The following is a 115,343-nucleotide window of genomic DNA, read 5'->3' on the forward strand; positions in this document are numbered from 1 at the left end:
GATGACCAGGACCGGAACGGGGATCACCTTTGCCAATGGGATCACCTGGCGGCCGATGCTGCAGTCATCACCGACAGTCCGGCTGCTGCCGATGACCACCAGCGCGGGCGCTTCCGACTCCGCCTGATCGAGCACCGAACGCAGCAGGGGTTGGGTACCTACGGCGATCCGGACCGGGATCGTGGCGGGAAGTTGTTTTTCGATCTCGGTCTTCATTTCGACCAATTGCTGCATGAGATGTTCCATCCGGGTGCGGATATCTTCAGCACCCACCTGGATGAGGTCGGGGCTGGGAACGATCTGTTCGAACAGCGGTACAAAGCAATTCGACATCAGGATGATCTCCTCAAAGCCTTTATCACCTGCCAGTGAGGCGGCATAGGCCACGGCGTTTACCGAGGAGGCTGAAAAATCGACAAGAACCAATATTTTTTTCATAACTCATTCCTCCCCTGAATTTCTACTGGTCAACAAAAGCCGGTCGAGCGAAAAGGGCCCGGAGCCGATGATCAGGAAAAGAAACAACAAAGCCAGCACGAGGATGGAAAGCCAGAGCTCGGAGTTGATATAGGGCGCCGTAATATTTACAAAAAAAACCGCTGCAAATACAATCGGCAGCTGGAGCAAGGCCCAGAGCCGGGTATAAAGCCCGAGAAAGATCAGGCCGCCGCCGAGGACATGCATATAGGTGACATAATAAAGGATGGCGCTGATCGTCCCCGGAGAGCCGTTGATGGCGTGGCTATCGATGATCAGATAGCGGAGATAGCCGGCATTGTTGAAAAAAATGATCCCCTTGAAAAGCAGGAACAGGCCGAGGATCATGCGGATGATGTCGAGGATCTTGGGGTGATGCCGGTCGCCCCAGGCGCCGACTTTTTTTGCGATGTTCATAAAATCATATTTTCTTTTATAGAAAGCAGAAGGCTGGTCGCCTCTTTGAGGTGATCGTCAGGGATATTCCCCCTAACAACGCGATAGATATCATTGATCATTGGAGTGAACTTTTTTTTATATTCTTTTCCTTTTTTTGTCAGGGTGATGATCTTATTACGGCGGTCGCCGGGGTCTTCGCTGCGGGTCACAAGCCCCATTTCCACCAGACTGTCCAGCAACGGGGTAAGGCTGGCCTTGTGCTTTTGGATGGCATTGGCCACCTCCTGCTGATTGATCTGGTGTTTTTTCCACAGAACGATCAGCACCTGGAGCGCCTCATAGGTGATCTCCCGGTCATAAAGCTCCCGAAGTTTCTGCTGGGCGAGTTGCTTGATCGCCTGCCGGACACTGATTATCGCATCCACAAGATCGACAACGGCCGGTTCTTCACCGCTTTTTCTGGTCATGTCATAAAGTTAAGCATTTAATCGTTAAATATTTAACTATTCAGGGAAATTTCGGTAAAAAGAACTATCTTAAAGGACAAACTACTGCACATGAGACAACTTCCCATCGGATTGTTCTTCATTCTCCTGTTCTTCTCCACGGCCTATGGCCAGAGCTTTCGCGTGACGATCGCCCCGGGCCTGCACGGCGAGGTGCTGGAGGGGCGGCTTTTGTTGCTGATCGCCAACAACGATAAGGAGGAACCCCGCTTCCAGGTGAGTGACGGAGCGGGAACGCAGCTCGTCTTTGGGGTGGATGTGGACGGGTGGAAACCGGGTGAGGCCCAATGGATGGGTGTCAACGCCTTTGGCTATCCGCTGGAGCGGCTGGCGGACCTGCCCGCCGGCGACTATTATGTGCAGGCATTGCTGCACAAGTACGAGACTTTTCATCTGAAAGGCGGGCATACTGTCAAGCTGCCGATGGACCGGGGCGAGGGTCAGCATTGGAACCTGGCGCCGGGGAATATCTACTCAAAGCCTGTCCGGCTGCACTGGGACCCGGCGCACAGCCAGGAGATCAGCCTGACGATCGACCAGGTGATCCCCGCGATAAAAGAGCCGGAGGACAATAAATATGTAAAACACATAAAGATACAAAGCAAGTTGCTGACTGAGTTCTGGGGGCGGCCGATGTATATCGGGGCGCATATCCTTTTACCGGAGGGTTTTGACGAGCATCCGAATGTACATTATCCGCTGGCCATTTTTCACGGCCATTTCCCCGCCGATCTCAGCGGCTGGCGGACGACCCCGCCGGATGAGAACCTGCCCTATGATACGAGCACGCGGTTTCGGATCGCCAACTACCACAGGATGGAACAGGGGCTTGCCTATCAGTTCTATAAAGACTGGACGGGTCCGGGGTTCCCGCGGGTGCTGGCGATAGAGATCGAGCATGCCAATCCCTACTATGACGACAGCTATGCGGTGAATTCCGAGAACCTCGGGCCTTATGGGGATGCCATCACGTATGAGTTGATCCCGGAGATCGAAAAGCGGTTCAGGGGTATCGGCAAGGGCTGGGCGCGGTTTACCTATGGCGGAAGCACCGGAGGTTGGGAAGCGCTGGCGGTGCAGGTGTTTTATCCCGATGAATACAATGGGTGTTATGCGGCCTGTCCCGACCCGATCGACTTCAACCATTATACGACGATCAATATCTACAAGGATAAAAATGCCTACTACATCGATGATTCATACAAGCGGACGCCGCGGCCGGCCTACCGGGATTCACTGGGGCATATAAGCGCGATGGTCCACGAGATGAACCAGCGGGAGCTGGCGCTTGGCACGCGGACCCGCAGCGGGGATCAGTTCGATATCTGGGAGGCGGTCTTCTCGCCGATGGGCCCCGACGGCTACCCCCAGCGCATCTTCGACAAGTATACGGGGGTGATCGACCCACGTGTGGCGGAGTATTGGCGGGAGCATTTCGATCTCACCCATATCATCCGGCGGGACTGGCCGAAGATCGGCGAGAAGCTGAAAGGCAAGATGCATATTTACGTGGGTGAAATGGACAGCTACTATCTCAATGATGCCGTTTATTCCGCCGAGGATGTGCTGAAGAAACTGGGAAACCCGGTTTGCGATTGCCAGATCGACTACGGCCATCGGGCGGAGCACTGCTGGAATGGAGATCATACTCAGCCCAATTATATCAGCCGCCTGCGCTATCACCAGATGTATATCCGTAAATGGGCGGAGGAGGTGAAGACACGGGCGCCGAAGGGGGCAGATCTCAAGTCCTGGAGATATTGAGGCGAATCATCGGCCGGCGGACCTATTGCTGGTCCATGGTCATGATGTCCCGGTCGAAGAGATACAGACCGCTTTTATCGTCGCCGATGAGTTCGAGTTTGTCGTTGCATTCCCGGGCCAGCCGTTCTTCTTCCATTTGTTCTATTACATACCATTGAAGGAAGTTGTGTGTGGCATAATCCTTTTCGGCGAGGGCGATCTCCACCAGGTTGTTGATGCTCTCGCTGACCTTGACCTCGTGTTTGAAGAGTTGGTCGAAGGCCGCCTTCAGGGATACAAAGGTGAGCACCGGTTGTTCCAGCGAAGGGATGACGGCGAAGCCGCCTCTTTCGTTGATATAATGGATCAGCTTCAGCATATGCATACGTTCTTCGTCGCTGTGTTTGAAGAAGAACTTCGTGCAGCCTTTCAGACCGGGCTGGATCTCCGCCCACGAACCCATGGCAAGATAGGCCTGTGAGGATTGAGCCTCCATCCAAACCTGGCGGTTGAGAGCTTCTTTCATTTTTTGTGACAACATAGAAGCAATTTTATTTATCCAAGATAGGCAAAATGCGTTAACTTAACACATTCAAGCTTGTTATATGAAGTACAGAACCCTCAGCCTGATCGGGGTTGCCCTTTTGATGGGCGCTGCGCCGCGTTTTGCTGCATTCCGGTGGGACGCCCAACATTCCAAACAGCTGTTTAACGGGAAGGATCTGACGGGATGGAAGCATGTCGGCCCGGGGAATATGATCGTCGAGGAAGGAATGCTCCACGGCACCGGGGGGATGGATAGCTTTCATATCGTTTACCGGATGAAAGACGAGAATGTTAATTCGGGGCCGGGGAAGCCGGGGCCGAAGTGGAATACGATGGATATTAAACTTGACGGACCCAGGACGATGGTGTTTGTCAATGGGATCAAGGTTACCGATTATCATAGCAAGAACGATATCGTTTATTTCAAAGAAATTTCAGTCAGCAATGGGAAATGAGCAGGACACGACGGGTCTCGGGGAGCGGAAGCATATCGGTGGGAAGGGAGTGGATGAACACAGTTACGACGCCATCGTAATCGGAAGCGGGATCAGCGGCGGTTGGGCAGCTAAGGAACTGTGTGAACAGGGGTTGAAGACACTGGTGCTCGAGCGGGGCCGGAATGTAGTGCATAACAAAGATTATCCAACGGCCACGATGGCGCCCTGGGAGTTCCCGCATCGTAAGGAGATGCCGCGGAAATTTGTCGACGAGAATCCGCTGATCACGACCGCCGCGGGTTTTGGGGAGGATACGGCGCATTTCTTTATCCGGGATAAGGATCATCCCTATGTACAGGAGAAGCCCTTCGACTGGATCAGAGGGTACCAGGTAGGTGGCAAGTCACTGATCTGGGGCCGGGCCTGTCCGCGGTGGAGTCCTTATGAGTTTATCAATCCGGCGCGTTTTGGCTATGGCATCGAGTGGCCCATCAGCTATGAAGAGATCGCGCCCTGGTATTCGCATGTGGAACGCTTCGCGGGTATCTGTGGTAACCGCGATGGGCTGGAGTCGATGCCGGACGGAGATTATCTCCCGGCATTTGAGATGAACTGCGTGGAGAAACATCTGCAGGCGCAGATCAAAAAATCCTATTCCGACCGAACTATGATCGCGGGGCGCTGGGCGCAGCTGACCAAGGCCGAGCCGGTGCATCTGCAGCAGGGCCGGGGACAGTGTCAGGCGCGGGATATGTGTATGCGGGGCTGTCCTTTCGGCGGCTATTTCAGTTCGGTCTCCTCTACCCTACCCTGGGCAGCGAGGACGGGCAATCTTACCGTGCGGCCTTTTTCGGTAGTTCATTCCATCATTTACGACGAGAAAAAAGGGCGGGCGACGGGAGTGCGCATCATCGATACCAATACCCATCAGGTAACAGAATATTTTGCCCGGGTGATCTTTGTCAACGCCTCCGCGTTAAACAGCAACCTGGTGCTTTTGCATTCGCAGTCGAACCGGTTTCCCAACGGGCTTGGTAACGACAACGGGTTGCTGGGCAAGTATGTGGCCTTTCAGAACTACCGGGGTTCGATGGGTGGAACGGTGGACGGATTCCTCGATTCGTATTACTACGGGCGGCGGCCTTCGGAATGTATGATGCCCAATTTCCGCAACATTAAAAAACAGGATACCGATTTTGTCGGCGGCTATATGGCCTTTATGGGCGCCAGCCGGGGCTCGGCAGACGGGCACGAACTTCCCGAACAAATCGGCGCTGAGTTCAAGAAGGCGATGAGCGAGCCGGGAGGCTGGACCATGTATATGTACATGCAGGGGGAAACGATCCCCAAGGAGACGAATACGGTGAGTCTGCATCCGACGGAGAAGGACCAGTGGGGTATCCCCCTGCTGGTAACGAAAGTGGACTATGATGACAACGACGAGAAGCTGCTGAAAGATTTTCTGACGCAGGGTTCCGAAATGCTGGAGAAGATCGGCGTGAAGAATATCACTACCCATGATAACCATTGGGCGCCGGGCCGGGATATCCATGAGATGGGCGGGTGCCGGATGGGGAAAGACCCGAAGACTTCGTTGCTGAACAAGCACCACCAGCTGCATCATTGTCCGAATGTGTATGTCACGGACGGCGCTTGTATGACGAGTACCGGCAACCAGAGTCCGTCCATCCTGTATATGGCGTTTACCGCCCGCGCGGCAACGCATGCGGTGGAGGAATTGAAGAAGGGAAATCTGTAACCTTATTCGTGTTTCTTTGTGATGACGATATTTCGTCTTTTGACCAAAAACTCGTCGAGGTTTCGTCAGGATCGATTTTGAATACACTGGCAACGATGTGATATACAGCCCCTTAATTTCAGGCACATAATTCGGTTGGTGTTGTGGAAACTTGATAGTATGAAAGCACCTGACAGCCTGCCGATCGTTTATGCCACACAAAATGCGGTTCAGTCCTTTGCGGTCCGAACCCTGGAGTCACTGGCGCATTACCCTGAGCCGGGGCAGACGATGGCGTACAGCAATAGTTATTTCGAGATATTCTGGATCACCAGGGGCGCCGGACTGCTGCGGCTCGATCTCCGCTTATATGCCATCGGGGACAATCATCTTTTCTGTGCGCGGCCCGGGGAGATGCACGAGCTGTCGTCGGAAGAGGGTTTGGAAGGCTACGTGATCAGCTTTACCAAGTCGTTCCCGGGGATAAGCGATGCGGATTTCGATCTTGCCTATCCGGGCGGCATCTATTCCCTTTTCGAACGTTGCCGGGCGTTGCGGGTGCGGAGCGAATATGCGGGAGATATGGCGATCATTCTCGAGAAGCTGTTGAAGGAGTATGACAATGCGGATCTTTTCCGGCAGGAACTGCTGAAGCGTTATTTCAAGATCTTCCTGATCTACCTCGGGCGGCAGTTTGATACAACCGACGGGTCCGATGTACAGGCGAGAAGCATGGGACTGGTGCAGAAGTTCATGGAGACCCTGAATACCAATTTCAAGACGAAGCGGATGGTTGCCGAATATGCACGGGAGTTGGCGGTGACGCCCAATTATCTGAACGAGACGGTGAAGAAGGCGACGGGATATCCGGCGAGCCATCATATCCGGCAGCGGATCGCGCTGGAGGCCAAGCGGCGGGCGGCTTATTCGGATGTCTGCATGAAGGAGATCGCCTATTATCTGGGTTTCTCGGATTCGGCGCATTTCAGCAAGTTCTTCAAGAATACCACGGGAATGAATTTTTCAGATTTTAAGAAAGAGAAGTTTTCGGTTGCGATGGCGAGTTAGTAATTTTGTGGAATGAGTGAAATTACGATCCGCACACAGTTGTTGCCCGGCGATCTGGGATATGCAGCCTATTTGCATGGGCAGATCTACACGACGGAAAATCAATATGGGCTGGGATTCGAAGGTTATGTGCTGAAAGGGTTGGGGGAATTTGCGCTGGGATATGATGCGGCGAAGGACCGGGTTTGGGTGTGTGAGGCGGAAGGAAGGATGGTGGGTTTCCTGTTGGGGGTCCAACGGGAGGATGCCGTTGTACAGCTGCGGTATTTTATCCTGCTGCCGGAATACCGGGGCCGGGGATTGGGGAAGCGGCTGATGAACCTCTTTATGGATTGGATGCGGGAGTGTGGATACAAGCGAGCCTATCTTTGGACGACGCACGAACTGGAGACGGCTGCCGCGCTTTATTTGCGGCATGGGTTCCGGCTGATGGAGGAGAAGGAATCGGCGGGTTTTGGGAAGCCATTACGGGAACGCCGGTATGAATGGACAGCAGCCGATTGACCGGCTTTGGAAAGGATCAGAGGATGCTGCTCACTTTCAGGGAACATTGCGCCATTTCACCGCTGCTTCGGCGGACGACGATCCTGATCTTCGGGCCAATCGTCCGCAGGAGGTTCTGACAGGCCTGGACGTTGTCCTGGCGGTTGCCATTTATCTCCAGGATGGTATCTCCTTCCTTGAGCCCGGCCTTTTCGCCCGGGGAGTTTTCCGCGACATCGGTGACTATTACTTTTCCGTCGATAAGTGCGATGGAGGCTCCGCTATAACTATAATCGAAAGGCTGGTTATAGGCGCTGTTGGGAAGGATATAGATCTCCGACTGGGGATAGTTGATGATCAGGTTGAACCGCCGCAGCAGATCGTTGCCGATCAGTCCCCCCAGTTGCGGATAGCTGGTCACGTCATAGGTATCATCGAAGATATAGACCGGGATCTGCCGGAAGCGGAAGGGGCCGAGGGAAAAATTTCGGAGGGTGGTCAACGTCATATCCGCTTTACCGCCGAGTCCTGCCCCCTGGGTGCGCACAGGCTTTTTTCTTTTTGGGCTGAAGACGGCGCTGTCGGCGGTAAAGTTGGAAGAGAAGAGCAGGCAGAGTCCTGCCCCGGTGTCGAAATAAAAACGGCTTTTGATGGCGCGGGCATCCGTCATATGCCCTTCGAGCATCGGCAGGCCAAAGACTCGCGGGCGGAGCAGAAAACCGCCTTCGGGGTATTTCACCGGGCCTTTTGTATACACTTCCATCCGGGAGCTGTCGTAGTCCACGCGGACGAGATATCGCGAGAAGAAGCTGTAGCCGATGATCCCATCGATCTTTTCTCCATATACACTGCTTAGGATGTCATAATCATTTACCTGTAGGGTCAGGCTGTCGAGGGTGAGCCCGCCGATGGTGAGGCAGGAGTTATCCAGCAGCCGTTGGGGACATTTGCCGGCGATCCCCTTTACAAAAAACGGAGATTCCCGGGGATAGAGTTTGAACCGTTGGGCCGTTGCGGAGTCGAGTGAGGCGCCGCCGCAGCCGGTATCGAAGATAAAATTGAGCGGGTCGGGGAAGGAATTGAGCCGGACCTTTCCGAGGATGATGCCGCCGTTGAGGATGGAGAAGTCGAGGCTGGTGACATACCGGTCGGGGGGCAGCAGCGGGGTTTCCTGGGCAGTAACCGGCCGCAGGCTGGATACGCCGAGAAGACAGATCAGGAGGAGGGGGCGTAACATAAATTTGGTATATTGCTAATATAAAGTTGAGCAGGCCTGCGGTGAAAAGCGAATCATGCCCGATACATGTTGGTACAAGTTGGTACACATCCGGGCCGGCGGCCTGCAACAGGTAATTTTACAGCTGGTTTAACCCGCTAATCTTACAACAGTATGCCAACCGATGAAAGCCTGATCCGGCAGGTAAAAAAGCTATACGAAGAAAAAACCGGCTGGGGTGACAGTGAGAAGTGGAGTAACCAGGATTTTCTCCAGCTGAGTGACCTTATCCGGGAGCAAACCGGAGTGACGATCAGTCACGTCACGCTGAAGCGCATCTGGGGAAAGGTGAAGTATGAGAGTCTGCCCAATACGCATACGTTGAATACGCTGGTGCAGTATTTGGGGTATGATAACTGGCGGGAGTTTAGTGTGAAGCTGGGAGAGGCGCCGATCGCGCCCGTCGCGGCGGTTGGGCCGGCTGGGTCGGTTCGGCCGGCATCACTTGAGCCGGCTGCGGCGGCGAAGTTGGATCCGGAACCCGAAGAACGGCCGCGACGTTGGCGGAAGGCGGTCTGGATGGTGGCTCCGCTCGTGGTGATCATGCTGGTCCTGCTTTTTCTGAAGGGGGAGCAGCCACCTCCTCAGGCCAGGGATTATTCGTTCAGCAGCAAGAAAACGGTGACCTCGGGGCTACCCAATTCGGTGATCTTCGACTATGACGCGTCAAGAAGTCCAGACGATTCGGTGGTGATCCAGCAGAGTTGGGACACGACCCGGCGGGTAAAGGTTCCCCGCAACGAACATCAGTATACCTCGGTCTATTATTACCCGGACTATTATCATGCGACGCTGCAGGTGCATGGACAGGTGGTGAAAATGCATAGTCTGCTGATCAAGACCGACGGCTGGCTTCCACTGGTGGAGCAGGCTCCCGTGCCGGTGTACTTCAAGCCGACGGAATCCATCGCCGGAGGGAAAATGAGCCTGTCGGTCGACCAGATAAAGGCCAAGAACATCCCGATGCAACCCTCCCCGCCTACGGTCATGTTTGCCAACGTGCGGGACTTCGGGGAGATCTATTCCGATCATTTTGTCTTCGAGACCCGGTTGAAGAATGACTATGCCGAGGGGTCGGCGATTTGCCAGCTGACGCGGGTATATCTTCTCTGCGAGGGAACGGCTATCTGGGTGCCGTTGGTGGCCCCGGGCTGCGTTTCCACCGTCGATCTCTATTTCACCTACTACTATACCAGCGGCAAGCGGGAAGACCTGTCCTCGCTGGGGGTCAACTTCAACGACTTTGTCAAGCTGCGGATCGAATCCGACAGCGGGAGGGCGAAGATCCTTGTCAATGATAAGCTGGCTTATACCGTTCCGCGCCATATTCTCCATAGCAAGATCATCGGTATCCTCTACCGGTTCCAGGGCACGGGCACGGTGGATTATATGTCCCTGGGAAACGGCAAAGAAGAGTACCGGGACAATTTTTAATCATTTGATTAAAATACTTGTTTAAATCAAAAATGTATTTAATTTTGCGTCATGGCAAAGGGAAAGACAAAGGATGGGTCGACGGAGGAGAAAATAAAGGAAGCCGCTCGTAAGTTGTTCACGAAGAAGGGGTTTGCAGCCACCCGGACAAGAGATATCGCAGAGGAAGCGGGGCTGAACCTGGCATTGCTGAACTACTATTTCCGGAGCAAGCAGAAGTTATTCGATATCATCATGATGGAGAATTTCCGGCAGTTTCTCGGCGGCATGTCGGCCTATTTCGCCGATGAGAGCCTGACGATGGAAGAGCGGATCAGCAGGGTCGTGAACGCCTATATCGATTTTTTGACCGAGTTCCCCGATCTGCCTTTGTTTATCCTCAACGAGTTGAGAGGAAATCCTTCGAAGATCGCGATGAAGGTCAATGAAGAGGTGGGGCCGGCAAGGAGTCAGTTATTCAAAGAACTGCTGAATGCAAAAAAGGAAGGAAAGACCGCGCTTGATCCTTTTCATTTCGTAGCCAACCTGGTCGGGCTGACGGTGTTCCCGTTTGTGGGCAAGCCGCTGTTGCAGCGGGTGACGAATGCCAGTGATGAACAGTTTCGTGCCTACATGGAAGAACGGCGGAAGCTGGTTCCGATGTGGATCGGGATGATGATGAAGGGAAGCGGGGGAAGCTGATATTTTTTTGCGATCGAATTAATCAAATGATTAAATCAAATTGATAAACATGAAAAAGGGTTTGCTATTACTGGTTTTGCTTGTGCCCGTCCTCTGGGGTCTGGGGCAGGAGCGACTCACGCTGGAGGAGTGTTACCGGCTTGGCGAGGCCAATTACCCACTGACGCGGCAGCGTGCGCTGATCGAGCGGACAAGAGAATATACGCTTGCGAACCTTGCGAAGGGAGTGTATCCTCAGCTGGCGGTGAGCGGATTGGCGACCTATCAGTCGGATGTGACGAAGATCGATATCCCGCCGGTTGCGGGGATGAACATCAACATTCCCACGGTGCCGAAGGATCAGTACAAGTTGTATGGCGAAGTCTCGCAGACACTGACCGACTTTGGGATCAACAAACAGCGGCGGGTGATCAGCCGCAACGATGCCGAGCTGCAGGAGGCTAATCTTTCCGCGGATCTGTACGCGTTGAAAGACCGGATCAATCAATTGTTCTTTGGGGCCTTGCTGGTGGATGGACAGATCGAGCAGAACGAGCTTGCCGCGAAGGACATCGGGACGGGGATCAAAAATGTGGAGGCGGCGGTGAAGAACGGGACGGATTTCAACAGCAGCCTGAACAAACTGCGGGCGGAACTTTTGACTACGGAGCAGCACAGTGTGGAGCTGCGGGCTACGCGGTCGGCATATACGGACATGCTGGGGTTATTTATCGATCGGAGTATCGACACGAGTATCGTTTTAGTGAAACCGGAAGAACCGGCGTCCGCCGGTGGGGCGAGTGCCGTGGGTCAGCCGCTTACCGATTCGATCCGGCGGCCGGAGCTGACTGCCTATGACCTGCAGTTGCAGGGATATGCCGAACAGCTGAAGCTGACAAAGCGGAATCTCTATCCTTCCGTAAGCGCGTTTTTTCAGGGCGGGGTCGGGCAACCCAACCCGGTGAACTTTCTTTCTACCTCGATCAGCGGTTATTATCTGACGGGGTTGCGGCTGACCTGGACGATCGGCAACAGTTATACCTATAAGAAGGACAAGCTGATCAGCCAGAATAACCAGGAGATGGTTCGTAACCAGCGCAACACCTTTCTTTTCAACACCCGCCAGACGATGCATCAGGAAAATGCGGATATCCGTAAATACCGCGAACTGATCCGGACCGACGATGCCATCGTCGAGCTGCGGGAGTCGGTGGACAAGTCATCGGCCGCGCAATTGGAAAACGGGGTCCTCAGCGCCAACGACTATCTGCTGGATGTCAACGCGGCGTCACAGGCCCGGCAGCAGCGGGTGGTACATGCCATACAGCTGTTGCAGGCGCAGTATAACTATCGAACTACATCAGGAAATTGACAAAATCAAGAATATGAGAAAGATGATCCTTTTTGGCGCGGTTGCGCTATCGTTTGCGGCCTGCAACCGGCACAAGCTGGTGACGGATGCTTCGGGGGTTTTTGAATCGGACGAGGTGATCGTATCGGCCGAGCAGAACGGGAAGATCCTCTCCTTTCCTGTACAGGAGGGAGACACCCTGGCCGCCGGCAGCGTGATCGGGCAGATCGACATGTCCAATACGATCCTGCAGCGGCAGCAGGTGCAGGCCTCGATCGCGGCGCTGCGGATGAAAACGACGAACCCGCATCCGCAGATCGAGCTCGTCAAGCGTCAGCTGGCGGTGGAGGAATCCCAGCTTGCACAGCAGCTGCGGGAGCGGACGAGGACGGAGAACCTGTTAAAGGCTGATGCGGCCACGCAGAAGCAGCTGGATGATATCAATGCGATGATCGATCAGATGCAGAAGCAGATAGACGTATACCGGCAGCAGATCGCGCTGGATAATTCGAATATCGCCACGCAGAACCGGACCGTCTTCAGCGAGCAGGCGCCGCTGGAAAAAACGGCCGCGCAGATCCAGGACAATATCGACAAGGGGCGGATCGTCAACCCGATCCATGGCACGGTCCTCATCAAGTATGCCTTGTCCGGGGAGATGACGACCATGGGAAAGGCGTTGTACAAGATCGCCAATCTCGATACGCTGACCCTCCGGGCTTATGTAACGGGGTCGCAGCTGACGCAAGTGAAGCTGGGCCAGGCGGTAAAAGTGTATTCGGATGAAGGGAAAGACCAGTACCGGGAGTATCCGGGTCAGGTGTATTTCGTCTCCGACAAATCGGAGTTCACGCCCAAGACCATCCAGACACGGGACGAACGGGCTAACCTGGTATATGCCGTGAAGATCCGGGTGAAGAACGACGGCTACCTGAAACTGGGGATGTATGGCGAAGTCAAATTCCAACAATGATCCAGCTCGAAAATATCACCAAGACCTATAATAAGGGTCAGGTACTTGCGGTAAAGGATATTTCCTTTACCGTGAAGCCCGGCGAACTGTTCGGGCTGATCGGGCCCGACGGTGCAGGGAAAACGACCCTGTTCCGCGTCCTTACCACCCTGCTGCTGGCGGATAAGGGAAAAGCGACGGTGAACGGCTTCGACGTGGTAAAAGACTTCCGGCAGATACGTAACGGCGTGGGATATATGCCGGGCCGGTTCAGCCTCTACCAGGATCTGACCATCGAGGAGAACCTGCAGTTTTTTGCAACGGTGTTCGGGACCACGATCCGCGAGAACTACCATCTTATCAAAGACATTTATCAGCAGATAGAACCTTTTAAGGAACGCCGGGCAGGGAAACTATCGGGTGGCATGAAACAAAAACTGGCTCTTTGCTGTGCGTTGATCCATAAGCCGGCGGTCCTTTTTCTCGACGAACCCACCACCGGCGTGGATGTCGTCTCGCGTAAGGAGTTCTGGGAAATGCTGGCGCGGCTGAAAGCCGAGGGTATTACTATCCTCGTGTCGACACCGTACATGGACGAGGCCCGGCTTTGCGACCGGATCGCGCTGATCCAGAAGGGCAGCATACTATCGATCGATACCCCCGAGGGGATCGTCCGGTCCTTTCCAAAGGAGTTGTATGGAGTGCAGGCTGGGAACACGCATTTGCTTTTGAGAGAAGTTCAGGCTTTTCCCGGAACGGAAACCTGTTTTGCGTTTGGCGATGCTTTGCATGTGACGTTCGCACCCGGCAAGGAAGGGGATGTCCTGCCCTGGTTGAAGGAAAAGGGGCTCGGGGATGCGCGGATGCAGCGGATCACGCCGGGGATCGAGGATTGTTTTATTCATCTTTTAAAGAATTGATCATGGAAACGGTGATCCGGACGGAAAAGCTGACCAAACGATTTGGAGCCTTTGTCGCCTGTAATGAATTAAGCTTTTCGGTGGACAAGGGGGAGATCTTTGGATTCCTGGGGGCCAACGGAGCGGGGAAGACGACGGCGATGCGCATGCTTTGCGGGTTGCTGACCCCATCGGCGGGGAAGGCAACCATTGCGGGCTTTGATGTTTATACGCAGACCGAAAAGATCAAGCAGCGGATCGGCTATATGAGCCAGAAGTTCTCCCTGTATGACGACCTATCGGTGGCGGAGAATATCCGCTTTTATGGGGGGATCTATGGGATGAGCCGGCCGGCGATCCGGGAGAAGACGGAGCGGTTGCTGGAAGAGCTGCAGTTGCAAAAGGAAGCGAAGACGCTGGTGCGGGAACTGCCGCTGGGCTGGAAGCAAAAACTGGCGTTCTCGGTGTCGATCGTGCATGATCCGGGGATCGTTTTTCTCGACGAGCCGACGGGCGGCGTCGATCCGGTGACGCGGAGGCAGTTCTGGGACCTGATCTATGCGGCGGCCGACAAGGGCGTCACCATCTTTGTCACGACCCATTATATGGATGAGGCGGAGTATTGCAACCGCGTCTCGATCATGGTGGATGGAGTGATCGCGGCGCTGGACAGTCCGACGGCCCTGAAGCAGCAGTTTGGGGGCGCTTCGATGGAAGAAGTTTTTTATGAACTCGCCCGCAAGGCCAAAAGAAAGGGGGATTAAATGCGCCAGTTACTCATCTTTATCCGTAAGGAATTTCTGCATGTCTTTCGCGACCGGAAGACGTTGCTGATGTTGTTCGGGCTGCCGATCGCGCAGATCGTGCTCTTTGGCTTCGCGCTGTCTAATGAGATCAAGAACTCGCATATCGCCATCGTGGATTATTCGAAGGATGCGGTGACGCAACGGCTGATCACCAGGATCGGCGGAAGCCCTTATTTCAATATCCAGCGAACGCTGGCCAGCGGGGACCAGCTGAATGCCGCTTTTAAAAAAGGCGATATCAAACTGGCCGTGATCTTTCCCGTGGGATTTGGCGATGACCTCGTGCATACGGGGAAGGCGACGATGCAGGTGATCGCCGATGCGTCGGACCCAAACCAGGCGACGACGATCACCAACTATCTGAACCAGATCGTCCTCGACTTCAATTCCGAGCTTTCGCAGGGCGCGGGGCAGCGGATGCAGATCCTGCCCTCGACTCAAATGATGTATAATCCCGAGTTGAGGGGAGCGCCGAACTTCGTACCCGGGGTAATGGCGCTGGTGCTGATGCTTGTGTGCACGATGATGACCTCGGTGGCCATCGTCCGGGAGAAAGAACTGGGGACGATGGAGATCCTGCTGGTATCCCCGTTCAAACCCTTCTATATCATTCTCTCCAAACTGGCGCCCAACCTGCTGATCTCGGTGGTCAATCTCTTCATCATCCTGGCGCTAAGCGATATCTTTCTCGATCTGCCGGTGAAGGGCAGTCTGTTGTTGCTGGTAACGGGGAGCGTGCTATTCATCCTGACCTGTCTTTCGATCGGGCTGTTGCTATCGATCAATGCCCAGACGCAGCAGGCGGCGATGATGGGTTCGATGATGGGGATGATGTTGCCGACGATGCTGTTGACGGGGTTTCTTTTCCCGATAGAGAATATGCCGGTGGCGTTGCAGGTCCTGTCGAACCTCGTTCCCTCCCGGTGGTATTTCATCATCATCAAGCAGGTGATGCTAAAGGGGCTGGGTTTCTCCGCGGTGTGGAAGGAGATGCTGATCCTGACGGGGATGTGCGCCCTGCTTTTTACGATCAGCCTTAAAAAATTCAAAATCAGATTGCAATGAAGACACTGGTATTCCTGCTGGAAAAGGAGTTCAGACAGTTGCTTCGCAGTAAGCAATTGTTGGGGATGTTGTTGCTCGCGCCGCTGATCCAGTTGATCCTGCTGCCGCTGGCAGCGGATTATTCGGTGAAGAATATCTCCATTGCGATGGTGGATAACGATCATTCGACCACGTCGCGGCGACTGATCGAAAAGATCGTTTCTTCCGGCTATTTCAAGCTGCGGGAGTATTCCGCGTCATTTACGCAGGGGCTGAAGGCGGTGGAAGAGGACAGGGCCGACCTCGCGTTGCAGATCCCGGTGCATTTCGAGCGGGACCTGGTTCGGGAAGACCGGAAGCAGGTGTTTGTCGCCATCAATGCGATCGAGGGGACGAAGGCTAACCTCGGGGGTGCGTACCTGAGCAGTATCATCAGCGATTTCAATGAGGATATCCGGGCGCAATGGCAGGTGGTCACGCCGACTACGCAGGTAACCGTGGCTACTTCCAACTGGTATAACCCGCTGCTGAACTTCCATCTCTATATGGTGCCGGCCATCCTGGTGACGCTGGTGACGGCGATGGTGGCGATGCAGTCCGCTTTCAATATCGTGCAGGAAAAGGAGAGCGGAACGATCGAACAGATCAACGTAACACCGATAAAGAAGCACATCTTTATCATCGGCAAGATGGTGCCGTTCATGGTGCTGGGGATCGTGCTGTTCACGATGGGGCTGCTCGTGGGCTGGATCTTATACGGCATCGTGCCGCTGGGCAGTCTTTGGGTCTTGTATGGTTCGCTGATCGTTTATCTTTTTTCGATGCTGGGCCTGGGATTGCTGGTGGCCACCTATTCGGGTACCCAGCAGCAGGCGATGTCGCTTTGCTTTTTCTTCATCAATATTTTCAACATGATGAGCGGGGTGTTCACGTCGGTGGACAGCATGCCTGACTGGGCACGGGCGATCGTGGCCACTTTTCCGCCGAGTCATTTCATCAAGATCATGCGGCCGGTGGTACTGAAGGGCAGTGGATTCAGCGATATCCTGCCCGAGATACTCTGGATGCTGGCGCTTGGCGTCGCATTGAATGCCTGGGCGGTGCTGAACTACCGGAAAACGACCTAGAGACTTACCCCGCGTTTCCAGGGGATGAAGTCGTCCTGCACATGACGGATGGAAGCCACCTGGGTTTCCCCGTTTGCAACGGCGATGACGTAGTCGAGGATGCGTTCGCCCGCCTGTTTTATCGTTTCGGTCCCTTCGATGATCGTTCCCGTATTGATGTCGATGATATCGCGCATCCGCTCGAAGAGGGCGGTGTTGCTGGCGATCTTGACGACCGGAGCCACGGGGTTGCCGGTGGGCGTACCCAGGCCGGTGGTGAAGAGGACGATATTGGCGCCGGAGGCTACTTCGGCGGTGGTCGATTCGACGTCGTTACCGGGTGTACAAAGAAGGTTGAGACCGGGCTTTGTCACTTTTTCGGGATAGTCGAGAACCGCGGCGACGGGGGAGGTACCGCCTTTTTTTGCGGCGCCGGCCGACTTGATGGCGTCGGTGATGAGTCCGTCGCGGATATTACCCGGCGAGGGATTCATGTCGAAGCCGGAACCGACGGCTTTTGCGCGATCGTTATAGGTGCGCATGAGATGTGAGAAGCGTTCGGCGGTGGGTACATCCACACAGCGGTCGCTCAGGTTCTGTTCGACGCCGCAGAGCTCGGGAAATTCCGAGAGGATCACGGAACCGCCGAGGGCAACCAGCAGATCGGAGGTGTAGCCGATGGCCGGGTTGGCCGAGATGCCGGAGAAGCCGTCGGAGCCGCCGCATTCCAGCCCGATGCAGAGTTTGCTCAGAGGAGCGGGTTTGCGTTCCTGCTTATTGGCGAGGATGAGTCCGGCGAAGGTTTGTTTTATCGCTTCGGAGAGAAAGGCGGATTCGGTGCCGATCTTCTGCTGTTCGAGAATATACATCGGCTTTGCAAATTCCGGACTGCGCTTTTTTATTTCCTCTTCCAGCATACTGACCTGGGCATTCTGACAGCCGAGGCTGAGCACCGTGGCGCCGGCGACGTTGGGATGGGTGATATAGCCGGCGAGCAGTCCGCAAAGAGCCTGGGCGTCCTGGCGGGTGCCGCCGCAGCCACCGTCATGATTCAGGAATTTGATCCCGTCGACGTTGGGGAATAGCCGTTGGTTGTTGTTATGCTGGTAGTCGGCTTGGAGATCGGTGGAGAGGATTTGTTCGACATCCTGTCCGGCCTTGTACAGCTCGACCAGTTTTTGCGATTGCAGCTGGTAGGTGCGGTTGCGTCCATAGCCGAGATCGGTGACCAGGGCCTGCTGGAGGACGTCGAGGTTGCGATTTTCGCAGAAGACCATCGGGATGACGATCCAGTAGTTGGCGGTGCCTACGCTGCCGTCGGCGCGGTGGTAGCCGTTAAAGGTGCGGTCTTTGAACTTTGTGATATCCGGCCGGACCCACTCGGTGTGCCGGTTGCCGATGGCAAAATCGTTGGCGGCATGTTTTACATTGGTCGTGCTGATGAGCCCGCCTTTTTTGATGGGTTGCTGGGCTTTGCCGACCAACACGCCATACATCGTGATGGAGTCGCCGGGCTGGAGGTCGACGGTGGCGAATTTATGTTTTGCTTTGACGTTTTCCTGGATCGTATAATCCTGGCCTTCGTAAGAGACTTTTGTGTCTTTGGGGAGATTGGCCAGGGCTACCAGCACGTTATCGGCCGGGTGGACTTTCAGTATAGTTGCTTGCGTGCTCATAATACACTTTTTCTTGTTGTTAATTGGGCCAGGGTTGCGGTCGGGCCTTTTGCGATGAGATCGTCGAGATAGAGGCGGACGGCGCCTTCGAAACCGGTGAGTTGCGTCAGATCGGCGCCCCAGAGCGTCTTGTCGCGCAGGGCGAGGGTGGCGACTTCGGGTGCGGGATACTTCTGCCAGAGCTCGGCAAAATGGCCGGCTTTATCATCGTTTACCGGGTGCGGAGGCTGCGCGCGCATGAACAGCAGGTAGGCAGCGAAGCCCAACGCCAGATGCGAGGGCGGGAAGCTATGCCGTTCGTAGTGCCGGAGCAGCACCGGGATCACGCGGCTCTTCAGCTTCGAGGTATACTGCATGGTGATGCTCAGCCACTGATGTTGCAGGTGCGGATTGCGAAAGCGGTCGAGGACGCGAAGGCCGAAATCACGGGCTTCCTGCAAAGGAAGTTCATAAGGGATGGCCGGGGCGATCTCTTTCAGCATGAGGTCGGTGACAAAGGCGGAAAAGGCCGGGTTGTCCATTGCGTTTTTGACGGTATCGAAACCCGCGAGAAAGGCCAGCCCGCAGCTCAGCGTGTGGGTGCCGTTTAGCAGGCGGAGTTTTAGTTCCCGGTAGACCTCGATATCCGGTTCGATAACGACACCGGTGTCGGCCGCGGCAAAGGACAGCGTCTGGCGCACTTTTTCGTCGCCCTCGATGGCCCAAAGCCGGTATACTTCGGAGATGGCGAGAAGTCCATCTGTATAACCCAGATCATGCTGTAATTGTTGCAAATTCCCTGCGTCGGGTTTTCCCGGAACGATACGATCCACCAGGGAACTGCAGAAGCGGCAGTGCTGTTCCATCCAGACGAGGAAGGAGGCTTCCAGTTGCCCCATCTGGGCCAGTTCTTTTACAATGGAAGCCAGCTTTTTGCCATTGTCGACGATCAGTTCCGTGGGGACGATGACCATGCCGCTTTCGGGGGTTCCCCCGAATGCTTTCCAGCGTTCGTAGAGGAAGGCCAGGAGTTTCCCGGGGAAGGATGCCGGGGGATTTCGCCGGATGTCATCTTCGACCAGCTGGATACCCACTTCGGTGGTGTTGGAGATGATGATCTGCATTTCGGGATTATGTGCGAGTCGCAGGATCTCCTGCCATTGATCGCGGGCGGAGAGGACGCGGCTGATCGCCGAGCAGATTATATTCTCTTCGATCTTTTTGCCCTCTTCGATGCCCCGGACGCAAAGGGTGTAAAGGCTGTCCTGTCGGTCGAAGGCGCCGGCGTCGCCCCCGTCGGTGGATTTGACGACGACGACCCGGCCGTTGAACAGGCCCTGGCGGTTGGCTTTATCGATGAAATAGTCGGGCAGCCCGCGCAGCAGGACACCGGTGCCGAACTGGAGTACTTTTTCCGGGAGGGAGAAGACCGCCTCGGCGGGTTTGATGACGCCTTTTGCGGCGATGTTCTTCAGATTTTCTCTTGAAAGGTTCATTTTTTCTCGTTTAGTATACCTCTCGCGATGGTGAGGGCTTTTGTCGTTCGCTGATAGATGGTATCGTAATCTTCCTTTACCAGGAGGTCCTTGCTGATCAGTTTACTGCCCAGGCCCACGGCGCAGACGCCGGCCCTGACCCAGGCGCGGATATTGCCTTCTTCGATCTCGACGCCGCCGGTGGGGATGAACAACTGTCCCTGGAAGAGTTCTTTTATGGAACTGACGAATTCCGGTCCGAGGATGTTGGCGGGAAAGATCTTGATGACGAGGGCCTGATGTTCCTGAGCCTTGTAGATCTCGGAAGGGGTCATGCAGCCGGGTATCCACAGGAGGCCGGCTTTAGCGGCGACCTCACCTACTTCCGGGTTGACGATCGGGGCGACGATGAAGTCGGCGCCGGCTTTTACAAAAGCTTCCGCCTCGGCTTTCGACTTTATAGTACCGATACCCAGGTAAAGATCGGGCGCTTCGGCCGCGAGGGTCTTCTTGAGCATGGTAAAATTGTCGAGGGCGGCGGTTCCGCGGTTGGTGTATTCCACGGCGCGGACGCCGGCGCGGTAAAGGGTGCGGATGACTTCGAGGCATACCGAGGGACTTTCCCAATAGAAGAGGGGGAGGATGCCCTGGGTAAGGATGCTTTGGAGGATGACTTTTTTATCGTTCATAAGTTGTAATAAATTTTTTGATCTCTTCCGGGCGCTGGTCGGTCGCGTCGCTGGGAATAAATAGTTTTTGATAAGCCGCGGCCGTGGCATATTCGAGGGTATCCTGATTTCCGTGATTTTGGCTCAGGCCATAGATGAGTCCGGCCATGAAGCAGTCGCCGCTGCCTACCTTGTCGAGGATCTTTTCGGAAAGATATTCTGTCGAGGTGTAGAGCGATTTACCGGCATACAGGGTGGTATAATAGCGGATGCCTTTTTCGCCGTTGTCGAAGCGAAAGGTGTTGGCTACATACTTCACTTTGGGAAAGTTCTCCATGATCTGTTCGCTGGTGAGCCAGGCATGCTGGAGGTAGTCCTTTTTGGTGTCGGTTTCCACGAGACTGTGGTCGACGGGGATACCGAGCATTTTTTCGGCGGCCCAGAGATTGCCCATGATGAGATCGCAATGATCGGCGAGGGCGGGCATGATCTCCGTGGGAGTCGCGCCATATTGCCAGAGTTTGGCGCGGTAGTTCAGGTCGAGGGAGATGGTGATGTTCTTTGCCGACGCGGCCTTTAGCATTTCCATGCAGACGGTTGCGGCGTCGCGGTTGAGCGCCGGGGAGATGGCGCTGAAATGCAGCCAGCCGATATCGTGCAGGACATGATCCCAGTCGATGGACCCGGGTTTCAACGTCGAGAAAGAGGAATGGGCACGGTCGTAGATGACGCCGGCGTTCTTGAGGTCCTTGCCCTTTGGCAGGTAATAGATACCGATGCGGTCACCCTGGTAGAGGATGCGGCTGGTATCGATACCCTTGTCGCCGAGATAGAGCGCCAGTTCGTGGGTCATCGCGTTGTCGGGCAGGGCGGTGAAATACGCGGAAGGACGTCCCCACAGCGCGAGGGCCGTGGCTACATTTGCTTCCGCCCCCCCGACAAAGAACGGCAGGGTGTTATCCTGCAGCCAGTCGCCGCCGGGACAGATGCGCAATAAGAGTTCGCCAACCGATAATATTTTTTTGTTCGTCATAGTTCAACCATTGCTTTTATAACGCCGTTCGCGGGGTCGAGAAAGCCGGGGAATCGGGTTTTCAGTGCGTCAAATGTCACCCGATGGGTGATATAGGTTGTCGGATCGATGAGACCTTTTTCCATTGCCTGCATGACCGTCCCGAAATCTTCCCGCGTGGCATTGCGGCTGCTCATCAGCGTGCCTTCGCGTTTGTGAAATTCGGGATGGCTGAATTCGATGGTCCCTTTTTGCAGACCGACGAGGACATAGCGGGCGCCATGGGCCATGTATTGGAAAGCGTCGTTTATCGCCTTGCGGCTGCCGGTGGCGTCGATGACGACGGTGGGCATATCGCCGCGGGTGATGTGATGTATTTGTTGAAGAGCGTTATCTGCCGCATTGACCGTATGCAGGAGGTGCAGTTTTTCGCGGCAGAATTTCAACCGGGTTTCATTGATGTCCATGGCGATGACTTCGCCCCCGGCGATGCGGGCCGACTCCATCGTTCCCAGGCCGATGGGGCCTGCGCCGATGACGAGCACGAACTCCCCGGGTTGGATCGCGGCCCGGCGGACGGCATGGGCGCCGATGGCGAGGGGTTCGATCAGCGCCAGCTGGTCGTAGCTAAGGTTATTCCCATGGACGAGCGAGGAGGACGGGACGGCGAGGTATTCCACCATTCCGCCGTCGACGTGGACCCCGCAGACCTTGATCGTGGTGCAGCAGTTGGGTTTGCCGCTGCGGCAGGCGATGCATTTGCCGCAGTTGAAATAGGGAATGATGGTCACGGCTTCGCCGGGCTGGAAGCCGGGTGCCTGGTCGAAGTCGACGAGATCGCCGGCCAGTTCATGGCCGAGGATCCGCGGGTACTCGAAAAACGGTTGCGTGCCTTCGAAGGCGTGGAGGTCGGTGCCGCAGATGCCGATGCGGCGGATCTTAATGATCGCCTGGCCGGGGTGCGCCAGGGGTGCGTCGGCTTCGCGATATTCGAAAATTCCAGGTTCTACGCAAACAAGAGTTTTCATTTCTTTGATTTTGCCGCCTTCGGCGGATCATGATGCGGCGCTTATTTCTGTCCTTCGGACGAGCCGACTGTGTCGGCTCCTGCGAGTGCGCGGTCGAGGTGCACATAACCACCATCGACGTGAATAAGTTGACCGGTTGTGTGGCTGGATCTGTGGGACAGGAGAAACGCCGTCATGTTGGCGATCTCTTCCGCGGTGGTCATCCTGTTTTCCAGCGGGATATTCTTTACGATGGACTCCAGCTTTGCTTTTGGGTCGGGCAGGGTCTGGATCCAGCGTTCGTAGAGGGGTGTCCAGCATTCGGCCACGATGATGGCGTTTACGCGGATGCCGTATTTGAGCAATTCGACGGCCCATTCACGCGTGAGGGCGCTGCGACCACCATTGGCGGCGGCATAGGCACTTGTTCCGCCCTGACCGGTTTCCGCCGTCTTGGAGCCGATGTTGACGATGGCGCCTTTGGATGCCTTCAGCGCGGGAAGGGCATGGTGAGCCAGCAGGTAATAATGAACGAGATTCTTGTGGAGCGACGCCATGAAAGCATCATAGCCGCCGTTCTCGAGCCCTACCCCATCGTTGACCCCGGCATTGTTGACGAGACCATCGATACGGCCAAACTGATCGAGAACTGTCTTTACAGCTTGTGCAGAAGCTTTTGGATCGATGAGTTCGGCGACGGTTTGCCAGGCTTTGCCGCCCGCGGCTTCGACGGCGGCGATGGTGGCCTTGTTATCGGTTTCATTGCGCCCCACGATGAATGGGAGTGCGCCTTCCGCGGCCAGCACTTTCACGATGCCTTCGCCGATGCCTTTTGCACCACCGGAGACGATGATCACCTTATCCTTTAATTCGAGGTTCATAGCTTATAAAATTTTATCGCATTACCGCCAAAGAAGGCGGTCTGCTCATCGGTTGAGAAATTGGAGAAATAGTCCTTTACTATCTGCAGCATCTGTTCATAGCTTGCCGCCACGAGACAAACGGGCCAATCGGAGCCGTAAAGGATGCGGTCGGTGCCAAAGGCTTCCACGACGGTATCGAGATAAACCCGGAAATGTTCGGGTTTCCAGTCATACCAGTCGGCTTCGGTCACCATTCCGGAGATCTTGCAATAGAGATTGGGAAAGGCTCCCGCGGAACGGATCGCATCCTTCCATTCATCGGTGATATACCGGTGTTTGATGTGCGGTTTTGCGATGTGATCGAGCACGAAGGGCTGGTCGGGAAAAGCCCCTACGAATTCCTTTGTGTAGCCCAGCTGATCGGGATAGATGAGGATATCGTAGGTGTAGCCGTATCTGTTCAGTTCGGAGATTCCGCGTTTGAAAGAAGGTCTTAGCATCAGGGCGCGGTCGGTCTCGCCTTGCAGGACATGGCGAAAGCCCTTTAGCTTTGGAAATTTTTTATAGTGTTGCAGGCGTTGTTCGAGATCCGCATGACGCAGGTCGACCCAGCCGACCACGCCCCTGATGAAATCGTTCTTTGCGGCGTGATCGAGCAGGTATTCGGTCTCGTCCTCGGACTGATCGGCCTGGACGGCGACGCAGCCGTCGATGTCGTTGGCCCGGAGGATGGGGTGGAGGTCGGCGGGCAGGAAGTCGCGCTGGATGACCTTCATCTCGTCGGTGATCCAGGCATCCCGGATTGGATCGAACTTCCAGAAATGCTGATGGGCATCAATGGTTATTGGCTTAGCTGACGACATAAGCTTTTACGTTTTGCCGGGCCTCCCCCAGATAGTCGATCCCCAGTTGGACGACATCACCCGGTTGGAGATAGACGTTGGGTTTCATCCCCAGTCCCACCCCGGCCGGTGTCCCGGTGGAGATGACGTCGCCTGGCAGCAGGGTCATGAACTGGCTGGTATAGGCGACCAGGAAGGGAATATTGAATATGAGATTGGACGTATTACCGTCCTGCATCTTTTTATCGTTGACGTTGAGCCAGAGGCGAAGTTTGTGCGGGTCGGGGATCTCGTCCGCCGTGGCGAGCCAGGGGCCCATGGGTGCAAAGGTGTCGCAGCCCTTGCCTTTGTCCCAGGTTCCGCTGCGTTCGATCTGGAATTCGCGTTCGGAGACGTCGTTGTGGAGACAGTAGCCTGCGACGTATTGCAGGGCTTCGCTTTCTTCCACATAGGAGGCTTTTTTGCCGATGACCAGCGCGAGTTCGACCTCCCAGTCGGTTTTCTTGCTGTTCCGGGGGATCATGATGTCGTCATTGGGGCCGACGAGGGCCGTGGTGGACTTCATGAAGATGACGGGTTCGGGCGGCGGGGTCGCGTTTGTCTCTTTGGCGTGATCGGAATAGTTGAGGCCGATGCAAACGATCTTGGAGGGCCGGGCGATGGGTGCGCCCAGACGGGTGCCGGATTTTACTTCCGGGAGGTTGTTTTTGTTTTCTTCCACGAACCGGGAGAGCCGGCGAAGGCCGTCGGTCCCGAAGAACTGTTCGTTATAGTCTTCGTTTATTGCGCTTACGTCGTATTGTTTTCCGCCGAGGATGATGCCGGGCTTTTCCTTATTGAGCTGACCGTGTCTGATGAGTAACATTGTTCTAGTTGTTTAGTTTTATGAATCCGCCGTCGATGGGATAGTCGGTGCCGGTGATGAAGGAAGCCTCGTCGCTGCAAAGATAGAGGATCAGCGCGGCGATCTCTTCGGGTTTTGCCATCCGGCCGATCGGCTGGGTCTTTGATAATTTCTCGAACATCTCCTGTTCTTTGCCCGGGTAGTTCTTTTTCAGAAAGCCATCCACGAAGGGGGTATGGACGCGGGCCGGCGAGATGCAGTTGCAGCGGATCTTGTCCTTGAGATAGTCTTTTGCCACCGAAAGGGTCATGGAGTAGACCGCACCTTTGGTCATCGAGTAGGCGAACCGGTCGGGGATGCCTACCGTCGCGGCGATGGAGCACATATTGATAATGGTGCCGCCACCGTTCTTCCTCAGCAGGGGAATCGCAGCATGGAGACAGTTGTAGACTCCTTTTATATTAACACGGTAGAGGCGGTCCATATCTGCTTCTTCCGTGGACTCTGCCGTACCGATATGCGAGACTCCGGCGCTGTTGATCAGGATATCGAGTTTTTCGAGGCCGGCGAAAAGCGTATTTGTTTGCTGCTGATCGGCTACATCGGCGATGGCGGCTTTTGCGTTGGCGCCTATTTCTTTCGCCGTGGCGTTTGCCTGTTCTTCGTTGATATCCGCGACATATACCGTCGCGCCCTGTTTTGCCAGCAGGACGGCTACGGCTTTGCCGATGCCGCTGCCCGCGCCTGTCACTACTGCCTTTTTTCCTTCGAGACTAAACATTTTTTATTTGTTCAATGAGAAAATCTTATCCATAAGCCGCCATTTTTCACCGGGGCGGCCACCGGGGATTGCAACCTGAAACTTCCACATCAATTCTTCCCAGCGCCGAACGGCGGGGTTGGCGGCGTCCATGGCTGCTTTTTTTTCAAAGCTGAAGCCTTCGCCCGTCTCCATGATCATGAAGAGGCGATCTTCCAGCCGGTATATTTCCATCTGCACGATCCCGCCGTCCAGGATGCTTGCCTTTATTTCGGGCCAGACATCCCGATGCCATTGTTCGTATTCCGCAATGAGGGCCGGGTCGGATCGAAGGTCAAGGGCAAGACAGTATCTCATGCGAGTGCGGCTTGGGGTTTTGTTATTCCTTTGACCTTATGTCCTTTCAGGCCGAAATACAGGATGAAGGCAAAGCAGATCATGGGCATGATATAGGCGATTTGGATGTTGCCGCCGGTGTTGTCCGAGATAAGGCCCATCATCAGCGGAGTAAAGGCGCCGCCGATGATCGACATCACGAGGAAAGAGGAAGCCAGTTTGGTCTCCTCGCCGAGATCTTTTATGCCAAGCGCGAATATCGTCGGGAACATAATGGACATGAAGAAGGGGGTCGCGGTGATGGCATAGACGGAGGTGCGGCCATGGGTGGTGATGGCAATGATAACGAGTACAATATTGATCGTCGCGTAAAGACTCAGCAGCCTCGCCGGCTTGATATACCGCATAAAGAAGGTTCCGAGGAACCGGCCGGCCATAAAACCCAGCATCGCTCCATAGGCAAGGATATCGCCCGCCTCTTTTTCCGGGATATTAGCCGTATACCGGGAGAACCGGATAAAAAAGCTGAGTACGCCTACCTGTGACCCGACATAGAAGAATTCGGCGATGACGGCCCAGCGGACATGCGAGATGCGGAATATCCCGAGTGAAAATTTCGTGGTATGCTCGTCTTTTGGTTCGGGCAGTTTTGTGAAGATAAAGATGATGGCGATGAGGGTCAGGACGGCGGCGATGACCACGTACGGCATCTTCAGGGAGTTGGCTTCCGTTTGCAGATAGGCCGTCAGTTCGCCACGGGCGGCCATCGCGTCCAGTTCCGCCTTGCTGTGTTCGATACCCGAAAGAATAAAATGGGTGCCGATCAGGGGTGCGACGAAGGCGCCGAGTCCGTTGAACGATTGTGCGAAATTGAGCCGCTGTTCGGAGGTATCCGGTTTGCCGAGGATCGTGGCGTAAGGATTGGCGACGGTTTCGAGAAAAGTGGCGCCGCTGGCCGCGATGAAGAGGGCCAGCAGGAAGAGCCCGAAGCTGCGGTTATCGGCGGCGGGTAAAAAGATCAGCGCTCCGACGGCGTAGAGGAAGAGGCCGCAAAGGATGGCCTTCTTATAGCCAAAGCGGTGGCAGAACAGGCCGGCCGGGATGGCGATAACGAAATAGCCGAGGTATACGGCAAAATCGATGAGGGACGATTGCGTATCGCTCAGCTGACATACCTTCTTCAGATGCGGGATCAGAATGCTGTTGATGTTGTGCAAGAATGCCCACATGAAGAAGAGGGAGCAGATGAGAATAAACGGGAATAAGTATTTATTTTTTGACATGCGCTCGTATGGTTATGCCTTCGTTTAACCTTCAAAGAAAACACATTTCGCCGGAGAATCAGCCTCTTATGTTATCCGAGTATTAAGTTATTTTAACATCATTTGGCGAATTTAGGCTAGTTTCAGGAATATCTCATTTTCGGCCGAATTGTTTGTCGGCAAAATTCATATACTCCTGCCAGTCATAAAGCGTGAGGTCATGTTTGCCGTTGCGGATATGATAGCGGATGGTCTCGCCGGCCGGGTGCTCCAGCGAGGGCATACTGTCGGTTTCGAGGCCTTTCTTTTTATAGAGATGCCAGACGGGACCGGCGAGCCGGGCGCTGAGGAATTCGCCTTTGGGATCGGACCATTGGTCGCCGACGGCGCTCGCGACATAAAGGGGCCGCGGAGCGATCAGGGCGAGCAGTTCGAACTGATCGGTCGGCATGGCGGCGGGGTCGTTGCCGAATTGTTTGTAGTTGGCGCCGAACCACCAGGGGAATTTATCATTAATGATGGCGATGGTCTCTCCGTAGTCGCGCTTGCCGAGGGCGGCGCCGCCTTCGCCGGATTCGTTGGACACGACGAGCGCGAAACGTTGGTCGTTGGCGCCGGCCCAGACGGCGGCTTTGCCGAGCCGGGAGTGGCCGATGACGATGAGTTGGTTCCGGTCGACGGCAGGGTTTGTGACCAGGTAGTCCGCTATGCGGCTAAGTCCCCAGGCCCATGCGCCCATGGCGCTCCATTCCCAGGGTTGGATGGCGAGTTTATCGGCCAGGCGGGTACGGATACCCGTTTGCCAGCCGTCGGGGCGATCGGGTTCGATGTCCCAATACCAGGCATATGCTACGCCATAACCGTGATCGAGAATCGTCTTTAGCGGCCACTGAGCGGAGGTTTCGGTTTGTGCATTGGGAGTGAAGCTATAGCCGACGAAGACAGGAACTTTTCCTTTTTTGTTTTTTGGGAGCCAAAGGACCAGATGGAGCCTGGCGGCGGTGTCGGTGGCTGAAAAATACAGGGTGAGCTCTTTTTTTATCCCAATGTCGGTGGATTGGGTTGCCGTGGCCTGGACCCTGAGGGGGATTGAGTTAGCCGGCAGGCGACCGTAGACATTTTTGGCGAATGAATGCAGCATTGCCGGGCGTTGGACGGCTTCCCAGTTTTTTATCGTGGTGAGATCGAGCTTCGGCTCTTCATAGGGCGGCACCTTCGACTCGTCGAGGTTGGCCGCGGGCGGCGTGCAGATCTGATACACCTCGCTGCCGGCGAGGAGGAAACAACCGAGACCATAGTCTTCGAAGTCGGGGATCTTATCGTAGGTGACGGGCTGGCCGTCCTTTGGTTCTTTGCCCGTACCCTGTACCCAGCCCAGCATGCCGTTGGGATGTAGGGACTCGGCAGCCAGAGCCGTCCATGCTTTGGCGACGATGGGATAGTATTGTTTCTTGTCGAGGAAACCGTTGCGGATGCCCCAGGAGATGCCGTAGGTGAAAAGGGCGGTGCCGCTGAGTTCCTTGCCGCCGAAATGTGTGGAGTCGTGGAGGCTGCAATTCCAATAACCGTCGGTGCGCTGCAGGGGAACGATGGCGCTGACCATGTCTTTGTAATCCTGCAGATATTCGGCGCGATGCGGATTATCGAGCGGCAGCATCGAAAGCACACGGACGAGGGCAGCGAGCACCCAGCCGTTGCCGCGGCTCCAGTAGCAGTTCTGCCCGTTGGGTTCCTTATAGGGCGGTACGAAATCTTTGTCCCGCCACCAGAGATGTTCTTCGGGGTTATAAAGCCCATGTGTGCCGTGGACGGTCTTTGTATAGTGATAGAGATCGTACATCTTTCGGAAATAGGACGTGTCGTGGTACTCGACACCCAGCCGGGTGAAGACGGGCATGGCCATCTGGATAGCGTCGACCCAATGCCAGTCGTCGGCTTTGTCGCTGTGGACCATATTATCGATCGAAGCCTTGATGGCCGTGATGCGGTTTGGCTGCGGATCGAGTTTATAAAGATCGATCCAGGTCTGACCGGCGCACTGATCGTCGGCATTGCGGTTGGTGACACCGTTGCGGGGGGTCCAGTTGTGTTTGTTGCCCCAGTCGATGGCATAGTCGAGATAGGCTTTTTTGGGGTCGATGGAGTATAATGCCATCAGTCCTTCGTAGTAGACGGCGCGGGTCCAGATATTGCTTGGCCGGGCGATGTTGGTGACGATCTGCGTACCAGGGTCGGGCCATTTGGTCATGAAATAGGTGTTGGCCAGTCGCATGGCACGCAGGACATCCTGTTGCTGTGGTTGCGCGAAGGCGGTCGCTGTCGTTGCGATTACGAGAATGAAGAGGAGTGATTTTTTTCGCATGAGCTATTATTTAAGGCAGGGGTTTTAGTCCCGCCCATTTTACTTTCCATTTTCCGTTCCGGGGGATGCCGGGGTTTGGGGTCGTACAGCCGTCATAGCCTGCACACATCAGCGCGATGGCGGCGAGCAGGCCGCCGTTGCCCGGCAGATAAAGCCGGAGGCGGTCGTCCTGCCAGTTATGCCCATCGGGAAGGTACGTGTTCTTTTTCACCGGCATCAGCAGGGCATCGATTGCCTTTTCGGGCAGCCCGAGCCGGGTGGCGGTCATCGCCACTAACGGATAGTCCCAGCCCCAGGTGGTCTCCCAGTCCCAGTTGCGTTCCACCCAATCGAAGGTTTTATGCATGATAGCCGTGTCGAGGCCTTTTGTTTCCGGGAGAAACCCATAGGTGGCGAGGACGACCGGATGGTCGCCCCGGTAACGCGGGTTGGTGTAGGCATCGGTGGCGCTTTCAGTAGGATAATAGAGACTGTCGTATTGCGGGAGGGCGGCCAGGCCGGCTTCGACGCGTTGCCTGTTTTGATCCGGTGGAAGATCTTGCCGGCTGCGCCATTGCCGGGCAATGCCCAGCGCCCAGCGCCAGTAGGCCAGTTCGAAAGCGGGGTTGATGGTGCTGTCGGCCTTGAACCGTTCCTGCGCCGGGATGAGGCCGGGGCCAAGGATATAACGATGTGTCTTCTCGTCGTAAGCTGCGTAGGAGGCCATGAATGCGGCGGTGGAATCGACCAGGGGGCCGTATTTTTTTAGGATCGCATCCTTATCGGTTGCCGCGCGATAGGCCAGCTCGGCGAGATAGATGAAATGCGGTTGCTGCCAGATGAGGAAGGCGCCGACGGAAGACGGGCCTTCACGGCCGGCGGGGTCGGTCATCTTCTGCCAGCGGTAGCCCTGGTAGCCCTGACGTCTTGCGAGGTTTTTCGCGCTGTCGGCGGCGGTGAAGTACCAGTCCAGTGAGCGTTCGAGGAGTTGGGGTTGGTTCCAGAGTGCGAATTGCGCTTCGTGCCACCAGTGCATCTCGAGGTGGGGCCGGCCATACCAGCTGTTGTAGGTGAGGCCGGTTTCCTGTGGCGGGTAGTCCGCGGCGTCCTGGATGCGGAGGAGGTATTGCGAGAGGATGATGCGGCGTTCGAGTTCGGTGGCGCGGGGGTCGGTGCTGCCGGTGAAGTCGACGGCAGCGGATTGCGTCCAATAGGCGCGCCAGGATTGCGTGGATTGCGCCTGGATTTGCGCGTAGCCGGTGGGTGCGGTTGCTGCGGCGGGTGCACGGGGCGTGAAGAGTGCGGTGAACGCAAAACTGTCCGATGCCGAGGGAAGAAGAAAGAAGTAATGCGGCTGGGACTGGGATAACGTTGCGTTGCTGTGCGTTGTTTGGAGATAATAGACGGTGGTGTCGAGTTGGTGCTTGAAGAGGGTTTGATCCTGGGTTGAATTGATTATTGTCGTGCTATGGGCTTCGGGGTGGGTCCAGTTGTCGCCGTTGTCGGCGAAGCTGTTGGTAGGATATGGAAATCGCAGCCTGATCCGGAGGCGATGTTCACGGAGTAATGCCGAGTTTATCTTTATGGCGATGGCGTCGGTCCGGGGGTCACAGAGGGTGGACACGTCGACGGGTGTCCCTTCGAGGGTGAAATGGCTTTTTATCTCGCCTGACCAGAGGATGAGTTGCTGATGGATGTCCTTAAGGTCGGCGAGGGTGGCGGGAGCGCCGTTGCGCTTTTGCAGCTCGAGGCCGATGTTTCCGAGTTGAAGGCGATGAGGATTCTCGCGGAAATAGTCGACGGCCTTGTTCTTCAATTGAACGCTATAGGTTCTTTCCCGGCCGTGTATGTTGTAAGGCTTGAGCGTTTCGCTAAATTTGTAATTGTTCGTGTTGGAGAAGCTGTGCCAACCCCATTCGGATTGCGTTCCGAGCGGGATGCCTTTATCATAATCTTCGGGGTAGGATTGGAGGCCCGTGATATCGACGGTGAACGCAAAGCGGCCGTTGCCGACGGAGAGAGAGCCGAGGGGATCGGCTTTTTCATTGACCGGGTTATGACGTTGGACCAGGGCGTGACGATCGATCGCGCCGTCGGTCGGGCTGTCGGTCGCGCGCTGACGACTGATCGCGCTGTCCGCCTGTTTTGGCTTGAGTTCGTCGGGTACCGCCCGGGTGTGAGCGGTCCAGATAAATTTGCTGGGGGTCGTGAAGAGGGCATTGATCGTACCATAGTCTATCGCGGCACGGGGATGGAATTGTGCCGACTGCATATACTTTATGATACTATAATAAAGCCGGCGGCTTGCGGGCCGGTCATCGGGCAGGTCGGGGCCAAGATCGGCGCTGCTGACGATAAGACTCCCCTTCCCTACCCTTGCCTCGAAAATGAGTCCAAGCCGACGATTGAGAAACCAGGTGTCGATAGGCTGCACCAGCGGGCGGAAGTTTTTTGGAAAGTCTTCGAGATGCATCACCTGCGCCTTGTTGAGAATGTCCCACCACTGAAAATTGCTGTGGTAGCTGGTGGGAAAGCCGGCAAATGCGGGAGCATGCGGATCGAGGAGGATACCCAGGGTATGCGGCGGCCGCATCTTGAACCAGGATGTATTCCAGAAGACGGGGGTGAAGTTCATGATCACCTCTTTGCCTTTAACGATCCGGCCCGCGGCATTGCAAAAGACTTTACCGCCGTTGTCGAGGATATGCCGCGCGCTATCATTCAGCGCTCTGCAATAGTAGATACCGGCGTTATCGACGGGCTGCTGCGGCGGATAGACCCAGCAATCCCAGTCATTTGCGTAGGTCGTATTGCGGATGCCGATCCTTAGGCGGAGATGGGCGGCCTTTTTGACCGTATTCAGCGGCACCTGTATTTCGCCGAGCGCCGTGACATCACCTGTAGGGATAGGTTTTGTAATGGTTCCTTTTGCAAGAATGTTTTTGTCATCGTCGGTGAGTGTCCAGTCGACGATGGCGCCGGGCAGGTCTCGTTGACCATAGTGGTAGATCTCGACCTGCGCCCTGAGTGTATCGGTGTTGTGGTAAACAAACCTCGGCAGCAATGCCAGTGGAACGGTAGAATTGCAAAACCGCGACCACTCCTGCGCATTCACATAGCCTTTCTCCTGCCAGAGGGCGTTGAGGACGCCCACCAATGCGGTTCCCTGACCGGAATAGTCGGTGAGGCAAAGCAACTGAAATCCCGCGGAGCCCTTTGTCCGCAGCGATTTTTCGATCTCGGCCTTATAACAGAGGGTCTGCAGTTTACCCGAAGCCATCAGGAAGCGGCGGGCCTCGTCCGCCATGCCTTGTCCTGCGAGGTCATCGCGAAATATCTCGAAATTCTTCTCTTTGTAAACACCGGTGTACCTGGGTATCTCGGAAAAATCGGGATAGGCACACCATTGTCCCATCTCATGTGTGACATAGGGGACGGTGAATTTGTCGACCACGGACTCGTAGTCGCTTTGCGATTCGGGCAGGCCGGTCCAGTTCAGTCCACGCGGACCGGATTTGACCATATAGTCATTATCGGGGATCAGGGGCCAGTTGCTGCCGACATCGGCGCCGGTATAGACCCGGCGGTTGTCCGTCGCCTTCCAGTAGTCGACGAAGCGGCTAAGCCATTCCGCCTGATGACCGCCGCGGGGTTCGTTGCCATAGGCCAGCATACAGAATGAAGCGTAGTTGCCATAGGCCTTTGCGATGCGTTTGACCTCCGCCCAGAGAAAGTCGTCGACGGGTTTTCCATCGCCGAGTGAAGTTCCGTGGTTTGCCCAGGAGGGTCCTTCGGGCTGGAGATAGAATCCCACGCGGTCGGCGGCCTGGAAAGCAGCTTCCGGTGGGCAATAGGAATGGAAGCGCAGGTGATTGAGGCCATAGGCCCGGGCCTTGCGGAAGAGCCGTTCCCAGGCGGGTTCATCCATCGGCGCGTAACCGGTGAGCGGGAACTCACAGTTCTCGACCATCCCGCGGAGATGGATGCGGCGGCCGTTGACGGTGAAATGGGTGCCGTCGACCCGGAATTCCCGCATGCCGAATTCGATGTTTCTCGTATCGCCGGTGTTCAGCCTGACCGTGAGGCGGTAGAGGGCGGGATCAAACTCGTCCCATAGTAACGGATGATCGCCCATGGGATAGTCGATGGTCAGGGAATCGCCGGAGAGCGTGTAGGTATGGGCAGGAAGGTGTTGATGTATGGAAGTGTTGAAACTGGCGGCAGCGAGCGTGATCGTCCCTGCGCCGACGGGCTTGCGGGAGTGAAGGAGGATGCGGACATGCGCGATCCTGCGGGCTAGATTGGGGAAGACCTGTACGTCGTCGATCCAGGTGGAAGGGCGGGCGGTGAGGAGGAGTTGGCCGACGACGCCATTCCAGTTGCCCTGGGTCTGATCGGTGAGGGAATGGGAGTCGGGGCCGACATTGATCGCTTTGATCCGATTGTCGATGCGCAGGGTGATCCGGTGGCGGCCGGGGATGAGGCCGTCGAGGTCGAAGCACTGCGCCGTGCTGAAGCCATATTGGCGACCGACGGGTTTGTCATCGATCCATACCGTGGTTTCGCTATGGGGCCGTTCGAGTGTCAGCGTGAGATGGCGACCCTGCCAACCTGCAGGAATGGTGATCTCGCGTTGATACCAGGCGGCGCCGACATAGTAGTTTGGCGGGGTGAGCCAGAACGGAAATTTAAGATTGCCGGGCTGCCGGTATTGCGCCATGCGGGGATCGAAGAACCAGCTGCTATCGTAGATGCTGGCGGTCCATTTGGTATCGACACTAAGGCGATCGCCCTTACCGTTTTGCATCATTGAACCGGGAAGATGAACGGAGTCGGGGAGCCGTTGCGTATACCAGCGTGCGGCTTCGCCTTCGTCGTGGGGATCCATGCGGAAGCGCCAGGTGCCGGCGAGGTTGAGCGTGTCCGCGGCGCTGGCGACAGTGCCAAGCAGGAGCAGTAATATGGCGATGGTCAGACGCATCAGGGCTTGAGGTATCGGGTTAGTATAAGTCCGTTGATCTGGCGGAGACCGGTGACGACGGCATTGGCGTTCAGCTTTGCCCCGGCCTCGTTGGTATGGGTGTGATCACCGGGAAAGAAATCTTTGACCTTATCGGGGCCGAGCCGATCGTATTGATCCGCGATGATGGCGTTGAGATCGATGAACCGGGCGCCGGTGGCGGTGGCCGTTTGCTGTGCCCAGCCGCCATAATCGTTATTTGCCCGGAGCACTTTTCCGTCTTTGAACATATTACGCGGGATCGGGCTGCAGATGATCGCCGTAGCCCCTTTTGCTTTTGCGTCAGTAACGTATTTCCGCATGTACCAGCCGTAGGTATGGACGGTCTCGTTCTTTTTCAGGATCGGGTTATAGATATTGCTCGAATCTTCCCCGATGCCCTTTATGGTCCCGCGGGCGCGGGCAGTGTCGTCCAGCGGCCCGCCGTCGTTGTGGCCGAATTGCATGATGACATAGTCACCGGGCTTTAGCTGACTGAGCACCTTGTCCCAATGGCCTTCCGTGATAAAGGTGCGGCTGCTGCGGCCGCCGAGCGCGTAGTTGCGTACGGCCAACTGAGTGGTGTCGAAGGACTGATCGAGAAAGCTGCCCCAACCCCAGAGGTTGCCATCGCCCTTTCCTTTACCGTTTTTTACCGTGGAGTCCCCGATGATGTAAAGCGTGGGACGCTGATCGGGGACGAGGGCGAAGAGACCGAAAAGGAGGAAAAGATATTTGTACATGGACGTAGTTTTAAAGGTTCACATTTCTTGAACTGGTGACGGCGACTTTTGACCCATCCTTTGTATTGATGACCAGTTTTTTTGTTTGCCAGTCTTTTGCAAAACTGATCGCACCGGCGGTGGCCGCATTGATGGTCGTGTTTTCGATATGTACCCCGGTGATCAGGGATTGCTCCAGGCCGCCGGCGACGATCGCTTTTTTGGCGCTGGCCACGGTGATCCCCGAGACTTCGATATCCTTGAAATGCGGGGTGCCTCTCTCCGCGGGTTCCACTTTGTGCAGCATCGTCTTCCAGTGAGCGGGGATGGAATCGGGGTTATAGCCGGCAGGCAGGGTGGAATAGCTGTAGGCAGGGTTCCAGTTCATGGTGAAGAGGATGGCATTGCCGACGCTGTCCATGTGGATGTTGCGGACATGGATGTCTTCTACCGTTCCACCCCGTGTCGTGGCCGATTTTATGTGAAAGCCGTTGCCCGTTCCTTTTGCGATGAGGTCGGTGGCCAGGACGTGGCGGATGCCGCCGGAGGTCTCGCTGCCGATGGTCAGCAATCCACCGCCTTTACGGGCGGTGCAATGACGGATGACGACATATTCGGTGGGGCGGTTGACGCGAAGGCCATCCCAGTCGCGACCGGCTTTGAGACAAAAGTCATCGTCGTTGCAGTCGATATCGCAGTTTTGGACAAGTACCCAGGAAGAAGAGTCGATGTCGACGCCGTCGGTGCTGGGGCCATGACCGTTCTCATTGTTGCGGACGGTGATCCCGTCGACGGTGACATATTTTGAGTAGAGTACCTGGCAGGTCCAGAAACCTGCGTCGATGAATTTGAGTCCTTTTATCGTGATGTCTTCGCTGTTTTGTACGAGCAGGGTGCGGACGCGTTTTGCGTCGTAGTCGACGATCCACCGAAGGCCTTTTGCATCATAGGTCTTGCGCATGTTCCAGTATTTGTCCCAGCAGAATTTGCCGCGGGCGTTCACCGTTCCTTCGCCGGTGAGGGCGGCTTTTTTTACGTCGATGATATTGATGAGCGCCGCGGGCCAGCGCATTTCGATGCCGGCGATGCGGGTGTCGATCTCGGGATAGTCGGCGAAGTCCTGGCTACCGAGCAGTTCGACACCTTTGGCGAGGTCCAGTGTTACGCCGGCTTTGATGAAGATTGAGCCGGTGAGATATTTTCCGGGGGCGAGGGTGACGATGCCGCCGCCCTTTGCGGCGCAGGCGTCGATCGTCTTCTGGATAGCCTTTGTCGCGAGCGTGGCGCCTGTATTGTCTGCGCCGGTGACGGGGAATGCCGTCTTTGACGTGGGGAGGCTCCGGGCACCGACCCTGGTCGTCCAGTCGGGGTCGTTGTTTGCGGATGCGTTGGTGGCGATGATGACCAATAAGAAAAACAGGTACTTCATTATTTCGTTTTTAGTAGTGTTATGCTCATGAGACCGATGACCACGTCATGGGCGGTGGCGCGAAGGACGAGGTGATCGAGTTTTTTTGTTGGGTTGATGTTCATCTCGAGAACGGTGGCGGCGCCGCCGTCGATGGCCCGATTGGTGAGGCCTTTTATACTGGTATATTTCGGCCGGTCGATGGGTTCGCCGGTTTTGAGGCTGACGCGAAGGGGATGCGGTGCACCGGTGGTGAAGGCGAGGCCATCGTCGAGACAATCTTCTTCGATGGGCCACCAGTTGCCGGGGTTGTCGAGCGGGAGCCGATCGGTGCTGCCGTCGGTGTAATAGACCGTGATGAGCCCGTTGGTCATGCGGGATTGCATGGGGTTGGTGGTGCCTGCCATCAGAAAGACGGCTTTTGTGGCGTTGCCGGTGAGTGGGATGGATACCGAGTCGGGGAAGTTGTCCCAGCGGGTGGTGAAGATGATGTTACGGCCCTTTTGCGGGGTGATCAGTGTTGCGTTGGGCAGTTTGATCTCACCTGCGGCGCGGAGGCCGGCGTCGTCGATATTAGCGGTGACGAGGGGGTAGCACCAGTTGCCGATGCCCTGGGTGGGGATCTGTAGGGTTGGGACGGCGGGGCGGGGTGAGAGGTAGCGGGGTTTGAAGATGTTGGTTACGGAGTCGTTGAAATAATTGGTGAGGTCGATGGGTTGGGGAGTGGACTTTTTTGACATGACGGTAACGTGGAAGATGTCATCGGTGGAGATGGTTATCTGGCGCGTGACGACGGTCGATTGCACAGGGACATTGACATGCCAGACCGGCGCGGGCGGCACTACCACCCGGCGTGTACCAAGCCGAAGGACAAGCGTCATTGGATGAGAGAACCGGGAGGTTATCGTGTATCCCTCTGTGTTACCCTTTCTTTTGAAGTCGATGTCGATATCGGGGATATGAAGCGAGGCTTCGGGCCATTTGGCGGGCCAGCCGGGGGTGATGGTGAGGGTATCGTGGAGAGCGTCGGGTTCGATGCCGAAGAGACCTTCGACGAGGCTGCGGGCGGCCATGCCGATGGGATCGCCGAAGTCGCGGTAGAGTTCGCCGCGGACGGCATCGTAAGAAGAGAGTTGCTGGAAGTTGCCGGGAGAGGCATCGAGGTACATGCTCGCCACAAGTGAGCCTTTCCAAAGGCGGAAGGCTTCTTCGGGACGGTGCCCTTGCCAGTACGCCAATGCGGTGTTCAGCGATTCGGCGAGGGCTACGTTATTAAGCGACCAGGTATAGGGTTGCCAGTTGGTAGTGGAAATGGTATACAGCGTGTTGTCGTCGAGGCCGGCGGCGCGGATGGGGATGTGCGGGATCTGGCTGTCGATGTACTCCAGGGCCCGCGAGTTTTGAGAGTCGGCACCGACCCGGCTATCGATCGCCTGATAGATGGTCCAGACACCGGGTGCGGTGTGGAGATTAGGGTTGTGGCCCCAATCAAGATATTCGGCCCAGGTGCCTTGCTGGGGAAGCCAAAGTTTCTTGTTGATGGCGTTGAAAATATGATCGGCTTCGGCACGGTAGGGCGCCGGGTTTTCGCCAATGAGGATGGCAAGATCGGCTGCGAGTTTATTGGCGCGATAGTTATAGGCGGAGGAATGGGTGACGCCGCCGCCGCCGTATTCGAGGGCGTCGCTGGCCCAGATGCAGCAGTAGGCGTCATAGAGTCCGTCACCGTCGGGATCAAAATTTCTTTTTTCCCAGGCGAGATGGCGTTGCAGCACGGGCCACATTTGTTTGACGTAGGCGGTATCGCCTGTCCAATAAAAGTGCGTCAGCAACTGGTCGATGAAGACCAGGTTCATATCGTAATGATGCGGGCGGATATCGCCGTTGGGATTGCGACAGATATAGCCGCTGCTGAAGAGGCTGGTGCCGATCTTTTCGAGTTGCCGGGCGAGATGAAGGGCGGTGTCGGCAATGACCGGACCGTCGGTGGGGGTGGTGATTTGGGAGAGGGCGTAGGAGGAGAAATGTTGTCTTGCGCGGTCGTGCCAGCCAAGCGGGTCGGCGACATAAGGTCCGCGCCAGGCGGGGAGATGTTGGCGCCAGGCTACGGCGCCATGCAGGTAAGAGGGCGCTTCCCAGATGGCATCGGCAGCAACGGCGAGGGCTCCGCCAAGGGTGTTGATCCAGGGATCGGGGGTTTTTAGCAATACCCGGGCAGTGAGTTCTTTGCGGGCCGATTCGGCGGCTTTGAAGAGGGCGGGGAGGTCGGCGTATACCGGTTTGGCGGAAGCTGCAGCCGCAGTGGCTATGGCGGCCGGGTCGCCGGCCGCAGCTCCCGGCGTGGAAGCGGGGTTGCGGATCAGGATATAGAGGGTGTCGCGGATGGTCAGTTCGGCATGAAGAACGGGATACTTGTCGGTGGTGAGCTTTGTATCGGGGGGAAAGACGCCTTCGAGGGTTTTGTTGGCGCCATAGGCGAGATGGAAGGAATTGCCGCTGATCGTGTATTGGTTCTCGTGACAATTGGCGGGATCCAGATCGAAGGAAGATTCCGGGTCGGCGCCGATGTCGCCGTCGCGGGAGAATTTCTTGCCGGTGGCGCCGCCGAAGCTGGCGCGGAGGGTGGGTTGGCCGCCGGTGGCATTCAAGCGGAGGATAAGGCCTTCGGCATCTGCAAGGGCAAGAAGCGCAAGACGGAGGGTGGCGTTGCCGAGAGCCGGGTCGCGGATCTCATAGAGCATGCAACCAGGGCGATAGCTTGCTTTTATGAATTTGGCATGGGTAAGGCCGAGACTGAGGTTACCACCCATGCCAGGCATATAGAATGCGAACTCCGGAAGATCGCCGGCCTCCACGCGGAAGGCGGTATGAGTGCCATAGAGGGCGCGGTTGAAGCGGCGGGTCCCGTTTGTGATAACAAAGTCTTCCCCTTCGGGGTGGTAACGGACGGTACGGGTTTGGGCCGGAGCAAGCGCCGGGAACAGGATGATACAGGCGATATAGAGATGCCAATGCTTCACGATCTGGCGGGGATCAACGGGGTGAGGGTGACAGGCCCCATCAGCCCTTCGTCCACCGGGGTCCATTTTGATGCGTCGAACAGGCCATCGGGTCCGCGGTTGGCGCGGTCATGGGCCGGGAAGTTGGTGTTATAGAATTTTTTCCAGGGGATGTGTTTGCGATCCATATCGATGATCTTGTTGACCATCCCGCCGGTGACGGTGATCTGGAGGGTGTTATGGGGCTGGACGGCCGATGCGGGAATCGTCAGGCGAAACTCCGGGCCGATGAGCGTAGTGAGCTTTTGGCCGTTGAGCGTCACCTCGGCGTTGCGGACGACTTTGCCGAGATCGAGCAGCCATGCCGCGGCATTACCGCCGGGACGGGCGAATGTGGTGGTATATTTCACGGCGCCGGCGAAGGTCTTGTCGGCCCAGGGGCCCAGGTGTAAGTCGGTGCCGATAGGGATAGGCGCATCCGAAGGAGTATAGTAGGCGAACAGTGGGCCACGCGGCGCAACATTGGTCTCGACGAGACAGGTCCCGCCGGGGCGCAATTGCAGATAGACGGTGTTGCCTTTTTGATGGGCGAGACCTTTTTCACCGGTCATGGGGTCGAAGATGCCGGCGGCGGTAAAGGAGGTGTTCAGGCGGAGATAGCCGGTAAAGGGCTTTGTGCTCTTGTTGACGATGAAGTAAACCTTGCCGTTGCCATAGTTGCGGCGGATAAAGGCGAGGCTGTCGTCGACGAGGGTTTCGCGGGGGGTATTTTTTAAGAGGGCTCCGAGGTCGGCCTCTACGGGAAAGGAGGTCTGCGGGAAAGGAGTGGAAGGTCGGCCGAGCCCGGGGACGGAGCTGGGAAGATTCTTATAAACGAGAATGGTGATGCCTTGTTTTGCAAGGGTAATCAGCCGTTGAAAGGTGGCGGCCGGCATATAGGTACAGGCCGGAAGAAGGATGGTCTTGTATTGAGATGGCAGGGGTTGCTGCAGCTGTTTGTCGGAGACATAGTCGAAGGCATAGCCATGCGACTGCAGATAATCCGCGCATTCCCTGAAGCCCGTGTTGCGGAAATCCGGGTCCATCCGGTCATAGTGTTTCAGCAGCGCATTGCCGGGACCGGGTTCCGACCAGCTATCGTAGATGGGAAAGTACAAAAGGATGTCGTTGTCGGGTGTGCCTTGCTGGAGAAAGGACTGGCAGCGGGCGACATACTGATTAAGCGCGGAGAAATCCGGCCAGGAGGGGTCCATCGGGGTAAAGTGGACGGAAGCATAGAAGAGCCAGCCGGGGAAGGGATCGTTCAGCGGCGTATAGGCTGTCCCATGGTAGAAGACGTGGTTGACGCCGCCGAGGAAGAAACCGTCGATCGCCGTTTTTACATCGCTATAGGTGCTGAGGAAATGTTCGTTCAGCCAGGTGACGGTCTCTGCCGAGGCGAGCTTCTTTCCGGTGACATGGGCGGCGGAGGTTGCGAATTTATAGCGAAGGATCTCCTGGCCTTCGGTCTCGGGGATATCGCTGGCGGCATAGAGATCGAGGATATTGGCGGGGGCGCCGTGGGCCTGGTTGCGGATGAGGGCGCCTTTTGCATGTGCCCAGTCATGCCAGGGCTGGGTGAACTGTTCCAACAGCAGATCGGAGACCGTCTCGCGGTAGTCGCAGAGGACGCGACTGTTGTTCTCTTTTGTATCGCGGCCGAAGAGGGCGGGCAGGTGTTGGCGAAGATCGTAGCCGCGATGTTGTTGGAAGGCGGCGAAGAAGTTGGCGGTCCAGTTGGATTGGCCGCGGGAGTCATCGACTTCGTAGCTGTCGTTGAAGAAGCAGCGGAGGGGTGCAAGGTCGTGCCCGGCGAAGGCGGTGTCAAAGCGACTCAGGTATTTGTGCAGGGCCGTCGCGGAGAAATGATCGATGACATTACCCTCGGCGCCGGGGGCTGCGCGTTCGACCATTTTCCCATGCCAGCCGAGGAAGAGACCGTAGAGCGTCCAGTTGCTGCCGCCAGGCGCCGTCCAGCGGAGGTGGCCCGCCGCATCTACCCTATCGGTGAGATCGAGAATGGCGCCGCCGGAGGAATAGGCCATCAGGGTCTGGAGGGGCGCCGGGTCGGGGAAGCGTACCTGGAAAAGGGCGAGCGCCTGCAGGTCCTTGTTGGCGAACAAGGGTTCTTTCAGTTGGTCGATGGTGGTGGGCCGGCCGTCGGTATGAACATAGGGTTCCTGGCGGAATCCAATCGCCATGGTATCGGGCAAAGTGCTGCCGCCGGGAAGGGTCCAGGTCTTTACGAAGAGTTCCCGGCAAGCATAGGTGGAGTCGATGAGCGGTCCGCCGCCGAAGGGCCAGCCGGTACCTGTGGACATATCCAGGGCGAGGCCGAGGCGTTTGGCTTCCTTCAGCGTATAGGAGAAGAGGTCCATCCATTTCGGTGAGAGGTAGTCTACGAACTGGCTCTCGGTCCCTTTTACGCCATAGATGGGTGTTAGTTCGAGGCCACCCAGGCCGGCCTGCTGGTATTTTGTCAGATTGGCGGTCAGGTCTTGCCGGTTGACGGCACTCCCCATCCACCACCACCGGGTCCAGGGTTTTGTCTGCGCGGTGACGGCAGGCCATTGAAGCTGGGCGCGGAGGGTAAAGGGCAGGATCAGGAGAATGAATAACCGAAACAAGCGGCCGGCCGGATAACGCATGAGTTACACTGGTTTATGATTTTTTGCACTCCACAGCATACACTTCTTCCTTCCCTTCAAAGTTAGCGCGGAAAATGACCCATTTATTATCCGGGGAGAAATGTACGTTCGGCTCCAATTTATAGAATTGGTCCTTCATATTCACCAGTCGTTCGGCAACAAAATGATCCCCGTCGGGGTGGAAGAGATAGATCCAGCGGCCGTCCTTTGCGTGGGCGACCTGACCGGCATCCCCGCCATCGCCGCAGAAGAGCTTCTGGTCGGAGGCGACGTTGAAATGGATGGACCATTCGTCGCGGGTCATGGCGTATTTCTTTTCCACGCCGGTTTTCACATCCACTCCGCCGAGATAAAAGGTCTGGCCCTTGGGTATCTGCCAGTCGAAATAGATGGTCTTGCCATCGGGGCTGAAAAATTCGTGACCGGCGATCTCATTCTCCACGGTCCGTTTGTGCATCAGCCGCACTTCGCCGGACTTCATGTGAATGGTCCAGATACGGTCAACCTTCTGCCAGGGTCCTTCGTGGCAAAACATCAGCAGATCGGGATCGGTGGGGGAGAACTGGATATGACCGAGCCAGGTATTCTCGCCGTGGATCACCTTTAGTTCTCCCGTTTTCAGGTTGATGGTGAAGAGTTTGTTTGGGAGATGGGCGTCGAAGATGCGATCGAAGAAATCGTGTTTCTCGGGATATTTCCGGGAGATCTCTTTTTGCTCGTCGCTGGCCCAGCCGCCGGCCAGCAGCGTTTCGTCGGCGTTCAGCGTGGTAATGCTACCCTTGAAGTCGGCGGGGAAGACGAAGACGAGCCGGGTTTTGCCGGCTTCGATGCCCGTGTTATACACGCTGTCATGGCGTTGCCAGTATACACTTTTGCTGTGATGGCCGACGATCTCGGCGTTGCTGCCATTTTCGCTGACGCGATGAAGCGCCAGGGTTTTGAGGTCGACGGTATAGAGATGCTTTCCCGTGCTGTCGGTGGAGGAAAAGATCATTCTGTCGCCGAGGAATGGATTGTTGTGGAAATAAAAGCTGAGGTTATTGCCTTCTTTCCGGGACAGCCGCACTATTTTATGGTGGGTGTCCTGATCGATCCATTCATCGGGCATCGCTTTCTTCGGGCCTGTTTCTTCCAGCGGTTGCGCCAAAATTGTCGTACGAAGGAGGAGCATGACCGCTGGAAGAAGGAGGTGGGATAGTTTCATATTACAATCGATTTATTGATAGCCTGGGTTCTGGGTATAGAGTCCTGGCGCCGTAAGGATCTCCTGTTCGGGAACGGGATAGATCACGAAGGCCGGGATGACGTTGCTGATCGTCGTGGACAGGGTATCGGCGGCGATCCAGGTGTTCATCGTCGATACGGCCATGCCTTCGCGGACCAGGTCGTTCCAGCGGATGCCTTCACCGAGGAATTCGCGGCGCCGTTCTTCCATCAGGGTTGCGAGACTTACATTGGTCAGTGGGTCGATGCCGGCGCGGCTTCTGACCATGTTGACGATCTTGTCGACATCGGCCTGGGTACCGGGTGTGGCTCCATGAAGGATACATTCTGCTTTCATCATCAGCACATCGGTGTAGCGCAGGACGATGAAGTTGACGGGCCAGTCGTTATATGCCGTGCCGCGTTTGGCGATGTTGATGTATTTTTTGATAAAGGGATCGGAGGTATCCGTCGTCGGTGGGCTTTTGGTGTCGACGGGGTACTTCCACATGATATTGAAGGTATCGCGGACATCCATTTTGGCGCCCATACTGGCGGCGTACGAAGCCCGGAGGTTCCGGGAGATATTGTACGTGGACGAACCATAGCCATTGTTATAGGTTCCGGCGATGCCTACCCCACCCCAGTACCCAAGCGGCGTGAGCTGGCTGGGGAAGTCCGCGCCGTTGTTGGTACTCATATACTGGACGTCGAAGATCACTTCGGGGTTATTCTCGGCAGTATAGGAGAAGATATTGGGATAGCTGGCGCCGAAGGTAAACTGGTTACCGGCGATGATATCGTTAAACTGGGCAAGGGCCAGATTCCATTCGTTGCTGCCCATGGTGGGACCGTCGACGCCGTCATAGGTGGGGCCCGAACGGGTAAGGTATACCAGGCCGAGCATGCCTTTGGCAGCCCATTTGGTGGCGCGGCCGATGTCGGTGCCGGTATAGCTGGGGGGCAGGCTGTCGATGGCGGTGTTGAGATCGGAGATGATCAGGTCGTATACGTCCTCGACAGGGCTGCGTTTTACTTTTGTCACAGCGGCAGCCGACATCACGTGATCGATGATGGGCACCTGGCCATAGAGTCTGACCAGCTGGAAGTAGTAGAAAGCGCGCAGGAAGTGAACTTCGCCGGCGAAGCGTGCGCGGAGGGTGGGATTTGTAATATTCCCGCCTTTTGTCGTGAGATTGTCGAGTACGCTGTTGCAGGCGTAGATGCCATTGAAGTTGTTATCCCAGCCGGTGTTGATGAAGCCTACGGTGGTCAGATTGGGGGAGAAATTCCGGATGGCCTGCCAGTCCCGGTTTCCATCCGAGGTGGCCAGGATATTATCCGAACGGATCTCACCCATCCAAAGAACCTGATCGGCATAGGCGCGAAGCTGGTTATACGAACCGTTGACGGCCTGGGTGAAATCGTTGGTGTTGCTATAGAACAGGCCGGTGGTGATGCTGGACGGCGGTTGTTGGTTGAGTTGCTTATTGCAGGAGATGGCAAGGATGCCGAGGCCGAGGGCCAGGCTTCCTGCGATGCTATATATATTTTTTATTGCTTTCATTACACTTTGTTTGGAGTTTTAGAATACGAAATTGATCCCTCCGACCAGCGATTTGTTGAGCGGCGCGCCGCCATAGTCACCGGGCAGCGGATAGGTTCCGTTGGTGAGATTGGTGTTTTGCGCTTCGGGGTTTACGCCACCCTTGTATTTATCCGAGCCGATCCAGTTGAGGGCGGAGGCGTAGATGCGGGCGCTGGCGAAGATGCCGCTCTTGACGATGCTCTTCAGGTTAAAGCCCAGGGTGATGTTCTGGATACGGAGGAAGTCCGTCGAGTAGATCCAGTCCGTCGTTGTAAAGGGGATCTGGTAGGCAAACCCGATGCGGCCGCGGGCGGCGCTGTAGTTCTGGCGGGAGTCTACGAAGCGGTTGCGCCATACACCGAGCGTGGTGCCAAGACCGTTACCCGGGTTATCGATGGCGCGGGCGATATAGGACATTATCGCACCGCCGTGTTGGCCATACATCATGATATTCAGATCGAAGGCCTTGTAACGGAAGGTATTGGTGAGGCCGAAGGTATATTTCGGCGTAGGCTGCCCGGCGTGCACGCGGTCGTTGGCATCGATGAGCCCGTCGTGGTTGACGTCGAGGTATTTTTCATCCCCGGCAACCTGCTTTGGCAGCTTTGTCACTTTCGAATCGGCGATATCGGCCGGTGTCAGGATGCCGATGGTCTTGACGGCGAAGAATTCGTACATCGGTTGACCGATCTGCAGGATAAAGGGCGGGGTACCGGTGCCGAAGGCGTTGGGTACGTTGATGAGGGTCGACTGGCCGCCGAGGTCGAGTACTTTGTTCTGATTGAAGGCGATATTGCCATTGGCCGTCCAGCTAAAGTTGCGCGAACGGTAGATCGTGGCGCCGATGCCCAGTTCGAGGCCGCGGTTCTGAACGGAGCCGATGTTCTGCAGCTGCGATGTCGCGCCGCTGGCGGCGAGAGTGGGTACCTGGAGAAGAAGTTCGGTATTCTTTTTCTGATAGACGTCGAAGAAGATATTAATGCGGTTGTTCCACACCGTTGCATCGAAGCCCAGGTCGTAGGTGTTGGAAGTTTCCCATTGCAGGAAGGGGTTGGGCAGGCCGTTGGGGACCTGGCCGGTAACGGCGGTGGCGGTACTGCCGCCAAAGCTGTAGTTAGCCGGGGTAAGGGTGGGGATAGCGCCATAGTCACCGATATTGTTGTTACCCGACTTCCCCCAGCTGGCCCGGAGTTTCAGATCGTTGATAAAACCGACCTGCTGCATGAACTTCTCCTGGGAGACGCGCCAGCCCAGCGAGAGAGAGGGGAAGGTGCCGTATTCATTAGACTTGCCGAAACGGGAAGAACCGTCGCGGCGGAACGAACCGGAGAACAGGTATTTTCCCTGATAGCTGTATTGAAGACGGCCATAGTAGGAAAAGAGAGAGCTGTTGGACTCGGTCGTATTGCCGGTGACGGTAACGCCGGCAGTGGTGGGAATGGCGTTGTTGAGTGTGTTCACCAGGTCATTGGCAAAGCCGCCGGCCGTTTTTAGCGTGAAATTCTCGAGATGGACGTAGCTATAAGAGACCCCGGCGATCACGTTGATGGTATGGTCTTCGTGGAAGGTCTTTACGTAGTTGAGGGTATTCTCGTTGACGTAGTTCTGTTTGGTAAAGCCGCTGTAGGAGCCGGTGGCGTCCTTACCGGGGGTGTTCAGGCGATCGGTTACATTTCCGGCGACGAAATCGGAGACGTAGCTTTTTGTATTCTGATTGGATTGATCGTAGTTGAAGGTACTGCGGGCGGAGAGGCCGTTGATGATCGCATATTCGCCGTACATCGTATAGAGATTGCGGGTCGTCTTTACGGTGGAGATGACATTCTTCAGATAGGCTACGGGGCTTACGCTGGAGGTGGCCCAGCCATAGACGGCGTTCTTACCGGCGCCCGTGTTCATGCCCGCGCTGTCTTCGACGACGGGGATCATGTTGTACAGATGTTGCAACTGGTTGTCCTTGCCTTCCGCGCTGGGAGCCTGGATCACGGAATAGGTGGGTGCGATGTTAAAGCCCAGTTTGAGTTTTTTTGCGATGGTGGCTTCGACGTTGGCGCGGGCGCTGTAGTTGGTGTAGCCCGTATTGAGGAGAGCGCCGGCCTGGTTGAGATAGTTACCCGAGACAAAGTAGCGGACGGATTCGGTGCCGCCGCTGGCCGAAAGCTCGTAGTTCTGAAAGGGGGCGGTGCGGAAGGCCGAGTCCTGCCAGTTTACCAGTTCGATGCCCGGGTGGCCGGGCAGGGTCCAGCGGGGATCGGGCATGTACTTGTTGTTATAGGCAGTGGGTCCGAGACCGAGGATGGCCTGGCGTTGGGCGATGGGCTGATCCGCGGTGCGGCCGGTTCCGCTGTTGACCCAGTTATAGTTCTCCAGGTCGGTAGCCATATTGATCCATTCCTGGGGTTTGAGCATATCCAGCTTTCTTGCAACCTGGTTGATTCCCGCATTGGCGTTGACGGCCAGTCTTGTTCTGCCGACCTGACCACGCTTTGTCGTGATCAGTACGACGCCGTTGGCGGCGCGGGAGCCATAGATGGCACCTGCGGCAGCATCCTTGAGGACCTGGAGGCTTTCGATATCGTCGGGATTAAGATTGTTGAGGGGGTTGCCATTGGAGAAGCCTCCGGCGGTATTCTGGTTGGTGATATCCAACGGGAAGCCGTCGATCACATAGAGAGGTTCGGTGCCGGCGCTGACGGAGCCCGTCCCGCGAACGAGGAGGGTGAAGCCGGAGCCGGGCATTCCGGTCTGCTGGCGGACGGTTACGCCGGGCATCTGGCCGATCATGGCCTGGTCGATACGGGTGATGGGATGCTCCTGGATACTCTTGGTATCCATGGTGGCGACGGCGGCGGTAACATCGTGGCGCTTTTGCGTACCATAACCGATGACGACGACATCATCCATGGACTTGTCGCCTTTGACCATGCCGATATTTACCGTGGTGGATGCCCCGACGGAGATCTCTTTATCCTGGAAGCCGACGTAAGAGACGACGAGGACACCGTTTTTATGAACAAGGATGGTGAACTCGCCATTTGCATCCGAAGTGACAGCGTTGCGGGAGCCTTTGACGATGATACTCGCGCCGGGGATGGGTTGACCGGCTTCGTCGGTGACTTTACCTTTGACCTGATGTTGCTGCGATCCCTGATCCTGTGCCGACAGTGGCCCGGTAGACAGCAGGAGCAGCAGGGTCCAGGCAAGGGTGTACAATAAGCAGTTCTTTGCTCGGTGAAAGTTCATACTGGCAAGTGTTTGATTGTGTAGTAATAGTCGGGCGCCTGCCAGGCATGACAATAAAATAGCGGACTAAGGGAGTTGCAACAGCAGAGAAGAAGCAGTCGTACATGGCAGGTAATCGTTTAATCCAAGTACATAAAAGTAGAGAACCTGCCGGGGGCAACTATCCTGCTGCATCCTGCTTTTTGGCGGGAATTTACGCAAACGTTATCGGAAGTGTAGGAATGACAATTATTAGAGAAATCCCAGCTCGAGTTTGGCTTCTTCGCTCATCATCTCCTTTGTCCATGGTGGGTCGAAGGTGAGCTGAACGTGACAGTCCATTACTTCGGGGAGTGTTTCGATCTTTTCCTGTACGTCGCGAACGATGTCGCCGGCGACGGGGCATCCGGGTGCGGTGAGTGTCATCGTGATCTTGACGTTGCCGTTGTCGCCGATGCTTATTTCATATACCAGGCCGAGATCGTAGATATTGACGGGGATCTCGGGATCGAAGACGGTGCGAAGCTGTGCTTCGATCTGGTCGCGGAGTGTAATGGTGGTTTCGCTCATAACTGAATCGATTTAGCCTCAAAAGCAACCGCGTACAACTTTATCTGTTTGAGCATCGACAGCAGGCCGTTGGAGCGGGTTGGCGAGAGATGGCTGCTTAGACCGATGGTGTCGATGAAGCTAATGTTGGCGTCGATAATTTCTTTTGGGGTATGGCCGGAGAGGACTTTGATGAGCAGACTGATAAGTCCTTTTGTGATGACCGCGTCGCTGTCGGCGGTGAAGATGAGTTTGTCGTCTTTGTAGTCTACATGCAGCCAGACGCGGGATTGGCAACCTTTTATAAGGTTTTCGTCCTTTTTATACCGGGGCTCGATGAGGGGCAGTTCTTTCCCAAGCTGGATGATGTATTCGTATTTATCGTCCCAATTGTTGCCTAAGAATTCGAAGTCGGCAATGATCTCGTCCTGTTCTTCTTTTATACTCATGCCAGAAGCTTTGCCGCTTTTTTGATGCCGGCGGCGAGCCGGTCGATATCCGTCCGGTTGTTGTAGATGGCCAATGAGGCGCGGACTGTGCCTGGGATACAGTAGCGGTCCATCACCGGCTGTGCGCAGTGGTGGCCGGTACGGACGGCAATGCCTTGCTTGTCGAGGATCTCGCCCATGTCGAAGGGGTGTATAGAGCCGACGAGGAAGGAGATGACCCCTGCCCGGCCGGCCGCATCGGCTTTGCCGACAAGCCGGAAACCGTCGATCGTCCGGAGCGTATCGAGTGCATAGGTCATCAGGCTGTGTTCGGCCTGTTGGATCTTGTCGAGGCCGAGATCCCGGACATAATCGATCGCCGCGGCCAGGCCGATGGCGCCGGCCATATCGGGTGTTCCGGCCTCGAACTTATAAGGGAGGTCGTTATAGGTCGTCTTTTCGAAGGTAACCGTTTTGATCATCTCGCCACCACCCTGGTAAGGCGGCAGCTGGTTCAGCCATTCTTCCTTGCCATAGAGGATCCCGAAGCCGGTAGGGCCATATAGTTTATGGCTGGAAAAGGCGAGGAAATCGGCATCCAGTTCCTGAACGTCGACGGTGAGATGCTGTACGGCCTGTGCCGCATCGACGAGTACGGGAATGCCCTGGCGATGGGCCGCGGCAATGATCTCGCGGATAGGATTGATCCCGCCGAGTGAATTGGAGACGTAGTTCACGGCGACGATCTTCACTCCCTTGAGCAGCTGATCCAACTGGTCGATGATGAGGTTTCCGTCCTCATCGACGGGGATGACCTTTAGCGTAGCGCCTTTTTCTTCGCCGATCATCTGCCAGGGAACGATATTGCTATGGTGTTCGACCGCAGAGACGAGGATGTGGTCGCCGGTACGGAGATATTTTTTCCCGAAGACGGAGGCAACGAGGTTGATGGCCTCGGAGGTACCGCGGGTGAAGATGACCTCGTGGGTATGGCGGGCGTTGATGAATTCCGTTACGGTGTGCCGGGCGCCTTCATAGGCATCGGTTGCGCGCTGACTGAGATAGTGGACCCCGCGATGGACATTGCTGTTGATGGTATGATAATAATCATCCATCGCCTTGAGCACCTGTTCGGGCTTCTGGGTGGTGGCAGCGTTGTCGAGATAAACGAGGGGATGGTCATAAACCGTCCGTTGCAGGATCGGGAAGTCCCTTCTGATCGCTTCGATATCGAGTGCCACGGGTTTCTGTATGGTGAGACTATCCTGCATGATTGACAGGGATATGGTGACTGATCTGCTGGTTGATAAATTCCGCTACGGCAGCGTGTTTTAACTTGTCGGTGACGTCGAAGGCAAAGGCATTTATAAGCAGGGCCTTTGCGGCAGCTTCGCCAATACCTCGGGCGCGGAGATAGAACAGGGCGTCTTCGCTGAACTGACCGACGGTGGAGCCGTGGCTGCATTTTACGTCGTCGGCAAAGATCTCCAGTTCCGGCTTGGAATCGATGGTGGCCTTTTTGCTGATGACAAGGTTGTTGTTCTGCTGGAAGGCATTTGTCTTCTGGGCGGCACGGTGTACATAGACCTTTCCGTTGAAGACACCGGTGGATTGTCCAAGCAACACGCCTTTATAATGTTCGTTGCTGAAGCAATGCGGTCGTTGGTGATCGACCAGGGTATGGTTATCGACCAGTTGATCGCCGGCGGTGAGGTAGAGGCCATAGAGATGGGTCTCGGTATGATCTTCTTCGAGCCGGGCCTGGAGGTCGTTGCGTACCAGGTCGGCACCGGGGAGAGTAAACGTGTAATTGTTATAGAGACTTTGCTTCTTCTGATGGACTGCGGTCTGCTGAACCAGCCGGGTACCGCCGGAAGCGGTTTGCAGGTGGACATGGTCCAGTTTGGCGTCGCCGTTGAGGAAGATCTCGGTGAGTCCGTTGACCCAGATCTTTGTTTCGCCGGACATCGACTGCGTAGTTTCGATGATGGAGAGTTCCGCGTTGCGGTCGACGATCCAGGCATGCCGGGGTTGTACAAGCAGGTTGTGATCGCTGGTGTACAGGTGGACGATATGCAGGGGTTTATCGATGGCCACATTGGCGCTGACGCGGATGAAGAGGCCATCCGTATACAGGGCGGCGTTCAGGGCCGCGAAATGGAGGTTACCCCAGTTTTCGTTGGCAAAGTATTCGGCGAAGCCGGGTTTGTTGAGAACATCTTTTACGCGATGGATCTCGATGCCTTTCGGAAGCGGGCTGCCGGCAATTTTCCCATCCCAGATGCCATTGACCAGGATCAGTTGATAGCAATCGAGGCCGGGGATCGCCGCTTTTGCCAGCAGTTGTGCAGGCGGGGCGACGACGGATGTTTCCAGGGCGTACTCATCTTTCAGGAAGCGGGTAATATTCGTGTATTTCCAGTCTTCGTGCCGGATGGTTGGGAAACCGAGCAGCTGAAATTTATGAAATGCCGACTGGCGCGCCAGCTGGGGCTTGTCCTTAGCCGACAATTCGTGGTATTTGTCAACGATCTTCCCATATAGGGGGATCGTCTGTTCTTGTAGCGCGTTCATGTTCAAATAGCGGTTTCTTTTTCACGGGCCTCTTCCTTGAGCCAGTCATAGCCTTTCTCTTCCAGTTCCAGCGCCAGCTCTTTGGTGCCCGATCTTACGATGCGGCCATTGTAGAGGACGTGGACAAAGTCGGGAACGATATATTCCAGCAGTCGCTGATAGTGCGTGATGATGATAAAGGCGTTCTTTTCCGAGCGCAGCTTGTTCACGCCCTGGGAAACGATACGCAGGGCATCGATGTCGAGGCCGGAATCCGTTTCGTCCAGAATGGAAAGGGACGGCTCCAGCATGGCCAGCTGGAAGATCTCGTTCCGTTTTTTCTCACCGCCGGAGAATCCCTCGTTGAGGCTGCGATTGACCAGCTGGGCGTCAAACTCCACCAGCTTCTGTTTTTCGCGGGAGAGCCTCAAAAATTCCTTGGCGTCGAGCGGGGGCTGGCCTTTGTACGCGCGAATCTCGCTGATGGCCGTTTTCAGGAAGTTTATGTTGGAGACGCCGGGGATCTCGATGGGGTATTGAAAAGCGAGGAAGACCCCTTCGCGGGCGCGGACTTCGGGCGCCATGTCCAGGAGATTCTTGTCTTCGAAAATAACTTCGCCTTCGGTGACCTGGTAATTCTCACGGCCCGCCAGTACGGAAGCCAGAGAGCTTTTGCCCGAACCATTGGGTCCCATGATGGCATGTACCTCACCGGCATTGACCGTGAGATTTATACCTTTGAGGATCTTCTTATCTTCTACTTCAGCGTGTAAATTTCTAATGATGAGCATGTATCTTATGTCTTTTGTTTAGCCAACGCTTCCTTCAAGCGTAATAGATAATAACTTTTGCGCCTCGACGGCAAACTCCATCGGCAGCTGGTTCAGTACTTCCCGGGCATAACCGTTGATGATGAGGGCAACCGCTTTCTCCGAATCGATACCGCGTTGGTTGAGGTAGAAGATCTGGTCTTCGCCGATCTTGGAGGTGGTAGCTTCGTGCTCGACGGTGGCCGTATTATTTTTCGATTCGATGTATGGGAAGGTGTGGGCGCCGCATTGGTCGCCGATCAGCAGGGAATCACACTGGGTGAAATTCCGGGCTTCATCGGCCTTTGAGCCGATCTGTACCAAACCCCGGTAGCTGTTCTGGCCCTGACCGGCGGAAATGCCCTTGGAGATGATGCGGCTACGGGTATTGCGGCCGATATGGTGCATCTTGGTGCCTGTATCGGCGATCTGTTTATTGCGGGTAACGGCAACTGAATAGAACTCGCCGGTGGAGTTATCCCCCTGCAGAATGACGCTTGGGTATTTCCAGGTGATGGCGGAGCCAGTCTCAACCTGTGTCCAGGAGATCTTGGCATTTTCTTTACAGATGCCCCGTTTTGTAACGAAGTTGTAGATACCCCCCTTGCCGTCCTTATCACCGGGGTACCAGTTTTGGACGGTGGAATATTTTATTTCCGCGTTGTCGAGGGCGATGAGTTCTACGACGGCGGCGTGCAGCTGGTTCTCGTCGCGCATGGGGGCGGTACAGCCTTCGAGGTAGCTGACGTAGCTGCCTTCGTCGGCGATGATGAGGGTGCGTTCGAACTGGCCGGTATTCTCGGTATTGATCCGGAAGTAGGTGGACAGTTCCATCGGGCAACGTACTCCCTTGGGGATATAGACGAAGGACCCGTCGGAGAATACGGCGGCGTTGAGGGCCGCGAAAATGTTATCGGAATGCGGTACGACGGAACCGACGTATTTCTTCACCAGAGCGGGGTGTTCCTGGACGGCTTCACCAAAGCTGCAGAAGATGATCCCCAGCTCTTTCAGCTTTTCCTTGTAGGTGGTAGCCACGGAGATGCTATCGAAGACGGCATCCACGGCTACTCCCGCGAGGGCTTTCTGTTCGTTCAGTGGGATGCCCAGCTTTGCAAAGGTGGCCAGCAATTCGGGGTCCACCTCGTCGAGGCTGTTGTATTTCTTTTTGTTGCGGGGAGCCGCATAGTACGATATCTTTTGAAAATCAATGGGAGGCAGGATAAAGTTCTGCCATTCCGGGCGCTTTTGCTTCCGGAAGGACAGGAAACCCTTGAGCCGCCATTCCAACAGCCAGGCCGGTTCTTTCTTCTTTTCCGAAATATAACGAATAGTGTCTTCGTCTAGTCCGGCAGGGAGGATATCCATTTCGATATCCGTCACAAAACCGAATTCGTATTCCTTATTCGCTATATTATCCAGTATTTCGTTGTCGTTTCCCATGGTAATGTTTGGTAAAGGTATCGGTTTTTTTGCGCCTTCGGCTGATTTGCCTAGACCGCGAAGCTTTCTCCGCAGCTACAGGTCCGGGATGCGTTGGGGTTATTGAAGGTCAGGCCCTTGCCATTGAGGCCACCGGAGTAATCGAGTTCGGTGCCATATAGATAGAGCAGGCTTTTCATGTCTACGACGACTTTTATGCCTTTGTCTTCAAATATCTGGTCGCCATCCTTTTGTACGGTGTCGAAGTCCAGCTTGTACTCCAGTCCCGAACAACCCCCGCTTTTTACGCCGACCCGGACAAAAGTTTCAGGGGCGGCCTGCTGAACGGTCATCAGATTGTCGAGGTATTCTTTTGCATTTGGCGATACTGTAATCATGGTTAATCCTTTTATCTTCCATAAGAACGACTGAGGAGTGGAAGAGGTTCTGCAAAATTCCGATAAATACACGGTAATTCCATGTAATACCCCCTTTTTTACCCCGGGGTGACCGGTTTAACCTTAATTTCTCCCAAATTCGGAAGGATTCTACCTTTTGAGCACGGGGGCGATCGGTTTTCCGACGCAACCGTTGGGCATCTGGATATGGAGAAGGGCGGCTACGGTGGGTGCGATGTCGGTCATATAGACCGGATCGTTGGAATGGCCGGCACGGATGCCCCAACCCATGAAGATCAGGGGGATATGGGTGTCGTATGGATTCCAGGTGCCATGGGAAGTGCCGGTCTTGCCGTGCCCTTCGAACCATCCCGCATTGGGTATCAACTGAATAGCACCGCTGCGCTTATAATAATAGCCGTTCATGACCATGCTGCGCACCGGCTGGCGACGGGGGACTCGCCGACATTGGCCATATCGATGGCATAGGTGATACCGGGTTGCTGACGAAGCCATTCGAGGGCCATTTTTTTGATGGCGTTGAATTCGAGCTTTTTTTCGCGGATCGTTTTCATGCTGAAGGTGACCTGATAGTTGGAGATCGTATCCACCAGGTTGGGGGTCTGAAAGGCCCGGCCGAGGATCGTGTTCAGGCTGTCTGTGAGGGGTGCCGAGAGGAAATAATCGGCGGGGATATCGTGGTTCTGTGAGAACCAGACGGCATTGGCGGCGCCATGATCTGCCGTCAGAAAGACGGTATAGTTGTCCTTGCCGATGTGGTCATCCAGATAGGTAAAGAAGGCCGCCAGGTCCTGGTCGAGACGGAGATAGGTGTCCTCTTCTTCGATGGAATTGATGCCAAACTGGTGACCCACATAGTCCGTGGACGCGCAGTTGATCGTCAGGAAATCGGTAGCCTCGCCCCGACCCAGTTGGTACCCGTCGATGGCCGCTTTTGCGAAATCCAGGGTCAGGGTATTCCCGAAGGGTGTGGTGCGGAAGCTGGATTTGGATATCTTATAGGAAGAGTCGAGGTTGTGCGGGAAGGCCGTGGTGCTGTCGCCCTTGAATTTCCCCTCGTATGCCTGGTCGTCGGTATCGCTTTCGCCATAAGTACTTTTGGGGTACAGGGTCTTCCATTGGTTCTTCATATAGGCCCTGACGGGTTCCCGGTGGTTGAAGCTGTCCACCCAGACCGGTAGCTTTGTCATATAGTAGTTGCTGGTGATGAAGTGGCCGGAAGAGTCTTCCAGCCAATAGGCGGCCGTCGCGCTGTGACCGGCCGGAAGGATGGCGGCACGGTCCTTCAGGGAGACCCCAACGACCTTCGATTTAAAGTTGTCGCTCATCATCAGTTCGTCGGTTACGGTGGAGACCAGCATATTCCGGGGGGACATCTTTCCTTCCTTCGATTCCGGCGTTTCGGCACCCACACCCAGTACGGTGCTGTCATCGGTGCAGTACATCCTTTGCCCGGTGGACTGTTCTATCCAGTCGTTGCCGGCGATGCCGCTAAAGGCAGGCACCGATCCGCTGAAGATGCAGCTATGCCCGACGGCTGTAAAGGCCGGGAGATAGGGGATCATGGTGTTGTCGCAGCTGAAGCCATGTTTGAGCAGCCGCTTGAAACCGGCTTCGCCGTAGCGGTTGGCATACCGGTAGAGATAGTCCCAGCGCATCTGGTCGATGACGATGCCGACAACCAGCTTCGGGCGCCTGATCCCGGTTGCTTTTTTAGGGTGGCAGGCGGCAAGAAGGAGTAAACAACAGACGATGGAGATCAGGGGCTTCCGGTTCATGAGCGAAAATTTGGGCAAAACTGCATCGCCAAATGCGTTATTTTTGCGGAAGAATCAAGCTTAATAATTTCATAATAATATGGCAGATATCTTTGAAAAATTAACGAAGCACAACGGCCCAATCGGCCAGCACCGCGAGCGTGCGCATGGTTATTTTGCCTTTCCGAAGCTGGAAGGCGAGATCGGCAGCCGGATGGTCTTTAGGGGAAAAGAAAAAATAGTTTGGAGTCTTAACAATTATCTTGGGTTGGCCAACCACCCCGATATTCGGAAGGTGGATGCGGAAGCAGCTGCCAGGTTTGGGATGGCGGCACCGATGGGGGCGCGGATGATGAGTGGGAACAGCAATTACCACGAACAACTGGAAAGGGAGTTGGCGGAGTTTGAAGGGAAGGAAGATGTGACGCTTTTCAATTATGGTTATCAAGGTATTATGAGCGCCATTGACGCCATCTGCGGGCGTCATGACGTGATCGTGTACGATGCCGAGAGTCATGCCTGTATCATTGACGGGCTGCGGCTTCACCCCGGTCACCGCTATGTATTCAAGCATAACGATGTCGAAGACTGTGAAAAGCAGCTGCAACGCGCCACGGCGCTGATCGAGAAGCAGGGTACCGGCGGGATCCTGGTGATCACCGAAGGGGTCTTCGGGATGGCCGGTGACCAGGGCCGGCTGAAAGAGATTGCCGAGCTGAAGGATCAGTATGAGTTCCGGTTGCTGGTGGATGATGCCCATGGTTTCGGCACCCTGGGTAAGACCGGAGCGGGTGCAGGGGAAGAACAGGGCGTACAGGACAAGATCGATCTGTATTTTTCGACCTTTGCCAAGTCCATGGCGTCGATTGGCGGGTTTATGGCGGGCGATCGGGCGATCGTCGATTATATCCGGTACAATACCCGGAGCCAGATCTTTGCCAAGAGTCTGCCGATGCCGATCACCATTGGAAACCTGAAAAGACTGGAAATGCTGCGGACGCAGCCCGAACTGCGCAAGAAGCTGTGGGATGTAGTAAACAAGCTACAAAAGGGGCTGCGGGATAGTGGTTTTGATATTGGGAATACCAATTCACCCGTTACGCCGGTGTATATGAAGGGGGATGTCCCCGAGGCGACGGCGATGGTGATGGACCTGCGGGAGAATCATCATATTTTCTGTTCGATCGTGGTTTATCCGGTGATCCCGAAGGGGCATATTATTTACCGGCTGGTGCCGACGGCGGTGCATACGGATGAGGATATCCAGCGCACGTTGGATGCGTTCCGGGTGACGAAGAAGAAACTGGATGCCGGGGATTATAAAGTGGAAGCAATTCCGGATATGGCGGAAGCATAAATGCATTGCGATAATAAAAAACCCCACCTGACGGTGGGGTTTTTTATTAGGTACCCCCTAAAAAAAAAGCCCCGCTTACGCGGGGCTGCACTAATCAAATACCATTAACCATTAAACCTTATCCTATGAAAGAACAAAGATAGTGCGTCAGACTGAATTTGAAGGAGTAGGGGTAGTGTTTTTTTGACATAATGACGATTAAATTGATTTTCGTCAACTGTTTTTTCTACAGATTATCCTTTAGAAGTATTGCGCTGGCCGATGCGGGCTAAAACGTTATAGTATTTTGGCCTACCAGCTAGGGCGAAAATTGCGGTGGTATTCATCGAAGCCATGGCTCCGGTAAGCGCCTTCGCCGAAATATTTCACCAGGGGTTCGAACTCTTTGGGCTCCATATAACCGGGGATCGCCTGGGGGGCTTCGCCGGGGACGATGATGACGGTGGTGGGGAACTCGAGCTGGCCGTGTGCCAGGTACAGCGCGAACTCATTGCAGCGATATTGCGGATTGTAATTATAGCTCTTACCCTGCCAGGTGATGGTGGCGCGGCTTTCTGCGTCGACTTTTACGGTATAGAACTTATCGTTGAGGTATTCTGCCACCCCCTTGTGTGAATAGGTTTTCTTATCCATTTGCTTGCACCAGCCGCACCAGCTGGTGTAGAGATCGATGAGAACAGGTTTTTTCTGCTGCTGAAGCTTGCCGGAGGCCTCGTCGAGGGAAATCCAGGAAACGGAGCTGACGGGCGCCGGAGCGGGCTTTTTTGCGCCGGGGAGCACCACGCCGATCAGGGCAAGGATAACGATCGAGAATAAGGACGTGAGTTTCAAGCTTTCCTATTAATTTTACAGGTTATTAACGCTCAAACTCCAATAACGTTCAGACTATGCGCAAAATTGTCGTAGCTATTACGGGCGCCAGCGGCTCCATCTATGCCCGGCTATTGCTGGATAAGCTGTCTGCCTTGCACGGACAGTGGGATTCGGTGGCCGTGGTGATGTCGGAGAATGCGAAGGAAGTCTGGCAGACGGAGTTAAGCAATACGGCCTGGTCGAACCATGGCTTCCCATTTTTTGCGCCCCGGGATTTTATGGCGCCTTTTGCCTCGGGGTCGGGGAAGTATGACACGATGATCATCATCCCCTGCAGCATGGGTACGCTTGGGCGGATCGCAAACGGGGTTTCTTCCGACCTGATCACCCGCGCGGCGGATGTCGTGTTAAAAGAGCGGCGGAAGCTGATCTGCGTGGTAAGGGACACGCCCTATAACCTGATGCATATCCGTAATATGGAAACGATAACGCTGGCTGGGGGGATCATCTGCCCGGCGACGCCATCCTTCTACAGCCTTCCCAAGACCATCGACGAGGTCGCGGCCACGGTCGTGGACCGGGTTCTGGACCTGGCGGGTCTCGAAAACAATTCCTTTCGTTGGGGAGGTGACTAGTTGCGCAGATCGACCTCTTCGGCGCCGGGGAATTTCGCCTTGTTATAGGCTAACTGAGCGTCGGTGATCGCCGCATTTCCGTTGAGATTCTTTGTCGCGAGGGTATAGTTGTTCCCGCCTTTATCAAACCATTTAATGCTGACCAGGGTGTGCAGGTTCTTGTCGATATACAGCATGGCTTTGAAGAAGGGCTTTGTCTTGTCGGTGGGAGTAAGCTCCACTTCCTGTTGGGTATGGGTTCCCACTTTTGACTCGCCGTTGAGCTTATAAAGAAAATCCTTGTCGTAAAAATTGGTAAAGATCTTGTCGATAGAGATCGTTTGGGTGCTCGGATCCGATTTGGTGATGGTGACTTCGTTGGAGGATTTGTCGTAAGTGTATATATCCTTCCCATCACAGAATATTTCCTGACCGCCGACGACACTGATATGATATTTGTTGCCTTTGATCATGATGGTGCCGCTCTTCGAACCCTGGACCTTATCCTTTGAATCCCGTACGGTAAGCGTGAAGCCGCATTGAACGGCTTTGAATGATTTCAGCTTTGCACTGAGTCCGTCAAGCGCCTTTTTTGCGTCAGGATCATTTTTGCCGAGGCTGTTGTTCTGCGCGTGAGTGAGAGTTCCGAATACGCCGAAGAGTATGCAAAAGAAGAGCGATTTTCTATTCACGTTACGTTTTTTAGGTATGGTTAGAAGGCGCCGCCAGGCTCGGATACAAGCCGGGCGACGCGGCGCGAAGATAGTTCAATAAAGGGATAGCGATAGACCGCCCAGCTAAAAATTAGCTTAAAATTGGATTAACACTCAGGGACTGGGGATCAGGGATTCAAGTACTGGTCCAGTTCCATTTCGGTTTTTATCAGTACGTCGCGCGGTTTGCTGCCCTGGCCGGGTCCGACGACGCCTGCGGCTTCGAGCTGGTCCATGAGACGGCCGGCGCGGTTGTAGCCCAACTTCATCTTTCGCTGGATGAGCGAGGTGGAGCCCAATTGATTGGCGACAATAAGTCTTGCGGCATCCCCGAAAAGCGGATCCCGGTCTTCCAGATCGAAGTCTTTCCCACTCATCTCCTTTTCATCGACATATTCGGGTAATTTATGGGCCTCTGCATATCCCCGCTGTTTACCGATGAATTGGACGATCGCTTCCACTTCGGGGGTATCGACAAAGGCGCATTGGAGCCGGGTGATCTCGCCATTGTGAGAGATCAGCATATCCCCTTTACCGATGAGCTGATCGGCGCCGCCCGCATCGAGGATGGTGCGCGAGTCGATCTTTGAAGAGACCTTGAAGCCGATTCGTGCCGGGAAGTTGGCCTTGATGGTACCGGTGATGATGTTGACGCTGGGGCGCTGGGTAGCGATGATGAGGTGGATACCGACGGCACGGGCCAGCTGGGCGAGGCGGGCGATCGGCATTTCCACTTCTTTGCCGGCGGTCATGATAAGATCGGCAAATTCGTCGACCACCAACACGATAAAGGGCAGGTATTCGTGGCCCTTCTGCGGATTGAGCCGGCGTTTGATAAACTTCTCGTTGTATTCCTTAATGTTGCGGGCGTTTGCCTCTTTCAGCAGATCGTACCGGTTGTCCATCTCGATACAAAGTGCGTTGAGGGTGTGGACCACTTTTTTAGTATCGGTGATGATGGCCTCTTCTTCCCCCGGCAATTTTGCCAGGAAATGTTTTTCGATGGTCCGGTAGATGCTTAGCTCCACTTTTTTCGGGTCCACCAGAACCAGCTTTAATTGGGAGGGGTGTTTTTTGTAGAGCAGCGAGACGAGAATGGCGTTAAGCCCAACGGATTTCCCCTGGCCGGTGGCGCCGGCCATCAGGAGGTGGGGCATCGAAGCGAGGTCCACGATAAAGTTCTCGTTATCGATCTTTTTGCCGATGGCGATCGGCAGGTTGAAATTGCTATGCTGGAATTTGTCCGAGGACAGCAGGGTGCGCATGCTGACCACGGTTTTCTTGACGTTGGGCACTTCGATCCCGATGGTTCCCTTCCCCGGGATGGGCGCGATGATGCGGATGCCCAGAGCTGCCAGGCTAAGCGCGATGTCGTCCTCCAGGTTCTTGATCCGCGAGATACGCACCCCGGCGGCCGGGACGATCTCATACAAGGTGACGGTGGGTCCGACGGTAGCGCTGATCTTGCTGATCGAGATATCGTAATTCTTGAGCGTATTGATGATCTGGTTCTTGTTTGCTTCGAGCTCCGAGGGGTCCTGCACGATCTTGTCGCTGCCATGGGTTTCGAGGAGATCGAGGCTGGGATATTTATAGTCGCGCAGATCGAGGGTCGGTTCATAGTCCGGCATGTCCGCGGGCAGAAAGGGGTCGCCTTCCGCGGCGGTTTCCGCGACGGGCGGAGCGGTCTTTATCTCGAGGGACAGCTCACCGGCCGGTTTTTTTGCCACCGGAGGAATGGGTGGGATATTCAGCGGCGGCACGGGTTCTTCGCCGGGTTCTTCATCGAGATCGTCCTCTTCTTCCAGCGGTTCTTCGGCTTCGGCAGCCGGGGCGACGAGCGAGAACGGGACTTCTTCGGGTTCGTCGCGTTCGGTGACGGTGAAGGGTATCTCTTTGTCTTCTTCAATGGGGGGCGGGGCGATGGCTACCACTCCATGGTCTTCCTTTAAGATATTGCCTTTATTGGCAAAGGATTCGTCGACGAATAGCTTCGCGCCTTTCTTCCCCTTTTCTTTTTCCTTCTCTTTCTCTTTTGGTTGGGGTTTCTCTTCGACAACGGCTTCGGGCATGGGAGCTTCCAGTTTTTCCTTCTTTGGCAGGGCCGGCACCTTGAATACCGGGTTGAAGCGCCAGATGATATACGCCAGACCCGCGACCAGCAGGAGGGCGGCAGTGCCGATCCAGCCCAGGAAGCTGGTGAGCCAGTCACTGATCATATCACCGACGGCACCACCCCAGGGAAAGTCGAAGCCATGGGTGACGAAGGCGGCAGCCACGGAGAAAAAGAGCAGCCCCGCGAGTACATAACGGAGGTTGCGGCTGATGGAAAAGATCTTCCGTGCAAAGAGCAGGTTGACGCCGATGATAAAAAAGATCGAGCAGAAGAAATAGGAGGCCACGCCGAATCCCTTGAAAAAGAACTCATGGGACACCAGTGCGCCGAGGTTTCCCAGAAGGTTGTTCACTTTTACGTGGGAGGAAGGCAGCAGGATGGAGGCGCCATGCTGGAATACCTTATCCTGGTCTTCTTTCCAGGTGAAGAGATAAGAGGTGAATGCGATGAATAAGAAGATGGAAACCAGCAGACACACGGCCCCGGTGATCTTGTGGGTACGTTCGTCTTTGACAAGCTGCCGGACGGTCACCTGGGACTCTTTTTCGGGCTTTAGCTTATCCGCCGGCTTCTGGCTTTTTTTTGACTTTTGTCGGTTTGCCATGGATACAAAGATATGGTTTGCAGCAAAAAGTAGTCCTATATTTACTTTACCTTTAAAAAAATTGGCGCTTTGAATATCCTGAAAGCATGTTGGCTCGGCCTGATCCTGTTTTTATTGAGATTGGAGACCAGGGGCCAGGACTCCCTGCCGCCTACCGCGGCCGACCTGGCCCGGACCGGTTTGCTAAACGATATCGCCTTTAACACAGGGTATTATTTCTCCGATACGCGCAATATTTCCATCCAGCAGCTCCCTTTCCTGCCCTACCGGCTGAATACCCGGAAATATATGCATTTCATGTCGCCGCAGCTGATCAATAAGAAGCCGGTCCTGCGCTTTATGCTCACCAACCGCAGCGATGACTCCCAGAGCGTATTCTTTTGCCCCGGCTGGCTTGTCGACACGATCCAACTGTACCGGCTCACGGGGTCGCGGGTCGAACCCGTGCCACGGGTGGTCCCAGATGATGCCGACAGCCTCGGCTACCGGAAGATAACGCTGGCGGCCCATGACAGCGCCATCTTCTTCGCAACGCTTTCTTATATCAAGGCACCCTCCAATTCCATCAACCCGACCGTTACCCGGGATACTCTTATCCAGGAGGCTATTACGCTCCAGCATAAGAACAAAACGAGTATCGACGTCATCACCGATCTTTTTGCCGGGGTCATGCTGATGATGATCTTTTATGCCATCAGCGAGTACATTCAAAGTAAGAAACCGGAGTTCCTTTATTATGTCGGGTATTCCATCTGTATCAGCCTGCTGCTCTTTCTGAAGTCCACCCTGCACCAGGTGACCACTGCCTTCAATTTCTTTTTCGAGAGTTTCTTCGACAATATTATCTTTTGCGTCGGCTATATCTGTTATATCGTTTTTCACCGGAAATTTTTGGAGACGAGCAAGAACTACCGGACGCTGGACCGTTATCTGTTTTGGGGTTCGGTGGGGATCGGGGGGCTGACCGTATTATATGTATTCTCCTACTTCTTCTCCCCGGATTTCCGGATCACCAACAACCTCGAAGACGCCACCAAGCTGCTCCTGCTGGCCACCTCCATCGTCTTTATCGTAAAGGGGCTTACCTATCATAACCGGTTGATGAATTATATCGTGATGGGGAATATCTCGCTCTGTCTGCTGAGCATCGTGTCGCAGGTGATGATCTCGATGAACATCAAGATGGTAACCGGGGTATCGGTGTTGAATCTGGCGCTTTTCTATTATGAGCTGGGGATCACCATCGAACTGCTTTTTTTCCTTTTTGCGCTGACCTACAAGAACAAGATGGAGATCATCGCCAGCATCCAGAAAGAGGAGAAGCTAAAGCTGGAGACCGAACGAAAAGAGATGGAGAAGCAGGTGGCCGTGCTGGCGGCCAAGCAGGACGAACGGAACCGGATCTCGGTGGATATGCATGACGAGCTGGGTTCGGGGGTAACCGCCATCCGGCTGATGAGCGAGATCGTGCGCAGCAAGATGAAGGATCAGACCCTGCCGGAGATCGACAAGATCTCCAACTCCGCCAACGAGCTGATCAACAAGATGAATACCATCATCTGGACGATGACGAGCAGCAACGATTCGGTGGAGAACCTCGTGGCTTATATCCGCAGCTATGCGGTCGAGTTCTTCGAGAATACGAATATCGATTGTTATTTTACGATGCCGGCTTCGATCCCTCCGCGGGAGATCAGCGGGGAGAAGCGGCGGAATATTTTTCTGTCCGTAAAGGAATCGCTTAACAATGTGGCGAAGCACTCGCAGAGTTCGGTGGTGAAGATCAATGTCCTGGTGAACGACCGGTTGGTTATCGAGATCCAGGACGACGGAGTGGGGATCAATATGGAAAAGCTGCGGAAGTTTGGGAATGGGTTGAATAATATGCGCAAGCGGATGGCTTCCATCGAGGGAGGGTTCAATATCGAGAATAAGGAGGGGACGAGGACGACGTTCTTCTTACAATTGTAGCCCAAGGTTTTTTCCCCTGACCTGGTCAGCCTTTGTCCTTCTGTGCGACGCCGAGATACAGGAATATCCAGCCGGCGATGAAGAACACGCCGCCGATGGGGGTGGCGATCCCGGCGAGCGTGCGGTGGGCATTCTCGGCGATCGTGAGCGCGGTGAGAACGTAGAGCGAACCGCAGAAGAAGATGATGCCCATGATAAAGCAGTTGCCGGCCCAGACCATCCATTTGTTGTGGATCTTTTCGGAGAGGAAGGCGACGAAAAGCAGGGCAAAGACGTGATAGAATTGATACCGGACGCCGGTTTCGAAAGTTGCGACGGTTTCGGGGCCTACCAGGGTCTTGAGCTTGTGGGCGGCAAAGGCTCCGAGGGCAACCGAGAGGGCGCCCAGAATGGCCGCGATGGATAGAAAGTTACGGTTCATAGTTCTCTTTTTTGCGCTCTGGTTCTTATAATTCTTCCTTCAGCCGGTCGGGTTGTTCGTTTTGCAGCAGGATGCGGATCAGTGCGTCCAGGTTGGTATTCTCTTCGCTGACCGTGACGTCGGCCTGCTGATAGTACATGCGGCGTTCGCTCAATTTCCGGATAATATACCGTTGGAGTTCGTCTTCGCTGACTTCCGCGATGAGCGGGCGGCTCATCCTTTCCCGTTGCAGGCGCTGGCGGAGCACCTCGACGGAGGTGTTGAGCCAGATGACCTTCCCATTCTTCTTCATGAACTCGATATTATTAAAGAAGCAGGGGGTGCCGCCGCCGCAGGAGAGGATAAAACTTTCCTGCTGATCGGTGATCGCTTCGAGGGTTTCCTTCTCCAGGAAACGGAAGAACTCCTCCCCTTTCGCGGCAAATATATCTGCTACCGACAGGTTCTCTTTCTCAATGATCAGGCTGTCCAGATCGTAGAAGGGCATGCCCAGCCTAGCGGCGAGGCGCTGGCCCCAGTGTGTTTTACCGGACCCCATGAAACCGACTAGGAAGATCTTCATTTGAATGCGTTTAACCCGGTGATGTCCATTCCGGTGATTAGCAGGTGCACGTCATGCGTGCCTTCATAGGTGAGTACGCTTTCAATATTCATCATATGGCGCATGATCGGGTACTCGCCGGTGATCCCCATGCCGCCAAGCACCTGTCTGGCGGTTCGCGCGATGTCGGCGGCTATTTCGCAGCCATTGCGTTTGGCCATCGATACCTGGGCCGGGGTTGCCTTTCCGGCGTTCATGAGCGAGCCCAGCCGCCAGTTGAGCAGTTGGGCCTTGGTGATCTCGGTGAGCATTTCAGCCAGCTTTTTTTGCTGGAGCTGGAAGCCGCCGATGGGTCTGCCGAACTGGATCCTTTCCAGGCTATAACGGCGGGCCGTATCGTAGCAGTCCATGGCCGCGCCGACTACCCCCCAGGCGATCCCGTAACGGGCCTTTGTGAGGCAGCCCAGGGGCCCTTTGAGGCCTTTTACATTGGGCAGGAGGTTTCCCTTGGGGACCTTTACGTTGTCGAAGACGAGCTCGCCGGTGGCGGACGCGCGGAGGCTCCATTTGCCGTGCGTGGTAGGGGTGGAAAAGCCTTCCATGCCGCGTTCGAGAATAAGGCCGCGGATCACTCCTTCCTCGTCTTTTGCCCAGACTACCGCAACCTGGGAGAAGGGGGCATTGCTGATCCACATTTTGCTGCCGTTGAGGAGGTAGTGGTCTCCGGCATCTTTGATATTTGTCAACATTCCGCTGGGGTCACTGCCGTGATTGGGCTCGGTAAGGCCAAAACAGCCCAGCCACTCGCCGGAAGCCAGTTTGGGCAGGTATTTTTTGCGTTGTTCTTCGCTGCCATATTCGTAGATGGGGAACATGACCAGGGAACCCTGGACGGAGGCGGTGGAGCGGACCCCGCTGTCGCCGCGTTCGAGTTCCTGCATCATCAGCCCATAGCTGATATAATCCAGTCCCCCGCCGCCGTATTGCTCGGGGATCGTGGGGCCGAAACAGCCCAGTTGGCCCAGTTGGGACACAATATGTTGTGGGAATTCGGCTTTCTGGGCGCAGTCTTCGATAATGGGTGAGATCTCCTTTTTGACATAGTTACGGACCGATTCACGCACCATTTTGTGCTCCTCGGTCAATAATTCGTCAAGCTGATAATAGTCAGGACTTTGGAAAACATCTACTTTTGATGAAACGGGCATGGAAGCAATTTTGCCAAAAGTAACGAAAATGCCTGTTTTTTACATTTTGATGCAACATGCCCCGAATATTCGTGTACTTATTAGTACATGAACGCTAACGTTAAAATAGCTGAATTGGAATTAACGGAACCAATACTACACGACGAACTGGTTGAGCGATGCAAGCGAGGGGATTCCCGGGCGTTTGGTGAGCTTTACCAGAAATATTCCAGGGCGATGTACAACACCAGTTTGCGCATTGTCAACCATACGGGGGACGCGGAGGACGTTTTGCAGGAGGCCTTTACAGATGCCTTCCGCAGCCTGGAAGACTTCCATTATAAATCCACATTCGGTGCATGGCTAAAACGGATCGTGATCAATAAATCCATCAACCAATTGCGCAAACGGAAGATGGACCTGATCGACATCGAAAAGACCAATATCGGGCACCTTCCGGACGAGGACGGCGCCGATGAGAACGAGATAGCGTTAAAGGTGGAGGATATCAAGAAAGCGGTGGGGCTTTTGCCCAATGGGTACAGGACCGTTTTGACCCTCTATCTTTTTGAAGGATACGACCAGGAAGAAATTGCAGAAATTCTGCAGGTAACGCATGCGACGGTGAGAACTCAATACATGCGCGCCAAACAAAAATTGTTACAGTATTTAAAACAAGGAGCATCATGAACAGCCGGTTAGAACAATTTGTAAAGGATCACCGGGAGGAATTCGACGCCGAAGGGCCAGACCCAAAGGTCTGGGACAAGATCATGCAGGACGTGGACCCCGGGAAAAAAAAACAGCCCCCCCTCGTTAGGCTCGACTGGAGGAGATGGACCGCTGTGGCTGCCGTCTTCCTCGTGATCGCAGGGGGAGTATGGATCTTCAGCACCCGGACGGAGAAAGTGGATCCGGGCGTCGTCAGGTCGAATAACCTTCCCAAGCACGCCGAGGATAGCAACCCACCCGCCGCCGTAGCCCAAACCCCGGTGAAGGATAGTGCCCAGACCCGCAAGGACGAGCCTGCACTGGCTACCATCCGGCCCAAAGAGAACAATGACCGGAAAAAGACCGAGGCATTCGACAACTCGGTCGACGAAGAGATGTACCATTACGCAAAGCTTGTAGAGATTAAACATAATCAATTGAAAGCCATCGAAAAAGACGAACCGCTGCTGTACCGGCAGTTCGCCTCCGATGTCAGCAAACTGGACAGTGTTTATCACCATCTTCAAGGCCAATTGCCCAGCAATCCTAATCGTGAACAACTACTCGAGGCGATGTTACAGAACCTGCAACTGCAGATGCAGCTATTGAATCATCAGCTCGACATTATCAAACAAATCAACCATTCAAAAAAGACAGAATATGACAAAGCATATAAGACTACTTAACGTGGCAGTGTTGCTCCTGGTCTTATCTGCTCCGGTGATGACGCAAGCCGCCAATGGCGATGAAGACGTAAGGAAGCAGAGAATGATCAACAAGAATTACCAGGTCACGGCCGATGACAAATTAGAGATCGAGAATCAATTCGGCAATGTCGTGGTCTCCACCTGGGACAAAAATGAGATCACGGTCGACATCGAGATCAGCGCCAGGGCCTCATCGGAAGAGCGGGCGCAGGAGATCATGAACCGTATCGATGTTAAGGACGGCAAGGACGGCCACAGCATCTGGTTCAAGACCAAGGTGGACGATATCCACAACGGCAACAACAAGGGCGGAGGCCGCGGCGATAACGAACGCGGGTTCTATATCGACTACGTGATCCATATGCCGGCGGGCAACCGGCTCGATATCGACAACAGCTTTGGCAAGACCGAAATACCCGCCTTCAAGGGACTGGTCACGCTGACAAGCAAGTTCGGCAGCCTTAACACGGGTAAGCTGGACAATGTGGATCAGATAGACGTGGAGTTTGGGCGGGCCTATATCTCGTCGATCAACAATGGGAAGGTCGTCTTCAAGTTCAATAAGGAATCGCGTATCGGGCAAGTGAACGGCACGGTGAGGATCACGAGCGAGTTCTCGCAGAATGTGCAGTTCAACGTGGCCGACAACATCAATGAGCTGTCCGTCTTTGAATCCTATTCGGGGGTGCGGGTGGTCGTGAACAAGGACCTCTCGGCGCAGTTCGATGTGCATACCAGCTTTGGCAAGTTCCACAACGAGAGCGATTTCACCATCAACGAGGCAAAAGAAGACCCCGATTCAGGTCCGCATTTCGACAAGGACTACAGTGGACAGTCTGGTGACGGCCGGGCGAAGATCAAGATCAAAAGCAGCTTCGGATCGGTGCGGCTTTCCTATACGGGAAACAATGGCAATGACGACGAAGGCGATGGTGACAAGGTGAAAGATAAAGATAAAGACAAAGGCAAGGAAAAGGAGAAGACCAAGCACAAAGAAAAAGAACGGATCACCGAGGACGAGGCACGATAGATCATTAGTAAACCAATGCTTATCTTGCGTGAAAACAGGATAGCATGCCACAAGACATAGCGCAGGCGCTGGCCTATGCGCAACAAAAGGACCGGGAGGACGAGCTGAAAGGCTTTCGCTCCCGGTTTTATTTTCCCCGGTTTGCACGGAATACGCCCCAATCTGAAATTGCGCATTCCGTGCAAACATCTGATGTCGGTCCTGACGGACAAACCGCCACGGGCGGTTTCAGGGCTGGGCGGGACATGATCTATTTCTGCGGCAATTCACTGGGTCTGCAGCCGGTTGCGGCGGAGGGATCGGTACGGCAGGAACTGGCTGACTGGCGGGAACTGGCGATCGGCGGGTATTGGCAGGCGCGGAACCCCTGGATGACCTATCCGGCGAGTCTGCGGGGTCCATTGGCGCGGATCGTGGGTTGCGGCGAAGAAGAGGTGACGGTGATGAACGCGCTGACCGTGAACCTGCACCTGCTGATGTTGAGTTTTTACCGGCCTACCCCGCAGCGTTATAAGGTGCTGATCGAGGCGAAGGCTTTCCCATCCGATCAGTATGCGGTGGAGACGCAGGTCCGGATGCACGGATTCGAGCCGCGGGACGCGATTGTCGAGGTGGCGCCAAGGGAAGGCGAGATGCTGGTCCGCGAAGAGGATATCCTGGTGGCCATCGAACGGGAGAAAGGCTCACTTGCGTTGGTTTTGTTTGGCGGACTCAACTACTATACCGGTCAGGTCTTCGATATGGCGCGGATCACGGCGGCGGCGCACGATGCCGGAGCGGCAGCGGGTTTCGACCTGGCGCATGCGGTAGGCAATGTGCCGTTGCGGCTTCATGACTGGGGGGTGGATTTTGCGGTGTGGTGTTCCTATAAATACTTGAATGGGGGACCCGGTGCGGCCGGCGGCGCCTTTATCCATGAGCGGCATGTCCGCGATCAATCGCTTGCGCGGCTGGGCGGCTGGTGGGGGAATGACGAGTCGAGCCGCTTTCGTATGCAGAAGGGCTTTATCCCGAAGCCCACGGCGGAAGGCTGGAGCATGAGTACCGCGCAGGTGATGAATATGGTCTGTTTGAAAGCGAGTCTCCAGCTGTTTGAAGAAGCGGGGATCGACCGGCTGCAGGCCAAGAGCCGGGAGCTGACCGCATATCTTTCTTCTTTGCTGGCGCCATTGGAAGGAGGGGCGTTTCGGGTGATCACCCCCGTGGAAGCAGGACGCCGGGGCGCACAGCTGTCGTTATTTTTTGAGGACCGGGATAAGGGTAAGAGCGTTCAGGAACAACTGATGGAGCAGGGGGTGATCACGGATTTCCGGGAACCGGGGGTAGTGCGGGTGGCGCCGGCGCCGTTGTATAATTCCTTTGAAGACGTCTACCGGTTTTGCCATATCTTACGGGGACTATTATGAGCAGATTCCTCACTATTGCGGTGGTAACGGCGCTGGTAGCAGCCGTGCTACTGGGTTATTTTGCGCCGGCGACGGCGGTAAAGATGGAGTTTCTGGGGGTTTGGTTTGTCGCCGTGATCAAATGTTTTATCCCTTTTATCATCTTTCTGACCATTGCCTCGGGTATCACGGGGATGAGCAACCTGAAGAAGGTGGGCCGTATCGGCGTGAAGGCCCTGTTCTATTTCGAGTTGGTGACGACGGTCTCCCTGGCGATCGGCATCGGGATGGCTTACCTGGTGCGGCCGGGGCATGTCGACAAGGCCGGATTGAAGATCCAGGACGCGTCCCGGTATATCCGGCAGGGTGAACAGGGTTTTGACTGGTTGGAATTCTTCCGTACCAACCTGACGTTGCAGGTGCTGGTGCTGGCGATTCTCGCCGGGGTCATCTTTAGCCTGCAACCGAGGCGGGAGAAGATCATGAAGGTGCTTGAAACGGGTACGAAGTTTGTTTTTCGCATCCTGAAATATGTGATGCTGCTCGCGCCGCTTGGCGCTTTTGGCGGGATGGCCTTCACCATCGGGAAATATGGGATAAGGACGCTTATACCGTTGGCAAAGCTGATGCTCACCGTTTATGGGACGATGATCCTTTTTGTGTTTGTCGTCCTGGGGTTGATCCTGCGATATTACAAGCTGAATGTCTGGACCTACCTCAAGAATATAAAGGAAGAGATCCTGATCGTACTCGGGACTTCGTCCTCGGAGGCGGCGCTGCCTTCGCTGATGGACAAGCTGGAAAAGATGGGTTGCAGTCAGCCCGTGGTGGGGTTGGTTGTACCGACGGGATATTCGTTCAACCTCGACGGGACATCCATCTATCTTTCGATGTCGGTCATCTTCCTCGCGCAATTGTATGGGATTTCGCTGAGTCCCGGCGAGCTGCTGTCCATCCTTGGCATTTTAATGGTTACTTCCAAGGGGGCGGCCGGGGTTACGGGCAGCGGGTTTATCGTTCTGGCGTCAACCTTGACTGCCGTACAGAAGATCCCCATCGAGGGGCTCGCCTTTCTGCTGGCCGTCGACAAATTCATGAGTGAGGCCAGGGCCATCACCAATATCATCGGCAATGGCGTGGCGACGCTGGTGATCGCCAAAAGCGAGAAAGAATATCATCCAGCCGCAACGGCGGTGAGTTAGAACCGGACCGACAAGCCCAGCGTCGGATACTGCACGATATCCTCATACCTCCATTCCACCCGCGCCTGAAGGAAATTCGTCAGGGATACTTCCACTCCCGCCCCGGCCGCGCGTAAGGTTGTACTGTGCGGTGAAGGGAATGCTGGTGAGTTTATAGGTGGTTTTATGGTTGATCTTCGCGACGAGATAGCTTGGATCGGCCACCTATTTGACAATAGGATGCGGTGGCTTTTTCGGGGGCCAGGCAAGCGTCGAGTTCCCGGAAAAAACGCACCAGACCTTCTTCACTATAGTATACTCTTTCGATGCCCCGCCGGGCCGATTCGCAGCCTACCGCAAAGAAGTTGAGTTCGTTGCGGAAGTTCCCCCGGATATAGGGTAAGGCGTGCAGGTCATCATCGCACAGGAGATGAACCAAAGAATCCTTACTCACCAGGAAATAGAGGACTCTGTTGTCGAGGAACTGTACAGGTCGCATTCGCCGCTGACCAATAAGCGCGCGTAGCAGGTTTGCGGCGCGGAATGGTCCACCCGGGGATCCGTAAAGGTGAGCGCACGATAGGCGTTGCCGCTTAGCCAGGATTATCGGTTTGCTCGGCGTGGACAAGGAGGGTCATGCCAAGGAAGGCGAGGGAGCTTAGGAGTTTTTTCATATAGCGTTGCAAGGTAATATGGGGTACGAGAACGTTATACCTCCTTGAGATATTGTATCATCTCCTGGTGGTATTGGGCGGCCGTTTTTTGTGCCGCGGCGGCGAAGTCTTCGCCCGGAGACGCAAAGAGGATGGCGCGGCTGGCGTTGACGAGCAGACCAACGTCCTTGTTCATGGCTTTTTTGGAGATGGCTTCGAGGCTGCCGCCCTGTGCGCCGACACCGGGTACGAGATAGAAATGATCCGGGGTCAGGCTTCGGATGCGGGTAAACGCATCGGCCTGCGTGGCGCCCACCACATACATAAGATTGTCGGGGCTGCCCCAGCCTGCGGCCGTCGTCAGCACTTTTTCAAATAAGGGGCCATCGCCCGCGGGTTGCAATTCGAAATCTTTTGCGCCGGCGTTGGAAGTAAGTCCCAGCAGGATGGTCCATTTGTCCTTGTATTCGAGGAAGGGACGGACGCTGTCCTCGCCCATATAAGGGGCGACGGTGATGGCATCGAAGCGGAGCGTTTCGAAGAAGGCGCGGGCGTATTGCGCGGAGGTATTGCCGATATCGCCGCGTTTGGCGTCGGCGATGGTAAAATGCGTTTTGGGGATATAGTCAACTGTCCGTTCCATGGTGGCCCAGCCTTTTACGCCATCGGCCTCATAGAACGCGGTGTTGATCTTGTAGGCGACGCAATGCTCTTTTGTCGCGTCGACGATCTGTTTGTTGAATTCGAAGACGGGGTCTTTGCCGCCCCGGAGATGTGCGGGGATCTTTGCCGGGTCGGAATCGAGTCCGACGCAGAGATAGGTGCCGGTACTACGGATGAGGGAAGTGAGTTGCAGTCGCGTCATGCGGTAAAAGTACTATAATTTCCTTTTCTGCATTTCGGCGGCGACGGCGCGGGACGCCTCGTCGCCCGTCGAGAGGTGGTCGATCACCTGATGATAGCTTTGCGGGTCGCGGTTCTGGCTGAGTTTATAGGCGGCCTGGATCTCGTCGATGGCGATGCGGAAACCAACGATGCCGCGGAGATCGGCCTGGAGTTCATGATGGGGGATCTCATCGATATGCACGGGTTGCGGAAGCGGATGTTCGTAGGTGTCGATGAGCCGGGAGAGGGCAGCGCGTAGTTCTTCCCCCTCGATGAGGGTGACCGTTCCGTAAATGTGAACGGAAATATAGTTCCAGGTGGGGACCTTCAATTCGGTGTACCAACGGGGCGAAACATACGCATGCGGACCGGGGAAGATGGCGAGGACCTTTGCGCCCGCGGTAAGGCTGTATTTCTGGTCGTTTCCGCGGGAGATATGGCCCAGGAGGCAGTCCTTTCCATCCACGCCGGTCTCCAGCTGCAGCGGGATGTGGGTGCCGACAGGCCGGCCATCGTGGACGGAGATCAGGATCGCAAAGGAGTTCTCCCGAAGGAACGCATGGATCTTTTCGGTATCTTTTTCTTCGTAGCGGCGGGGGATGTACATGCCCTCAAGTTACGAAAAATGCGTATTTTTAGGGTACACCTAACTTACTGATGAAACACCTGATTTCTACCCTGCTGATCTTATTCCTGTGCCTTACCGCCATCAGCGGACTGGCACAGGCATCGCCGGCCGCCGCCCAGCCGGACGATGAATTCAATCTTTTTTTACTGGCTATCGCGATCGCTTTCGTGTGTATCGTCGTCGGGGCGACGCTTGTCGGCTCAATGGTGGTGACGCTGGCCATGCTTGTGTTGTTCGGGCTGGTGACAGCGGGTATCGTTTCCGCGGGCATCCTGGTGGGACTGTACCGGAAGAGCATGAGCGCGGGCTTCAAGACCGTCGTGGCGGTAACGGGTTGTTGCAGCGGCATCCTTATCGGGGAGATCGCGTTCTACCTGATCAACCGCTTTTACCACCTGCATCTCAGCGGCGTCGCCGTGCTGTTGATCGGCGGGTTCTGTGGGCTCGTCGGCGGCCTGGTGCTGGGTCTTGTGCTGTTCCTGCTGATCCGGGTATTCCTCGACTATTGCCGGACGAAGTTGTCTTTCTAAGCCACCACCTCGGCCACTTTCTCTTTGTTTATATTGGCGTTCAGCATCGCGATGCTGCGGGCCGCGATGCCGGCAAAATCGAAGAATGCTTTTTTGGTGATGGCATCTTCGGTCATCATGATGGGAACCCCTTTGTCTCCGCCTTCCCGGATGCTTTGCACGAGCGGGATCTGACCCAGGAAGGGAATATCGTATTCCTCGGCGAGGCGTTTGCCCCCGTCTTTTCCAAAGATGTAATATTTATTATCGGGGAGTTCGGCGGGAGTGAACCAGCTCATGTTCTCGACCATGCCGATGATCGGAACCTTGAGTTGGGCCTGGCCAAACATGGCGATCCCTTTTTTTGCATCGGCGAGCGCCACATCCTGCGGCGTGGTCACGACGATGACGCCGGTGACGGGAACCGTCTGCATCAGGGTAAGGTGGATATCGCCCGTTCCGGGAGGCATGTCGATAATGAGATAGTCAAGCTCATCCCAGAGTACGTCGGTGACGAATTGCCGGATCGCGCTGCTGGCCATCGGCCCACGCCAGACGACGGCATTCTTTTCATCGACCAGCAGGCCGATACTCATTAATTTAATGCCATATTTCTCCAGGGGAACGATCAGGCCTTTTCCATTGGGTCCGCCATCGGTCATCAACGGGCGCTGTCCTCTTACTCCAAACATAATAGGAACGCTTGGACCATAGATATCCGCGTCCATGAGGCCGACACTGGCGCCCCCACGGGCAAGGGCCAGCGCAAAATTGGCTGCGACGGTGCTCTTCCCTACCCCACCCTTACCGCTGACGACGGCGATGATATTCTTCACCTTCGGGAGCAGTTCGCGCGCATCCTTGCGCTGTGTGGTCGTGTTGGCAGTGAATCGCACGTTTACCGTTGCCTCTTTATCGACCAGCAGTTTTATGGCGTTTATACAAGCATTTTTAATATGATCTTTCATCGGGCAGGCCGGCGTGGTGAGGACCACCGTGAAGGCAACATAGTTCCCGTCGATCTCCAGATTCTGCACCATGTTGAGAGTTACAATATCCTTTCCGAGATCGGGTTCCTGAACGTTGCTGAGGGCCGCTAAAACATTTTCCGGGGTCATGCGCAAGATTTTGTTAAAAACTTTAATTTGAGACAAAATTAACCACTGGCAGCTTTACTTTGTTTACGATTTGAAGTTTTAAAAGTTTAATTTTGAGCTGAATGAAAAAATTTTTACTATACTTTCTGCTTTTGTCCGCCCCCTATGCCGTTCACGCTCAATTCGACAAGCTAAAAGACTCAGTCGTACAGTTTTATGGGGTGATCATGACGGCTGACAGCCTGAAGGCGATACCGGCAGTGAGTGTTGTGGTAAAGGGGCGAAACCAGGGTACTTTTTCCAACGATCAGGGGGTTTTCTCGATGGTCGTCTTAAAGGGCGATGAGATAGAATTTACGAGTGTCGGTTACAAGCCCGTTCTGTACAAAATTCAGGATACCGTTCGCGATAACCAGATCAGTGTCATCCAATTGCTGGTGGTAGATGCCCAATATTTGCCTGCCACGGTGATCGCGGCGCGCCCCACACGTGAGCAGTTTGAGCGGGACTTTATCAATACCAAGGTCCCGGATGACAATATTGAAATAGCCCGTCAGAACAACGATGCCGCCAAGCGGCGGATCCTGTCCCGGAGTCTGCCCGCCAACTCCGCCGAGGCAGCGAGTACTTTCCTGCGACAAAGTGCCCAGCGCTATTATTACAATGGGCAGGCACCGCCGCAAAATATCTTCAACCCGCTCGCCTGGGCCGACTTTATCCAGGCCTGGAAGCGGGGTGATTTTCGCAATAATTAGCGGACCAACACTTGTTTCCCATATGCAAAAAATCTCCGTGATCGGCGCCGGTACCATGGGTAATGGTATTGCGCATGTCTTCGCACAAAAAGGATTTACCGTCAACCTGATCGACACTTCGGCTGCTCAGCTGGAAAAAGCGCTCAAAACAATCGCCACCAACCTCGACCGGCAAGTCACCAAAGGACTGCTCACGGAAGAGGAAAAGAAGGGGGTGTTGCAACGGATCACGACCTTTGGGAGCATTCCCGAAGGAGTGGCCAAAGCCGATCTGGCGGTGGAGGCGGCGACGGAGAATACAGAGATCAAATTAAGCATCTTCCGGCAGCTGGATGAAGCCGCGCCCGCGGGTTGTATCCTGGCTTCCAATACTTCTTCCATTTCCATTTCGAGAATCGGGGCTGTTACGCGGCGCCCCGCGGCCGTCATCGGGCTTCATTTTATGAACCCCGTGCCGGTGATGAAGCTGATCGAGATCATCAACGGATATGCAACGGATGCCGAAGTGACGCGCCAAATGGTGGCGCTGGCGGAAAAGCTGGGCAAGACGCCCTGTGTCGTCAATGATTACCCGGGATTTATCGCCAACCGCATCCTCATGCCGATGATCAACGAGGCGGTCTATAGCCTTTATGAGGGCGTTGCGATAGTAAACGACATAGACACGATCATGAAGCTGGGAATGGCCCATCCGATGGGACCCTTACAGCTGGCCGATTTTATCGGGCTGGATGTATGTCTGTCGATCCTCCGCGTCTTACAGGATGGATTCGGCCAGCCCAAATACGCCCCTTGTCCCCTGCTGGTGAATATGGTCACGGCCGGCTTTCTTGGCGTGAAGAGCGGCGAAGGCTTCTACAGGTACACCCCGGGCAGCAAGGAGCTGGTGGTAAGCACCCGCTTTACTGGGTCCGCAGGACTTTGATACTTCCCGTTACCGGATAACTTTGATTCAACATCGTGTCTTTCAGGTTTCCGCTGAGGGTGCCGGTGATATAGCCATTGACGGCGCCATAATTGGTGACGTTGAGCTGGACCGACGACCCGTAGCTCCAATTCGAATTGGGGGCATACATGAGGAAGTTGAGGGCGTATTGTCCTGTACCTGTCAGATTGTAGGTCGAGAGCGTAACGCTGCTGTTGTTGCCGTCGGTGGCATCGAATGAATTATAAGTTCCGGGCGTCGAGCCGATGGTAACATTCTGCGCCGAATAGGTGATGCTATTGGGCGGGGTAGTCCAGGTCCAGGTGTTGCCATTAGCCGTAACCGTGATAAATTGCGTGTAACTAACACCGCAAGCCGAAAGCTGACCGGCGTCCACCTGGCCGGAACTCGCATTGATCGTGCTGGCCGTACCGGATTGCTGCGCGGTAAAGTCGGTAGCCGTGATCATTACGGGTACCGTCGTCGAATAACAGCGGATGATCGGCAATGTAAACGCCCCCTGTTTCACAGCTGCGCGATGATCGAGCCCATCGACCATGATATCGACCATCCCGCTGTCCACCGGGTTATTGCTGCAATCCACCACTTTGCCGGAAAGGGTAAGATCGCTGCTCGTTACCGTTACCTTCAGAGTCCCCAGATCGACATCCTGGAGGGCCGGCCCTACGTTCATGCCGCCCATGATATTCCCGCATTCGGTGACGACCTGCATGACCAGCGGCTTTCCTTTGAGGATCAGCCCGCTGGCGTAGCCGTTTAAGTCCGTATAACCGCCACGGACATCGCCGGTGGGCGAGGTAAAGGAGATAAAGTTATGTGGCAGCGAGTTTCCATATTGGTCTTTTACCTGGATCTTAAAGTTGACCGTGTTGAGAGGGGAGTCGCAGTTCCACCAAGTGAAGTGACCGACCTGACCCACGTAGTTGTTTCCCTGACGGGTAGCCGTCCCCTGTTGGATCCAGCGGCCGGTTGAATCATTGAAATACCAAAGCGGGATGGTCGCAGGGGCGGTTGCCTGGAGAGAAGTTGGGATCGCCATCGTAAGCGTGGCGGTTTGTCCCGAGGCGATCTGGAGTTTATTGCCTGCGTCGTCCCGCAGTTCGACTTCCATCATCCCGAAGCTCTGGATAGCTGTTTCCTTGCCATCGCTGCCGATCCCGCGGAGATCGCCGGGCATATATTGAAAAGCATTTTCGTTGGTGGGGTTGAGATAAGTGGCAAAAACATGCACCGTGCCGGTGTAGGCAGTGTTGTCGGAAGCCGTTACGACGCTTGTGGGACCGAAGGCGACGGTGTCGCCGGAATAGACCATGACCTTGCCCCCGGTGGAAGCGAGGAAGCTGCCCGTTTCCGAACGCCCGATCAGCCGGATGGTTATAAAACCGGACTCACCGCCGTTGGTGACGATGCTGCGGCTACCCGCGAAATAACCGGATTTAGTGGCCTGGACATAGCCAAACCTGCTGGACATGCTGATATTGGTAAACGTGAAAATCCCGTTGACATCGGTCGTGGCGCTGGCCGTCCCGCTGGTGACCGCGGCTCCCTGTACGGGAGTCCCGTCCTGGTCGACTACACGTCCCTGGACATTGGCCGTTACCATTACTTCGGGAGGAATATTGTTACCGGTGGTGGTGGAATTACCGGAGGAGCTGTATTTCTGACAGGCGAGGAAGCCGGCCAGGAGGATCAGCAAAAGGGTCAGGGATACAATTGGTTTTTTCACGGGGGTAGATTGGGTTATAAAAAGGCCCAGGGGCGCCACCTATAACGCCCCGACAACCCCCAAAATTATCCCGCGGTCGGCGAAAGTTCTACATCCCTGATTTCCTGTAATTTATAACTCAGCTCGGAGATGCGGTTGCGCGGAATGGCAATAGTCATATTACAAAAAAGCTGCATCTCCTGGCGGACGACCCGGCAATTGTATTGTTTTACAAGGGTCATGATCTCATTGACCTGGGTATAGTCAAACTGAACGACGAATTCTTTTTCCACGGGTTTCTGGACAAGCTGGGTCGTCTGCAGGGCGAGGGCGGTGGCCGTCTTATAGGCGTTGATCAGACCCGGCACTCCCAGCAGGGTGCCCCCGAAATAGCGAACGACGACGACAAGGGTGTTGACGAGCTGCTTGCTGTCGATCTGGCCGAGGATGGGCCGGCCGGCCGTACCGGAGGGTTCACCGGCATCGCTTACGCGGTAGGTATTGCCGTCGAGGCCGAGGCGATAGGCAAAACAGTGATGGGTGGCTTTTGGGTGCTCTTTTTTGACGTCGTTGAGCCTTTCCCTGAACTCATCGGTGCTGGCTATCGGATAGACATAGCCGATGAATTTGCTGCCTCTGTCCTTGAATTCGGCCATGCCGGTTTTTGCGACGGTATAATAGAAATCCTGATCAGTCATGATGGTAATAACGAATGGTGTCCGACAATAGGCTTTCATGGGATCGGAGGTGAGCGTGGGTAAGTCGCGGCGCCGGCAGTCCGGCCGGCAGATGAAGGTCGTTGTTGGTGATGATGCGGGCTTCGTCCCAGGCATCTTCGTCGATAAAGGATTGCAGAAGCCGCGCTCCGCCTTCCACCAGGACGCTTTGGATCTTCAGCTGATGCAGTGCGAGGAGTAGCTGATTGACGATGCTGCTATCCGTGGCGATTTGATAGTAGTGAAGGTTTTCGTGTTCTTCTTCGTGTTTGATGCTGTTAAAGACGATGGTCTTTGTTTTCCGGTCGAACAGTTGAAGGTCAGCCGGCAATTCCAGGTTTTTGTCGATGACCAGCCGGATGGGATCGGGACCGGTCCAGAGCCGGGCTGTGAGCGCCGGGTTATCGATCAGCGCTGTCCGGGGTCCGACGAGGATGGCCGCTTCCTCCGAACGCCACTTATGGACCAGGCGGTTGGTGTATTCGTTTGAAATAGCTGTCCTTTCGCCGGCACGGGCGATAAGGCCGTTGGCACTTTGGGCCCATTTCAGCAGGACATAGGGACGGTACCGGGTATGAAAAGTAAAGAAGCGGCTGTTGAGCTGCCGGCATTCCGTTTCGAGGATCCCCGGTTGTACGTCGATGCCTGCCGCCTTCAGTTTCTCGATGCCTTTCCCATTGACCAGGGGAAAGGGGTCGCGGCAGCCGACCACTACCCGGGGGACCCGGTTCGCGATGAGCAGATCGGCGCAAGGAGGGGTTTTCCCATGATGGGCGCAGGGTTCGAGCGAGACATAGATGGTAGACTGATCGATGTATTGCCGGTTGGCCTCGCTAACCGAATCGAGGCAATTCACCTCTGCGTGCGTCTTGCCATAGAGTTGGTGATAGCCTTCGCCGATGATCCGGTCGTTATAGACCAGCACCGCGCCGACCATCGGATTGGGGGCTACATGACCGGCGCCGAGGCGGGCCAGTTCGAGACAGCGATGCATATATGTTTCGGGAGCGGTCAAGGGCGCAAATTTAATCCAAATAGGGCGTCCGCGACGCCGCAATTGGGAGTAATTTTACGGGATGGATTGGCTGACTGCACAAAAAGAATTGAGTTTGGACCTGGTACCCCTGTATGGTGAGCGGGAAGCGACCGTGATTGCCGATTGGGTAGTAGAGTCGCTTAGCGGGAAGAAGAAGATCGACCGGCTGATGCTGCGGGGTGTTTTATTGCCGCCGGAGGCCCTGGCTTCCTATGAGCGGTGCCGGCGGGAGTTGCTGACGCACCGGCCGGTGCAATATGTGCTGGGAGAGAGCTGGTTTGCGGGGATGAAATTTGTTGTAGACGAGCGGGTGTTGATCCCCAGACCGGAGACGGAGGAACTGGTCGAATGGGCGGCGGCGGAGATCTCGGCGGCCGATGCCGGAGATGGGAGATCTGCCCTGCTCGACGTGGGTACGGGCAGCGGCTGCATCGCTGTGACGCTTGCGCGAAGGCTGCCGAACTTGCCGGTATTTGCCTGTGATGTCAGCGTAGGGGCATTGGCGGTGGCGCAGGAGAATGCCGAAGCCCTGGGTGCGGCCGTGGGTTTTATCCGGCTGGATTTTCTTGATCACGGCGGATGGACCCAACTCCCGCCAATCCGCTGGCTGGTGAGCAATCCGCCCTATATCCCGATGGATGAAGCCGGTTCACTGGACCGGCATGTCGTTGATTACGAACCGGGTGCCGCACTTTTCGTCCCGACCGGCGATGCCCTTTTGTTCTATCGGGCATTGGGTGAATTCGCCCGGCAACGCTCTACGCCGGGTGGCGGATTATTTGCCGAGATCCATGAGGACCGGGGGCCGGCGGTGCAGCTGCTGCTGAAGGATCTGGGGGCCAGGGAGGTGGAGTTGCGGGCGGACCTGCAGGGCAGGAACCGGATGATAAAAGCAACATGGTAACAGTAATATATTTCATCACTTCCGCGGGCTGGGCTTATTTTGCGCCCAAAGATTGTACGTGATGATACTCAGGACCTATGGCGCCCTTTTTATGACCTTGTTTGCGGGCTCGGTGACTGCCCAGACCAACGACGCCCTGTTCAAAGATTCCGGCTGGAGTACCCATTTTCAATTTACGGGTGTCGTGCAGGGGTATCCCCATTTTTCATCCCCTTATAGCGGGCAGAACAGTTTGCAGCCGAATGGCCAGCATGCTTATTCGGTGACGACCACCGCCTACCTGGGGCATTCGCTGTGGAAGGGAGCCTCCCTCTTTTGGAATCCCGAAATGGCGGGCGGCCGCGGGGTGAGCAGCACACTGGGGATTGCCGGCTTCCCCAATGGAGAGACGTTTCGTATCGGCAACCCGGAGCCGACGGTCTATACGGGCCGGCTGTTTCTGCGGCAGCATATCTTTCTCGACAAGGATCATTTTGAACAGCTGGCCGACGATCAAAACCAGCTGAGCGAACGGGTTTCGACCTCGCGGATCACCCTGACGCTGGGGAAGTTCTCGCTGGGAGATTTCTTTGACGGCAGTAATGTGAGCCATGATCCCCGGATGGATTTTATGAACTGGGCCTTTATGAACAATGGGGCCTATGACTATGCCGCCAATACCCGCGGCTATACTTTTGGGTTCGTCGCCGAACTGGTGAAGCCCAGCTGGACCCTGCGGGTGGGAACGGCCCTGGAGCCGATCTATGCCAATGGGCCGGACCTGGATGAGCATTATTTTCATACCAACAGCGAGAACGTCGAGTTCGAGAAGCGATATACCGTCAAGGGGCATAAGGGTGTGCTGCGCCTATTGGGTTATTACAATATCAACCACGCGCCAAAATACCGGGATGTGATAAACGAAAAACTCGATGGGACGGACACCGCGATGGATGTCATCTTCGGCAAGAAATATGGCGGCAGGAAACCGGGGTTCGGGATCAACGGCGAGCAGGAACTCGGCTCTTCGGTAAGCGCCTTCTTGCGACTCGGCTGGAACAATGGGAAGACGGCAACCTGGGCATTTGCGGAGATTGACAATACGGTAAGCGGCGGGATCCGCATTTATGGGGACGGCTGGAAGCGGAAGGCCGACAATATCGGGGTGGCCCTGATGACGAATGGGATCTCGAACGATCACCGGGATTTCCTGGCGGCGGGCGGTTATGGGTTTATGATCGGGGATGGCCGGCTGCCGAATTATGGCCGGGAGGATATTGCGGAGATCTTCTACGAATGCAAGTTGTTTGCGAATATCTGGGGGACGCTGGATTATCAGTTTGTGGAGCATCCGGCTTATAACAGGGACCGCGGGCCGGTTAGCCTGTTTGCCGCGAGGGCTCACGTAGAGTTTTAGCATTGGCGCCTTCGGCACCAGACGACTGTCCATTAATATCGGGCCTTCGGCCAGCGGCGCTGTGCGCCGCTACTGCACGCCGTTCTTATCCACCGCGAGGACCGTCCGCGCCCCGAGTTCACGGGCCACGCGCATCACCTGGACTACATCGTCGACGGGAACATTTTTATCTGCATTGATGACGACCGACGGTTGATCTCCCTGTTTCACCAGGAAGGGTTGCAATTTTGCCTTCAGCTCGTCGATGGTGACATGGGCGGTGCCGACGTAAAACTGTTTATTGGCGTCGATGGAAACGACCACGGTCTGTTTGGCCTTGGTGTCGCTTTTCGACTTGGGCTGGGAAAGTTTTATCACATTCGGGTTGGCAAGTGAGGAGACGATGAGGAAGAATAGCAACAGGATGAACAGGATATCGTTCAAGGGTCCTGTGTGGACTTCCGCCTCCTCCCTATGTCTTCTTCGTAGGTTCATGTTTGTTTGTTTTAGCCTAGCGGGTTGGTTCCTGCAGGATATCGATGAAATCGGCGCTGGCCGATTCGAGGCGGTTTGTGGCTTTGTCTACCTGGGAGTTCAGGAAGCGATAGCCCAGGTAGGCGATGATCCCGATGATCAGGCCGGAGGCCGAGGAGATCATTTTTATATAAATGCCGCCGGCGATAGTCGACAGGGTGTAGTCGTTGGTCGCGGCGAGGGTATAGAACAGCTCGAACATCCCCACGATGGTCCCGAGGAAGCCAAAAAGGGGGCCGATGTACCCGATGACCGACAGGACAGACAGGTTTCTTTCCATTTGATACAATTCCAGCTTCCCGACGTTCTCCATGCTCCGTTCGATGGCTTCTATGGGTTTACCGACACGCTGGATACCTTTATCGATCATCCGGGCGACGGCCGAGTTGGTATTTTTGGTAAGGCTGCGGGCGGCCTGGACGTTTCCATTGATGATATGATCCCGGATAATGCTCATGAAGTTATCGTCCATTTTCATGGCCTTCTTGATGGCCAGGTAGCGTTCGAAGAAGACGAAGAAGGCGATCACCAGCAGAAGGGCGAGGGGGAACATAAGCGGACCGCCTTTCATAAGGATATCCCAGAGACTTTCTTTTTGCTGGGTCGCCAGCTGGGCGACGTGGGCCAGGCTGTCTTTGAACTTTGCGGAGTCGATGATTACCTGCAGGAAGAATAAATTCATGTGGTAAATGTAAAGATTTGCGAATATAACGGCCAGAGGGCCGATGTATTTTTAAGGAAATGCTAAAATTAGGCCAAATGAACCTCTGTGAGGCCAAATGGCTGCCCGATGCAGCTATTTATTCGGGCCGAGCTGTTGGTTGATCATCAGGGCCTGGATCTGGCGCATGGTATTTTCCATCCCCTGGGCGCTGCCATCGAGGAAGATGATGTTCCCCTTGCTCACTTCCGCGAAGTTTTTGACGGCTTCGGTCCACATACTGAAGAGGATGACATTGGTGTCGAGATTGGCCCGTTTCATCTCTTCGGCGGCCTCGCTCATCCCGTGGGCCACTTCCTGCCGGAAGAGGGCGACGCCCTGGCCGCGGAGGCGGGCTGCTTCTTTTTCGGCTTCTGCGGAGATCTTGATGGCATTGCCTTCGGCTTCCGCGGCCTTTGTTTTTGTGATAAGGAGGGCCTGGCCTTCGTTCTCGGCGGCGGCCTTCAGGTTGTTGCTGGCCACGACCTTGCTCATCGACTCGATAATGGCTTTGTCGAAAGTGATATCGTTTATCTGGAGGTCCATCAAGTGATAGCCCCATTCTTCGAGTGATTGATCGATCTGGTCTTTTACGAATTCGACGATCTCCCGCCTGAGACCGAGTATCTCGGCCTGGCGCTTGGTGGCGACAAAAGAGCGGATGCTGCCTTCGATGGTGCGGGTGAGGGCCTGCATCAGATCGCGATCGGCAATGAACTTGAATGCAACGCGTTTGATGGTTTCTTCATCGGCGTTTTGAACGGCATACAGGAGCATGCTTTTAAAATAGACGTTGGCCTGGTCGGCGGTGACGGCCTGGAATTCCAGTTCGACCGACCGGTTCTGAATGGAGATCTTCTTATATACCACTTCGAGAACAGGGAGTTTGAAGTTGAGCCCCGGACGGAGGATACGGTTATATTTTCCAAACCTCGTGATGACGTAAATATATCCCTGAGTGACCGTCAGGACGCAGCTGAGGATCACTGCCAGGACGATCAGGACCCCGATGATATATACGACATTGACAGTCTCCATATGTAAAACTATTTGTGGGTGAATGTACATAAATTTGCGGATGCGCACGAATTACGGTCTGATCATTATCGGCGGCGGGCCCATTGGCATTGCCTGCGCCCTTGAGGCTCAAAAGGCGGGAATCGAGTATCTTATCCTGGAAAGAGGCTGTCTGGTCAATTCTTTGTACCGGTACCCGGTCAATATGACCTTCTTCTCCACTTCCGAGCGGATCGAGATCGGCGGGGTTCCTTTTGTCAGCAATAATGTGAAGCCCAACCGCAGCGAGGCGCTGGAATATTATCGCCGGGTGGCCGTGTCGAACGCCGTCAATATCCAGCTGCAGGAGGGAGTAACGGCGGTGCGTCCGGCGGGTGGGGGGTTTGAGGTGGTGAGTAACCGGAGCACATATCATGCCGCCAACGTGATCCTGGCCACCGGCTTTTATGATATCCCGGTGTTGCTGAATATCCCCGGTGAGCAGTTGCCCAAGGTCACACACTATTATAAAGAGCCGCATTTTTATGCGATGCAGAAGGTGGTGGTGGTGGGCGCCAGCAATTCCGCGGTGGATGCGGCGCTGGAGACCTGGCGCAAGGGAGCGGAGGTGACGATGGTGATCCGCGGTGAAGGCATCGGCCCCCGGGTGAAGTATTGGGTGAAACCCGATATCGAGAACCGGATCAAAGAAGGCAGCATCACCGCCCATACGCGTTCGGTGCTTTCGGCCATCCGGGAAGGTGAGGTGGACATTCTTACGCCGGAAGGACTGAAGACCATCTCCAATGATTATGTCATCTCGCTGACGGGATACCAGCCCGATTTCAAACTTTTACGGCAGATCGGTATCCAATTGTCGGATGACGGCCGGCTGCAGCCGTATTACGATCCCGAAACGATGGAAACGAATATTCCGGGTCTGTATCTCGCCGGTGTCGTCTGCGGCGGGATGAATACGCATGTCTGGTTTATCGAGAATTCGCGGGTGCACGCGGGGATGATCATCCGCAATATCCTGAACAGGGCTTAGGACCGCTGTTCCCACACCTGCGCCAGATGAACGATGGTCCGCACGGCGGCCTGCATATCCTGGATGCTGACATATTCGTGCTTCCCGTGAAAGGCCATCTCGCCCGTGAAGATATTTGGACAGGGCAGACCCATAAAGGAAAGCCGGGAGCCGTCGGTGCCGCCGCGAGCGCTGCTGCGATGGACTTTCACGCCGGCCCTTTCGATCGCTTCCAGCGCATATTCCGTCACCTCGGGGTGTGCGTCGAGCACTTCTTTCATATTGCGATATTGTTCGGTGACCGACACCTCGGCGGTGGCGCCGGGGAAGGCGTTTAGCGCATCGTCGATCTTATCCTGCAGATGAGTTTCGTAGGCTTTGAGTTTCCCCGTTATAAAGTCACGGATGATGAATTCCACCGTCGCTTTTTCGGTGATGCCGCTGAACCGGACGGGATGGACAAAGCCATAGCGGTCTTCGGTGGTTTCGGGGGACCATTCGTCCTTTGGCAGGCTGTCGATAAAGTGAGCCGCGACTTTCAGGGCGTTGACAAGTTTGTCCTTGCCGTAGCCGGGATGGGCGCTGATGCCGTGGAAGGTGATCGTCATGGCATCCGCGGAGAAGGTCTCGTCCTCGAATGAGCCGAGTTCGCCGGCGTCGAGGGTGTAGCCGAAATCGGCGCCGAGCCGGGTCATGTCGAGCTTATCCACTCCCCTGCCGATCTCTTCGTCGGGTGTAAAAAGGATACGGATGGCGCCGTGTTTTATTTCCGGATGCCGGACAAGGAAATGCGCCATATCCATGATCACGGCGATGCCGGCCTTGTCGTCGGCGCCCAGCAGGGTCGTGCCGGAGGCTGTGATGAGATCGTCGCCTTTTTTGGTCGCCAGGTAGGGATGTTCTCGCGGGCTGATCACCTGGTTGGGGTCGTCGGGAAGGGGGATATCGCCGCCGTCGTAATTGGCATGAACGATGGGTTTGACGTTCTCACCGGTGCAATCGGGGGCGGTATCCATGTGCGCACAGAAACAGATGACGGGTACGGGTTTATCCGTATTGGCGGGGAGGGTGGCATAGACATAGCCGAAGTCATCGAGCGCTGCGTCGGTCAGGCCCATGAGCTTCAGTTCTTCCACCAGCAGCCGGCCGAGGTTCTTTTGCTTCTCCGTGGACGGATGGCTTTTGGACTGCGGGTCGCTCTGGGTATCGATTTGTACGTAGCGGAGAAATCTTTCCGCCGCGCTGAAGTCGTAGTTTTCGAACATCTTATGTATTTTCGTTGAGGCGAAAAATTGGGCAAATATAATTTTTTGCCTCAACATGGCTAATGTCTTTAAACTGGCTCCGCCAGTTTTGGACCTGGCGAATATAATGCGTATGTCTGATCAGGCTATAAAAAATCCGGTGTTGCGGCAGGGCTGGCTGCGGGTGTTGGTGTTTTGCGTCAGCTTTTGCGTCCTTTCCATACTTATTGCCGTTCCGGCGGTGATTACCGTCGCGGGAGTTTCCGTCGACGATCTGAAGGCGAAGCCGATTGCCACGCTTTCGGGGTTGCTGACGGGGAACTATCTCTGGCTGATGGTCCTGCTGGAATTTGCGATCGCGATGGTTTCCGTAGGGATATTCCGGCTGCTGATCGACCGGCGCAGCCTGGGAACGCTTGGCTGGGGGCTGGAAGCAGTCCCGGGTGAAGGCGTGACCGGACTTTTTATGGGACCGGCCCTGCTTGGAGTCACCGCGCTGCTGATGATGGCCAGCGGACACCTGGAATGGGTGGATATCAGCTTTGACCCATCTTCCCTCTTCGTCTCGCTGGGTTTGATGGCGCTGATCGCCTTTAGCGAGGAGATGGTGTTCCGGGGTTATATCCTCAACAACCTCCTCGAATCTTTTCCCAACAAGTGGGTGGCCCTGCTGATCTCGGGGGTGCTGTTCGCCGGCTTTCACTTTACCAACCCCGGCATACACACGCTGGCGTTCGCCAACCTGTTCCTGGCCGGGCTGCTGTTGGGGGTCAACTATATCTACACCCGGAATCTCTGGTTTTCCTTCCTTTTTCACCTCAGCTGGAATTTCTTCCAGGGACCGATCCTTGGGTTCCGGGTAAGCGGGCTTAGCCTGCCTACGCTGCTGGTAGCAGAACCCAAGGGCGATCTCTTTATTACGGGGGGGGACTTCGGACTGGAAGGCTCGATCCTGAATACTACCGTTTCGGTTCTAGCGCTTTGCGTGCTGGCGCTTTTCTTTGAGAAGAAATACGCTGCCAGGTCTCAGCAGCTTACGGCATAATGATCCGGGACGGGCTGTTGATATCCACCAGTTCGAGATCGAAGATCAGATCCTGACCGGCCAATTGGTGGTTGGCATCCAGCACGACGAATTCTGGTTTTACTTCCACGATGACGACGGGCATCTGTTGTCCGGCACCGTTATTCATGGCCAGTTGCATTCCAACTTCGGGCTTCATATTGGGAGGAAATCGATCGATGGGAAATTCAATGATCGCCTGGGGGTCACGGGGTCCATAGGCATCATCCACGGCGATCTCGATGGTCTTTTTTTCACCTACGGTCATGCCCAACACACCATCGTCGAACCCTTTTATCACCATACCGCTGCCCACTTCAAACTCCAGGGGAGCCCGACCTTCGGATGAATCGAATGTTGTGCCGTCGGTGAGCCGCCCATGATAGTGAACTTTGACGGTATCTCCTGATCTTACTTCTTGTGCCATACAAATGTGTTTTGTGCAAGGTAAGGCTAAATAGTTAAATTGCGACCAAATCAGCCGTTGCATATGCCGAGTAGTCCGAGGATAGTTTTTATGGGCACCCCCGAATTCGCAGTCGCCAGTCTGGAGGCCATCCTGGATGCCGGATTTCAGGTAGTCGGGGTTGTGACGGCGCCCGATAAGCCGGCAGGCCGGGGAATGCAGTTGACCGAAAGCGCCGTCAAGAAATTTGCCGGCGGGAAGGGCTTGCCCATCCTGCAGCCGGAGAAATTGCGCGACCCCGGTTTCCTGGAATCGCTGCGGGCCCTGCGGGCCGACTTGCAGATCGTGGTGGCTTTTCGGATGTTGCCGGAAATGGTATGGGACATGCCGCCGATGGGGACCGTAAACCTTCATGGTTCGCTGTTGCCGCAATATCGCGGCGCCGCGCCGATCAACTGGGCCGTGATCAACGGTGAAAAAGAAACGGGGGTGACCACCTTTCAATTGCAACACGATATCGACACGGGAAGCATCCTGCTACAAGACCGGTTCCCCATCGAGGAAACCGACACGGCAGGAGATGTACACGACCGGATGAAGGTGATCGGCGCCAGTCTGCTCGTGCAGACCATCGAGGGACTTGCGGCGGGAACACTGCGCTCACACCCCCAGGAGAATTCCGCGGATCTGAAACATGCCCCGAAAATTTTTACGGAAACAGGAAAGATCGATTGGAATAAACCGGCGACGGAGATCTTCAATCTTATCCGCGGGCTTTCGCCTTTCCCCACGGCCTATACGGAGTTGGATGGTAAGACCCTGAAGATCTACCGGGCAGAAAAAGCGGTGCATGCGCTTGCGCCGGATGTCGCGCCGGGTGTCTATGACACCGACGGGAAAAGCTTTCTCCGGTTTGCCACACCGGATGGTTATATCCGGGTGACCGAATTGCAGCTGGAAGGGAAAAAACGGATGGCCGTGGCGGATTTCCTGCGCGGTTACCGGTTTAGTAACTCACCTGAACGGTAAATCGATCGCTGGTTTGTCCCATCTCAGCGGCGGCGGCGTTGCTGATACGGATGGTGAGACCGGCGCTTTCCTTCATATCGGGAAGCTGTCCCAACACCTTTACAAAGACGCTTTTACCGGCGGCATCGGTGACCTTCACGATGCTTCCGATGGCGATATTATTCATGAGCGCATAGTATTTTCCATCCTGCCAGCCGCTGGTGCTTTTAAAGATACTTGCCATGCCGCTGAGCGATTTTCCATTATCCATGAATTCGGATTTGAATATCCCGCCGTCGAAGCGGGGCGATGGAGGAGCGGAAGGAGTTGCGGCACTCGCCGTGGCGACAGCCGGTTTTGAAATGGGCGTATCCACGGATTTTGTCAGGACCGGTTTTGCTGAGTTAACCGCAGTTGTTGTTGCCGTTGCGGCAGCCGGCGGCGCAGCGGCCGCTGTCGAGGTGGATGCCGGTAGTTGAGATATCGCGGGTGTTGCCGCAGGAGGCGGGGGCGGGTTTGTCGCCAGCGTGGACAATGCCGTCCTGACTTTCAGATAACCTACGATCAGGCGCATGCCCGGACGTACCGCGTCCTTGGTCATTTTATTCCATTTTTCCAGCGTGGGGATGGGGACTCTATTGTGATTGACGCTGATGCGATACATCCATTCCTTCTCCTGGGTGATGTAATAGACAGGGAGCAGGGATTCGGCCGGGGTTTTCTGCAGATTCTGGGAGAAATTGACGGCCGTGAGCGGGATCTGGACGACCTGCCCGATCGACAGCGGCTGGGTTAATGCCAGATGATTAAATGGGGCCAGTTCTTTTGGGCTGGTATTATATAGCCGGCCGATGCTGTACCAGTTCTCTTTGGCGGTGACCGTGTGTTCCAGGTATAATTTACCGGTCTGGCCAAAGACGATCAATTCATTGGATGTTGTTTGGGCCTGGGCAAACTTTATTAAAAAAAAGCTAGTCAGAAAAAGTACGGTCACTTGTGATCGCATAGCGATATTTTTAGTTAATGTCGGCCCCACGTCGTGGGCACACCGGATTACAGCCGATCCCGGTTTCAACAAAGATGCGGTTTTTTATTCTCTTTTGAGAATCCGCCACTCTTTGGGATAGTAATTGTTTGAGCGCTGGGGAAGGACCTTGATCCAACCCAGGTTATGGTCCGCATATCGTACAAGGACCCAACCCCGGTGCGTTGTCCCGGGGTGCAGATCCTCCTTTCGCAGATATTGCAAGGCCTGTTCGCGGGATAGCGACAAGGCTGGAATACCGGGGTGAGCCATCGTGCTCATTGCCAGATGGTGATGCGGGATAAAATCCTTTGCGGACAGCTGCCCCAGGGTGATGCCCGCCTCTTTCAGATAACAGGCGGATTGCAGGATGGGAATATCCACGAGCCGCGATTCAGGAAGGGCATGCACCTGTTCCTGATGGATGAACAGCGCCAGTGATGAGGCAGGCTGTATCCATTGGTGAATGGTTTCCAATTCTTTTTTCGACGGTTTTTCGGGTTGGTTCAGCTTGCGCGGCGGGGCAAAACTATTTCCGTCATTCTTGCGGAGGGCGGCGATGAAAAGCCCTTCCCCCTTCAGCCGGTGCGGGTAGAACCGATAGCCATAGCCGCCTTTTTTGCTTCTTGTTTCCACGATATTCCATTCCGGGTCCAATTGCAAGGAACAGCTTGTCGCATCGAATTCCATCATCAGCCAATCAAGGATGTCTTCGTCCTCTTCGCGGGAATAGGCGCAGGTGGAGTAGATGAGTATCCCTTCGCGCCGCAATGCCGGCCAGCAATCGGCCAGGATACGCTGTTGCCGCTGCCAGCAGAGCTGTACATTTCCCGGGCTCCATTCATTGACAGCATCGGGTTCGCGACGAAAGAGTCCGCTGCCGCTGCAGGGAGCGTCGACCACGATGACATCAAAATAGTTTTCGAGCCGTTGAAAGTCCCGGGGGTCATTGTTGGTGACGACCGTACCGGGGGCGCCCCATTTGATCATGTTCTCCTGCAGGACCGATACGCGATTACGGATGACTTCGTTGCTTACCAGCAGGCTTTCCGGTGATAAAAGCGATCGGAGCAGGGTGGATTTGCCGCCCGGGGCCGCGCAGCAGTCGAGGACCCGAAGCGACCGGGTGAGATCGGTGGTCTGACGAAGGGCCTGTTCGAGGAACATGCTCGACGCCTCCTGGACATAGTAGGTTCCGGCATGAAAGAGCGGGTCGAGGGTAAAGCTGGGGCGCGAGGCCAGATAGTAACCCGATGAAGACCAGGGCACCGGGACCGCGTTTTCCGGCAGCACGGCGGGCGGTTTGGCCGGGTTGATACGAATGGAAGTGGGCGCGGGCCCTGCGGTGTGCACGGCTTCGAAAGCCGCGGCATCGTAACCGGGAAGGCCTTCAAGCGAGGAGAGGAGTTCTTTTGGTAGATGAGAGGACACGATCGGTGTAAAAATAGGCTAATTCCGCGGATTGGTCAAGGCAGGAGGGTGTTTAGAAAAGGCGCCACGCAACCACGCGTAGAAGCCATAGGGCCCATGGCTCAGCCGGATGGCGACGACGACGATCCAGGCCATCCCGAACAGCCCCAATAAGAAGGCGGGAAGGATAAAATTCCTTTTCATGTTCCTGAAGATAACAAAACCCGGGAAATACCCCTCCCGCACCGCCTTCTATGGTACGACGATCGTTTTTGTCTGCGAGGTATGAGCACTGAAATAGCCCAGGGCCCCGCCCACAATGTTCGTCACAGGGTTGCTCGCAATCGTGCTCCCATTTCCGGTAGAGGACATATCCACACTGTACCAATACTTATACATGGGCGCATCGATACACTGCATTTCCACGTTGACATTGTCCTTGCCGTGGAGGGTGCTATCCGGGTCCGGCCGCAGCATCGACCAGGTGCTGGTCTTCCCGTCGGTGAAGTCATCGTTTTGATAATAAAGCGTTTTGTCGAGTACCCCGTTGATCGTCTGGTTGAAGCGGTAGCTGTTTCCCTGGCCCACCGGGTCGGTGAACAACGGCACAACGGCCTTGACCGTCTTCGAGAAATTGAACACTTCCACGATATAGAGGCTATCCAGGTTCACCTGATGCGGCATGACCGAAGTTGCGGTGAGATGGGCATTGCCCACCGTTACGTCCAGATTATAAGTGCGTCCTTCCACTCCCTGAAGCGTCTTCGTCTGGTAGATGCCGGGGGTTATTTCCTGCAAGGTCTCGGTATTCCCGGCATTGTCCGAAATGATCACGGCCGCCTGGCTGACCCCCTGCAGGGTATAATCCGCATTCACGGCATCCGTCTTGCCGATGGTCACCTGATAGGGCCCGGGCAGGTTGGTCACGTTTCCTTCGATAACATATTTTCCCGAATCGTTCTTTAGTTTCAGATCGATCACTTTCTGGCAGGCTGTCAGGCCGAGGATCGTCAATAAAACGGCTATTTTGATGGATCTCATTTTTTAGAATTTGAAGTTGTAGGAAATAAAGGGCACCGCGCTGAACAGGGTCGTCCTGACCGCCTCCGTCTTGTCCGGGTCGGTCTTATTATCCCGGAACGTGATGATAAAGGCATTGTTCCGGGCATAGGCATTGTAAATCCCAAAGGCCAGTTCCGAAGAGTACCGTTTTGTTTGCTTCAGCTGCACCGTTGCGCTGAGGTCGAGGCGATGATAGGCGGGCATGCGGTAGCCGTTACGCTCCGAATAATAGTACACCGTCCGGCCATCCGCTCTGTATTTGCCGCTGGGGAAGCTGACCGCATTGCCGGTATTATAGACCCAACTGCCTGAAATGCCCCACCGCCGGTTGAGCTTATACATGCCGACCACGGAAATATCATGTGTCCGGTCCTGAAAAGCATTGTACCATTGGTCGTTGTTGATGCCATCGATCTTCTTCTCGGATTTTGACAACGTGTAGCCGATCCATCCCGTCAGCCGGCCCTGTTTCTTCCGCAGGAGCCACTCCATACCATAAGCCCTGCCCTTGCCGTATAGCAGTTCGGTCTCGATGGTGCCGTTGCTCTGAACATTGGCGCCATCGCGGTAATCGATCTGGTTTTCCAGCGCCTTGTAATAGGTCTCTACAGTCAGCTCATATCGATCATCGCTTAAATTCCGGTAATAACCGAGAGATACCTGGTGCGACCGTTCGGGTTTGATCATATTGTTGCTCAGCACCCAGCGATCGGTCGGCAAACCCGCGCTGCCGGAGGAAATAAGATGCATATTCTGGGTGTTGTCGACATAGGAGGCTTTGAGAGAGGATCTGGCGTCCAACTGGTAGCTCGCCGCAAAGCGGAACTCCGGGTTGACATAGGTCTTCAGGATTTGGCCACTGCCATTATGTATCGTATCCGTGACCTTTCCGCCGGGCGTCACATCCACAAAATCCCCCTTTCCGGTGGCACTGAAAACCTCCAGCCGGGCGCCGTAGGTAAAGCTCAGGCGGTCGGAGGCCTTCCAGTCGTTGCTGAGATAGACCGCGCCCTCCAGGCCGTATCTTTTCTGCCAGGCGGTGTCGTTGACGCCCGCATCGGTTCCCGCATCGAGCACGCCGGGTGTCATCTCATGGTGGATCGCGTTGAACCCAAACCGAACCGTATTACGGGGGTTGAGGTACCATTGAAATTCTTCCTTCAGGTTGAGGTCCTGCAGTTCGGATCTGACGGAAAAACTGCTGCCGCTGTTGTTAAAGCGCAATTTATAGTTGTAGTCGCTATAGATAAGGGAGGTGTTGGAAAACAGCCGTGGCCCGAAGGTATGATTCCAGCGGATGGTCCCCGTCGCATTCCCCCAGTTGATGCCAAAGACATCCGCGCTGGCGAGGTTATCCCGCCCGAAATAGCCCGACACATATAGTTTGTCCTTACTGCCCAGAGTAAAATTCAACTTCGCGTTGAGGTCGTAGAAGTAAAGGCTGTTCTTGTTCTTCGTGGAGTCTCCCGACAGTTTCAGGAACATGTCCGCATAGGTGCGGCGCGCCGTGAAAAGGAAGGAAGACTTGTCCTTTTCGATGGGGCCTTCCGCAGTGATCTTTGCCGAGATAAGCCCGACGCCGCCCGTGACATGAAAATCCTGGTTGTTCCCTTCGTTCATCCTGACGTCCACCACCGAAGAAAGCCTGCCGCCATACTGCGCCGGCATATCCCCTTTGTACAGCGTGACATCCTTTATCGCATCTGAATTGAAGGTCGAGAAAAAGCCGAGTAAATGGGAGGCGTTGTACACCGGCGCCTCATCCAGCAGGATCAGGTTCTGGTCCGTCGCGCCGCCGCGAACGCTGAGTCCGCTGTTTCCCTCTGCAACCGACTTTACCCCCGGCAGCAGTTGCATCGTCTTCAGGATATCCTTTTCTCCGAAAAGGACCGGCACATTTTTGATCTCGTTGGTCGTAAGGTGTTCGACGCCCATCTGTGTCCCCCGGATGGTCCGGCCCCGGTTACCCTGTGCCGTTACCACTACGTTCTGTAATTCCGCCTGTTCCCCCAGCTGAGTGGAGAGCTGGATATTTTCTTTCAGGTCAACGTCGACCGTTTGGGACTGCCGGCCCGCCGATGAGATGATCAGGGTATATTTCCCGGTGGGCAGGGTGAGAGAATAGTAGCCATAATCATTTGTCGTCACTCCGATGTGCTGGCCGGAAACGATCACCGATGCCCGGATGATGCTTTCGCCCGTGGCCTTGTCTTTTACTGATCCGCTGATGGTGTGTTTCTCCTGGGCTGACAAACTTATGGAAGCTGCCAACCCAATGAGCAGGAATAAAAACCGCATAGGAATATTTATTATTTGTGTGTTAGTGAAATAGTGATGCCGGCGGTGGCGCCGAAGAAGAGGCCCTGGTACTGATGAGAACTATGGTCGCTCCACAGATAGTGGCGGATGATATCCTGACCCTGGCCGTTGTCGGCGTTGAGATAATTGAATGTCGGCCCGGCAAAGATTTCCACCCGATGGTTCAACCGGACCGCCGGCAGGACCCGGATGGATTCCTTTACCCAACTCCCGTGTTGAAAATCCGTCAGGCCCACGGTTACGCCCTCCACATTGAGCCGGAACCGCTCTGTCGACACGAGGTGGCCGCCAAATCCCAGTTCCCAGGCCGCCAGCGAGCGTTGGCCTCTGTGGTTATATCCCAATCCGGCGATGCCATAGAGCCGCCGGCCGCCGGACCGGAAGGTGACCAGGTTGGTAAGGGATTCGTCTGTACTAACGCCGACAGACATCTCGCCGTCTTTTATGAAGTTGAAGAGCGCAATGGGATAGTCGCTGCTGTCGGCGATATTGATGAACCCCGCGATCTGTACGCCTTTGACCTTTTTTGCGATGTTGATGAATCCGGCTACCTGGTTACCCGCGTTTTCCTGGTTGATGTTTGCAAAGCCGGCTATTTCCAGTCCCCTGCTGCTGCCTGCGGAGTTCATAAACCCGGCGAGCTGCACCCCACTGGCATTATGGAGGATATGATTCGAGAGTCCGGCGATCTGTACCCCTCGTGAACTGTCAAACACGATATTCGAGAGCCCGGCTACGCTGAGGCCGGTTTCGCCGGCAGAGAGGCCGGCCAGAAGATTGAAAGAAAAACAATTGACGACCGATCTGGCCTGCAACCAATTCGTACTTACCGGATATACCAGACCGACATTTGCGTGTTTCCTGTCCGGGATGGTCAGCTGAGCGCCGGCCTTCCCGGCAACACTCAGTACCAGCAGTGTGCTGATGATAATTTTCATATTCATACCCAACAGACACTCTTCTTCCCATTTACCCCCATGCTCTTCTTAAAAAATATTCTAAAAGGGTAAATAATCGGCTTAAAGCCGGATAATCTAAAACTGAATGATAAAGTCCTGTTTCACCTTGAAGTCGTCCCGGCGGAAGACAAAGCCCAAAAAAAAGAGATCGACGGTCAGGTAAACACGGGGATCTTTTTTGATGGTGTTCCAGGCCGTTTCCATTTCTGCGCTCCAATGGATATCGTCGAAGATGAGGACCGAGGAAGGGGATGCGTGTCGCAGGAGTTGCTCGAAATAGCGCAGGGTTGGGTCGTGCCGGTGGTTGCCGTCGATAAAGGCGAGATCGATTGGCGGCAGTGCTGGCAGCAGGGAGGGCAGGACTTCGTCGAAGGAGCCTGTCAGGATGGTGGGGTGAAGATGCAGGGAATCCAGGTTACGGCCTGCCGCGGCGGCGATGGCGGGAACGCCTTCGATGGTGTGGATATTGGCCCGGGGCGCCCCGGCTGCGAGGTAGGCGGTTGAGAGCCCGAGGGAGGTGCCCAGTTCGACAATCGTGGCAGGGTGGTAATGTGCGGCGACCCGATGGAGCAATTGGCCCAGGCGCGGCGGTTTTGCGGCATTTTTGACGATGGAGGCGATGCTGCGGGTATGGCTGGGACCATAGGCCGAACCTGCACCTCTATCTTCGACTTGCAGGGTGGTATTGTCCTTACGCAGGCGGTGACGGAGTTGTTCTATCGGTTTGTAGGCGGGGTAGGCTTGCCGGTCGTTAAGAACATTGGTTACGAAGTCGAATACAAAGGGGGAATGGATGCCGTGGCCTTTCCCGTTGGCAGCGGTGAGATAATACCGGAGATATTTCTGTGCAAGCCGGAGAGGCGAATACATGATAATTATTTTTTCCGCTGCCATACCTGGAAGCTATAGGTGTAGGCATGTTTGTCGTCGGCGGGAAAGTCCCGGTTGTCGGTAAGTTGCCATTCCTTTTCGTCGATGGGCGGAAAATAGGTGTCGCCATCCAGGACGGCATGAACCCGGGTCATATAGATGCGGTCGGCGATGCGCATCGCTTCTTTGTAGATCTCCCCGCCGCCGATGACGAAGGCCTCCTTACAATCGGTGGCTTTGGCGCCTTTTAATGCGGCATCGACAGTTGCGGTTACCGTAACCTTTTCGTTTTGGGGATGCCAATCTTTTTGACGGGTGATCACGAAGTTGAAGCGACCAGGCAAGGGTTCGCCCGCGAGGGCGTCATACGTCTTCCGGCCCATGATGACCGGCATGCCCCATGTTGTATTCTTGAAGAATTTCATGTCATTGGGCAGATGCCAGAGCAGCTTGTTGTCCTTACCGATGGCATTATTGGTGGATGCGGCAACGATGAGTGAGATGATCATACTGCTACCGGGGCTTTTATGGCAGGATGGGATTGGTAGGTTTCGAGCGTAAAGTCCTCGAATTGAAACCCGAAGATATCCTTTACCGCCGGGTTGAGTTTCATCACCGGCAGCGGATAGGGTTTGCGTGTGAGCTGCAGCTTTGCCTGTTCGAGATGGTTGCTGTAGAGATGGACGTCACCAAAAGTGTGGATGAACTCCCCGGGTTCGAGCCCGCAGACCTGGGCGACCATGAGGGTCAGCAGGGCATAGGAGGCGATGTTGAAGGGAACGCCCAGGAACACATCAGCGCTGCGTTGGTAGAGCTGACAGCTTAGCCGTTGTTTTCCGTCGGCGCCTGCAGCTACATAGAACTGGAAGAGTGCATGACAGGGCATGAGAGCCATGTCGGGCAGATCGGCGACGTTCCAGGCGCTGACGATCAACCTGCGGCTGTCGGGATTCTTTTTTATCTGCCCGATCAGCTGAGTGATCTGATCGACCGTCCGGCCATCGGCGCCTTCCCAGCTGCGCCATTGTTTCCCGTAGACGGGCCCTAATTCGCCATTGGCATCGGCCCATTCATCCCAGATACTGACGCCATGATCTTTCAGGTATTTTATGTTGGTCTCCCCACGGAGGAACCAAAGCAATTCATAAATGATGCTTTTCAGGTGTAATTTCTTGGTTGTCACCAATGGAAAACCTTTGGTGAGATCGAAGCGCAACTGGTAGCCGAAACAACTGGTCGTGCCGGTGCCGGTACGGTCGGTTTTGGCAGCTCCGGTATCGAGAATATGCTGAAGAAGATCAAGGTATTGCTGCATGGCCGCAATTTACGTATTTTAGGGGGGAATAAACCCCTGCATTTGAACCCCCTGATCCTGACCGCCATCGGATGCGGCCTTATTTTTTGCCTGTGGCTTGTTGGCCGGATGACCAATGCGATGCTCTGCCTCAAGACGGCCGGAACCGTTTGTTTTATCACTAATCTCAAGAGACCGAAACGGTTTGATACTGTCGCCTATCGGGTCGTTGTGCCGATGCGGGGCAAGACGATGCTGATCCACCGGATCTGCGGGGTACCGGGAGATGTCGTCGAGATAAAGAGCGGAATACTTTTTGTCAATGGAAAGAATGCCGACGGAGAACTGCGGTTAAAGCATATCTATAAAGTGAGCCAGCAACATGCGGCGGATCTGGAATACAAAGAGGAAGAGGCCTACACGATCCCGCCGTACACCGATACGCTTTATGTTCCGCTCGAGGAGCGTGTCGTGAAGAAAGAAGGCCTGCCTTGTGCAAGGTATATCCTCCCCGCAGGTCTCCGGGACGAGGAGATCTTCCGCACCTATCAGAAAAGCTGGAACATCGACAATTTCGGCCCGTTGCGAATCCCGTCAAAAAAATTCTTTGTGCTTGGGGACAACCGGGGGCGATCACAGGACTCCCGGTTTCTCGGCTTTATCGATCAAAATAAAGTAGTGGGTACCGTGTTATGGAAATAGCTTTCACCTACCGGCAGTATCGTCCTTCGGCCCTGATGGCCGCTCATGTCGAATGTTATTGGACATGGCAGGGCGATTGTCCGGCCGGCCGGGTGGAGCGATTGATCCCCGGCGGCCGCGTGGAATTGATCTTCAATCTTGGCGATGAAGTCCAGTGGCTGATGGATGGCCTCGTGTTGCGGGGAACTCATATCATGGGTCAGCGGGACCGGTTGTTCTTTTGCCGGCCACAGGGAAAGGTGCGGTTGTTTGGCGTTCGGTTCCGGCCGGGATGTTTTGGGGCGTTCGCCCCTACCCCACTGCATTTATTGTTGAATCGGCTGTTGCCGGCCGCGGAGTTGCTTGGCCCGGGTGTTGAGGAGATGTATCAGCAGCTTTGGGCCACCGGCAGCGATGAGTGCCGGGTGCGGTTGGTGGAGGAGGGGTTTTGTCCGATGTTGGCCGGCACGCCGTCATCGGTGGTGCAGGCGGCCCTGGATACGATGCGGAGGGTTGAGGGCATTTCGGTGGAAGCGATGTGTGAGCAGGTGGGTTGGGGTTATAAGCGCATGGAGCGGGCCTTTCTGAAGGAAGTGGGCTATACGCCAAAAGGGTATTCGCGGCTGGTGCGATTTAACAAGGCGATCCGGCGGATGGATGGTACGACTACCCTCACTTCGGTGGGTCATGCCTGCGGCTATTATGATCAGGCGCATTTTATAAAGGACTTCAGCCGGTTTGCGGGGATGACGCCGGGGCAGTTCCGGCCGGAGGAGAATCCGGTGGCGGAGTTGTTGATCCGCAACCAGGCGGTGTAGGGCGACGGCGGGACCGATGTCTAAAATTTACAATTTTGCCCGTTGCGGGCGGAGTATGTTTGTCGAAAAAAGAATGTACCTACGTTTTATTGCGGTCGTGCTGATCGCCGGCGCCTGCTGGTGGCTTTCTTTCGACCTGGGGCTGCACTGGTGGTGGCCGATCTGGCTGGCGCCCGTGCCGGTGTTGTGGTATTCGCCGAGGCTTAGCGCGTTTGGCGCGTTCAGCCTGGGCTTTTTTGCGTTTTTACTGGGGCGGCTGGCCTGGCTGGGATTCCTGCTGAGTGTGTTGCCCCCCGTTCCGGCAGTGATCTTTACGACAATGCCGGCGCTGCTGTTTGCACTGGCGGTTTTGCCGGCGAGGACCTGTTTGCGGCGGGGGCAGCCGGTGTTGGCGGCGTTAAGCTTTGCCGCTTCATGGACGGCGATAGAATTTCTTTTTGCTTTATTGGGCAGGGATGGGACGATCGTGAGTATGGCGTATACACAGGCTTCTTTTCTTCCCGTGATCCAGCTGGCGGCGTTGACGGGGGTGGCGGGGATCACGTTTGTGCTTTGCCTTGTGCCGGCATTGATGGTGGGTGTGTTGCGTTCGCGCCGGGGGTGGATGGGGCCGGTTGTTGTCGTAGTGGCGGTGATGGGTTTTGGGTTGGTGCGGCTGCGAACGGGAGACTACGGTGCGCCGGTGAAAGTGGGGATGGTGACGGTGGAGGAGGGGGTGTATCGGAATGGTATCTATCCAAAGAGTGATAGCGACGAATCCGGCATCCTGTTCCGGTATATCCGGCAGATAGAGAAGCTGGGCGAACAGGGCGCCAGACTGATCGTATTGCCGGAGAAGGCATTGCCTGTAACGGAATTTACCGCCGATGGAATGCGGATATCGATGACGGAAGCAGCAGATCGATTTGGGATGAGGATCGTTGCCGGGTATACGAATATTACGCCGCCGATGGCAAACCTCGCCGCGGTGTTCGACCCGGCAAAAGGACTCGTTCATTCTTATGAAAAAGTGCATTTATTCGAAGGCGAAGCCATCGAAGGTTTCGCCCATGGTATGAAGCCGGGGATATTGGGGCAATCGGGGGTAGCGATCTGTAAGGACCTCGATTTTGAAGGGTATATGCGTAACTATGGGCGCGCGGGTATCGGCGTACTGTATGCGCCGGCCTGGGATTTTGTCCGGGACGGGTGGTGGCATTCGCGGGTGGCGATCGTCGGAGCCGTGGCAAACGGTTATTCACTGGTTCGCAATGCCAGGGAGGGACGGATGACGATCAGCGATGACCGGGGAAGGGTGGCTTTCGAGATGAGCAGTGAGAGCCGTGGATTGACGACGATGACAGGGATGGTGCGACCGTCGGCGGGGACGACCTTGTACAGCCGCTGGGGCGACTGGTTTGGCTGGCTGATGCTGGCAACTGCCCTGGCCGTTATCGTTTACTTAGCTGCGAGAAGATCGTTTACGAGAGTATAGAACTCCTGTTTCTGGTCTTCATAATGCTGCCCGGTGCCGGGACCGCTGAAGCCGGTGTGGATGCGTTCGATATGACCGCTTTTCCCGACGAAGATCGTTGTCGGGAAATTGACGATGCTTTCGAGTTGCGGGAGGGTCTTAGCCGCGCGGTCGGGGTCGCCGACGGCGGCGCCGGTGATCAGCATCGGATAGTTGACCCGGAAGCGCTTCTGGAAGGTGCGCACGCTGGCCTGGCTCCGTTGGAAATCGGTGCTGCGTTCGTAGGCGAGGGCGATCACCTCCACTCCTTTGTTGCGATATTCATTATAGAAACCGCTGAGGAAGCGAGTTTCGTCCATGCAGTTGGGGCACCAGGAGCCCATGATCTGGATGATGACGACCTTGTTTTTAAAACGGGGATCGGCCAGAGAGACATTTTTCCCATCGAGATCCCTGAATGTAAAAGTGAAGGGCATGTCCTTCTTCCATTTCGTCATGGCGAACTGGTCTTCGAGCTTTGCTTTCGGATCTCTGTGAGCCGTCCAGGTTTCGACAGCCGTCGGACCTGCATAGTAGTAGCCGCCGGTCAGCTTATCTCCTTCCAGCTTTGCCGTGAAAAAATAAGCGTGTGTTCCGTCGAAGCAGGAGAGTTTCAGGGAGTCGCCGCCGATCGAACCTTCGAGATAGCGGAGGTCCCCACCGGCGTCGAGAAAGGTGCCGGTAACGCGTGAGCCGGATTGTTGAAATTCCCCAACACGAAAGGTGGTGTCGGTGCTTTTGGTGGCGCGGAAAACGGCGGCCCAGCGGCCGGCGACTTTTGCATTGCCGGCGGGTTTTGCCGCGGGGAACCGGTAGGCTTCGCCATAGAAGGCCCTGAACGGTACCATCAGCCAATCGGCCGCCAGATGCCGGAGCCATACCCCTTCGAGATTACCTTCCGGGGTAACGCGGGCGCGCAGTTGCGATTCATAAAAGGGGAACTTTATAAAGATCGAATCGCCGCTCCGGGTGATATCATCCACGAGGATGCGTTCGCCGGCGTTGCGGAGATAGAGCACCTGTTTACCGGCGCTGTCTTTTACGTCAAAGTTGAAGCTGATGTCGTTGCCATCCTTACGGATAAGGAGGGCGCGCCATTCGCCGTTGCGGAAAGTCGGAGCGGCCGCATGGGTTTGTGCGGCCAGTAGCAGGGGAAGGATGATTCGTAGCAAGTCCATTTCAATCTGTTGAACCGCAATATAGTAAAAAAAGTCGATCGAAATGGTAGCCTATTCGCCTGTCTGTCATTCGGGCCGATCGTCGCCGGCGGCTATTCGAGATTCTGCAGCATATCGGCGGTCATCCTTTTGAGATCGTATTCCGGCTTCCAGCCCCAGTCGGTTCTGGCGACGGAGTCGTCGATGCTTTGCGGCCAGCTATCGGCGATATGCTGTCGGTAGTCGGGTTGATAGCGGATGGTAAAGTCGGGAATATGGCTTTTTATTTCGGCGGAGATCTCTTTTGGCGAGAAGCTTAACGCCGAGACGTTGTAGGCGGTGCGCACGGTCAGCCTGGCAGCAGGTGCTTCCATCAGTTCGATCGTTGCGCGGATGGCATCCGGCATGTACATCATCGGCAGATAGGTATCTTCTTTCAGGAAGCAGGTATACTTGCGTTCGTCGAGGGCTTCGTGAAAGATCTCCACGGCGTAGTCGGTGGTCCCGCCGCCGGGTGCGGATTTATAGCTGATGAGCCCGGGATAACGGATGCTGCGGACATCGACGCCATAGCGTTCGAAGAAATAGTTGCACCAAAACTCTCCGGCATATTTGCTGATGCCATAGACGGTGCTGGGTTCGATGATGGTCCGCTGGGGGCAGTCCTGACGGGGTGAGGTCGGACCGAATACCGCGATGCTGCTGGGCCAATACACCTTGTGCAGTTTTTCTTCGCGGGCGATGTCGAGGACGTTGAGGAGTCCCTGCATATTGAGATGCCAGGCGAGGTTGGGGTTCTTTTCGCCGGTAGCCGAGAGGATAGCTGCCAGCAAGTAAATCTGCGTGATATTCTGGCGGATGACCTGGACATGGAGCATTTCCTTGTTCATAACGTCGAGGGAGACGTAGGGACCGGTGCCCTTGAGGAGGTCGTTCTCCTCGCGAAGGTCGGAAGCGACCACGTTGGCATTCCCATAGATGCGCCGCAGCGCAAGGGTGAGTTCAACGCCGATCTGTCCGCTGGCGCCGATGACCAGTACTTTTTCTTTAAGCATGTCGGGGGTTTTGGGGTGCAAACGTAAGGATTTTGCCAAACAAAAAAAACGTAGGTTTGCGGGATGCAATTCTTACACGATTTATTTCAACATCAATCCTATGATAAGAAGAATTTCTTTCTTATCGCGGGTCCTTGCGTGGTGGAAAGCGAGGAGTTGGTGATGGAGGTGGCCGAGAAGGTGTCCGGCATCTGCCGTAACCTGGGTATTCCCTACGTATTCAAGGCGTCATACCGGAAGGCGAACCGGACCAGTGCGGGCAGTTTTACGGGTATCGGGGATGACAACGGCCTTGCGCTGATCGGGAAGGTCGGCGAGAAATTCAAGCTCCCGACGACCTCGGATATCCATGCGCATGATGAGGCGGCGCCCGCGGCGAAGTACGTGGACATTCTGCAGATACCGGCCTTTCTTTGCCGGCAAACGGATCTCCTTGTCGCGGCTGCGGAAACGGGGAAGGTCGTCAATGTAAAGAAAGGGCAATTCCTGAGCGGCCCGGCGATGAAATTCGCAGTTGAAAAGATAAGGAAGGCAGGCAATGAGAAGATCGTGCTGACCGAACGGGGAACGACATTCGGGTACCAGGACCTTGTGGTGGATTACCGCAATATCCCCTGGATGCAGGAGCATGGGGCTCCCGTGGTAATGGACTGTACGCATTCACTGCAACAGCCCAATCAAACCAGTGGGGTCACCGGCGGCAATCCGCAACTGATCAGCACGATCGCGAAAGCTGCAATTGCCACCGGCGCCGAAGGCCTATTCATAGAAACGCATCCTAATCCTGCCATAGCAAAAAGCGATGGCGCCAATATGCTAAGACTTGATCTTTTACAGGGATTACTGGAACAGCTTGTGAAAATTCGAAAAGTAGTTTCCGGGTACTAGAGGGTGAAGGATCAGCTCTGGTCTTTCTGGAAAAAGAGGAATTAAAAACGGGATAACACAAAGATACCGATAAGTGGGTATTTTCCCTAATTGGGAAGGGGATTTAATATGGGGTTAACAGTTTGCTGGGCAACAGCCCGAATTCCTTCTTGAAAGCGATGGTGAAATTGCTGAGGTTGGAATAGCCCAATTCCATCGCCACTGCTTTCACCGAATGGCCGCCTGCGAGTAGCTTATCCCTGGCGGCCTGCATACGCACTTTCTGAAAATATTCGTAGACGGGGATGCCGTAGATGAGCTTGAAGTCCTTTTTAAGCTTGGATTCGCTGATGGAAACCATCCGGGCGAGCTGGCTGATGGTGGGTGCGGGCTCGAAAATGTCTCTGGTGAGCGTGGCCTCCACCTTCATAACCCGGTCGATATCAGCTTTTGAAAGCGGGATATTCAGGAAGGCGGTCTTACGGCGCTGGTAGATCCGCAGGAAGAAGCGTTCGATCAGGAGCATGATCCTGTTCTGGATAATGGCCAGCCGCAAAGGATTGGATTCTTCGGCCTCTACGATCTCCTGTATCAGCCGGCGGTATTCGCTGTCCAGGGGTTCGCGGTGCACATTCTCCACTTTTAGTGAAAGATAGGCGGACAGAACGTCGTCTATCTCCTGTAAACCCAGGTAATCTGCCAGCCATTTGGGGCTGAAAAGGACATCGATCCCCTTATAGACGGTTCCCTTTGCGCCCAGATAGCCCCAGTCGATGAGCGAATCGGTGAGATAAGCAATAGAGCGGGATGTATTCGACTCCTTCAGCCGTTCGTCGCCGATCCGGATCTCAAGGATGCCGGGGATGGTGAGCTCATGAAAGCGAAGGGTATAAAACTGCTCGCGCATCTTGCGGCGGCAAAGCAACCAGTCCTGGTTGAATTTACAGTTGACGATATTGACATGAATACCGTTTGGCAAACGGATAAATGTGAGGCTACCGGAGGCGACAGACTCAGGGAAGATGAGTTGGTGATTTACTACCGGCACGTTTAGCCGTTGTGCCAGGTCGTTCATCAATTGCTCATAGTCAGTATATGAGAAATCGAATTGGAACAAGGAGAAGGATTTAGCCCTTATCCGGGTAAGTTACGTGAAAAAAAGGGGTTACTCTCACACGCGAGTGGGTAATCAAAGATATTTAAGAGGATTTCGCCGTGCGGAAAGGATATACCTTTTGATGTTCATCCAAAATGCAAGGATGAAATACACAATGAGGGGAGAGCCCATGGTGAGAAAGGATATGTAGATGAACCAGGTCCGGATACGGGAAGTGGCGATACCCATTCTTTCACCTATTGCTGTGCATACCCCAAACACTTGCCACTCGATGAAGTGTTTCAGTCTGTTCATACAGCTAATTTATAAAAAAAACGCGGGGGCAGAGAACCATTTTTAAGTTAAATTTGCGGTCGCCGGGACCCATGGTCCGTTCGGCGCGACAACATATAAAAAAAATTTATCATGGTCTTTGATTTAGACTTAATTAAGAAGCTGTACGGCGCCATGCCTGCCAAAGTAGACGCTGCGCGTAAGCTGGTGAGCAAACCGCTGACCTTAGCTGAAAAGATCCTGTATTCCCACCTTTTTGAGACTCCGAAGCGTGCTTACGACCGGGGTAAGGATTATGTAGACTTTGCGCCGGACCGCGTAGCAATGCAGGATGCCACTGCCCAGATGGCCCTGTTGCAATTCATGACCTGCGGCCGGGACAAAGTCGCCGTTCCTTCGACGGTGCATTGCGACCATCTGATCCAGGCCAAAACCGGCGCTGTCGCCGATCTGGCAACGGCCAAGGATGTCAATAAAGAAGTTTATGACTTTCTCGCTTCCATTTCCAATAAATATGGCATCGGGTTCTGGAAACCCGGTGCGGGCATCATTCACCAGGTAGTTCTCGAGAACTATGCATTCCCCGGCGGAATGATGATCGGAACCGATTCCCACACCCCCAATGCGGGTGGTCTGGGCATGGTCGCCATCGGGGTCGGCGGCGCCGACGCCGTTGACGTGATGGCGGGGCTTCCCTGGGAGTTGAAGATGCCAAAGCTGATCGGCGTCAAGCTGACCGGGAAGATGAGCGGCTGGACCAGTGCAAAGGATATAATTCTGAAAGTCGCCGGCATCCTGACGGTAAAGGGCGGTACGGGCGCTATCGTCGAATACTTCGGCGAGGGCGCGGACAGTCTGAGTGCGACGGGTAAGGGCACTATCTGTAATATGGGCGCCGAGATCGGAGCTACGTGTTCGGTGTTTGGCTATGACGAAAAGATGGCTGCTTATCTGAATGCTACGGGCCGGGAAGAAGTCGCGGCATTGGCCGACGGTATCAAGGATTACCTGCGGCCCGACAAGGAAGTCTATTCCGAGCCGAAAAAATATTACGACCAGGTGATCGAGATCGATCTGAACACGCTGGAACCTTATGTGAATGGGCCGTTCACGCCCGATCTGGCCTGGCCGATCAGCGAGTTCGCAAAGGCCGTCAAGGACAACAACTGGCCCGAAAAGCTGGAAGTCGCCCTGATCGGCAGTTGTACCAACTCTTCGTATGAGGACATCAGCCGCAGCGCGTCGCTGGCTCAGCAGGCGATCGACAAGAAATTGAAGACAAGGGCCGAGTTTACGATCACTCCCGGTTCCGAACTGGTGAGGCATACGATCGAGAAGGATGGATTCCTGAAGACGTTCGATAGTATCGGCGGCGTTGTGCTCGCGAATGCCTGTGGTCCCTGTATCGGTCAATGGGCACGGCACATCGACGATCCCAACCGGAAGAACTCGATCATCACGTCCTTTAACAGAAATTTTGCCAAGCGCAATGATGGTCTTGCGAGTACGCATGCGTTTGTCGCCAGCCCCGAGATCGTAACGGCATTTGCCATCGCCGGTCATCTTTCCTTCAATCCGCTGAAGGATACGCTAAAGAACGAAAAAGGCGAGGATGTGATGCTGGACGAACCGAAGGGGGTAGAACTGCCGCCCAAAGGATTCTCCGTTGAGGACGCCGGTTACCAGGCGCCCGCCAGGGATGGAAAGGGCATCCAGGTCGCGGTGAAGACCGACAGCCAGCGGCTGCAGCTGCTCGAACCCTTTGCTGCGTGGGAACGCACCGATCTGAAAGGACTAAAGCTGCTGATCAAGGCCAAGGGCAAGTGCACGACCGACCATATCTCGATGGCCGGGCCCTGGCTGAAGTTCCGCGGCCACCTCGATAATATTTCCAATAACATGCTTATCGGCGCCGTCAATTTCTTCAACGATAAGACGGATTCCGTGAAGAACGAGCTTAGCGGTGAATACGGTCCCGTACCCGCAACCGCCCGGGCCTATAAGGCGAAAGGCGTGGGTTCGGTGGTTGTCGGTGATGAGAACTATGGCGAAGGCTCTTCGCGTGAGCATGCGGCCATGGAACCGCGGCACCTGGGTGTCCGCGCGATCGTGGTCCGGAGCTTTGCGCGGATCCATGAGACCAATCTGAAGAAGCAGGGGATGCTGGCGCTGACCTTTGTCAATAAAGAAGACTATGATAAGGTACAGGAAGACGATAGCATCGATATCGTCGGTCTGACGAATTTTGCACCCGGCAAGCCGGTGACGATGGTACTGAACCATAAGAACGGCAGCAAGGATGAGATCACGCTGAACCACACCTACAATGAACAGCAGATCGGCTGGTTCAGGGCCGGTGGGGCGTTGAACGTGATCCGCTCACAGTTTGCGAAATAGCTCAGCTAAACGAAAAGGGGTCCCCGGAAGGAAGGTGTGTAACCGGAATTCCGGGGGCTTTTTGTTTTAATACGGGAACGAGCCATTCGAGGCCGGGCTCTTCGCTGACGGAGTGGCCGAGAACGACAAGGGATGTTTTCCTGCCCTGGATACGGGCATCGCGGACATATTCACTCGTTTCCCATTCGTTGAGCTCCCCGGTGATAAAGCAATCCGGCTGATATTTCTGGATGTTTCCGATCTGCCGCTGGCCGCCTGGTGCGCCGGGTGAAAGGACGATGCGTTTGCAGTCCTGGATCAGATCGCCGATAAACTTCACCTTGCCGATAGCGAGGCTCTTCTTACAATGTGCGAGGAGTTGGCTTAGGGGGACCGGGGAAGGCAGTTCGATCAGGAACGGATCATTGGCATTGTAATACCGATGCCAGCCGAGAGCCTGGAGGACGCCCATACGGACCCCGTCGGGCTTGTGTGCGTGGATACCGTCATGGAAACGCCAGACGGTGACCCCATGTTTGTCAAGGAGATCGCGTTTGTATTTATACACGGGATCGTCGCTGAGCCATGAGGTATCGTCCTGATGGTTGTAGAAAGTGGGTTCATGGGCGATGATGAAATTGGCGCCCAGACCAATGGTCTTGCCAATGATCTCATTGGTCGCGAACATGGTCGTGACGATACCTTTTACGGGCTGTTGCGGATTGCCGGTCTTGATGGTATCCACCGTGTTGGGGAACGGTGCACCGGGGATATCGGCGAGAAGGGCATCGATCACCTGCTGGATGGTGAGTGCGGCCGTCGGCGCCGCGATGCCATGGGTGAATGGAAAAGAGGACGCGGCGAGCGCGGCGGCGGTGGCGGCGAGGAATTGACGACGATACATTTAGCAGATTTTTACCCGATAAATATATTACATTCGGTCTGCAAAATTTTATTATGATCAAAAGACCCGGCATTCTTCTTTTTTTCTTTGTGTTTGTGAGCTACACCATCAGCGCCCAGCGTTTGGCCGTTATCGGCTACTATGCGGGAAGGAGTACGGGTATCGACAGTTTTCCAACCCAAAAGTTAACCCATATCATTTTCAGCTTTTGTCATCTGAACGGCAATCGCCTCAATGTGAACAATGCGCGGGATACAGCCACCATCGAGGGGCTGGTCGCGCTGAAGGCAAAACATCCCGGTTTGAAGGTGATCCTGTCGCTTGGCGGCTGGGGCGGCTGTAAGACCTGCCCCGATGTTTTTTCAACGGATAGCGGGCGGCGGGAGTTTGCCCGCAGTGCGCGGCAGCTGAGCGATTATTTTCACACCGACGGGATCGACCTGGACTGGGAATACCCGGCGCTGGAGAATGTTCCCGGTTATCCCTATACGCCACAGGACAAGGACAATTTTACGGCTGTCGTTCGACTGCTGAGAAAGACGCTATCTCCAAAGGCGGAGATCAGCTTTGCCGCGGGTGGTTTTACGACCTATTTACAAACATCCATCGACTGGAAGCAGGTGGCGCCCCTGGTCGACTATATCAACCTGATGTCCTATGATCTTATCAACGGCTATAGCACGAAGACGGGACATCATACGGGGCTTTATTCCACGCCGCAGCAGGTCGAGTCGGTGGATCATGCGGTCCGCTGGCTGGAGGCCGCGGGGGTTCCGCTGAAAAAGGTGGCCATCGGGATGGCTTTTTACGCCCGGCTTTTCCAGGGGGCAGACAGCGTCAACAACGGGCTTTACCGCCCCTGTCATTTCTACCGGGGTGTCTCCTACCGCGATCAGGCGACGAAGCTTTCAGCAGACAGCGGCTATGTGTATCATTGGGATTCCGTTGCGCAGGCGCCGTATAAATACAATGCGAAGGACCAGATCTTTGCCTCCTTCGACGACACTACATCCATCCGGCTGAAGACCGAATATGCGCTGCGGAAGAAACTTGGTGGGGTGATGTTCTGGCAGCTGACGGAAGATAATTTTTTCTCGGGTGGACTGGTGGATGTGATTGATAACACTAAAACAGCCGCCATCAAGGCAAGAAAAAAGTAAGATCCCCCCCATGCGTGTTTCCCTTTTGCCGCGGATTTTTTTGTTTGTTGTGACGACGGGCTTCATCGCCTGTTCCCCCGCCAAAAAGCTTACGCCATCGCCGGTAACCGTACTGGTGAGTGACAGTCTGCCTGCCCTTCCGCCTTCGGAGATCGATCTGCCGATCAAGATCGCCGGCCGGCCCCTGCTGATCGCGGCCGATTCCATTTTTCCAAGGGAATTCCTCTCGCCCGGCTGGCCGAACTATCTGCAGCCTTCGTGTGATCTCCGGTATAAATATCGTTTTGTCCGCAGTGGGTTTATCCTGCATTGTACCAATAACCGGGTAAGCATTGCCATGGAGGGCAATTACCAGGTTGCCGGCGGCAAATGTCTTTGCGCGATCGGCAAGCCCGTCAGTCCGTGGGTGATGGGATATTGCGGCTTCGACCGGGAGCCGATGCGCCGCGTGGATATCGCCTTTAGTTCGCTGATCAACTTTCAACCCGATTATCATATCCGCACCGTCTCGGCCATCGACCAGGTGAAGGCGCTTGATCCCTGTAATATGTCGATCTTTTCCGTGGACATGACCCAAACCATCGCCGACAGCATCCGAAGCAGCGTAAACTTCTTTTGTAAGAGCTTCGATGTCGCGGCGGGTAAAACGGATATCGCCGGCTATCTGCGTCAGACAGCGACCCGGGCCTGGCAGAAAACACCGATCGGTCCATACGGTTATCTGATCATCAACCCGACGGCGGTGCGGGTCGGTACGCTTAATTATGTCCGCGACACTTTCGCCGTGAGCCTTGGGATATCCTGCCGGCCGGAACTGAGTTCCGACAGCCGGAGCACGGCGCCCCCTCCCCTGCCCGCTTTGCATCCCGGTCCTTACCGGAATGGTGTAACGCTCTATCTTCCCGCCACCTACGAATATTCCTTTATCAGCAAACTGCTGAACGACTCGCTGCACGGCAAATCCTTTGAATACAAAGGCAAGACAGTCATTGTCAAAGAGGTGGCGGTGCGGGGAACCGAGCGGCACAAGATCGAACTGCGGATCGACTTCGGCGGCAGTTATACGGGCCGGATCTTTTTACGGGGTACGCCGGTGTTGGATACGGCCAGACAGACCCTTAGCGTACCGGACATCTCCTATTCACTGGAGAGTCATGAGCTTCTTGTCAAGATGGCGCGGGCGCTGTTGCGGGGTAAGATCCGGCGTACCGTGCAGGGAAATAGCGTACTGGACCTCGCGGCGTTGTTAAAGACGAATATGCCGTCGCTGAATACGCAGCTCAACCGCGTGATCATGCCCAATCTTTACACCACGGGCGAACTGAAACAGCTGAGGCTGATCGGACTGCTGGCGGGTGAGAAAAATATCCAGGCGCAGCTCTTCATGCAGGCCGATCTCGCCGTTACCTGTACGGGATTGCCACGATAAAATATTGTCTATCAAAGTAATAATTCGTTGAGCTCGAGCTTACCGACGGATTTCTTTATTTGGCCTCAAAAAAGCAACCATTAACATTTCCTTTACGTATAATGCCAATTAGGAAAACTAAGTTGTGCGTTCTTATTATCTACCACTCAAATACCGCACATCCGAATTGATTGCAGGAAACACGCAAATACACGCCTTAATTGCCGGTTGCAGGGGAAATGACCGTGCAAGCCAGAAGGAGCTTTACAACACGCTCAAGGATTATGCTATTAAGATCTGTTACCGTTATCAAAATAACCTTGAACAAGTGGAAGAGATCATGAATGAAGGATTTATCAAGCTTTTCAAGAATATACATCAATTCGAGGAGTCCCGTCATGCGGATGTGTTGGCGTCACTAAAAGGTTGGTTCAAGCGTATTCTTGTCAACACCTGTATCGATCATTATCGTAAGAATGCATCCTATATCAATGGGCAGATGTTGTCCGAAGATGCTGAAAATATTGCGGACAAGCAGGAAACGGGGATCGATATCTTATCCTACAAGGAAATTATCGAAGCCATCCGGCAGTTGTCGCCGGCCTATCGCACCGTTTTCAATCTTTTTGTCATCGAGGGGTTGACGCATGAGGAGATTGCCCAACATCTCGATATTTCCATTGGTTCATCTAAATCCAATCTGTCAAAAGCAAGAGAGAACCTACGAAAGATCCTAACAAAAAAAACTGACCAGAAAGCTTATGTTGAACCTATCCGATAAGGAGTTGGACCGCTTCAGTAAGGAGGCGGCTCAGGAATATGAACCCGGCGATGTGTTGGGTCCGCGTTCCTGGGACCGGCTGGAGGTTCGGATGACCCAGGAATTCGGCCGTCCGGGCTGGAATCCTATACGGCATATCCGGCGCTTCCCCTTCTACTATGCGCCGGCGCTGCTCCTGTTGCTGGGTGTGACGTACTACCTGATACGGCCGGGGGTTTCATCCGGCAGCAGTCCCGGCGGGACAGCGAAGACACCCACGCAAAAAACATCTGTTCAAACACAAAATTCCGTTTCTACCGATAAGGCTACTTCTACACCCGCTACCTCTTCCAATACAAACAGCGCCACTGCCAACGGGCAGGGGAATGGAAAGGGTGCGGATGAGAAGGCGGCAACCGGCGGGGCTGACGGGAAGGATGTGGTGAGAGGAAATGCGCCGAAAGGAAATAACGCGGGGGCGAATGATGCGGCCCATGATGCCGCAACGAATGGGGTTGCTGCGCACGGCGTGGCGACGAAGACCGGAAATGCCGGCATTCATTTGACGCGCGGAGGCAGAACGGCAAATAACAATAATAATCGTGGAGGGCGTGGACGGTCGGGAGCCGGACCGGGCGCGGCAAGTGCGGCTGGAATGACAGGCGCAGGGGGAGCGAAAGGTGGGGCGGGGATGTCAGGCACGACGGGTCCAGCCGCTCAAAGCCGGGAGTTGAGTCTTTCAACCGTTCAGCGGCCGGGGTCACTGGGCAGAAGGAGCGTTATCGGCGACTCCGCACTGCGGGCCTTTACTTCAAAATCCACCGCACCTACCCTGATAAAGAAGAAAGGGATCTACCGGATCAACCGCAACTGGCAATTCGGACTGTTGCTCGCGCCGGATTTTACTTCGGTGAACTCACTGGCCGGGGACAAGGCCGGCAGCAGCATCGGGTTGACGGTCGATTATCAATTTGCGCCTCACTGGTATCTCAGCACGGGTATTCTGGCCAGCCGGAAGAATTATGCTGCCCGCAACCAGGATTATCATGCGCCGCCCGGGTTCTATCAGAACAACGGCATCTATGGCAATGTCAGCTTTGTAAAAGGATCTTTTTATATGATGGAGATCCCGCTGAATCTGCGGTATGATTTCAGCGTCGCAGGGAATACCCTGTTCTTTATCAGCGCGGGTTCGTCCTCTTACCTGATGACGAGCGAGAATGCCAATCTCTACTGGCATCATTTCAATGTGGAAGAATGCAATGGGGTGACGCATCTGGGCACCCATCCTAACAATCTTTTCTCGACCGTCAATCTTTCGGCGGGTGTGGAGACGGGACTGAGCAACAGCCTGTCGCTGGTGATCGCCCCCTATATGAAACTGCCGACACGAAACCTGGGGCTTGGGCAGGTGCAGATGAATAGCGTCGGGATTAATTTTGTCCTGAAATTCTCGCCGGTAACGAGCCGGAAGCGGCGCTAGCCGCCGACCTTACCCTGGGTTCAGCGGTTCCGTTAACCGCGGTCGAACCACACGGGAGTCTTTTTGTTCCAATCCCCATTGTAGTTGATAAACACTTCCTCGCCGGCCTTTATAAACCGGACCGCCTTTATCGTGATCAGCTGTTGCGTGAAATCCATTTCATATTCGCAGTTGGACTTGTAGGAGTGGTTATAAAGGGGAATATAGCCCAGCGCCATGCAACAACTTTCGCGGCGATCGCCCCACTCGAAGATATAATCGTGCAATAAAGTCTGGTCCAGCAGGCGGCGCTCTTCTCCGGTCATCACAATGACGGGGGATATTTCGATGACGGTATCTTTTGCGATATCCCCGGATGTAAAGACGCCACGCCCCATTTCGGATGTCGGAGCAATGAACAGTGATGGTAAGATCATCTCGTCTGCTTTTGATTTTGGCGGGCAATTTAACATTTTTACGTAGGTTTGAGGCCCATGTCGTTAGAAGCGGAAAATATCGATCTAAAGGACCAATTCCAGGAGGTGATCCAGTCGGAGGATGTTCTACATATAAGGGAAT

The 115,343-nt window shown here is 55.1% G+C and carries 106 protein-coding genes (2 of these 106 running past the window's edge); 39 read left to right on the forward strand and 67 right to left on the reverse strand.

Annotated elements, in window-relative coordinates; genetic code table 11:
* The 3 genes in view from VGM48_RS17905 to VGM48_RS17915 are tightly spaced (at most 3 nt apart) and all read right to left on the reverse strand, a layout consistent with a single transcriptional unit that may run on beyond the window.
* A protein-coding gene (locus VGM48_RS17905; RefSeq protein WP_331581644.1) for a universal stress protein crosses the window boundary here: on the reverse strand, window positions 1-438 show its 5' portion. Its footprint begins 282 nt before the window's first position; only the first 438 of its 720 coding nucleotides appear in the window; the start codon lies at window positions 436-438; the stop codon falls past the left edge of the window.
* Window positions 439-441: 3 nt separating this feature from the next.
* Window positions 442-894, reverse strand: coding sequence for a DoxX family membrane protein (locus VGM48_RS17910; RefSeq protein WP_331581646.1), 453 nt, complete (start codon window positions 892-894; stop codon window positions 442-444).
* Complete coding sequence (locus VGM48_RS17915) at window positions 891-1,343, reverse strand: MarR family winged helix-turn-helix transcriptional regulator (RefSeq protein WP_331581648.1); 453 nt, start codon at window positions 1,341-1,343, stop codon at window positions 891-893. Before VGM48_RS17915 ends, VGM48_RS17910 begins: the two co-directional genes overlap by 4 nt.
* 90 nt (window positions 1,344-1,433) lie before the next feature.
* Between VGM48_RS17915 and VGM48_RS17920 the strand changes: the two genes are divergently transcribed.
* Entirely contained in the window at window positions 1,434-3,146 is a 1,713-nt protein-coding gene (locus VGM48_RS17920; RefSeq protein WP_331581650.1) for a hypothetical protein, read from the forward strand.
* Between the two features lie 22 nt (window positions 3,147-3,168).
* Here VGM48_RS17920 and VGM48_RS17925 read toward each other — a convergent pair whose 3' ends face one another.
* The gene (locus VGM48_RS17925) at window positions 3,169-3,666 is read right to left on the reverse strand and encodes a ferritin (RefSeq protein ID WP_331581652.1); all 498 of its coding nucleotides are present in this window, start codon (window positions 3,664-3,666) and stop codon (window positions 3,169-3,171) included.
* Window positions 3,667-3,730: 64 nt separating this feature from the next.
* On the opposite strand from VGM48_RS17925, the gene VGM48_RS17930 reads away from it, so the two are divergent.
* The 4 genes from VGM48_RS17930 to VGM48_RS17945 all read left to right on the forward strand — a co-directional run bounded on the left by VGM48_RS17930 (window position 3,731) and on the right by VGM48_RS17945 (window position 7,418).
* Window positions 3,731-4,126, forward strand: coding sequence for a family 16 glycoside hydrolase (locus VGM48_RS17930; protein ID WP_331581654.1), 396 nt, complete (start codon window positions 3,731-3,733; stop codon window positions 4,124-4,126).
* On the forward strand, window positions 4,116-5,867 hold the full coding sequence (locus VGM48_RS17935) for a GMC family oxidoreductase (protein WP_331581656.1): 1,752 nt from the start codon (window positions 4,116-4,118) through the stop codon (window positions 5,865-5,867). The genes VGM48_RS17930 and VGM48_RS17935 overlap by 11 nt, the downstream gene beginning before the upstream one ends.
* A gap of 159 nt (window positions 5,868-6,026) precedes the next feature.
* A complete protein-coding gene (locus VGM48_RS17940) occupies window positions 6,027-6,914 on the forward strand; it encodes a helix-turn-helix transcriptional regulator (protein ID WP_331581658.1) in 888 nt (295 codons plus the stop codon).
* 12 nt (window positions 6,915-6,926) lie between these two features.
* The gene (locus VGM48_RS17945; protein ID WP_331581660.1) at window positions 6,927-7,418 is read left to right on the forward strand and encodes a GNAT family N-acetyltransferase; all 492 of its coding nucleotides are present in this window, start codon (window positions 6,927-6,929) and stop codon (window positions 7,416-7,418) included.
* A gap of 16 nt (window positions 7,419-7,434) precedes the next feature.
* Here VGM48_RS17945 and VGM48_RS17950 read toward each other — a convergent pair whose 3' ends face one another.
* A complete protein-coding gene (locus tag VGM48_RS17950) occupies window positions 7,435-8,634 on the reverse strand; it encodes an aspartyl protease family protein (protein WP_331581663.1) in 1,200 nt (399 codons plus the stop codon).
* 153 nt (window positions 8,635-8,787) lie between these two features.
* Between VGM48_RS17950 and VGM48_RS17955 the strand changes: the two genes are divergently transcribed.
* From VGM48_RS17955 to VGM48_RS17990, 8 genes are read left to right on the forward strand one after another with little or no spacing between them, the layout of a single operon-like run.
* The gene (locus tag VGM48_RS17955) at window positions 8,788-10,107 is read left to right on the forward strand and encodes a hypothetical protein (RefSeq protein ID WP_331581665.1); all 1,320 of its coding nucleotides are present in this window, start codon (window positions 8,788-8,790) and stop codon (window positions 10,105-10,107) included.
* A 51-nt stretch (window positions 10,108-10,158) separates the two neighbouring features.
* Window positions 10,159-10,788, forward strand: a complete 630-nt coding sequence (locus VGM48_RS17960; protein WP_331581667.1) for a TetR/AcrR family transcriptional regulator — start codon at window positions 10,159-10,161, stop codon at window positions 10,786-10,788.
* 49 nt (window positions 10,789-10,837) lie between these two features.
* Window positions 10,838-12,139: a TolC family protein gene (locus VGM48_RS17965; RefSeq protein ID WP_331581669.1), complete on the forward strand. Its 1,302-nt coding sequence runs from the start codon at window positions 10,838-10,840 to the stop codon at window positions 12,137-12,139.
* 13 nt (window positions 12,140-12,152) lie between these two features.
* Window positions 12,153-13,091 (forward strand): HlyD family secretion protein, encoded by a 939-nt coding sequence (locus VGM48_RS17970; RefSeq protein WP_331581671.1) that lies wholly within the window; start codon window positions 12,153-12,155, stop codon window positions 13,089-13,091.
* Window positions 13,088-13,990, forward strand: coding sequence for an ABC transporter ATP-binding protein (locus tag VGM48_RS17975; protein ID WP_331581673.1), 903 nt, complete (start codon window positions 13,088-13,090; stop codon window positions 13,988-13,990). Before VGM48_RS17970 ends, VGM48_RS17975 begins: the two co-directional genes overlap by 4 nt.
* A gap of 2 nt (window positions 13,991-13,992) precedes the next feature.
* A complete protein-coding gene (locus VGM48_RS17980; RefSeq protein ID WP_331581675.1) occupies window positions 13,993-14,733 on the forward strand; it encodes an ABC transporter ATP-binding protein in 741 nt (246 codons plus the stop codon).
* Window positions 14,734-15,840, forward strand: coding sequence for an ABC transporter permease (locus VGM48_RS17985; RefSeq protein WP_331581677.1), 1,107 nt, complete (start codon window positions 14,734-14,736; stop codon window positions 15,838-15,840).
* The gene (locus VGM48_RS17990) at window positions 15,837-16,946 is read left to right on the forward strand and encodes an ABC transporter permease (RefSeq protein WP_331581679.1); all 1,110 of its coding nucleotides are present in this window, start codon (window positions 15,837-15,839) and stop codon (window positions 16,944-16,946) included. Before VGM48_RS17985 ends, VGM48_RS17990 begins: the two co-directional genes overlap by 4 nt.
* Here VGM48_RS17990 and VGM48_RS17995 read toward each other — a convergent pair.
* The 29 genes from VGM48_RS17995 to VGM48_RS18135 all read right to left on the reverse strand — a co-directional run bounded on the left by VGM48_RS17995 (window position 16,943) and on the right by VGM48_RS18135 (window position 56,776).
* Entirely contained in the window at window positions 16,943-18,601 is a 1,659-nt protein-coding gene (locus VGM48_RS17995; RefSeq protein ID WP_331581681.1) for an altronate dehydratase family protein, read from the reverse strand. The genes VGM48_RS17990 and VGM48_RS17995 overlap by 4 nt on opposite strands.
* Window positions 18,598-20,076, reverse strand: coding sequence for a tagaturonate reductase (locus VGM48_RS18000; protein WP_331581683.1), 1,479 nt, complete (start codon window positions 20,074-20,076; stop codon window positions 18,598-18,600). Before VGM48_RS18000 ends, VGM48_RS17995 begins: the two co-directional genes overlap by 4 nt.
* Entirely contained in the window at window positions 20,073-20,744 is a 672-nt protein-coding gene (locus VGM48_RS18005; protein WP_331581685.1) for a bifunctional 4-hydroxy-2-oxoglutarate aldolase/2-dehydro-3-deoxy-phosphogluconate aldolase, read from the reverse strand. Before VGM48_RS18005 ends, VGM48_RS18000 begins: the two co-directional genes overlap by 4 nt.
* A complete protein-coding gene (locus tag VGM48_RS18010; RefSeq protein WP_331581687.1) occupies window positions 20,734-21,756 on the reverse strand; it encodes a sugar kinase in 1,023 nt (340 codons plus the stop codon). The genes VGM48_RS18005 and VGM48_RS18010 overlap by 11 nt, the downstream gene beginning before the upstream one ends.
* On the reverse strand, window positions 21,753-22,763 hold the full coding sequence (locus VGM48_RS18015) for a zinc-binding alcohol dehydrogenase family protein (protein ID WP_331581689.1): 1,011 nt from the start codon (window positions 22,761-22,763) through the stop codon (window positions 21,753-21,755). Before VGM48_RS18015 ends, VGM48_RS18010 begins: the two co-directional genes overlap by 4 nt.
* A gap of 41 nt (window positions 22,764-22,804) precedes the next feature.
* The gene (locus VGM48_RS18020; protein ID WP_331581691.1) at window positions 22,805-23,623 is read right to left on the reverse strand and encodes an SDR family oxidoreductase; all 819 of its coding nucleotides are present in this window, start codon (window positions 23,621-23,623) and stop codon (window positions 22,805-22,807) included.
* Window positions 23,620-24,468: an amidohydrolase family protein gene (locus VGM48_RS18025; protein ID WP_331581693.1), complete on the reverse strand. Its 849-nt coding sequence runs from the start codon at window positions 24,466-24,468 to the stop codon at window positions 23,620-23,622. Before VGM48_RS18025 ends, VGM48_RS18020 begins: the two co-directional genes overlap by 4 nt.
* Entirely contained in the window at window positions 24,455-25,312 is an 858-nt protein-coding gene (locus tag VGM48_RS18030) for a fumarylacetoacetate hydrolase family protein (protein WP_331581695.1), read from the reverse strand. The genes VGM48_RS18025 and VGM48_RS18030 overlap by 14 nt, the downstream gene beginning before the upstream one ends.
* Window positions 25,313-25,316: 4 nt before the next feature.
* A complete protein-coding gene (locus VGM48_RS18035) occupies window positions 25,317-26,072 on the reverse strand; it encodes an SDR family oxidoreductase (RefSeq protein ID WP_331581697.1) in 756 nt (251 codons plus the stop codon).
* Window positions 26,073-26,075: 3 nt separating this feature from the next.
* Entirely contained in the window at window positions 26,076-26,408 is a 333-nt protein-coding gene (locus tag VGM48_RS18040) for an L-rhamnose mutarotase (protein ID WP_331581699.1), read from the reverse strand.
* Window positions 26,405-27,670: an L-fucose:H+ symporter permease gene (fucP, locus tag VGM48_RS18045; RefSeq protein WP_331581701.1), complete on the reverse strand. Its 1,266-nt coding sequence runs from the start codon at window positions 27,668-27,670 to the stop codon at window positions 26,405-26,407. The genes VGM48_RS18040 and fucP overlap by 4 nt, the downstream gene beginning before the upstream one ends.
* A gap of 133 nt (window positions 27,671-27,803) precedes the next feature.
* Entirely contained in the window at window positions 27,804-30,011 is a 2,208-nt protein-coding gene (locus VGM48_RS18050) for a glycoside hydrolase family 88 protein (protein WP_331581703.1), read from the reverse strand.
* Window positions 30,012-30,021: 10 nt separating this feature from the next.
* Window positions 30,022-34,971 (reverse strand): sugar-binding domain-containing protein, encoded by a 4,950-nt coding sequence (locus VGM48_RS18055; protein ID WP_331581705.1) that lies wholly within the window; start codon window positions 34,969-34,971, stop codon window positions 30,022-30,024.
* Complete coding sequence (locus tag VGM48_RS18060; RefSeq protein WP_331581707.1) at window positions 34,971-35,732, reverse strand: rhamnogalacturonan acetylesterase; 762 nt, start codon at window positions 35,730-35,732, stop codon at window positions 34,971-34,973. Before VGM48_RS18060 ends, VGM48_RS18055 begins: the two co-directional genes overlap by 1 nt.
* Before the next feature lie 10 nt (window positions 35,733-35,742).
* Window positions 35,743-37,140, reverse strand: coding sequence for a glycoside hydrolase family 28 protein (locus tag VGM48_RS18065; RefSeq protein ID WP_331581709.1), 1,398 nt, complete (start codon window positions 37,138-37,140; stop codon window positions 35,743-35,745).
* Window positions 37,140-40,139 (reverse strand): DUF4450 domain-containing protein, encoded by a 3,000-nt coding sequence (locus VGM48_RS18070; protein ID WP_331581710.1) that lies wholly within the window; start codon window positions 40,137-40,139, stop codon window positions 37,140-37,142. The genes VGM48_RS18065 and VGM48_RS18070 overlap by 1 nt, the downstream gene beginning before the upstream one ends.
* On the reverse strand, window positions 40,136-42,805 hold the full coding sequence (locus VGM48_RS18075) for a glycosyl hydrolase (RefSeq protein ID WP_331581712.1): 2,670 nt from the start codon (window positions 42,803-42,805) through the stop codon (window positions 40,136-40,138). The genes VGM48_RS18070 and VGM48_RS18075 overlap by 4 nt, the downstream gene beginning before the upstream one ends.
* Before the next feature lie 13 nt (window positions 42,806-42,818).
* The gene (locus tag VGM48_RS18080; protein WP_331581714.1) at window positions 42,819-44,009 is read right to left on the reverse strand and encodes an oligogalacturonate lyase family protein; all 1,191 of its coding nucleotides are present in this window, start codon (window positions 44,007-44,009) and stop codon (window positions 42,819-42,821) included.
* Between the two features lie 12 nt (window positions 44,010-44,021).
* The gene (locus VGM48_RS18085; protein ID WP_331581716.1) at window positions 44,022-45,575 is read right to left on the reverse strand and encodes a RagB/SusD family nutrient uptake outer membrane protein; all 1,554 of its coding nucleotides are present in this window, start codon (window positions 45,573-45,575) and stop codon (window positions 44,022-44,024) included.
* An 18-nt stretch (window positions 45,576-45,593) separates the two neighbouring features.
* Entirely contained in the window at window positions 45,594-48,839 is a 3,246-nt protein-coding gene (locus tag VGM48_RS18090; protein WP_331581718.1) for a TonB-dependent receptor, read from the reverse strand.
* 231 nt (window positions 48,840-49,070) lie between these two features.
* Window positions 49,071-49,388, reverse strand: a complete 318-nt coding sequence (locus VGM48_RS18095; RefSeq protein WP_331581720.1) for a DUF59 domain-containing protein — start codon at window positions 49,386-49,388, stop codon at window positions 49,071-49,073.
* Entirely contained in the window at window positions 49,385-49,816 is a 432-nt protein-coding gene (locus tag VGM48_RS18100) for a SufE family protein (protein ID WP_331581722.1), read from the reverse strand. Before VGM48_RS18100 ends, VGM48_RS18095 begins: the two co-directional genes overlap by 4 nt.
* A complete protein-coding gene (locus VGM48_RS18105) occupies window positions 49,813-51,066 on the reverse strand; it encodes a SufS family cysteine desulfurase (RefSeq protein ID WP_331581724.1) in 1,254 nt (417 codons plus the stop codon). Before VGM48_RS18105 ends, VGM48_RS18100 begins: the two co-directional genes overlap by 4 nt.
* A complete protein-coding gene (sufD, locus tag VGM48_RS18110; protein WP_331581726.1) occupies window positions 51,056-52,369 on the reverse strand; it encodes a Fe-S cluster assembly protein SufD in 1,314 nt (437 codons plus the stop codon). The genes VGM48_RS18105 and sufD overlap by 11 nt, the downstream gene beginning before the upstream one ends.
* Before the next feature lie 2 nt (window positions 52,370-52,371).
* Complete coding sequence (gene sufC / locus VGM48_RS18115; protein ID WP_331581728.1) at window positions 52,372-53,139, reverse strand: Fe-S cluster assembly ATPase SufC; 768 nt, start codon at window positions 53,137-53,139, stop codon at window positions 52,372-52,374.
* Window positions 53,140-53,157: 18 nt separating this feature from the next.
* Window positions 53,158-54,600: a Fe-S cluster assembly protein SufB gene (gene sufB / locus VGM48_RS18120; RefSeq protein ID WP_331581730.1), complete on the reverse strand. Its 1,443-nt coding sequence runs from the start codon at window positions 54,598-54,600 to the stop codon at window positions 53,158-53,160.
* 50 nt (window positions 54,601-54,650) lie between these two features.
* Entirely contained in the window at window positions 54,651-54,977 is a 327-nt protein-coding gene (locus VGM48_RS18125; protein WP_331581732.1) for an iron-sulfur cluster assembly accessory protein, read from the reverse strand.
* Between the two features lie 150 nt (window positions 54,978-55,127).
* Window positions 55,128-55,403: a hypothetical protein gene (locus VGM48_RS18130; RefSeq protein WP_331581734.1), complete on the reverse strand. Its 276-nt coding sequence runs from the start codon at window positions 55,401-55,403 to the stop codon at window positions 55,128-55,130.
* Window positions 55,400-56,776, reverse strand: a complete 1,377-nt coding sequence (locus VGM48_RS18135) for an alkaline phosphatase family protein (protein ID WP_331581736.1) — start codon at window positions 56,774-56,776, stop codon at window positions 55,400-55,402. Before VGM48_RS18135 ends, VGM48_RS18130 begins: the two co-directional genes overlap by 4 nt.
* Before the next feature lie 79 nt (window positions 56,777-56,855).
* On the opposite strand from VGM48_RS18135, the gene VGM48_RS18140 reads away from it, so the two are divergent.
* A complete protein-coding gene (locus tag VGM48_RS18140; RefSeq protein WP_331581738.1) occupies window positions 56,856-58,112 on the forward strand; it encodes an aminotransferase class I/II-fold pyridoxal phosphate-dependent enzyme in 1,257 nt (418 codons plus the stop codon).
* Window positions 58,113-58,403: 291 nt separating this feature from the next.
* On the opposite strand, the gene VGM48_RS18145 is transcribed toward VGM48_RS18140, so the two are convergent.
* Window positions 58,404-58,943, reverse strand: a complete 540-nt coding sequence (locus VGM48_RS18145; RefSeq protein ID WP_331581740.1) for a thioredoxin family protein — start codon at window positions 58,941-58,943, stop codon at window positions 58,404-58,406.
* Between the two features lie 56 nt (window positions 58,944-58,999).
* Here VGM48_RS18145 and VGM48_RS18150 point away from each other — a divergent pair, with 56 nt between their 5' ends.
* Entirely contained in the window at window positions 59,000-59,560 is a 561-nt protein-coding gene (locus tag VGM48_RS18150; RefSeq protein ID WP_331581742.1) for a UbiX family flavin prenyltransferase, read from the forward strand.
* Here VGM48_RS18150 and VGM48_RS18155 read toward each other — a convergent pair.
* Together VGM48_RS18155 and VGM48_RS18160 are read right to left on the reverse strand one after the other, a co-directional pair.
* Window positions 59,557-60,231 carry an outer membrane lipoprotein carrier protein LolA gene (locus VGM48_RS18155; protein WP_331581744.1) on the reverse strand — a complete coding sequence of 225 codons (675 nt, stop codon included), beginning with the start codon at window positions 60,229-60,231 and terminating at the stop codon, window positions 59,557-59,559. The two genes, VGM48_RS18150 and VGM48_RS18155, sit on opposite strands and share 4 nt — an antisense overlap.
* Window positions 60,232-60,380: 149 nt before the next feature.
* Window positions 60,381-62,972, reverse strand: a complete 2,592-nt coding sequence (locus VGM48_RS18160; protein WP_331581746.1) for an FtsK/SpoIIIE family DNA translocase — start codon at window positions 62,970-62,972, stop codon at window positions 60,381-60,383.
* Between the two features lie 69 nt (window positions 62,973-63,041).
* Between VGM48_RS18160 and VGM48_RS18165 the strand changes: the two genes are divergently transcribed.
* Entirely contained in the window at window positions 63,042-64,943 is a 1,902-nt protein-coding gene (locus tag VGM48_RS18165) for a sensor histidine kinase (RefSeq protein WP_331581748.1), read from the forward strand.
* Window positions 64,944-64,968: 25 nt separating this feature from the next.
* On the opposite strand, the gene VGM48_RS18170 is transcribed toward VGM48_RS18165, so the two are convergent.
* The 3 genes from VGM48_RS18170 to VGM48_RS18180 are packed head-to-tail and all read right to left on the reverse strand — an operon-like array spanning window position 64,969 to window position 67,113.
* Window positions 64,969-65,364: a DUF423 domain-containing protein gene (locus tag VGM48_RS18170; RefSeq protein WP_331581750.1), complete on the reverse strand. Its 396-nt coding sequence runs from the start codon at window positions 65,362-65,364 to the stop codon at window positions 64,969-64,971.
* A gap of 25 nt (window positions 65,365-65,389) precedes the next feature.
* A complete protein-coding gene (locus VGM48_RS18175; protein ID WP_331581752.1) occupies window positions 65,390-65,926 on the reverse strand; it encodes a shikimate kinase in 537 nt (178 codons plus the stop codon).
* Window positions 65,923-67,113 (reverse strand): acyl-CoA dehydrogenase family protein, encoded by a 1,191-nt coding sequence (locus tag VGM48_RS18180; protein WP_331581754.1) that lies wholly within the window; start codon window positions 67,111-67,113, stop codon window positions 65,923-65,925. Before VGM48_RS18180 ends, VGM48_RS18175 begins: the two co-directional genes overlap by 4 nt.
* Window positions 67,114-67,227: 114 nt before the next feature.
* Between VGM48_RS18180 and VGM48_RS18185 the strand changes: the two genes are divergently transcribed.
* From VGM48_RS18185 to VGM48_RS18205, 5 genes are read left to right on the forward strand one after another with little or no spacing between them, the layout of a single operon-like run.
* The gene (locus tag VGM48_RS18185) at window positions 67,228-67,782 is read left to right on the forward strand and encodes an RNA polymerase sigma factor (protein ID WP_331581756.1); all 555 of its coding nucleotides are present in this window, start codon (window positions 67,228-67,230) and stop codon (window positions 67,780-67,782) included.
* Window positions 67,779-68,489, forward strand: coding sequence for a hypothetical protein (locus VGM48_RS18190; protein WP_331581758.1), 711 nt, complete (start codon window positions 67,779-67,781; stop codon window positions 68,487-68,489). Before VGM48_RS18185 ends, VGM48_RS18190 begins: the two co-directional genes overlap by 4 nt.
* On the forward strand, window positions 68,464-69,540 hold the full coding sequence (locus tag VGM48_RS18195) for a hypothetical protein (RefSeq protein ID WP_331581760.1): 1,077 nt from the start codon (window positions 68,464-68,466) through the stop codon (window positions 69,538-69,540). The genes VGM48_RS18190 and VGM48_RS18195 overlap by 26 nt, the downstream gene beginning before the upstream one ends.
* 44 nt (window positions 69,541-69,584) lie before the next feature.
* Window positions 69,585-70,946: a kynureninase gene (gene kynU, locus VGM48_RS18200; RefSeq protein WP_331581762.1), complete on the forward strand. Its 1,362-nt coding sequence runs from the start codon at window positions 69,585-69,587 to the stop codon at window positions 70,944-70,946.
* Window positions 70,943-72,127 (forward strand): cation:dicarboxylate symporter family transporter, encoded by a 1,185-nt coding sequence (locus VGM48_RS18205; RefSeq protein ID WP_331581764.1) that lies wholly within the window; start codon window positions 70,943-70,945, stop codon window positions 72,125-72,127. The genes kynU and VGM48_RS18205 overlap by 4 nt, the downstream gene beginning before the upstream one ends.
* Before the next feature lie 163 nt (window positions 72,128-72,290).
* Here the strand turns inward: VGM48_RS18205 and VGM48_RS18210 are convergent, their stop codons facing one another.
* The 3 genes from VGM48_RS18210 to VGM48_RS18220 all read right to left on the reverse strand — a co-directional run bounded on the left by VGM48_RS18210 (window position 72,291) and on the right by VGM48_RS18220 (window position 74,251).
* A complete protein-coding gene (locus tag VGM48_RS18210) occupies window positions 72,291-72,605 on the reverse strand; it encodes a hypothetical protein (RefSeq protein ID WP_331581766.1) in 315 nt (104 codons plus the stop codon).
* A gap of 209 nt (window positions 72,606-72,814) precedes the next feature.
* On the reverse strand, window positions 72,815-73,624 hold the full coding sequence (gene pyrF, locus VGM48_RS18215) for an orotidine-5'-phosphate decarboxylase (protein ID WP_331581768.1): 810 nt from the start codon (window positions 73,622-73,624) through the stop codon (window positions 72,815-72,817).
* 12 nt (window positions 73,625-73,636) lie between these two features.
* Window positions 73,637-74,251 carry an FMN-binding negative transcriptional regulator gene (locus VGM48_RS18220; protein ID WP_331581770.1) on the reverse strand — a complete coding sequence of 205 codons (615 nt, stop codon included), beginning with the start codon at window positions 74,249-74,251 and terminating at the stop codon, window positions 73,637-73,639.
* Between the two features lie 50 nt (window positions 74,252-74,301).
* Here VGM48_RS18220 and VGM48_RS18225 point away from each other — a divergent pair, with 50 nt between their 5' ends.
* The gene (locus VGM48_RS18225) at window positions 74,302-74,802 is read left to right on the forward strand and encodes a hypothetical protein (RefSeq protein ID WP_331581772.1); all 501 of its coding nucleotides are present in this window, start codon (window positions 74,302-74,304) and stop codon (window positions 74,800-74,802) included.
* Here VGM48_RS18225 and VGM48_RS18230 read toward each other — a convergent pair.
* Entirely contained in the window at window positions 74,799-75,899 is a 1,101-nt protein-coding gene (locus tag VGM48_RS18230) for an Mrp/NBP35 family ATP-binding protein (RefSeq protein WP_331581774.1), read from the reverse strand. The two genes, VGM48_RS18225 and VGM48_RS18230, sit on opposite strands and share 4 nt — an antisense overlap.
* A gap of 101 nt (window positions 75,900-76,000) precedes the next feature.
* Here VGM48_RS18230 and VGM48_RS18235 point away from each other — a divergent pair, with 101 nt between their 5' ends.
* Both VGM48_RS18235 and VGM48_RS18240 read left to right on the forward strand, forming a co-directional pair.
* Complete coding sequence (locus tag VGM48_RS18235; protein WP_331581776.1) at window positions 76,001-76,633, forward strand: carboxypeptidase-like regulatory domain-containing protein; 633 nt, start codon at window positions 76,001-76,003, stop codon at window positions 76,631-76,633.
* A 22-nt stretch (window positions 76,634-76,655) separates the two neighbouring features.
* On the forward strand, window positions 76,656-77,558 hold the full coding sequence (locus tag VGM48_RS18240; protein ID WP_331581778.1) for a 3-hydroxyacyl-CoA dehydrogenase family protein: 903 nt from the start codon (window positions 76,656-76,658) through the stop codon (window positions 77,556-77,558).
* On the opposite strand, the gene VGM48_RS18245 is transcribed toward VGM48_RS18240, so the two are convergent.
* The 3 genes from VGM48_RS18245 to ribD all read right to left on the reverse strand — a co-directional run bounded on the left by VGM48_RS18245 (window position 77,536) and on the right by ribD (window position 80,994).
* A complete protein-coding gene (locus tag VGM48_RS18245) occupies window positions 77,536-79,305 on the reverse strand; it encodes a carboxypeptidase-like regulatory domain-containing protein (protein ID WP_331581780.1) in 1,770 nt (589 codons plus the stop codon). The genes VGM48_RS18240 and VGM48_RS18245 overlap by 23 nt on opposite strands.
* Before the next feature lie 65 nt (window positions 79,306-79,370).
* Window positions 79,371-79,982 carry a YigZ family protein gene (locus tag VGM48_RS18250; RefSeq protein ID WP_331581782.1) on the reverse strand — a complete coding sequence of 204 codons (612 nt, stop codon included), beginning with the start codon at window positions 79,980-79,982 and terminating at the stop codon, window positions 79,371-79,373.
* A complete protein-coding gene (gene ribD / locus VGM48_RS18255) occupies window positions 79,975-80,994 on the reverse strand; it encodes a bifunctional diaminohydroxyphosphoribosylaminopyrimidine deaminase/5-amino-6-(5-phosphoribosylamino)uracil reductase RibD (RefSeq protein WP_331581784.1) in 1,020 nt (339 codons plus the stop codon). The genes VGM48_RS18250 and ribD overlap by 8 nt, the downstream gene beginning before the upstream one ends.
* An 82-nt stretch (window positions 80,995-81,076) precedes the next feature.
* Between ribD and prmC the strand changes: the two genes are divergently transcribed.
* The gene (gene prmC, locus VGM48_RS18260; protein WP_331581786.1) at window positions 81,077-81,940 is read left to right on the forward strand and encodes a peptide chain release factor N(5)-glutamine methyltransferase; all 864 of its coding nucleotides are present in this window, start codon (window positions 81,077-81,079) and stop codon (window positions 81,938-81,940) included.
* A gap of 61 nt (window positions 81,941-82,001) precedes the next feature.
* Entirely contained in the window at window positions 82,002-83,336 is a 1,335-nt protein-coding gene (locus tag VGM48_RS18265; RefSeq protein ID WP_331581788.1) for a carbohydrate porin, read from the forward strand.
* A 69-nt stretch (window positions 83,337-83,405) separates the two neighbouring features.
* Here VGM48_RS18265 and VGM48_RS18270 read toward each other — a convergent pair whose 3' ends face one another.
* The 3 genes from VGM48_RS18270 to VGM48_RS18280 form a co-directional block, all read right to left on the reverse strand.
* The gene (locus tag VGM48_RS18270; RefSeq protein ID WP_331581790.1) at window positions 83,406-83,810 is read right to left on the reverse strand and encodes a biopolymer transporter ExbD; all 405 of its coding nucleotides are present in this window, start codon (window positions 83,808-83,810) and stop codon (window positions 83,406-83,408) included.
* A gap of 16 nt (window positions 83,811-83,826) precedes the next feature.
* Window positions 83,827-84,531 carry a MotA/TolQ/ExbB proton channel family protein gene (locus VGM48_RS18275; protein ID WP_331581792.1) on the reverse strand — a complete coding sequence of 235 codons (705 nt, stop codon included), beginning with the start codon at window positions 84,529-84,531 and terminating at the stop codon, window positions 83,827-83,829.
* Window positions 84,532-84,645: 114 nt separating this feature from the next.
* Window positions 84,646-85,587, reverse strand: coding sequence for an SPFH domain-containing protein (locus VGM48_RS18280; RefSeq protein WP_331581794.1), 942 nt, complete (start codon window positions 85,585-85,587; stop codon window positions 84,646-84,648).
* A gap of 40 nt (window positions 85,588-85,627) precedes the next feature.
* On the opposite strand from VGM48_RS18280, the gene VGM48_RS18285 reads away from it, so the two are divergent.
* Window positions 85,628-86,596, forward strand: coding sequence for a YpdA family putative bacillithiol disulfide reductase (locus VGM48_RS18285; protein ID WP_331581814.1), 969 nt, complete (start codon window positions 85,628-85,630; stop codon window positions 86,594-86,596).
* Here VGM48_RS18285 and pepT read toward each other — a convergent pair.
* Window positions 86,593-87,840 (reverse strand): peptidase T, encoded by a 1,248-nt coding sequence (gene pepT / locus VGM48_RS18290; RefSeq protein ID WP_331581816.1) that lies wholly within the window; start codon window positions 87,838-87,840, stop codon window positions 86,593-86,595. The two genes, VGM48_RS18285 and pepT, sit on opposite strands and share 4 nt — an antisense overlap.
* Before the next feature lie 112 nt (window positions 87,841-87,952).
* Between pepT and VGM48_RS18295 the strand changes: the two genes are divergently transcribed.
* The gene (locus VGM48_RS18295; RefSeq protein ID WP_331581818.1) at window positions 87,953-88,864 is read left to right on the forward strand and encodes a type II CAAX endopeptidase family protein; all 912 of its coding nucleotides are present in this window, start codon (window positions 87,953-87,955) and stop codon (window positions 88,862-88,864) included.
* Here VGM48_RS18295 and VGM48_RS18300 read toward each other — a convergent pair.
* Window positions 88,854-89,309 (reverse strand): peptidylprolyl isomerase, encoded by a 456-nt coding sequence (locus VGM48_RS18300; protein ID WP_331581820.1) that lies wholly within the window; start codon window positions 89,307-89,309, stop codon window positions 88,854-88,856. The genes VGM48_RS18295 and VGM48_RS18300 overlap by 11 nt on opposite strands.
* A gap of 63 nt (window positions 89,310-89,372) precedes the next feature.
* Here VGM48_RS18300 and fmt point away from each other — a divergent pair, with 63 nt between their 5' ends.
* A complete protein-coding gene (gene fmt, locus VGM48_RS18305; RefSeq protein WP_331581822.1) occupies window positions 89,373-90,317 on the forward strand; it encodes a methionyl-tRNA formyltransferase in 945 nt (314 codons plus the stop codon).
* Here the strand turns inward: fmt and VGM48_RS18310 are convergent.
* The 9 genes from VGM48_RS18310 to VGM48_RS18350 form a co-directional block, all read right to left on the reverse strand.
* The gene (locus VGM48_RS18310) at window positions 90,295-91,302 is read right to left on the reverse strand and encodes a LysM peptidoglycan-binding domain-containing protein (RefSeq protein WP_331581824.1); all 1,008 of its coding nucleotides are present in this window, start codon (window positions 91,300-91,302) and stop codon (window positions 90,295-90,297) included. The genes fmt and VGM48_RS18310 overlap by 23 nt on opposite strands.
* 84 nt (window positions 91,303-91,386) lie before the next feature.
* Window positions 91,387-92,751, reverse strand: a complete 1,365-nt coding sequence (locus tag VGM48_RS18315; RefSeq protein ID WP_331581826.1) for a methyltransferase RsmF C-terminal domain-like protein — start codon at window positions 92,749-92,751, stop codon at window positions 91,387-91,389.
* A gap of 18 nt (window positions 92,752-92,769) precedes the next feature.
* A complete protein-coding gene (locus VGM48_RS18320; RefSeq protein ID WP_331581828.1) occupies window positions 92,770-92,934 on the reverse strand; it encodes a hypothetical protein in 165 nt (54 codons plus the stop codon).
* 48 nt (window positions 92,935-92,982) lie between these two features.
* A complete protein-coding gene (locus VGM48_RS18325; RefSeq protein WP_331581830.1) occupies window positions 92,983-93,771 on the reverse strand; it encodes a DUF4249 domain-containing protein in 789 nt (262 codons plus the stop codon).
* Between the two features lie 3 nt (window positions 93,772-93,774).
* A complete protein-coding gene (locus VGM48_RS18330; protein ID WP_331581831.1) occupies window positions 93,775-96,090 on the reverse strand; it encodes a TonB-dependent receptor in 2,316 nt (771 codons plus the stop codon).
* Between the two features lie 11 nt (window positions 96,091-96,101).
* Entirely contained in the window at window positions 96,102-97,055 is a 954-nt protein-coding gene (locus tag VGM48_RS18335) for a hypothetical protein (protein WP_331581833.1), read from the reverse strand.
* A gap of 90 nt (window positions 97,056-97,145) precedes the next feature.
* Window positions 97,146-97,940 (reverse strand): class I SAM-dependent methyltransferase, encoded by a 795-nt coding sequence (locus VGM48_RS18340; protein WP_331581835.1) that lies wholly within the window; start codon window positions 97,938-97,940, stop codon window positions 97,146-97,148.
* A gap of 5 nt (window positions 97,941-97,945) precedes the next feature.
* Complete coding sequence (locus VGM48_RS18345) at window positions 97,946-98,449, reverse strand: dihydrofolate reductase (protein WP_331581837.1); 504 nt, start codon at window positions 98,447-98,449, stop codon at window positions 97,946-97,948.
* Window positions 98,446-99,255 (reverse strand): thymidylate synthase, encoded by an 810-nt coding sequence (locus VGM48_RS18350; protein ID WP_331581839.1) that lies wholly within the window; start codon window positions 99,253-99,255, stop codon window positions 98,446-98,448. The genes VGM48_RS18345 and VGM48_RS18350 overlap by 4 nt, the downstream gene beginning before the upstream one ends.
* A 42-nt stretch (window positions 99,256-99,297) precedes the next feature.
* Between VGM48_RS18350 and lepB the strand changes: the two genes are divergently transcribed.
* The 3 genes from lepB to VGM48_RS18365 all read left to right on the forward strand — a co-directional run bounded on the left by lepB (window position 99,298) and on the right by VGM48_RS18365 (window position 102,207).
* Window positions 99,298-99,936: a signal peptidase I gene (gene lepB / locus VGM48_RS18355; protein WP_331581841.1), complete on the forward strand. Its 639-nt coding sequence runs from the start codon at window positions 99,298-99,300 to the stop codon at window positions 99,934-99,936.
* Complete coding sequence (locus tag VGM48_RS18360; protein ID WP_331581843.1) at window positions 99,927-100,733, forward strand: helix-turn-helix transcriptional regulator; 807 nt, start codon at window positions 99,927-99,929, stop codon at window positions 100,731-100,733. Before lepB ends, VGM48_RS18360 begins: the two co-directional genes overlap by 10 nt.
* Before the next feature lie 73 nt (window positions 100,734-100,806).
* Window positions 100,807-102,207, forward strand: coding sequence for a nitrilase-related carbon-nitrogen hydrolase (locus VGM48_RS18365; RefSeq protein ID WP_331581845.1), 1,401 nt, complete (start codon window positions 100,807-100,809; stop codon window positions 102,205-102,207).
* On the opposite strand, the gene VGM48_RS18370 is transcribed toward VGM48_RS18365, so the two are convergent.
* Window positions 102,171-103,403 carry a TlpA disulfide reductase family protein gene (locus tag VGM48_RS18370; RefSeq protein WP_331581847.1) on the reverse strand — a complete coding sequence of 411 codons (1,233 nt, stop codon included), beginning with the start codon at window positions 103,401-103,403 and terminating at the stop codon, window positions 102,171-102,173. The genes VGM48_RS18365 and VGM48_RS18370 overlap by 37 nt on opposite strands.
* 92 nt (window positions 103,404-103,495) lie before the next feature.
* Complete coding sequence (locus VGM48_RS18375) at window positions 103,496-104,437, reverse strand: NAD-dependent epimerase/dehydratase family protein (RefSeq protein ID WP_331581849.1); 942 nt, start codon at window positions 104,435-104,437, stop codon at window positions 103,496-103,498.
* 63 nt (window positions 104,438-104,500) lie between these two features.
* Here VGM48_RS18375 and kdsA point away from each other — a divergent pair, with 63 nt between their 5' ends.
* On the forward strand, window positions 104,501-105,325 hold the full coding sequence (kdsA, locus tag VGM48_RS18380) for a 3-deoxy-8-phosphooctulonate synthase (RefSeq protein ID WP_331581851.1): 825 nt from the start codon (window positions 104,501-104,503) through the stop codon (window positions 105,323-105,325).
* Between the two features lie 103 nt (window positions 105,326-105,428).
* On the opposite strand, the gene VGM48_RS18385 is transcribed toward kdsA, so the two are convergent.
* Window positions 105,429-106,421 (reverse strand): helix-turn-helix transcriptional regulator, encoded by a 993-nt coding sequence (locus tag VGM48_RS18385; protein ID WP_331581853.1) that lies wholly within the window; start codon window positions 106,419-106,421, stop codon window positions 105,429-105,431.
* Between the two features lie 72 nt (window positions 106,422-106,493).
* Window positions 106,494-106,715 (reverse strand): PspC domain-containing protein, encoded by a 222-nt coding sequence (locus VGM48_RS25620; protein WP_325583926.1) that lies wholly within the window; start codon window positions 106,713-106,715, stop codon window positions 106,494-106,496.
* A 111-nt stretch (window positions 106,716-106,826) separates the two neighbouring features.
* Here VGM48_RS25620 and VGM48_RS18390 point away from each other — a divergent pair, with 111 nt between their 5' ends.
* Window positions 106,827-109,091 (forward strand): aconitate hydratase, encoded by a 2,265-nt coding sequence (locus VGM48_RS18390; RefSeq protein WP_331581855.1) that lies wholly within the window; start codon window positions 106,827-106,829, stop codon window positions 109,089-109,091.
* A 1-nt stretch (window position 109,092) separates the two neighbouring features.
* Here the strand turns inward: VGM48_RS18390 and VGM48_RS18395 are convergent, their stop codons facing one another.
* On the reverse strand, window positions 109,093-109,974 hold the full coding sequence (locus VGM48_RS18395; protein WP_331581857.1) for a Nif3-like dinuclear metal center hexameric protein: 882 nt from the start codon (window positions 109,972-109,974) through the stop codon (window positions 109,093-109,095).
* A 53-nt stretch (window positions 109,975-110,027) separates the two neighbouring features.
* Between VGM48_RS18395 and VGM48_RS18400 the strand changes: the two genes are divergently transcribed.
* From VGM48_RS18400 to VGM48_RS18415, 4 genes are all read left to right on the forward strand, one after another.
* Window positions 110,028-111,134, forward strand: a complete 1,107-nt coding sequence (locus tag VGM48_RS18400; RefSeq protein ID WP_331581859.1) for a glycoside hydrolase family 18 protein — start codon at window positions 110,028-110,030, stop codon at window positions 111,132-111,134.
* 10 nt (window positions 111,135-111,144) lie between these two features.
* Window positions 111,145-112,563 carry a DUF4403 family protein gene (locus VGM48_RS18405; protein WP_331581861.1) on the forward strand — a complete coding sequence of 473 codons (1,419 nt, stop codon included), beginning with the start codon at window positions 111,145-111,147 and terminating at the stop codon, window positions 112,561-112,563.
* Window positions 112,564-112,687: 124 nt separating this feature from the next.
* Window positions 112,688-113,323 carry an RNA polymerase sigma factor gene (locus VGM48_RS18410; protein WP_331581863.1) on the forward strand — a complete coding sequence of 212 codons (636 nt, stop codon included), beginning with the start codon at window positions 112,688-112,690 and terminating at the stop codon, window positions 113,321-113,323.
* On the forward strand, window positions 113,304-114,785 hold the full coding sequence (locus VGM48_RS18415; RefSeq protein WP_331581865.1) for a hypothetical protein: 1,482 nt from the start codon (window positions 113,304-113,306) through the stop codon (window positions 114,783-114,785). The genes VGM48_RS18410 and VGM48_RS18415 overlap by 20 nt, the downstream gene beginning before the upstream one ends.
* A 32-nt stretch (window positions 114,786-114,817) precedes the next feature.
* Here the strand turns inward: VGM48_RS18415 and VGM48_RS18420 are convergent, their stop codons facing one another.
* On the reverse strand, window positions 114,818-115,201 hold the full coding sequence (locus VGM48_RS18420; protein WP_331581867.1) for an SET domain-containing protein: 384 nt from the start codon (window positions 115,199-115,201) through the stop codon (window positions 114,818-114,820).
* Between the two features lie 57 nt (window positions 115,202-115,258).
* On the opposite strand from VGM48_RS18420, the gene mgtE reads away from it, so the two are divergent.
* Window positions 115,259-115,343 carry the 5' portion of a magnesium transporter gene (mgtE, locus tag VGM48_RS18425; RefSeq protein WP_331581869.1) on the forward strand. 1,304 nt of this gene lie beyond the right edge of the window, so only the first 85 of its 1,389 coding nucleotides appear in the window; it begins with the start codon at window positions 115,259-115,261; its stop codon lies off the right edge, out of view.

The organism is Puia sp. (assembly GCF_036500295.1).
Lineage (GTDB): Bacteria > Bacteroidota > Bacteroidia > Chitinophagales > Chitinophagaceae > Puia.

Bases quoted from the DNA above. Each gene is read 5' to 3' on its own strand.
- VGM48_RS17910 (WP_331581646.1), bottom strand. From the start codon at position 894: ATGAACATCGCAAAAAAAGTCGGCGCCTGGGGCGACCGGCATCACCCC.
- VGM48_RS17915 (WP_331581648.1), bottom strand. From the start codon at position 1,343: ATGACCAGAAAAAGCGGTGAAGAACCGGCCGTTGTCGATCTTGTGGAT.
- VGM48_RS17920 (WP_331581650.1), top strand. From the start codon at position 1,434: ATGAGACAACTTCCCATCGGATTGTTCTTCATTCTCCTGTTCTTCTCC.
- VGM48_RS17925 (WP_331581652.1), bottom strand. From the start codon at position 3,666: ATGTTGTCACAAAAAATGAAAGAAGCTCTCAACCGCCAGGTTTGGATG.
- VGM48_RS17930 (WP_331581654.1), top strand. From the start codon at position 3,731: ATGAAGTACAGAACCCTCAGCCTGATCGGGGTTGCCCTTTTGATGGGC.
- VGM48_RS17935 (WP_331581656.1), top strand. From the start codon at position 4,116: ATGGGAAATGAGCAGGACACGACGGGTCTCGGGGAGCGGAAGCATATC.
- VGM48_RS17940 (WP_331581658.1), top strand. From the start codon at position 6,027: ATGAAAGCACCTGACAGCCTGCCGATCGTTTATGCCACACAAAATGCG.
- VGM48_RS17945 (WP_331581660.1), top strand. From the start codon at position 6,927: ATGAGTGAAATTACGATCCGCACACAGTTGTTGCCCGGCGATCTGGGA.
- VGM48_RS17950 (WP_331581663.1), bottom strand. From the start codon at position 8,634: ATGTTACGCCCCCTCCTCCTGATCTGTCTTCTCGGCGTATCCAGCCTG.
- VGM48_RS17955 (WP_331581665.1), top strand. From the start codon at position 8,788: ATGCCAACCGATGAAAGCCTGATCCGGCAGGTAAAAAAGCTATACGAA.
- VGM48_RS17960 (WP_331581667.1), top strand. From the start codon at position 10,159: ATGGCAAAGGGAAAGACAAAGGATGGGTCGACGGAGGAGAAAATAAAG.
- VGM48_RS17965 (WP_331581669.1), top strand. From the start codon at position 10,838: ATGAAAAAGGGTTTGCTATTACTGGTTTTGCTTGTGCCCGTCCTCTGG.
- VGM48_RS17970 (WP_331581671.1), top strand. From the start codon at position 12,153: ATGAGAAAGATGATCCTTTTTGGCGCGGTTGCGCTATCGTTTGCGGCC.
- VGM48_RS17975 (WP_331581673.1), top strand. From the start codon at position 13,088: ATGATCCAGCTCGAAAATATCACCAAGACCTATAATAAGGGTCAGGTA.
- VGM48_RS17980 (WP_331581675.1), top strand. From the start codon at position 13,993: ATGGAAACGGTGATCCGGACGGAAAAGCTGACCAAACGATTTGGAGCC.
- VGM48_RS17985 (WP_331581677.1), top strand. From the start codon at position 14,734: ATGCGCCAGTTACTCATCTTTATCCGTAAGGAATTTCTGCATGTCTTT.
- VGM48_RS17990 (WP_331581679.1), top strand. From the start codon at position 15,837: ATGAAGACACTGGTATTCCTGCTGGAAAAGGAGTTCAGACAGTTGCTT.
- VGM48_RS17995 (WP_331581681.1), bottom strand. From the start codon at position 18,601: ATGAGCACGCAAGCAACTATACTGAAAGTCCACCCGGCCGATAACGTG.
- VGM48_RS18000 (WP_331581683.1), bottom strand. From the start codon at position 20,076: ATGAACCTTTCAAGAGAAAATCTGAAGAACATCGCCGCAAAAGGCGTC.
- VGM48_RS18005 (WP_331581685.1), bottom strand. From the start codon at position 20,744: ATGAACGATAAAAAAGTCATCCTCCAAAGCATCCTTACCCAGGGCATC.
- VGM48_RS18010 (WP_331581687.1), bottom strand. From the start codon at position 21,756: ATGACGAACAAAAAAATATTATCGGTTGGCGAACTCTTATTGCGCATC.
- VGM48_RS18015 (WP_331581689.1), bottom strand. From the start codon at position 22,763: ATGAAAACTCTTGTTTGCGTAGAACCTGGAATTTTCGAATATCGCGAA.
- VGM48_RS18020 (WP_331581691.1), bottom strand. From the start codon at position 23,623: ATGAACCTCGAATTAAAGGATAAGGTGATCATCGTCTCCGGTGGTGCA.
- VGM48_RS18025 (WP_331581693.1), bottom strand. From the start codon at position 24,468: ATGTCGTCAGCTAAGCCAATAACCATTGATGCCCATCAGCATTTCTGG.
- VGM48_RS18030 (WP_331581695.1), bottom strand. From the start codon at position 25,312: ATGTTACTCATCAGACACGGTCAGCTCAATAAGGAAAAGCCCGGCATC.
- VGM48_RS18035 (WP_331581697.1), bottom strand. From the start codon at position 26,072: ATGTTTAGTCTCGAAGGAAAAAAGGCAGTAGTGACAGGCGCGGGCAGC.
- VGM48_RS18040 (WP_331581699.1), bottom strand. From the start codon at position 26,408: ATGAGATACTGTCTTGCCCTTGACCTTCGATCCGACCCGGCCCTCATT.
- fucP (WP_331581701.1), bottom strand. From the start codon at position 27,670: ATGTCAAAAAATAAATACTTATTCCCGTTTATTCTCATCTGCTCCCTC.
- VGM48_RS18050 (WP_331581703.1), bottom strand. From the start codon at position 30,011: ATGCGAAAAAAATCACTCCTCTTCATTCTCGTAATCGCAACGACAGCG.
- VGM48_RS18055 (WP_331581705.1), bottom strand. From the start codon at position 34,971: ATGCGTCTGACCATCGCCATATTACTGCTCCTGCTTGGCACTGTCGCC.
- VGM48_RS18060 (WP_331581707.1), bottom strand. From the start codon at position 35,732: ATGTACAAATATCTTTTCCTCCTTTTCGGTCTCTTCGCCCTCGTCCCC.
- VGM48_RS18065 (WP_331581709.1), bottom strand. From the start codon at position 37,140: ATGAAGTACCTGTTTTTCTTATTGGTCATCATCGCCACCAACGCATCC.
- VGM48_RS18075 (WP_331581712.1), bottom strand. From the start codon at position 42,805: ATGCGTTATCCGGCCGGCCGCTTGTTTCGGTTATTCATTCTCCTGATC.
- VGM48_RS18080 (WP_331581714.1), bottom strand. From the start codon at position 44,009: ATGAAACTATCCCACCTCCTTCTTCCAGCGGTCATGCTCCTCCTTCGT.
- VGM48_RS18085 (WP_331581716.1), bottom strand. From the start codon at position 45,575: ATGAAAGCAATAAAAAATATATATAGCATCGCAGGAAGCCTGGCCCTC.
- VGM48_RS18090 (WP_331581718.1), bottom strand. From the start codon at position 48,839: ATGAACTTTCACCGAGCAAAGAACTGCTTATTGTACACCCTTGCCTGG.
- VGM48_RS18095 (WP_331581720.1), bottom strand. From the start codon at position 49,388: ATGAGCGAAACCACCATTACACTCCGCGACCAGATCGAAGCACAGCTT.
- VGM48_RS18100 (WP_331581722.1), bottom strand. From the start codon at position 49,816: ATGAGTATAAAAGAAGAACAGGACGAGATCATTGCCGACTTCGAATTC.
- VGM48_RS18105 (WP_331581724.1), bottom strand. From the start codon at position 51,066: ATGCAGGATAGTCTCACCATACAGAAACCCGTGGCACTCGATATCGAA.
- sufD (WP_331581726.1), bottom strand. From the start codon at position 52,369: ATGAACGCGCTACAAGAACAGACGATCCCCCTATATGGGAAGATCGTT.
- sufC (WP_331581728.1), bottom strand. From the start codon at position 53,139: ATGCTCATCATTAGAAATTTACACGCTGAAGTAGAAGATAAGAAGATC.
- sufB (WP_331581730.1), bottom strand. From the start codon at position 54,600: ATGGGAAACGACAACGAAATACTGGATAATATAGCGAATAAGGAATAC.
- VGM48_RS18125 (WP_331581732.1), bottom strand. From the start codon at position 54,977: ATGATTACAGTATCGCCAAATGCAAAAGAATACCTCGACAATCTGATG.
- VGM48_RS18130 (WP_331581734.1), bottom strand. From the start codon at position 55,403: ATGAACGGCTATTATTATAAGCGCAGCGGTGCTATTCAGTTGATACCC.
- VGM48_RS18135 (WP_331581736.1), bottom strand. From the start codon at position 56,776: ATGAACCGGAAGCCCCTGATCTCCATCGTCTGTTGTTTACTCCTTCTT.
- VGM48_RS18140 (WP_331581738.1), top strand. From the start codon at position 56,856: ATGGCAGATATCTTTGAAAAATTAACGAAGCACAACGGCCCAATCGGC.
- VGM48_RS18150 (WP_331581742.1), top strand. From the start codon at position 59,000: ATGCGCAAAATTGTCGTAGCTATTACGGGCGCCAGCGGCTCCATCTAT.
- VGM48_RS18160 (WP_331581746.1), bottom strand. From the start codon at position 62,972: ATGGCAAACCGACAAAAGTCAAAAAAAAGCCAGAAGCCGGCGGATAAG.
- VGM48_RS18170 (WP_331581750.1), bottom strand. From the start codon at position 65,364: ATGAACCGTAACTTTCTATCCATCGCGGCCATTCTGGGCGCCCTCTCG.
- VGM48_RS18175 (WP_331581752.1), bottom strand. From the start codon at position 65,926: ATGAAGATCTTCCTAGTCGGTTTCATGGGGTCCGGTAAAACACACTGG.
- VGM48_RS18180 (WP_331581754.1), bottom strand. From the start codon at position 67,113: ATGCCCGTTTCATCAAAAGTAGATGTTTTCCAAAGTCCTGACTATTAT.
- VGM48_RS18190 (WP_331581758.1), top strand. From the start codon at position 67,779: ATGAACAGCCGGTTAGAACAATTTGTAAAGGATCACCGGGAGGAATTC.
- VGM48_RS18195 (WP_331581760.1), top strand. From the start codon at position 68,464: ATGACAAAGCATATAAGACTACTTAACGTGGCAGTGTTGCTCCTGGTC.
- kynU (WP_331581762.1), top strand. From the start codon at position 69,585: ATGCCACAAGACATAGCGCAGGCGCTGGCCTATGCGCAACAAAAGGAC.
- VGM48_RS18205 (WP_331581764.1), top strand. From the start codon at position 70,943: ATGAGCAGATTCCTCACTATTGCGGTGGTAACGGCGCTGGTAGCAGCC.
- VGM48_RS18210 (WP_331581766.1), bottom strand. From the start codon at position 72,605: ATGCGACCTGTACAGTTCCTCGACAACAGAGTCCTCTATTTCCTGGTG.
- pyrF (WP_331581768.1), bottom strand. From the start codon at position 73,624: ATGACGCGACTGCAACTCACTTCCCTCATCCGTAGTACCGGCACCTAT.
- VGM48_RS18220 (WP_331581770.1), bottom strand. From the start codon at position 74,251: ATGTACATCCCCCGCCGCTACGAAGAAAAAGATACCGAAAAGATCCAT.
- VGM48_RS18225 (WP_331581772.1), top strand. From the start codon at position 74,302: ATGAAACACCTGATTTCTACCCTGCTGATCTTATTCCTGTGCCTTACC.
- VGM48_RS18230 (WP_331581774.1), bottom strand. From the start codon at position 75,899: ATGACCCCGGAAAATGTTTTAGCGGCCCTCAGCAACGTTCAGGAACCC.
- VGM48_RS18235 (WP_331581776.1), top strand. From the start codon at position 76,001: ATGAAAAAATTTTTACTATACTTTCTGCTTTTGTCCGCCCCCTATGCC.
- VGM48_RS18240 (WP_331581778.1), top strand. From the start codon at position 76,656: ATGCAAAAAATCTCCGTGATCGGCGCCGGTACCATGGGTAATGGTATT.
- VGM48_RS18250 (WP_331581782.1), bottom strand. From the start codon at position 79,982: ATGACTGATCAGGATTTCTATTATACCGTCGCAAAAACCGGCATGGCC.
- ribD (WP_331581784.1), bottom strand. From the start codon at position 80,994: ATGCATCGCTGTCTCGAACTGGCCCGCCTCGGCGCCGGTCATGTAGCC.
- prmC (WP_331581786.1), top strand. From the start codon at position 81,077: ATGGATTGGCTGACTGCACAAAAAGAATTGAGTTTGGACCTGGTACCC.
- VGM48_RS18265 (WP_331581788.1), top strand. From the start codon at position 82,002: ATGATACTCAGGACCTATGGCGCCCTTTTTATGACCTTGTTTGCGGGC.
- VGM48_RS18270 (WP_331581790.1), bottom strand. From the start codon at position 83,810: ATGAACCTACGAAGAAGACATAGGGAGGAGGCGGAAGTCCACACAGGA.
- VGM48_RS18275 (WP_331581792.1), bottom strand. From the start codon at position 84,531: ATGAATTTATTCTTCCTGCAGGTAATCATCGACTCCGCAAAGTTCAAA.
- VGM48_RS18280 (WP_331581794.1), bottom strand. From the start codon at position 85,587: ATGGAGACTGTCAATGTCGTATATATCATCGGGGTCCTGATCGTCCTG.
- VGM48_RS18285 (WP_331581814.1), top strand. From the start codon at position 85,628: ATGCGCACGAATTACGGTCTGATCATTATCGGCGGCGGGCCCATTGGC.
- pepT (WP_331581816.1), bottom strand. From the start codon at position 87,840: ATGTTCGAAAACTACGACTTCAGCGCGGCGGAAAGATTTCTCCGCTAC.
- VGM48_RS18295 (WP_331581818.1), top strand. From the start codon at position 87,953: ATGTCTGATCAGGCTATAAAAAATCCGGTGTTGCGGCAGGGCTGGCTG.
- VGM48_RS18300 (WP_331581820.1), bottom strand. From the start codon at position 89,309: ATGGCACAAGAAGTAAGATCAGGAGATACCGTCAAAGTTCACTATCAT.
- fmt (WP_331581822.1), top strand. From the start codon at position 89,373: ATGCCGAGTAGTCCGAGGATAGTTTTTATGGGCACCCCCGAATTCGCA.
- VGM48_RS18310 (WP_331581824.1), bottom strand. From the start codon at position 91,302: ATGCGATCACAAGTGACCGTACTTTTTCTGACTAGCTTTTTTTTAATA.
- VGM48_RS18320 (WP_331581828.1), bottom strand. From the start codon at position 92,934: ATGAAAAGGAATTTTATCCTTCCCGCCTTCTTATTGGGGCTGTTCGGG.
- VGM48_RS18325 (WP_331581830.1), bottom strand. From the start codon at position 93,771: ATGAGATCCATCAAAATAGCCGTTTTATTGACGATCCTCGGCCTGACA.
- VGM48_RS18330 (WP_331581831.1), bottom strand. From the start codon at position 96,090: ATGCGGTTTTTATTCCTGCTCATTGGGTTGGCAGCTTCCATAAGTTTG.
- VGM48_RS18335 (WP_331581833.1), bottom strand. From the start codon at position 97,055: ATGAATATGAAAATTATCATCAGCACACTGCTGGTACTGAGTGTTGCC.
- VGM48_RS18340 (WP_331581835.1), bottom strand. From the start codon at position 97,940: ATGTATTCGCCTCTCCGGCTTGCACAGAAATATCTCCGGTATTATCTC.
- VGM48_RS18345 (WP_331581837.1), bottom strand. From the start codon at position 98,449: ATGATCATCTCACTCATCGTTGCCGCATCCACCAATAATGCCATCGGT.
- VGM48_RS18350 (WP_331581839.1), bottom strand. From the start codon at position 99,255: ATGCAGCAATACCTTGATCTTCTTCAGCATATTCTCGATACCGGAGCT.
- VGM48_RS18360 (WP_331581843.1), top strand. From the start codon at position 99,927: ATGGAAATAGCTTTCACCTACCGGCAGTATCGTCCTTCGGCCCTGATG.
- VGM48_RS18365 (WP_331581845.1), top strand. From the start codon at position 100,807: ATGTACCTACGTTTTATTGCGGTCGTGCTGATCGCCGGCGCCTGCTGG.
- VGM48_RS18370 (WP_331581847.1), bottom strand. From the start codon at position 103,403: ATGGACTTGCTACGAATCATCCTTCCCCTGCTACTGGCCGCACAAACC.
- VGM48_RS18375 (WP_331581849.1), bottom strand. From the start codon at position 104,437: ATGCTTAAAGAAAAAGTACTGGTCATCGGCGCCAGCGGACAGATCGGC.
- kdsA (WP_331581851.1), top strand. From the start codon at position 104,501: ATGCAATTCTTACACGATTTATTTCAACATCAATCCTATGATAAGAAG.
- VGM48_RS25620 (WP_325583926.1), bottom strand. From the start codon at position 106,715: ATGAACAGACTGAAACACTTCATCGAGTGGCAAGTGTTTGGGGTATGC.
- VGM48_RS18390 (WP_331581855.1), top strand. From the start codon at position 106,827: ATGGTCTTTGATTTAGACTTAATTAAGAAGCTGTACGGCGCCATGCCT.
- VGM48_RS18395 (WP_331581857.1), bottom strand. From the start codon at position 109,974: ATGTATCGTCGTCAATTCCTCGCCGCCACCGCCGCCGCGCTCGCCGCG.
- VGM48_RS18400 (WP_331581859.1), top strand. From the start codon at position 110,028: ATGATCAAAAGACCCGGCATTCTTCTTTTTTTCTTTGTGTTTGTGAGC.
- VGM48_RS18405 (WP_331581861.1), top strand. From the start codon at position 111,145: ATGCGTGTTTCCCTTTTGCCGCGGATTTTTTTGTTTGTTGTGACGACG.
- VGM48_RS18415 (WP_331581865.1), top strand. From the start codon at position 113,304: ATGTTGAACCTATCCGATAAGGAGTTGGACCGCTTCAGTAAGGAGGCG.
- VGM48_RS18420 (WP_331581867.1), bottom strand. From the start codon at position 115,201: ATGATCTTACCATCACTGTTCATTGCTCCGACATCCGAAATGGGGCGT.